Below are 112,665 nucleotides of genomic sequence, written 5' to 3'. Positions count from 1 at the left end.
AAGTCCACCAGCGCCGATGGTACTGCACTCGGGAGGGTGTGGGAGAGTAGGTCGCCGCCGGCATAATAATCTTGTTTTGTGGGTCGTGGTTGCCTTGCCCCTTGTGTGGGGTTGGGTGCTGCGACCCACTTTTTGTTACCCACGAGTAAACAACATTCAACGACGGTTGTTGTGGTAAGGCGTGGCGCTATACCAGATACTTCTGGCGCAATTGGTTGATGTCGGCGTCGGAAAGCCCGATGCCTTGTCGGACGAAGTTGTCGAAAGTACCGTAGTTCTCTTCGATAGCGTCCCACGACATCTTGAGCCACTTTTTGTCTACCGCGTCTTCACGATTGAGGTAAGCGTTGCTGGCAAGGAAATCCTGCTCGATTGCTTCGTAACTAACTCCCAAGATGGCCAAGAGGAACGCGGCACCGAGGCCGGTTCGGTCTTTGCCAGCACTGCAGTGGAAAACGACGGCGCCGTCTTCATATGCGAGTGCTTGGAGAAGACCCTTCCAAGCGGTTCGCGGTGCTTCTCCGGTAATCATCAATTCATAGCCGAGCAGTTGGCCGAAGTATTTCACTTCATCGTCGAAAATCTCTGCATCACGCGCTTTGATGCTGTCTCCCGCCGCTTCGTAGAACTCGGGCGCGTGGCCGTAGAGCTGCTCGCCAGTAGTTACGACAGGATTCTTCACAAAGCCCAAGCCATTGCGAACACCGATGATGTCCGCTACTTGGTAAGTCACGCCGTCGGGCAAGACGTCTGGGGATTCGTTGCGCTCTTTAATGTTTCGCAAATCCACGACGTGTGTCACACCTGCCTCAATCATGCGGGCAAGATCTTCGTCGCTTGGCTCTCGTAAAGCATTTGACCTGTATGCGAGGCCTTGGCGGATACGGCGACCGTCCTCGGTCATGATTGGGTTGGCGCTACTTCCCGCTACATCGCGGAAGTTGCTGAGTGAGGAGAGTGAGCCGGACTCGATAGGGGTTTGAGATCTGGTAGGCGCCGTGGTGGTAGCAGACTGTCCGGCGGCCTGTGTCTCGGTCGCACTAATCCCTGTTGTGACTGCATTAAACAGCGAGGTGTCAGGGCTGGCCGATGCGGGCGCTGGGGTCATAGTGCCGAGTGGTAGAAGTAGGACCGCGGTTAGGCCAGCGGCTTGAGCGCGATGGTTCGCGCGGCCCAGGTTAGTTGTATTCACGGGTAATGAGGTTAGTGTGCTTCAGGTTTTCGGCAACTTATAAGAAAAGCTCTTTCTCGCATAGCCCCGCCGGCGCAATAAGGTCCTTTGGAACGCGGTAAGAACGTAACGGGGGTACCTGGCTGCACTACTCGGAAAATGCCCGCTACCAGTGCAAATTAGCCAACGCTAAGCCAAGTTCGAAATATGCCCTAAATATTGCGTAATTTCATAACGTATTTACTTGTTAAATAGGGAACCCTAAGCTAATGTTTCACAGGTAATGATTACCTAAGTAAGTGATTGGGTAACGGCGTCTAAGTGGCGTTTGTTTAACAATCCTACTGTGACCGAAGGGATGCCTTTAAGTGGCGCGTTCTAACTCCGGCCGTATTCGCAATATCGTAGTTGCATCTGTTGCGAGCCTTGGACTTGTTCTTGGTGCTTGTTCTACTGATGCCGGTAACGAGGATAAGTCTGCAGCTGCAGGCAACGAGTCTACTATTACCGTTACTGATAATCATGGTGAGCAGACCGTACCTGCCGAGATTGACTCTGTTGTGGCCACGGATAACCGTTCCTTCGAGATGCTCGATCAGTGGGGTATTAAGCTGGCTGCAGCTCCTAAACCGATTATCCCGTTCACGGTTTCCGACTACAAGGACAATCCCGACGTTCAGGACATCGGCAATCACCGCGAGCCGAATCTCGAAATTGTTGCTGCTGCTGACCCGGACCTGATTGTGAACGGTCAGCGTTTCGGCAAGTACTACGATGACCTGAAGAAGCTCGCTCCGAACTCCGCGATTGTGGAGTTTGAGCCGCGCGAGGGCAAGCCGCTGGACGAGGAGCTCAAGCGGCACGCTAAGGGCCTGGGCGCCATCTTCGGTAAGGAGAAGGAAGCCGATCAGCTCATCGCAGACTTTGACAAGGCTCTGGAGCGCGCTCGCAAGGCTTACAACCCGGACGTGAAGGTCATGGCGCTGAACTCGTCGGGCGGCACCCTCGGTTACATTGCTCCGACTGTTGGTCGTACCTTCGGCCCGCTGTTCGACCTGATTGGCATGAAGCCGGCGCTGGAGGTCGACAAGGCCAGCGATGACCACCAGGGTGATGAGATTTCCGCCGAGTCCATCGCTGAGGCAAACCCGGACTTCATCATGGTGCTTGACCGCGATGCTGGCACCTCTGTCCGCGGTACCGATGAGTACCGTTCGGCACAGTCTGTGGTCGAGGAAGCCGCTCCGCTGAAGAACGTGAAGGCAGTCAAGGAGGGCAAGATCTACTACGCCCCAGAGGACACTTACACCAACGAGTCCATCATCACGTACACGGAGATTCTGAACGGGCTTGCCGACGCCTTCGAGCAGGCCTAATAGTTCTCTGACCAGTCACAGGAGTACCTCACCAACTCTATGCAGAAGTTACTGGATTCCCGACTAGCCATCGGGATTGCCTTTGTGGCAGTCCTGGTGGCTATGTCGCTGTTTGTAGGCCAATACGACATCCTGGGCGCCGACGACGGCTGGGAGATGTTCGCCACTACGCGTATACCGCGCACCATTGCACTAGTGCTCTCGGGTGCCGCGATGGCGATGTGTGGCTTGGTCATGCAGCTACTTACGCGCAACAAGTTTGTCGAACCCACCACCACGGGAACCACGGAGTGGGCTGGTCTCGGCCTGATTTTCGTGATGTATTTCTTTCCTTCGGCCTCGATGCTTGGCCGGATGGGCGGGGCAATCATCTTCGCTTTCATCGGCACGGCAGTGTTCTTCCTGTTCTTGCGCCGTGTCGCTTTGAAGTCAAGTCTGGTTGTGCCCATCGTGGGCATCATGTTGGGTGCGGTAGTCAGTTCGATTTCGACTTTCTTTGCGTTGCAGACGGACATGCTGCAGTCGCTAGGCGTGTGGTTCGCAGGCTCTTTTACTGCCATTTATAAAGGGCAGTACGAATTCCTGTGGCTGGTCGTCATCGTGGTTGCAATCGTCTTCGTATTCAGCGATCGGTTAACGGTTGCGGGGCTTGGTGAGGACATTGCCACCAACGTCGGTCTGAACTACAAGCGAATCGTGTTCCTGGGAACGGGGCTGATCGCAATCGCAACAGGTTTGGTCACCGTCGTGGTGGGCAACCTGCCGTTCCTGGGTCTCATCGTCCCGAATATCGTCTCCATGTTCCGTGGCGATGATCTGCGCTCTAATCTGCCATGGGTGTGCCTGGTGGGAATTGGCACCGTGACGATTGCGGACCTGATTGGCCGCGTCATTATCGCCCCGTTCGAGATTCCGGTATCGGTGATTCTCGGCATCCTGGGTGCTGCCATCTTCGTCTATCTGATTGTGGAGCGGCGTCGTGCTTAATCTCAGTTCAACTCACACGGTGGCCGACCAGGCCGGGCCGCAAACGACGTCGTTTAGCACGGCCGCCGCGGCGCGCAGGTACTGGATTATCATTGCTGCGCTGGCGGGCCTGGCGGTGTTGTTTACGGCGGGCCTGCTCGCGTGGGACAACCCGTTGCCGTTCGGTACGGATGGGTTTTGGCTGATTGCGCGTCGGCGTTTCGATGCCGTGATTGCCATGATTGTGGTTGCCTGCTGCCATGCCGTCGCGACGGTGGCGTTCCAGTCGATTGCGAATAACCGAATTATTACGCCGTCGATTATGGGTTTTGAGGCGCTGTACGTGGCTATCAGTACCGCTGCGGTGTACTTCTTCGGTGCGACGGGGCTGATGAAAGCTGGCTCGGTTGGCGCGTTTGTGCTGCAGCTCGTGCTGATGGTGGGGCTGTCGCTGGTGCTGTATGCGTGGCTGCTGACCGGGCAGGGCGCGGATATGCACAGCATGCTGCTGGTGGGCATTGTCATCGGTGGCGGACTGGCTTCGCTGTCGACGTTCATGCAGCGCATGCTGACGCCTTCGGATTTTGACCTGCTGACGGCGCGGCTGTTCGGCTCTGTCAACAACGCGGACCCGGAGTTTTTCCCGGTGGCGATCCCGCTGGTGATTGCGGCAATCGTGGTGATTGCGCTGCATTCGCGGGCCCTCAATGTCATGTCGTTGGGGCGTGAAGTCGCGACGAATCTGGGCGTGAATTACCAGGTTCGGTCCATCACCGTGCTGGTTGCGGTGTCGGTGCTGATGGCAGTATCGACGGCTATGGTCGGCCCGATGACATTCCTCGGCTTCCTGGTCGCGACCATTGCGTACCAGGCCGCGGATACCTATGACCACCGCTTTGTGCTGCCGATGGCGGCGCTGATTGGCTACGTCACGCTGGCCAGTGCGTATTTCATCCTTAATCACGTTTTCTATGCCCAGGGCGTGGTGTCCATCATCATCGAGCTGGTTGGCGGTTCGATCTTCCTCTATGTCGTTTTGAAGAAGGGACGGCTATGATTCTCCTCGACAGTGTAAGCAAGAGCTATACCAGCGAGGTGTCAATTGGCCCCGTTGACCTGGAAATTCCAACCAACGCGATCACGGCTCTAATCGGTCCGAACGGCGCGGGCAAGTCCACGCTCTTGACTATGATTGGCCGCCTCCTTGCCGTCGATTCCGGTGACATCAACGTCGGTCCATACAACGTGGGCAAGACCAAGTCGAAGGATCTGGCGAAGGTGCTGTCGATTCTGCGCCAGGACAACCACTTCGTCACGCGTCTCACCGTGCGCCAGCTGGTCAGTTTCGGCCGCTTCCCGTACAGCCAGGGGCGCCTGACCGCTGAGGACGAGCGCATCATCTCCCAGTACATCGAGTTCCTCAATCTTGAGGCGCTCCAGGGCCGCTACCTCGACGAGCTCTCCGGTGGGCAGCGTCAGCGCGCGTATGTCGCAATGGTGCTCTGCCAGGAGACGGATTACGTGCTTCTCGACGAGCCGTTGAACAACCTGGATATTTCTCATTCGGTCGACATCATGTCGTACCTGCGCACTGCAGTGCGCGAGTTGGGGCGCACCATGGTGGTGGTGTTGCATGACATCAATTTCGCGGCTCGCTACGCCGACTACATCTGTGCGGTCAAGGATGGCCAGATTGTAGAGCACGGCCTTACCGCAGAGCTGATGCGTTCGGAGGTTCTGAGCCCAATCTTCAACACTCAGATTGACATCGTCCAGGGCCCGCACGGCCCGGTCGCCTGCTACGGCTCTTAAGGCAATTCCTGGCCGGACCCACGCAGCCGATACAATCTAGCCTCATGACTATTACTGCTGCCGTTGACGGTTCCGCCCTGCACAACCCCGGACCTGCCGGGTGGTGCTGGTATATCGACGACAGCTGCTGGGCCGCCGGCGGATGGAAAGAGGGAACCAACAACCGCGGGGAGCTCACCGCTCTTGCCGAGCTGCTCCGCGCCACCGCTCACATCCCCGATGAGCCACTGTTCGTCCTGTGCGATTCGCAGTACGTGATTAACTCCGTTACCAAGTGGATGCCGGGATGGAAGCGCAAGGGCTGGAAGAAGCGCGACGGCAAACCCGTCCTCAACGTGGACATCTTGCAGGACATCGACAAGCTGCTCATTGGTCGCAACATTCATCTCGAATGGGTCAAGGGCCACTCTGGCCACGACATGAACGAAGCTGCAGATCAGCGCGCCCGAGCCGCCGCCACCGCGTATCAGAAGGGCACCGCAGTGCCCGAGGGGCCAGGTTTCGCTGGTGCGGGGAGTCGCGGGCAGACGAATGCAGCACAGACGAATGCAGCGCCGACAAAAACCACGCCCGCCACGCCTTCTTCCGACTCCAAGGCACCCAAGACCGCAACCTTCGAGCAAGAAAGCCTCTTTGACCTCGCTGCCGACACCACCGTGACACCCGAGGACGCAGCCAAGGAAGCGCTCACTGTTTTCCGCCGGGCCGCACATCGCGCTGAGCAGGGTAATGCCCGCGCCCTCAAGGCATTGCTTAACGACGCCCTGGGCGCCAACCTCGCCGTGCCAGACGGGCTTTCGGATGCCGAGCATGAGCTCCGCGTCGAGGGAACCACCGCTACTGCGCAGTTCACTACAGACGACTGGGTTGGCCTGGCTGTCTGGGATTTGTCCCAGGCAGTGGGGAAAGCCACAGGTTCTGCGCGTTTGTTGGGCTGGAATGTAGGCAGGTCTTAGCAGTAGTATGAAAGTTTGGTCTTTTAGGTAGACCACCAGGCAATCCGGGGTTACTGGTAGCCTAAAAACACATAAATTCTTTTACTCATTACATATAAGGAGCTCCGACTTCATGGCTGAGCACGAAGGTCCTCGTTCCGGCGAAGGCCGAGGAAATCGCGGAAACCGCGGGTCTAACCGTTCCCATGGTCGTGGCGAGGGCGGCTTTAACGGGCGCAACCGCAACGATCGTCGTGGACAGGGCGGTGGCCCAGGTGGTCGTGGCCGTGGTGGTCACGGTGGTCATGGCGGTAACCGCGATTCCCGTGGTTCGCGGGGCTTCCGTCGTGATGATCGCGACGATCGTGACTTTAACCGCGGTGACCGCAATGAGCGCGGTGGTCGTGGCGGTCGTGGTTACAACCGCAACAATCGCGATGATCGTAATGAGCGTTTTAACCGCGATGACCGTGGTGGTCGCGGTGGCCGCGGTTACGACCGCAATGATCGTAACGAGCGCAACGACCGGGGCGAGCGCAATGATCGTCGCGGCCCGGGCGGGCGCGGTGGCCAGGGAGGTCGCAACTTCGACCGTCGTGGTGGCAAGCCACGTCGCTCCAACCGTGGTGGCCGCTTCCAGGATGAGAAGCGTACGCACCGCACCGGTCCGCAGCGCCCAGGCTTCCGCGAGGAGCGCATTGAGGCCCGCAAGAACGAGCCGAAGCTGCCAGATGACATTCGCGCAGACGAGCTCGACCCGAGTGTGCGCCAGGATCTGAAGAGCCTGGCTAAGGACAACGCCGACAAGGTCGCTCGTCACATGATCATGTCCGCAATCCTGATGGCTGAAGACCCGCAGCGTGCCCTGGAGCACGCCCGCGCAGCGAAGGACCGCGCAGGTCGCGTCGGTGTCGTTCGTGAGACCGCTGGTGTTGCCGCCTACCACGCAGGTGAGTGGAAGGAAGCCCTGGCTGAGCTGCGTGCGGCTCGCCGCATCTCCGGTGGCCCGGGCATGCTCGCGGTCATGGCGGACTGTGAGCGCGGCCTCGGCCGCCCAGAGAAGGCCATCGAGCTGGCTCGCTCCGAGGAAGCCAAGCAGCTGGACAACGAGTCCAAGACTGAGCTGGCTATCGTCGCCGCAGGTGCTCGCCGTGATATGGGCCAGATCGATGAGGCTCTGGTCGAGCTGGAGACCCAGGATCTGAACCCGGACCGCGAGGACTTCGACGCAGCTCGTCTGTTCTACGCCTACGCCGATGCGCTGGCGGAGGCCGGTCGTAAAGACGATGCCAAGGTGTGGTTTACCCGCTGCGCCAAGATCGATGTGGACCAGATGCTCGATGCTCGCGAGCGCATCGAAGAGCTGAGCAAGTAATCAGCCCAGCTGCCCGGCTCGCAAAACCAGTCACCGCTGGCGCAATCGGGCTGCGCATCTACAATTCGTCGTAAAGCGTTCCCATTTCGTAACGTTCCCATTTCGTAAAAGGAGAAATGAACCCCCATGGCTTCTGTCGCTTCTTCCTATGATGCCGCTCTGCTGGATCTGGATGGCACGATTTACGAGGGCGGCGCGGCGATTCCGAACGCGCTGGAGGGGCTGACCGAGGCGGCGCTGCCGATGGTGTTTATTACGAACAACGCTTCGCGCGCGCCGCAGACGGTGGCGGATCAGCTCAACGGGCTGGGCTATGACGTTCACGCGGACGATGTGATGACGTCGGCGCAGGCGGCCATTGAGATGGCGGCGGAGGTCATTGAGCCGGGCTCGAACGTTTTTGTGTTGGGTGCGGAGTCGTTTAAGCAGCTGGCTCGTGAGGCGGGGTACACGCTGGTGGATTCCGCTGATGACAACCCTGCGGCGGTGTTCCAGGGGCTCAACCGTGAGATGACGTGGAAGCAGATGTCGGAGGCGGCGCTGGCGGTGTCGCGAGGTGCGCGCTTCCTGGTGTCGAATTTGGATACGACGCTGCCGTCGGAGCGCGGTTTTTTGGTCGGCAATGGTTCGGTCGCTGCGGCGATTTCGACGACCACGGGTGTTGCGCCGCTGTCGGCGGGTAAGCCGAAGCCGCCGATGTTCATTAAGGCTGCGGAGCGTATGGGCGCGAAGAGTCCGCTGGCGATTGGGGATCGTCTGGATACCGACATCGCGGGCGGAAATGCTGCGAAGATGGACACGTTTATGGTGGTCACGGGCGTTTCCACGCATATGGATGTCGTCGCAGCGCCGCCCGAGCACCGTCCGACGCTCATCGGTGCTGACATGACCGCGCTGAACCGTGAGCTGGATCAGGCACGCCCGGCTCCGCAGGCTGGTTTCACCGCGCGTTACGACGACGCGGAGGCCGGTGTCATCGTTCTTTCTGGCGGTGACACGGAGGATCCTCGGTTGGCGAAGCCAGCGGAGGCCGCGGTGGCGGCTCTGCTGACGGTCGCGGATATGGTGTGGAACTCTGAGGCTGGTCGTGCTGGCACAGTCGAGGTCACGCAGGTCCGCGCAGAGGGCCCGGCTGCTGCGGCGGCGCTGGCTGCCTGGCGGATGTGATAGCCGATGAGTGAGGTCGCACCGAAGCCAGGGCAGGGGCAGGAGTCTGGTCCCGTGCCGGGGCCGAAACCCGGCCCTGTACCTAGCCCGGCGGCAATGCCCGGTGCGCGCGAGGTAACTCCGGAGGCCGTCCGGGAGCAGGTTGCGGCCGCACTGTCCGCACCCGCACCGACTCCGCAGGAGAGAGTCGCACAGTTCGAGCGGGCGCATGAGATTTTGTATGAGGCCCTGGGCTCGTCACGCAGGGAAGGAAAGTGAACGCGGTGGCAAAGAAAGCTCCTAAGCGCAGGCTCGATGCGGAGCTGGTGCGAAGGAAGATTGCTCGCTCCCGTGAGGCGGCAGTGGACATGATTAAAGCCGGCCGAGTAGAGGTCGGTGGTTTTGTTGCCTCCAAGCCCGCGACTGCGGTGACAGGCGACGTGTCCATTCGCGTCAGTGGTCTGGAAGAAGACGAGAACTGGGCTTCGCGCGGGGCACACAAGCTGCTCGGCGCGCTGGAAGCTTTCGAGCCGCAGGGCCTGGACTTGAAGGGCCGGAAGGTGCTGGATGCCGGCGCCTCCACAGGCGGTTTCACCGATGTGTGCCTGCGCCGCGATGTCGATACCGTCTACGCCGTCGATGTCGGCTACGGTCAGCTGATTTGGCGCCTGCAGGATGACCCACGGGTGGTTGTGCTCGACCGAACCAACGTCCGCACGCTGACCCCGGAGATCCTCGGGGGCACGGCCGATGTCATGGTCGGCGACCTGTCGTTTATTTCTTTGAAGCTGGTCCTGCCCGCAATTGTCTCCTGCCTCGACGAGGGCGCTGACCTGCTACCAATGGTCAAGCCGCAGTTCGAGGTGGGCAAGGAGCGCCTTGGCTCCGGTGGTGTCGTGCGCAGCGATGCACTGCGACAGGAAGTTGTCCAAGAAGTCGCCGAATATGCCCGCACTCTGGGCTTGTCCTTCCGGGCGGCGGTGGCCAGCCCGCTGCCGGGTCCGAGTGGCAACGTGGAGTTCTTCCTGTGGCTGGTGAAAGACGGCGGTGCCAGCGATATTGGTGATGAGGCTATGGCCGCGGCCATCGCTAAGGCTGTTGAGGAGGGGCCGCACAATGACTAGCTCAACGACCAGCTCAACGACCAGCTCACCGACCAGCGCGAAGACTCACTCACGGGAAAGCAAGCCCAAGACCAGCGCCGGCAAGCGCGAGATTCTGCTGGTTCCGCACACCGGCCGTAGCGCCAACCTGGAAATGGCCGCCGAGGCGGCCGAGCTGCTTGAGGCCGCGGGTATCGACATCCGCGTGCTGGCCGGTAAGAACCCAGAGGCGCTGGCCGCGCACCCAACGCTCGGCAAGTACCCACGTTACTGGCATTCTCCGCAGGCGGCGTCGGGATGCGAACTCGTCCTCGTCCTCGGCGGCGACGGCACCTTTCTGCGTGCCGCAGACATTGCGCACTCGGCTGACCTGCCGGTGCTCGGCATCAACATGGGGCACGTGGGCTTCCTCGCTGAGTGGGAGCAGGAGTCCATGACCGAGGCGATTAGCCGCGTCATCAAGCGTTCCTGGCGCATCGAAGACCGCATGACCATCCGCGCCACCGTCCGTGACACCACCGGCCGCGTCATTGGCTCTGGCTGGGCGCTGAACGAAGTCAGTATCGAAAATGTCAACCGCCGTGGCGTCCTGGACGTCATCTTGGAGGTCGATGGTCGCCCGGTGAGTTCCTACGGCTGCGATGGTGTGCTAATTTCCACGCCGACCGGCTCTACCGCGTACGCCTTCTCCGCAGGTGGTCCCGTACTCTGGCCGGAGCTCGACGCTATGCTCGTCGTGCCCAACAACGCCCACGCGCTGTTCTCCCGCCCGCTGGTGATCTCACCGCATTCGACTATCGCGATTGAGACCAACCACGACACCGCCGAGGCGGTCGCGGTGCTCGACGGCTTCCGCAACATCACCATGCCGCCGGGCAGCCGTATCGAAATCGAGCGCGGCGCACAGCCGGTGCGCTGGGTGCGTCTGGACGATCAGCCGTTCGCCGACCGTCTGGTGCACAAGTTCCGCTTGCCGACGTCCGGGTGGCGCGGCCCCGCCGAGGCGCAATAGCCCCTAAACACGGCAGACAAGACCCCACACTTCAAGGGAAGGACTGATTGCAGGCGCCATGCTGACTGAGATTTCCATCCGCGACCTCGGCGTTATCCCCGACGCGACGCTTGAATTCAGCCCAGGCCTGACCGTACTCACAGGTGAAACCGGTGCGGGTAAGACCATGGTGATCACAAGCCTCAAGTTGCTTTGTGGCGCGCGTGCCGACGCCGGCCGCGTGCGTACCGGCGCAGACAAGGCCCTGGTGGAAGGCCGCGTGTCCACCGAACATCTCTCTGAGGACGAGTCCACCACCATCGATGCTGTGGTCGCTGAGCTCGGCGGCGAGCGCGATGAGAATGACGAGTACCTGCTTGCTCGTCAGGTCTCCGCGAAGGGGCGCTCCCGGGCGTGGGTTGGCGGTCGCGGTGCGTCGGCTGCGGCACTGGCGGATGTCTCCACGCGCCTCATCGCCATTCATGGCCAGAACGATCAGCTGCGCTTGCAAAGCGCCGATGAGCAGCGCGCGGCCATCGACCGCATGGATGCCGACACCATCGCGCCAACGCTGGAAACTTACCGTCAGCAGCGCGCACACTGGCGCTCCCTGGCCAAAGAACTGGAAGAGAAGACCTCCAAGCGCCGTGAGCTGGCCATGCGTGCCGACCAGCTCAGCTTCGCCATCGAAGAAATCGACGCGGTCTCACCCGAGCCGGACGAAGACCAGAACCTGGCCTCGCAGATCCGCCGCATGCAGGACCTAGATGGTCTCCGCGACGCTGCCGCCGTGGCATTGGCCGCCATTGATGGTGCCGCTGCCGTGAGCACGACTGGCATGGATGCCGCCACCGAGGACTCCGGCGCCGCTGAACTCCTCGGCGCCGCCGCGAACGAGCTCGCCGCTGCAGACGACGAGGAACTCACCGAGTTTTCCAACCAGCTCAATGAACTGACCAGCCAGCTCTCGGAAATCTCCGCTGGCCTCGGCGCGTTTCTCTCCGGTCTGCCGGAGGAAACCGAGTCCCTGGACAAACTCATGCAGCGCCAGGTGGAGATCAAGAACCTCACACGCAAGTACGCCCCGGACATTGCAGGTGTCTTGGCCTGGCGGGATAAGGCGGAGCGCAAGCTCGCCACGCTGGATGTCTCCGGCGAAGCCCTGGACAAGCTCACCGCGGAGATCAAGACCGCGGAGAAGAAACTCGGCACCACCGCGCGGAAGCTCTCCAAGGCTCGTGCAAAAGCCGCAAAGCACCTGGAAGAGGCCGTGACCAAGGAACTCAAGGGCTTGGCCATGCCACATACCTCGCTGGTGGTGGAGATCACCAAGGCCGACACCTTTGGCCCCGCTGGTGTGGACAACATCGAGTTCAAGCTCCGCGCCCACGAAGGTGCCGAGCCGCGTCCACTGGCCTCCTCCGCATCCGGCGGTGAGCTCTCCCGCATCATGCTGGCATTGGAAGTTGTCCTCGCCGAAGGACAGGCCGGACACACGATGGTTTTCGATGAGGTCGATGCCGGTGTTGGTGGGCGCGCGGCTGTGGAAATTGGCAAGCGCCTGAAGCAGTTGGCGGTGAATAACCAGGTAATCGTCGTCACGCACTTGCCTCAGGTGGCGGCGTTTGCGGATACCCACTTGGTGGTCAGCAAGGATGCGCGCTCGGGTGCGGTGTCGTCGAAGGTCACGAGCTTGGGTGATGAGGAGCGGATTGATGAGCTCGCGCGGATGATGGCGGGCTTGGACGATTCGGACTCCGGACGTGCGCACGCGCAAGATCTTCTGGATCAAGCTCGGCGCGCCTTCACGGCCAAGTAGCTGCACTTATGTTTCACTAAGTGCCATGAGTCTGTTCTCTCGGAACGAAAAAGATCTTCCTGGCATTTCGGGGACTGTGCGGGACGGTTCCCGCCTGGATCGTGCGCTGAAGCGCATGGGCGAAGGCGACATCGTGGTGATCGATGCGCCGGATATCTCGCGTCCACTGGCACAGCAGTTGATTGATGCCAAGGTCGCCGCAGTGGTGAACACTGGCGCGTTTACCACGGGTTTTGTGCCGAATTACGGCCCGCAGATGATGCGCGACGCCGACATCGAAATGGTGCAGAACGTCGGCGACGAGGTCTTTGAGAAGCTCAAGGACGGCAAAAACGGCAGGCTTGACGACGGCAAGCTCTACCACGGTGACCGCCTGATTGGTCAGGGCGACGAAGTCGACCAGGACGAGCTCGAGCGAGCCTTCGACGAGGGGCGCACCAGCATGGTCGACCGCCTGGAGGCGCTCTCTGGCAACTTGGTGGAGTTCGCCAAGACTGAGTCCCCGCTCTACATCGATGGCCTGGGCATTCCGGACGAGACGGAGCCGCTGCGTGGCCGCAAGGTCGTTGTGGTCAGCCCTGGTGAGGGACACCGCAAGACGCTGGAGGATCTGAAGAACTTCATCCGCGAGTACGAGCCGCTGCTCATCGGTGTCGACACCGGTGCGGACACGCTGTTCGACCTGAAGTACGAGCCGGACTACATCATCGGTGATCCGGAGAACATCAACTCCGAGGCGCTGCGGTCTGCCGGTTGCGTGATTCTGCCTGCCGATCCGGACGGTCACGCGGTGGGCCTTGAGCGCATTCAGGACCTCGGCATTGGCGCCATGACCTTCCCGGCGCTATCCGATTCCGCCACTGACCTGGCGCTGGTCTTCGCCGCGCATCACGACGCCGACATGGTCGTCTCCGTCGGCGCCCCGCAGAACATCGACAGCATTTACCACGCTGAGGATCAAAGCGGTGTGCCGTCGGCGTTGCTGTCGCGTTTGAAGGTCGGCGAGAAGCTTGTCGACGGTCGCATGGTCGCCGACCTCTACCAGGTCAATAGCCGTGGTTTCGGTGTGGCCTGGGCTATCCTGGCTATCTTTGTCGCCGTTGCGGTGATCTTCGCTATCGCTGGTACTTCCGGTGATGGTTCTGTCAGCGAGAATCTGATTGACACTTGGAACTCCATTGCACTGTGGTTCCAGGGGCTGTTTAAGTAGTTATAGCGGTATCTTGAGCATTGTGAGCGCCTGAGATTTCAGCTGTCAGTGCTGATTGAGGCGTCGGCGAAAGGAATGAGGGACGGGCGATGGCAAAGAAGCGCAGGAGCGGGAAGTTTACAGCCGGTGTGACAGGTGCTGCCCTCGGTGTGGCGGCAGGTGCTGCGCTGGGTGCTTATGTGCTGAACCCCGCTGGTGCTGGCATTGATTTCGGTACCGGTGCCGCCTCTGAGCGCGATGCCGCTGTTGCTCGCGCTGATGCGCAGCAAGCGCGTGCTGATGAAGCCAACCGCATCATCGAGCCCATCGTCGGGGAGATCGTCAAGGATTCTTTGAAGGATGTGCCCGTCCTTGTTATCGCGACTCCCGATGCCACCGATGAGCAGCTGGCAGGGGTTTCCGAGACCCTGCGCGCTGCTGGTGCCCCCGATGCCGGAGTGTTGAAGCTGACCGATAAGTTCCTCTCTGCCGCTGGCGCGGATGAGTTGAAGGACACGGTTTCTACCTCGCTGCCGGCCGATGTGCAGTTGGATCCGGAGCGCCGCGAGCCAGGCCGCCAGGCTGGTCAGGCGTTGGCTCCAGTGCTGGAGCTGGATAAGGATGGGGGAGAGCGGGCAACCGCTGCGGACCGAAAGCTGCTGCTGGAGGCCTTAAAGGGCGGCGGTTTTGTCGAGTATGAAGAGGGGACGCTGCGCCCGGCTGCTGGCATTGTGATTGTTGGTAATCACGGCACTGTCTCGCGCGCTGCGATTGATAAGGGGGAGGACCCGGAGTTCGGTGCTGGCCTGGTTGCCGATCTGGCGGTGGCGCTGGCTGAGGGCTTCGGTGCAGGTGAGGACGTGGCCGGTCACGTTGTGGTGGGCACTGATGGCTTTGGCCGTGAAGGTGTCAGTGCTCTGCCTGACGATCGCTGGGGTGCTGACCCTGCAGTGAAACGTGTGGACGCTGTGTCGGATGCGGCGGGCCAGGTTGGGGTTGTTGGGGAGTTGAAGAAGTAGAAACGCATGGAAATTAGTAGAGAAACAGTAGAGCAGCTTTTTAAGTTTTCTGCTGACAGAAAGTGGGAGACTTTTCATACTCCTGAGAATCTTGCTAAAGTGATTTCAATTGAGTCTGCTGAGTTGCTCGAGCTCTTTCAATGGGACGCCGAATATGAAAAAGCTGACCTTGAGGACGAGCTTGCAGATGTGCTGAGCTACTTTCTTTTACTAGCCCGTAGGGCTGAAATCGATCCTAATGAGGCGATTGCGAGAAAAATCGCCTTAAATGAAGTGCGTTATCCGCGAAGTAAAAAGGGCTCTTCGCGTTTTGGAGTGCGTATCTGACCGCAGAGCCTGGTTCGGGGGTGGCACAACATGTAGGGGTCCTGGCGGGTACAAGATGACAGTTTCGACGCTTCCATCTGACCGAACTAGGACCCTACTGTGCAGCCTGGTGGCAACCTGGTCGTAGACACCATCTGCCGCACGGCAGTAATCGGCTTGACGTTTACCGGAGCCGCCGATGCGGGAACTTTCACCATCATCGACGCCGCCCGGTCGCTGTCGAGGGGCACTTCCCCGACTGCACCCAGCCCGGGAACCTGTGTGATTACGCTGTCCGCTGATTGGTTGACCTGCCGGGCGTGGGGTTTCCCACCTTCCTGCACGTTCGTGTCCCTAGATTCACCTGCACCATTCAACAATGTCGGAGGAAAATCTTCTAAGCCTCCCTCAACTGCGCCAATGATGGGGTCAACCTCACCTACCGGGTTTCCGGCTGGATTCTCCAGCGGCTGGCCATCGACCGGATGAGCGTAGCCGCCACCGCCAAGGCCCTCGGGTTGGTTGGGAACTGGTCATTCAGGTCGCTGTGGGATGCCTGCCGACAGCTCGTCTACGATAACCCCTCCCATCTGGACGGGGTGCGCATCCTTAAAGTGGATGAGCCATGTGTGGAAGCACACCTGAAAGCCAGGCCAGCCGTCCATCCTGGTGATGATCCTGGTTGACCTCACCCGCTGGCCGATGGCCATGGGCCGGCCCGGCTACTGGATATCTGCTCAGGCCGCAGCGCGGACGTGCTGTGCACGTGGCTGTCAAAACGCGTCCCTGGTTTCCGCAGCCAGGTGCAGGTTGTGACCATGGGAGGCTTTATCGGCTACGCTACCGTCGTCGACCAGGTACTGCCCTAGGCGAGGAAGGTGATGGATCCGTTCCACGTCGTGCATCTGGCTGCGGACAAGCTCACTGGCTTCCGGCAGAGGCTCCAACGTGAGATCACCGGGCGTCGTGGACGCAAGGATGATCCGCTGTACAAGCACCGGTGAATCTTGCTGACCAGGAGGAACTACCTCACCAAGCGGCAGAACTGGCGGCTGGAGCTGTTGTGGGCCACCGATGACGCATGCGTGGCACTCGAGGTCACGTGGATGTTCTACCAGGACATAATCCAGGCCTACGGGCGCCCGAAGAAATCGGAGGGCAAGAAGTTGATGGAACGGATCATCAACACCCTGCGTGAGGGCGTGCCGAAAAGGGGTGGAGGAGCTGGCTCAGCTGAGTCCGAGGTTGTGGCGTCGGTGTGAGGATGTGCTGGTTTGCTTCGACATCGGGGCGTCCAACGGGCCGGTCGAGGCCATCGATGGCCGGTTAGAGAATCTACGGGGGATCGCCCTGGGGTTTCGGCAACCTCGACCACTTCATCTTGCGGTGCGTGATTCACTCCGGGCAGCTGCGCGCCCGGATCAACGCACTCGAAATTGAAGAGCCTGTTTGGGATAGCGATTCGTCAGCCTCGCCGCTGATTGAGGATGTTTGCGCGGATGCGGGCGAGCATATACTTAGGAAAAAGGAACGTTCTTAAAAAGACCGCGACCTTTTTTAATGCTATGTACATGTGGAAGTGTGAGGAGAATGTCAAATTGCCGCGAAAGAAGAATCACACGAACCGGCATACTTGGTTGAGAAGACCGCTGGCGCTGATAAGGGCAGGTTAAAAACACCTTAGCGAGGCTTTGCCCTATCCATCATCATATCAAAATGTGGACCGTGGCCGGAACTTCGAAAAATCTGTTCAAATACCTTAAGATAGCTCCCAACTTCGTTTTCGTTGACAGTTACAAATAGTGAATCAAGGGCATTGTGGGAGTTGGAATGTAACCAGCTGCGAAGGCTGTTAAAAATTACTTCTTCTTCCTCGGTTGCCTCGAAATCAATCTCTGTCAGATTAAGTCCGTTAGTCAATTGGAAATAGGACTCCAAAATCCTTCGCATCGTATTACCAAGCGAGCTCACATTCGAAAGCGTCCCTTCCCGTGCGGCGAATACATCGTGCCACAGGGCAGAGTAACCGCTCATCACTGAACCATTATCCGTTCGCTTCACACGATGGTGATGAAACTTGCCTTTGGCGATTCGGTAATGTGCGATTTTGCCACCGGGTTTAGATGAGCGCTCACGACCGTAGCATAGCTCATTGTAGAAAACTTCATTATGTGACAAACAGAATATCTGATCGACCTTGCTGCTTCCGTCGTCGATTCGTGCGATGACTTGTTTAATTAATGTGGCCGCCACGAATAGCCATTCTGAATCTAGACTCGACATGGGGTCATCAATAATAACTGTCGCGGCTTCAGTATCGGAAACGCCCTGGGGATCATCAATATTATTGATGTCTGCAATGAAGTATAAGAATGCGATGATCTGGGATTCACCCTCGCTTAAAGTTTCGTTGGCTGGAGAGCCATCGGCGCGAGCAACGCGATATCGGCCAGAGTTCCCAGACGGCTCTAGACTGAATGAGTCGCCATGAATGTTGCGTAGCATCCGATTTATAAACAAACGGGTGAGTTCGGATGACTTTCCTACGTTTCTCAGCGCTTCGAGTTGCTTCTCGATATTGGAGTTTTCATCCTCAATCATCTTTATGCGTTCGGACATTTTCTGGATCGTTGCACGAACTCTACTCTCCGACTCGTGTGAATCTTCCCTTGAGTCCTTGGTTTCATTAAAGACAAAGCTGAAGAAATCGTGTTGGGCCGATTCCTTCAGGGTGGACCTAGAATCGAAGATCGAATTATTCGTTTCAACTAGTTTATTAAAGTCAGAGATGCGGCTGGTCAAGATTGAAATGTCTATAACGGCGTCGCTGGCAATGGGCGTTCCCATTGACTGCAGCTTTCGGTCAAGCTCTGATGACATTGTCCGAAGATTGTTGGTCAAATTGGAAACTTCGGCACGAATCTCATTCAGGGTATCGCGCAATTGGCCCTTCAGATTGGGATAGTCGACACGGCTCCACCATTCCTCCAGGGCCACAGTTGCTGATTCGGCAGCGGTCTTTGCGTCGATTAGTGCATGTCGCTGGTTCTCGTAAGTTTGATCAAAGAGATTGTTGATCTCTTCAAGGATCTGAGCGTTCAGGCGTTGCCCACAGAAGGGGCAATCATCGTTCGCTTCATCATGGGAAATGAATTCTAGGCCCTCATGGATCCAGTCAGTGTTTTTAAGTTCCGCTACTACTCGGCCTATTTGCCCATTGGGTTTAGTGACATATATCTGATCCAGGAGATATGAGACGTTGGAAATGAATGATAAGTCAGCTTCGGGGAGGTTAATCTTTTGAAGATGCTGAATCTCTCCAGCTAATGAGCTTTCAAGGTTCTTTAATGATGTCTTGAGGTCACCTAGCGAGACAGGCGAAGCGCCACTTGTTCCGACCTGCTCAACTCGTTCAAAAAATTTTTGTTTCCGGCGGAGCCCAGGAAGGAGGACCTGTTGTAGTGTTTCGGACAAGTGGCTGCGAAAAGGCCAGGTGAGATCGTAACGGTTCTTGTAGATGTCTTCGAGGGAACCGTATTTGCCCGAATTTCCTTGAGGCTCTCCTAGCTGCTCTTTCAGGTTTTCAAGTTTTTTGTAATTTTTTTGTTTTTGTTCTTGTAGGCGCTTTATTTCCTTCTCGGCGTCTGCGGCTTCTTCGCCAAGTGCGAATTTTCCTTCAATTTCACTCGTTGCAATGATCCTGTCACGATACTCTTTGTTGTAAAGGAGGCAGCGAGTTTTCTTACTGTTGTACTGGGGGTTGGTTTCGATTTGAAGTTTGATTTGTCGCCCGGCACTTGTTTTGCCGGAGCCGTTGCCTCCGAATATGAAATTGACCTGGCAAAGGCCGTCTATCGAGGGGTTGGGACTTGACTGAAAGCAGGGTACATCTTGGAGGTGGACGGTATCGATGAACAACTTTATTTCTCTTTTCTGTCTGGAGTGTGATGGTTGAATCGAAGTTTCGCTCTGTCGGGCCTTGGATGATTTCTTTATGGCCGTTTCGGGGGAGTCATTTTTCCCTTCACCTTGCTGGGATGCGGTTTTGTGGGTTATTTCGATCAGGGTAGTTCTCTCTGCTGAGACGACTTTTTGGACGGCGGTTTAGTTTCATTCGCGGGTGGCGGGCCCATGCGTCCCATTTCGACAAGGTCTGCGGTAACTACTCGGTCGATAAGTCGGGCGGCGTCGTTTTCTGCTGATAGGAAGAACTCGACTTGCCACAAGAGTTCCAATAGTTCGCGGTCGAACTCCCAGCTTTCCGCTTGAATCTGATCCAACGGAGATGATGACTTGCCCGCCGGCGTCTTCATCCGGTAGCCCAACCATGACGCCACCACGTTCATCCCTGAGACGTTGTAGTCCATGACCTCCGGGGCGACACTGGTGATAATGCCGCTGCCGCCGATGTGAAGCGTGTGGGCTTCGTCGTCGTAGGCCCAATCGTCGGGGTACTCGACGGTCGAGGTTGGCGTGTCGATGCGTGCCTGTCCCTGGAACCGTTGTCCGACAGGTTGGCCGAACATATTCAACTCTCCGAAGCGTTCACCCCACGTCTGCTCGAAGACGAGACGTCGGCCAAAGTCCCGCACCTCCTGGAACAATGCATAGTCGCTGGTAAACGGGATTCGGGCAGGTGACTCGGCGAGTTCTTCTGCAAACTTGGCCGTGTACGCGCCCGTGCCGAGCAGCCCGAACACATACGACGCAACGTCTTCGGCCCCCACCGACTGCCGATAAGCCTCGGCGAGAGTGGAGAGGAGAACCGAGGAGACGTTCGGAGCATCTGAACCGTCGGTCCGGTACAGAGGATGAATGTTCTTGGCACCGTATGAACCACGGAAGAAGTCAAGGTCGGTGACGTAGGGGCTGACGGTCAATGCCGGTCCCGCGCTCATGCTGGTGGACGTGAGGGTCGCAAAATAGACCTGACGGTCGCTAAACGCATCCCACAGCTGTTGGCGGATGTACGTGCCCACACGATGATCCGGGAGCGCCCACTGTCGGTCAAAGCTGCGGTAGCCGTATCGCACTGGTTCCGCCATCGAGTGGACGGCCCGAGGCTCATTGAGCTGCGGTAGCTCGGCGCCGGAAAAAACTCCATACTTCTTCGAGCTGATTTTGACGTCCCGGTCTTCAACGAAAAGCCCTGGGTCCGCTACCCCGGGAGAAAAGAGTTCGGCCCATCGTTCCGACAGGACCTGAGCCGAGCAGGCGATCGGCCATTTCCGCTTGTACTGAGCGCCCGAGACATGCCACGGGAATACCCAGTCCAACGGCGCGAACGCCGTCATCGACGCGGCCGTATCCGGCACGAATTTCCCATGCCAGTCGTCAGACTCCAGCTGCACCCAATCCGAGTCCGCCCCCGGCTCGGTGACCGCAGACAAGGCGTCGAGCTTTTCCTCCCGGGTGCCCTCCACACGCCGATAGTGGACAGTCGCCTTCGACCTGATTCGATCGCTGTGCTTCTTCGTCGACCCGGTGCTCGTCTTCTCCCACTGGATCCCGAAGAAGATCGCCACCGGGGTCTGGATCGCGAAGACGTTCTCCTCCTTCCTCGCCCCGCGCCCCTCACCACCGAGGTCGACGATCCACAGTTCATCGAACATGCGGCGCATGTACTCCCGCATGCCGGCGAACCCCGGTCCGCGAAGGTACGACGACGAGGTGATGAACGAGACGACACCGGCTTCATCCCGGTGTTGTTCGCATGCCTTCCAGATCGCCCAGCGAATGAAGTAGACGTAGCTGTTGTAAAGGTTCTTTGCCTGCCCACCCGCGCCAATCGCTTTGAGTGGATTGATGAAGTCGTCGAGCAGCGGAGCGCGGCCGTTGACCTCTTCGAGAATGACGTTGGGAAACTGTTCCGAGCCAGCACCGAGGGTCTTTTGGCGCGAGCCGCGATCGTATGGCGGGTTGCCAAGGATTACCCGGATGTGGGTATCGGCCTTCTTCACCAGGCCTGCCCTGCGAGTTTCCTCGTTGAGGTTCTGCTCGATCTCCCAGATGGATATCTGCTGGTTGGCGCCTGCGATGTCACCTGCGTCGGTGAGGGTGTTGGTCAAGAACACCTGCACTCCGTCGGCACCCAGCTCCGCGCCGGTTTGTTCCAGCATCTGCGTCAACCGCAAATGAGCAACCGAATACGGCCCAACCAGGAGTTCGAAGGCGAACATCCGCCGTGCCAGGCTCCTGGCATCATCGACCGGGGCCGGGGAATCCCGCAGTACATGTTCGGCCACTGCCAATGGGTAGGCACCCGTGCCGGCCGCCGGATCGAGGAGCTGAATGTCATCGGCGCCGAGCCCGCGTTGACGGCCAAACCGGGAGCGCAAAATTCCGTCGAGCAACCTAACCTGAAAGCGGACGACTTCCACCGGCGTGTAGTAGACACCGGCGTCATTGCGCATCTTGGGGTCATAGGTGGCCAGGAAGTCTTCGTAGAAGTACAGCCAAGGGTCCGACTTCGCGGCGAGCTTGTCGGGGTCGACGGCGCCGATGGTCGTTTCCAGCAGCCCCACCGGCCCTTCGACTGGCTCACGGTACGACTTCTGCGACATCATTTCCAGCACGGAGCCGATGAGCTTGTGCCCGTTTTTTAGCAGAGCGTTCGTCACGGCGGACGCCGTGAACTCATCGGCGGGCCGGTTGGACTCGATCCGGGCGAGCAGGAGGGCGTAGGTGAAGGTTTGGGCGAAACTGTCCGCGAAGTCCTTCACGGTTGCCCCAGGAATGAGGATTTCCTGCCACCGGTCGTACAGGCTGGGCAGGCCGGTTTTGCTTTCGGGCGTGCTTTCCAGGGCGTCGAGCACGGTGTCCCGCAGGAACGCTGTCAGCGGGGACAACTGATTGGCCAAGACCTTCGGAGACGAAGGTGCCAATGGCTTCCACGACACGAAATGGGAAAATAGGTCCTCCATCTGGGCGACTTGGTCGGCCAACGCGGCCCCAGTCGCGTCCGGGTTCAAGACCACATGTGTCAGTGGCGCTCCGGCGCCGGTGCGCAACAGCGTCCACTCCCAGCCATTGGTGTAGATCAGATTTGGGTGATTGGACAGTTTTTCCCACTGTACCCGGTCGTGTTTGGACCAGCCAGCTTTGCGGTAAGGATTGGCGCTCTTGCCGGGTGCCTTCAACTCGACGTGGCCCAGAAGCTGGCCGCGGCCACCCTTGACGGCCATGTCCAACCTCACGCCTTCGACGACATCTCCGGAGGCCTGCCGGTGCTCCATCATCACGGTGATCTTGCGATTGAAAGCACGAGCAGCCTGGTTGAGGAACGTGCTGACCGGCACTTTCAGCTGGTCTTCCGGATTGAATCGCTTGTCCGCGACGAGTTGCTTGTCGACATCGGCAAGTCTCTTCATGAGCAATTCCAGCGACTCGCCGAACGACATTTTCACAGACTCAGACTCAGACATGAGGGCCACTTCCACTAGACGTACATGAGCTAGTTTCATCATGCCTGCTTAGCTAGCTTTAGGTGGCCCGGATTGTGGGACGCAGCAAATATGGGGGGGCACGGAGATCGGGGCAAACGCCAGCATCGGGGCACCTCGTCGACTTGGAGATCAAGTATTCGGTCGCAGAGCAGGAACTCGCGACGCGGGCTCATCGGTGAGGAGTAGCATGCGGGCATTCGAAACCTCGAGCCCGTGGAAGATCCGACGAGGGTCTCTTGGGGCGAGGTGAATAACCTCGGGCCAGTTTGAGCGCGAAGCGAACTCCACGCCGACCCGTCGTAAAAAGCTCTTTGCGTTTTGGAGTGCGTATCTGACCGCAGAGCCTGGCTCGGGGGTGGCACAACATGTAGGGGTCCTGGCGGGTACAAGATGACAGTTTCGACGCTTCCATCTGGCCAAACCAGGACCCTACTGTGCAGCCTAGTGGCAGCCTCGTCGCAGACACCATCTGCCGCACGGCAGTAATCGGCTTGACGTTTACCGGAGCCGCCGATGCGGGAACTTTCACCATCATCGACGCCGCCCGGTCGCTGTCGAGGGGCACTGTCTCAGAAATCGGAAGGGCAAGAAGTTGATGGAACGGATCATCACCACCCTGCGTGAGGGCGTGCCGAAAGGTCTGGAGAAGCTGGCCCAGTTGGGTCGGACGTTGTGGCGTCGGCGTGAGGATGTGCCGGTTTGCTTCGACATCGGGGCGTCCAACGGGCTGGTCGAGGCCATCAATGGCCGGCTAGAGCATCTACGGGGGCCGCCCTGGGGTTTCGGCAACCTCGGCCACTATATCTTGCGGTGCCTGATTGACTCCGGGCAGCTGCTCACCCGGATCAACGCACTCTAAATCGTGAAGAGCCACGAAACCAGTGAAGACGAAAGCTCAGGGACAGACTCTTTCCCTGAGCTCGTCACCATACTTACACTGTGGTATCGGGAATCTCCAGCAACTCAGAAAGGTCTTCTGCATCAAGGAATTGTGCCCTAGACGCGTGACCCGAGGCTGAAAATTCAATACCTTCAGATGCTAGAAGCTCCTGAGGATTGCGAGTGTCGCTCTCGTCGTACCACCGAAATCCTTCAGGAATCTCGCCAGTGGCTCTCATTACTCGATAGGCGTTAGGCAATACGTTGTTTGCAATATAGGTACCTACAGGCTGAGGTGCGGAACCAATAGCTGTCGCTATTTCTCCGTAGCTAGTCCACCGACCAGTAGGAATCGCAACGAGAATTTCTTTAAGTTTCTGCCACTTAGGGTTTTCCGAGCCACTTGAGGAATCGCCGGTAGTCGGGCCCGGCCATGCCGTAATGATTAAGTCCGTAAGCGAATCTGCACGTGCTGCAATTTCATCTGGTCCCCATTGCTCACTGTCAATAAGGCTTGTGCTCAGCCTAAGTCCGGAACGCGCAAGTTCTTCACGCTTCCACACGAACCCCTTGTTGCTGAGTTGAGAGTTATATCCCGTCAAAGTGAGGTTTCCAAGTGTGTGTTTCCAAGCGTTGTGCATTTCGTCGATATCAACCCCGGGGTACCAGGCCGACAAATCTGATCGCCATTCGGGACTTAGATTCTGTGGCATGACATGCTCAATCGATAATTCGGATGTATCGACTGGTTCTCGAGAACCAAATTCTTGCTCTAACCAGCGCAAGAAAAGTGGGCGATGAGCTCGTCGGCCATTCAGATAGTAAGGAAGCTCCTTAATAGAGGCTCGAAGAGCATCGTCTGGGTAGAAATGCTTTCGACCGGTGGAAAGCCATCGCCGCAGCTGTATTGCCGCAGGTTCATTCGTCTCAAAGATACCGGCAGCTTCACGGAAGACTCGGTTAAGGCCTTGTGTGGGGCGACCCGAGAGGAAACGGCGGACAATGTAGCTCTCTATTACCAACAAAGTCTGGGCGAGGTCTTGGCTGTCAATTACACCATTTTCACGCATGGTAAGCAGGGTGAGCATCAAAGGGTGCGTGGTTGTCGCATCCCATTCCCGCAACCGTTGAAGTCGATAGCGAACGCTCGAATTCTCTTCGTTCTCGGGAGCGAGAATCTTTTGGTAAAGCCTCGAAAGCTCAGCGAACCGTTTGAGTTCGTTGAGAATCTCCGATTCTGTGTGCATCGAATCCATACGCTTTTGCTGGAGGACAAATGTGTCACTAATTTTCGCGCGTGGGTTCTCTGAAGCGATGTCGACCCAAAAAAGTGATTCAATTTCATCGTTGGAAAGACGCTCCTGTAGCGGCTTCCAATAGCGGTCGTACGCATCATCCCCATTTTCTGGCAGCCGCATGAAGATGTAGTTACGTAGAAGATCGCCCTGTGTAAGTTTCAGTCCAGTGTTATTAAGAGACTGAAAAATACGATGCACGTTATCCTGCGGGTGAGTGCTAATTGATACCAGTGACAGGCCCTCAACAATTGCGTCCTGAATATTAGCAATATCGTTTGGATCCTCCGGATCATCAATTCTCTCCAACTGCGTACGGAAAAAACGATATGCTTCGCCAATGCGGTCGGTTCCACCCAAGTGAGGAAGGTTTTTTATAACTGCCGCATAAGAGGCGCGATCAGCTTGAGTTGGAACAAGCTTAATATGTTGTCTGCCCTTCTTGTACTGGTTGACCAAGAATCGGTTGTGAATCTCAATTCCGGCTTCAGCTTCGGGTTCCTTTTCATCTCGATAGTCCCGAATCGCTGCGAGAAGGAGAGTTAAAGTGGTGAGTCGCTGTTGGCCATCGACCACCAAGAACGTAGCAACACCACCCGCAACCGAGACCGGCGGAGGGGCTAAAACCAGGGAGCCAATAAAGTGGCTGGATCGGTCGCCTTCTTGCCGGTCTTCAGTGAGTTCGATGATGTCGTTCCACAAATCCTGAAGCTGCGCCTTGCCCCACTGATAGGGGCGTTGATAAAGCGGAACAATATATTGTTTTGTTCCCTCTAATATGTCTTGCAGTGTGGTTTCCTGTGCAGCGACCATGGGTACCCGTCCTAATCTTTAACCGGAGAGAAACTACTCTAATAGTATCTTTTGGAAGCGAACGAAACGTATTGGATCTTCACGAGAGTTACTTTTAGGGCGAAGCTTCCAAACTGCTGTCGCAAACTATGCCCGCATCGATGGCGGGCCGACATAAATGTGAAACGAACGTTTAATCTTACCGGCGATTTGGGCATCGGCAGCAATCCCGGGGATTGCAAAGAAAGTGTGGCTTGTGTTGACCTGTGGTCGATATCACTTTAAAAGCCTGCAGGCCTCTAAGGAAATAGTATTACAGTTATATTTAACTCGCATTTTATTGACCCTTTTGAGGCGTTCTCATTGATCGCCTTTCAGAGTACGATAACGATTCATAGCCTGTAATTCTTGGCTCTTGCCCATGCCGTAGTTCTTATTGGAACCGTTTTACTATTCACTGCTCTACGCAAGGAGTAACCATGGGCACTCATCGGGCATTTTCGAAGCTGACACGGTCGGTCACAGCACTGTTGGCTGCAGCTGGTGTCGCTCTGGCGGCGGCTCCCATCGCGGCTGCCTCACCGACCTCGACAACTGGTAATAATCAGGTTCTGTCTTGGACGGAAATGGGCGAGTGGGGGCCAAAGGCAAATGATTTCCCCACCGTCATGGTTAATCAGGGGATGACGGAAAATATCAGTCCCGAGGGCACAAATGTGCAGTGTGTTCCTGCTCCTGGTGAGAATCCGGTGGTCATGATCCACGGGATGAACTCGAACTCGTACCAGACCTATGCGCGCATGGCACCTGAGCTAAAGGCAATGGGGAAGTGCCTGTACGCATTTAACGTCGGCAAGCTGGGTCCTGACGAGTTTTCGGTGCTTGGCTCTATTCCAACCATGCGCAACATGACCCCGCTGGACACCGCTTTGGCTGAGCTGACTGCAAAGATTGACACCCTCAAGGCTGAAACTGGTGCTACCGCCGTCGATATTGTTGGTCACTCTGCTGGTGGCACCTTGGCTGCCGCCTACGCCAAGCAGGAGCAGGGCCGGGGTGTCGGCACGGTGGTGTCCCTGGCGGGCGTCCTGCACGGCACATCGCTGCTCGGTATCTCCTACGGTTTGGAGCAGCTCGACCAGTTCGACAATGCTGGCAATAAGGCTGCGGGGTACATTGTCAGCCCCAGCCTGGTGGATTTGCTGCAGCACAGCGACTTCATGGCCAAGATGAATGAGGGCGGCTTGGAGCAGCCGGGTGTCAACTACGTTGCAATCTCTACCCAAGTTGATGAAGCCGTCACTCCAATGGCTGCAAGCCAGTGGCAGGCACCAACGTCCAACAACATTCTGCTGCAGGATGGGTGCTCTGCGGACCTGTCGGGCCACATCGGACTGACTTTCTCGCCACGGGCAATTGCGCTGGTAGCTAACGCGCTGGGGCGCAATGTTGAGGTTCCATGTGTACCGGTAACCGCCGTTGTGGAAGGTGGCATCAATGACAATGCCAATGTTCGCCCAGAACATGTCAATGCGGTTTCTGATGGAATCACGGAAATCGACGGACGCATCGCTCAGGCTACAGAACCGCGGTAGCGATAGTCGCGAGTAGTAGCCCTTGATAGAAGGCGCGAGCCGACAGTGAAATCAGCTAGTCGGATTGCGCCTTTTTCGCCATCAAATCCAGGGCAATAGCGGCACCAATAATGGCCGCGCGTAGCTGTGGCGGCAAATCATCCTTCAGTTGCAGCACATAGCGGTCATTGCCGGATAGCAGATTTGCAAAACCCGACCACTTGCGTGACATCTCTGCAACTTTGATGTCGTTGATGTTGAAGGTTGCGTCGTAATGCCAGACGTCGCCGTCGACCTCGCAATTTGCAAAACCGGGGATGGAGATTTCCAACCGCCGCTTAAAGATCGCAAACTTCTGCTGAATAGTTGCCAATAGGCGCGATGACTCTGCTCCGCCTTGTTGCTTGCCTTCAGGGCTTGTCGCTTGCGGGTCGGGGTAGTAGACCTCGTAGCTGTCAAGGGCGAAATCGGTCGGATCGGTAATAACGAATACCGGAGTGCGGTCTGGCTCGGACACTGTCAGACGACGAGAGCCCATAAACATTCGGCTCAGCGTGCCGCCAGTAGTTTCAATCTTGCCGATGCAATTGCCCTCGGTATCCAGGATGTCGAAATCATCCGCCATGAAGTTTCGAATCTGCTGGATAACGATAGTGTTGTGCGAGAGCAATCCCTGGTAGTGCCCTTGCTGTGGCGGAAGCTGTTCAGGTGCGGGAGGTTGCTCAGGAGTGGAGGGCTGCTGAGCGGAAGTATCTTCCGCATCATTTTGTGGGATCTGATTCCACAGTGACTTTGGATTATCCCAATACGAAGTCATGGCAACAGCCTTCCTTTGATGAGTCTTGGGGCAGGCGGGTGGGTTAGAAGTTCTCTACGAGCGCCTTGTTGAAAGCCTCAAGGTCAGCCGGGGTGCGGGAGGAAATCAGATTGCCGTCAACGACAACTTCCTCATCGACCCAGTTGGCGCCAGCGTTCACCAGGTCGGTCTTGACGCTGATGTAGGAGGTAATCGTGCGGCCCTTCAGCGCATCCGCGTCGGTGAGAATCCAACCGCCGTGGCAAATAACGCCAATCGGCTTGTTAGCTGCGGCGAATCCCTTCACTAGCGCCACGGCATCCTTATCGATGCGAATCTGGTCCGCATTCACGGTGCCGCCAGGCAGAATCAGAGCATCGTAATCATCGGCAGAAACGCTGCTGGTGAGCTTATCGACGTCCACCTTCGTGCCGTTCTTGCCCTCAATGGAGCCATCTTCGGTGGAGATAACGTGCACGGTCGCACCGGCATCCTTTACGGCCTCTGCCGGGCTCGTCAGCTCGGAGTCCTCAAATCCGTCAGTGGCCAAAACTGCAATGGTCTTATTCGTTAAATCAGGCATAGCCCCGAGGGTAACGACGTGATCGCGTTTATGCATCCGCCCGAGTATTGTTTTGCGTGCAATATTGAAAACTACTTTAACGGAGGGCGGAAAATGCCTCATTATGAAGTTCTTCAGGTGGTTCTGAAGGAAAAGTTCATCGGTACCGGCTCAGCTAATCTGACAGAGCTTGAGAGGGTAATCAACGACAAGGCTTCGCAGGGGTTTCGGCTGCACACGATTACTACTGCCTCTTCGGGCAGTAAGGGGCTGATGGGCGGGGACCGCATCCAGGCGACCATGATCTTCGAGAGCATCGCTTAGTTCGCATTTGTCGCTGCGTTCCTGCTGACGGATGGGGCGCAACTCCGAAAAAGTTACCCAAATATGAAATAAGTATCCGCCATTGTGAAAAATAGCTTGCGCTCGTGCCCGCGCAAGCGATATTCTGAAGTCCCGTGGTTACGAAATACATTATCGTTACAGGAGGCGTTGCCTCCTCCCTCGGCAAAGGCTTAACTGCGGCTTCGCTCGGCCGCCTGCTTACCTCGCGTGGTCTGAAAGTGACTATGCAAAAGCTCGATCCCTACCTCAACGTGGATCCGGGCACCATGAACCCCTTCCAGCACGGCGAGGTCTTCGTCACCGAAGATGGCGCAGAAACTGACCTCGACCTGGGGCATTACGAGCGCTTCCTCGACCGCAACCTCTCCGCCGGCGGCAACGTCACCACCGGCAAGGTCTATTCCTCGGTCATCGCCAAAGAGCGCCGCGGCGAATTCCTCGGCCAGACCGTCCAGGTCATCCCGCACATCACCGACGAGATCAAATCCCGCATCGTCGCCATGGGCAATGCCGACGCAAACGGCGAAAAGCCCGACGTGGTCATCACCGAAATCGGCGGCACCGTCGGCGATATCGAATCGCAGCCCTTCCTGGAAGCCGCGCGGCAAGTGCGTCACGACGTCGGCCGCGAAAACGTCTTCTACCTACACGTGTCACTGGTTCCGTACCTCGGCCCCTCCAAAGAGCTGAAAACCAAGCCCACCCAGCACTCGGTGGCCGAACTTCGCTCGATTGGCCTGGTTCCCGATGCCGTCGTTTTGCGATGCGACCGCGACGTCCCCGACTCTCTCAAAAACAAGATCGCGCTGATGTGTGACATCGACCGCGAGGGCGTGGTGTCCTGTCCGGATGCGCCGAGTATCTACGACATCCCGAAGGTCCTCTACGACGAGCACCTGGACACCTTCATCATCCGCCGCCTGAACCTGCCGTTCCGCGACATGGATTGGGCCGTGTGGGGAGACCTGCTTGAGCGCGTCCACAACCCGAAGGGTGAGGTCACGGTGGCCTTGGTCGGTAAATACATCGACCTGCCGGACGCCTACCTGTCCGTCGCGGAAGCTGTGCGTGCCGCCGGTTTCGCCCACCGCGTGAAAGCGAACATTCGCTGGGTTGCCTCCGACGACTGCGAAACCCCCGAAGGGCTGAAAGAAAACATGGCCGGCGTTGACGCGATCGTCATCCCCGGCGGCTTCGGCGGGCGCGGAATCGAAGGCAAGATCGCGACCATCCGCTACGCCAAGGAAACCGGCACGCCACTTTTGGGAATCTGCCTGGGCATGCAGTGTGTCGTCATCGAGGCGGCGCGCACGGCAGGCGTTGAGGGCGCGTCGTCCACCGAGTTCGACGAGAATGTGGCCGAGCCGGTCATCGCCACGATGGAGGAGCAGCTGCAGGCGGTCTCCGGCGAGGCTGACCTGGGCGGATCCATGCGCCTGGGTTCCTACCCGGCGAAGCTCGCCGAAGACTCCGTCGTCGCCGACCTCTACGGCACCACCGATGTCGCCGAACGCCACCGCCACCGCTACGAGGTCAACAACGCCTACCGTAACCAGCTGTCAGAAGCCGGTCTGGTCATCTCAGGCACCTCGCCGGACGGCAAGCTCGTCGAATTCGTCGAATACCCCACGGACGTGCACCCATACCTCGTAGCCACCCAGGCGCACCCGGAACTGAAGTCACGCCCCACCAACGCCCATCCGCTTTTCGACGGCCTCATCGCCGCAGCCCTCAAGCGCAACTAGCCCTGACTCCGCGAGGGCCAATCCGGCCTACCTATTAGAGTGAAGCTCATGGCGCACCAATTTGACGTTGTTGATTCCGAGATTGTTCTCGAGGCACCTATCATCGCGGTCCGCCGCGACCAGGTGCGGATGCCGGGTGGGAATGTGTCCGCCCGTGAGATCGTGGAGCATTTCGGCGCTGTTGCGGTCGTTGCCGCAGATGAGGATAACCGCCTTTACCTGCTGAATCAGTGGCGGCAGGCGGCAGGGAAGCGCCTGGTGGAGTTACCGGCCGGGCTTCTCGACGTCGCGGACGAAGACCCACTGGAGGCCGCCAAGCGGGAGCTGGTTGAGGAAGCCGGGCTGGAGGCCGAGTCCTGGTCCCTGCTTACCGATATGTTCAGCTCGCCCGGCTTCGCAGAGGAAGCGGTTCGGATCTATCTGGCCAGGGGGCTCCGTGCCGTCGATAAGCCGGAAGCCCACGATGAGGAAGCGGACATGACTGCGTCGTGGATCGCAGTGGATGAGGCAGTGGCGATGGCGCTGCGCGGAGAGATCCTCAACGGCATCGCGCTGTCCGGCATTCTGCTGGCGGCGGAGGTGCTGCTGAGGGGTGCGACGCCGCGCTCGGTCGCGGAGCCGTTCGAGATTCGACCGACGGCCCTGGCGAAGCGTCGGGCGGAGCAGCTCGGCACCGGCGCGGACCTGAAACGCATCCGATGAGTTCGATCGATCCGCTTGTCGACGCCTTCGTCACCTACCTCGCGGTGGAAAAGGGGCTGTCGGCGAATACGCTCGCCAGTTATAAGCGCGACTTGGAAAAGTACCGCACCTATCTGCGGGAGATTGGGCGTACGGAATTGGCGCAGGTCACCGAGCAGGATGTGTCAGAATTCCTGGCGTATCTCGCGCGGGGAGATAAGTCGGCGGGCAGGCCGGCACTGGCCCCGACCTCGGTGACGCGGTCGCTGTCCGCGGTGCGGAGCCTCCACAAGTTCGCGGTGGGTGAGGGCGCGTTGGAGGTGGATGTCGCCAAGCGGGTGGCGCCGCCGAAGCAGCCCTCGCGGTATCCGAAGGCACTCAGCATTGATGAGGTCACCCGGCTTATCGAGTCCATCCCCAACGACGACACCGCCGACGTGACGGATTTGCGCAACCGTGCACTGGTGGAGTTTCTGTATTCGACGGGGGCTCGTGTTTCGGAGGTCACCGGCCTGGATATCGATGACGTGGACCGCGAAACCAACCTGGTGTTGCTGCGTGGTAAGGGCGGCAAGGAGCGCATCGTGCCCGTGGGATCGCCGGCCATGGCGGCGCTGGATGCGTGGCTGACACGCGGGCGGCCGAGCTGGGTGCGGGCAAACTCTGGGCCGGCACTGTTTATCAACTCGCTGGGGCGCAGACTGTCTCGGCAATCGGCAGGAAATACACTGGCGGAGCTGGGTGAGCGCGCCGGGCTGAAGGTGAAAATTTCCCCGCACACCCTGCGCCACAGTTTCGGTACACACCTCATCGAAGGCGGTGCTGATGTGCGCGTTGTCCAAGAGCTGCTGGGGCACGCCTCGGTGACGACGACCCAGATTTACACCATGATTACCGCGGAGAATATGCGACGAGTCTGGGCGGGGGCTCACCCACGGGCTGAATACTCGCGGTAATATGTGGCGGTAATATATCGCGCAGTAGAATTGATGAGAAATCTTCAAGGAAGAGGGATTGACTGTGGCTGAAGAAGGGTTGTTTGAGGCCGATCGAGTTGAACTCGGTCTCACCGGTCGTCCGGCACGTGAGCTGCCGGAACCCGCACCCCTGAACAGTCACGGCCCCGCAGTCATCCTGGCAATGTGTAACCAGAAGGGTGGCGTGGGTAAGACCACCTCGACCATTAACCTGGGCGCAGCGCTGGCAGAGTTCGGCCGTAAAGTCCTGCTCGTTGACTTGGACCCGCAAGGCGCACTATCCGCCGGTCTCGGTGTTCCCCATGAGGAACTTGACCTGACCGTCTACAACCTCATCGTCGACGACACCACCGATGTCCGCGACGCCATCCACCACACCAAGGTTTCCGGCCTGGATCTCGTCCCGGCCAACATCGACCTGTCGGCGGCGGAAATCCAGCTTGTCAACGAAGTCGGCCGCGAACAGGCCTTGGGGCGCGCACTGCGCCCAGTGATGAATGACTACGACTTCATCATCATTGACTGCCAGCCGTCGCTAGGCCTGCTGACCGTCAATGCGCTGACCATCTCCGAGGGCGTCATCATCCCAATGGTGGCGGAGTACTTCTCCCTGCGCGGTCTGGCACTGCTCACCGACACGGTGGCCAAGGTCCGCGACCGCCTGAACTTCAACCTGGAAGTCTCCGGCATTTTGGTCACCATGTTCGACCGCCGCACGCGCCACGCCAAGGAAGTCATGGAACGCCTCATCGAGGTCTTCGGTGACAAGGTCTTCGACACGGTCATCACCCGTACCGTCCGCTTCCCGGAAACCTCCGTCGCCGGCGAGCCCATCACCACCTGGGCACCGAACACCCCAGCTGCGGCGCAGTACCGCAACCTGGCCCGCGAGGTCATCGAGCGCAAAGGCCGCAAATAATAGGTGACTTCCCCGGATAGTTACACTCCCGAACCGTCGTCAAGCGAGGGCGTGCAGGAAGAGATCACCGGCTTCCGCGTTGCGCTCGCGAACTTCAACGGGCCATTTGACCTGCTGCTGCAGCTCATCAGCAGCAAAAAGATGGACGTCACCGAGGTCGCGCTGGCGGCGGTCACCGACGAGTTCATCTCGTACACGCGCAGCCTCGACGCAGTCAGCGACCTCGACGAAATCACCGAATTCCTCGTCGTGGCAGCGACGCTGCTCGACCTCAAGACCGCACGGCTTCTGCCGCGTGGCGACGTCGACAGCGAAGAAGACCTCGAACTGCTAGAAGCACGCGACCTGCTGTTCGCCCGACTGCTGCAATACCAGGCGTATGGCAAGGTAGCCGACCAGTTCGAGGAGTGGCAGAAGACCGCGCCGCGGCGCTATCCGCGGGCCGTGGGGCCGGACAAGCAGTTCGAGGAGCTGCTGCCGCCCGTGCGCCTGGGCATGACGCTCGGGGAGTTTGCCGAGTTTGCGGCCGTCGTGATGCGGCCGAAGCCGCCGGAGGAAGTCGGTGTCGGGCACATTCACGGTGTGCCCGTGTCCGTGCCGGAGCAGGCGGGCAAGATTCTGGACTCGCTGCGGCTGGCCGGCGAGGGGACCTGGTTGACGTTTACGCAGCTGACCTCGGAGTGCCGCGTGTCCATGGAGGTTGTCGGGCGGTTCCTGGCGCTGCTGGAGCTCTACCGTGCCAAAGCGATTGGTGTGGAGCAGGAGGAGGCGCTGGAGGAAATCCACGTGGCCTGGACCGGGCTGGACGTGGACCCGGCCGTCGTGGCGGCGGCGAACTGGGAGTAGGTGGCTGTTGGTCTGTGCTGGCTGTTGGGCTCGGGCGGGCTGTTGGGCTCGGGCGGGCTGTTGGGCCCCTGCTCGGTGCGGGCTTGGTCGGGCTGGGTTGTGCTTGGTTGGGCTGGGGCTGGGCTTCGGGCTGCGTTGGGGGCCCAGCTAATTAGCGGCCACTAATTAGCGCCCGGCGCGGGAGGTTGCGTAATCTGACCCGCATGAGCGAAACCAGTTCCGGACCATCCGAGCAGGCCGTGGAGCCCGCGTCTGCTTCTTCGGCGCAATTGCCGCCCATCGACCCGTTGCGAGCAGGCGTTGAGTCGATTCTGCTGGTAGTCGATACGCCGGTGGCGGCGGAGGATATGGCGCGGGCGCTGGATGTTTCCGCAAGTGATGTCCGTGACGTGCTTCGCGAAATCGAGTACGAATACCGTGCACGTCGCAGCGGCATTGAGCTGCGTGAAACGGATGAGGGCTGGCGGTTTTACACAGCTCCCGCGCACGCCAGCGCGGTCGAGCGATTCTTGCTGGATGGCTCGCAGTCGAAGCTCTCACGTGCAGCTATGGAGACGCTGGCAGTAGTGGCTTACCGACAGCCGGCCACGCGTGCGCAGGTCTCCGGTGTGCGTGGTGTCAATGTCGATGGGGTGATGCGCACGCTGGTCGCGCGCGGTCTGATTGCGGAGTCCGGAGAGGACCCGGCAACCGGTGCGCATTTGTACGTTACGACGACGCTGTTCCTGGAGCTTTTGGGGATTGATTCGCTGGACCAGCTGCCTGATTTGGCTCCGCTGCTGCCTGAGGTCGACTTGATCGACGAGCCGTTGGACTAGGTGGGGTTCACTCTATTGAACGACCCACTTCACGGTTTTCGATTCGCCTGACGGTCATCGATCCACTTCACGACACGGGTGTCACCTCATGCCACCTCCACAGCTGCCACGAGGTGACATAGGTGTCGTGAAGTCGCATTTTGGGGCTGCGGTTGCCGCTCACGACGGCTCACTGCGAGCCTTTGCACCCCACTGCACTCACCACACGCACACGCACCCCACCACACACCCACCCCACGCCCTGTGGATAACTCCCGAAAACTGCAAACTATCCACAGTCGATGCCAAATCGATGCCTCCTGAGTCTCCGTGTGAGCCCAAAAATGAGAACGTAGCACTCGCAAGCACTCGCAAACACTCACAAACCCACAAACACTCACATCACCACCCACCAACCAGCAGTTGCCTGGACCTCAGGAGCGCAATCCGATGCCGCAGTGGATCTACGACGCCGACGACATCATCCGTACCGGCCAGCAGCGCGAATGCGCCCGCCCCAGCACATTCGCAATTTCCCGAATCGGCCAGCACTCCGACCGAGATCTCCTCCGGCGGGCCAAAAGCGGCAGCCTCCTGTGGCTCGCACACGGCGCGTACGTGCCGGTCGACAGGTGGCTCACCCTAAACAGCACCGAACGTTACATCCTGGAAATCAAAGCGCTCGTCCATCGCGGCACCACCACCGTAGTCACCCGCGATGCCGCCGCTGCTCTCCACGGTTTACCTCTACTTACGCACAACACTCCCATCGCGATAGCCAACTCCGGCCGCACGCGCGGGCAATCGCGAAGCACGCCGAATGGCCCGTACCAGCCGCACAAACGCCTCATCCGCGTCTCCGGCCGGATTCTCCCCGAGGACATCGTAGAAATCGATGGCCGCCTCGTCACCGATGTCCCAAAGTCCGTCATCGACGTCTGCCGTTCCCGCACTCCGCACAATGCACTAGTGCTTGCCGACGCCGCCCTCCAGCGCCACACCGACACCGAGGAGCTGTTGGCCACGTTGGCTGCATATCCGCGTGCTCCGGGAAATGCACAGGCCAGGAGATTGTTGGGGCAAGCGACAGCGTCGTCGGAAAGCATTGGGGAATCGCTCACTAAAGAAGCAATCGTCCAGGCGGGGCTAGCTGCTGTCGACGATTCTCGGGCTCCGTTGCTTCAGCAGGTTTCCTTTCGGGATGATCGTGGCTTCATCGCACGCGTGGACTTTTACCTGCCCGAACTTGGGCTGGTCGTCGAGTTCGACGGCCGTATGAAATACACCGACGGTGGAGTCGCGGACACGCAGGTGGCAATCGCAAAGGAGCTGGAGCGCGAAAAGCGCCTGAAGAACCTCGGGTTGAATGTCATCCGGATCGTCTGGTCACAGCTTTTCGACGGCTCCGCCGTAGCCACCTTGCGGCAAGCAGCCGCGGAAATCCGGCGTCACCTAGCAAATGGTGGTAGTTGCTATCGCGGTAACTACGCCTTCGCGCGGCAGCCCATCACGATCACAGGTAAGGCGGCCGAGTTGGCCATGCGTCGCCGACGGGTGTGGAGCAAAGCGGGGCGGCTGTACTAGGCGGCGTCGGCACCGCTCTCGGCCCGCTTCCACAGGCCCTAAGTCCACTTCACGACACGAGTGTCACCTCATGCCACCTCCACAGCTGCCACGAGGTGACATGGGTGTCGTAAAGTCACTGAGACTGTCTGTAATCCTTGCGAGAAGCTCCACCACCAACCCCGAACGGCGTTCAAGTCTGGCGCTGTACAGGTATTATGCTGAGTATCATGACAGCCTCGGAAACCGCCCAGCCGCACACCCCGCAGCACTCCCAGTCGCACACCCCGCAGCACTCCCAACCACCCGCCCAACCACACACCCAGCCAGCCATCGCCGACCTCGCCCAATTCGACGCCGACCACATCTGGCACCCATACGGCCCCATCCCGTCGCCGGTCGCGCCCAAGCTGGTCGAGTCCGCCGAGGGCGTGAACCTCCACCTCGCCGACGGCCGCACCCTCATCGACGGCATGAGCAGCTGGTGGGCCGCCTGTCACGGCCACTCGCACCCGAAGCTGATCGCAGCCGCGAAGAAGCAGGCCACCACGATGTCGCATGTCATGTTCGGCGGACTCACACACCGTCCGGCCATCGAACTGGCGGAGAAGCTCCTAAAGCTCGCAGGCCCCGGCTTCGATGCCATTTTTTACTCCGACTCGGGTTCGGTCTCCGTCGAGGTGGCGATCAAAATGGCGTTGCAGTATCAGCAGGCCAAAGGCCATCCCGAGCGCACCCGACTGGCCACGTGGCGCGGCGGCTATCACGGCGACACTCGCGCACCCATGACTGTCTGCGACCCCCAGGGCGGCATGCATTCGCTGTGGACGGGGCAGTGGACTCCGCAGGTCTTCGCCGACAAACCGCCCGCCCGCGGCGCAACCGAAGAGGAACGCGCACGCTATCTCGCGCACTTCGATTCGCTTATCGACGACTCCGTCGCCGGCATCATCATTGAGCCGGTAGTCCAAGGCGCTGGTGGCATGCGGTTCCATGACCACGAGCTGCTTGTGGGGCTCCGGAAGCTGTGTGACAAGCACGGCATTCTCCTTATTGCGGATGAGATCGCCACCGGCTTCGGCCGAGCTGGCGACCTGTTCACGACGCAGGCGGCCGGGATTGTGCCGGATATTATGTGTGTCGGCAAGGCGCTGACCGGCGGCTTTATGAGCTTCGCAGCCACCCTCGCCACCGCCGACGTGGCTCGCAACATTTCCAGTGGCGCAGGCGGAGGCATCATGCACGGCCCGACCTTCATGGGCAACCCGTTGGCCTGTGCCGTGGCCTGCGCGCAGCTCGACCTGATTGCAGAGGGGCAGTGGCGTGAGGATGTCCCGCGCATCGAGTCCCGACTCCGCAACCAGCTCCAGCCCCTAGCCAGCAGCGATGCCGTGGCCGATGTGCGGGTTCTTGGCGCAATCGGGGTCGTGGAGATGCAGCGCCCCGTGGACATGGGTCTGGCCACTGCAGCGGCTGTCGATGCCGGGGTGTGGCTGCGGCCATTCGGCAAATTGGTGTACACCATGCCGCCGTACATCAGCACCAATGACGAGGTCGACCGTATCTGCGAGGCCATCGCCGCCATCGTCGCCGCCGAGGAAGAACGCAAGTAGCGCAACCAAAAAGGAGTACCAACCACCATGAGCATCGTCCTTGTCACCGGCACCGGTACCGATATTGGAAAGACCATCGGCACGGCAGCCCTGGCGGCGGCACTTCGCGAGGAGGGTAAGGAGGTGCACGTCGTCAAGCCAATTCAGACCGGTTTTCCGGGCCCAAATGGCGGTGATTTGGACACTGTCGCGGAGCTGACGGGGATTGACAACCTGCATGGTTTCGAGCGTTACCCCGAGCCGATGGCGCCGGTGGCGGCGGCGCAGCGCGCGGGAATGCGCCTGCCGGAGGCCACGGAAATCGCGGAGAAGATCAAGCTTATCGACGGGCCGAACCGCGTTGTCCTCGTGGAGGGTGCGGGCGGCTTGCTGGTGCGACTCGGCGAGGACTGGGCGCTGCCGGAGCTGGCGGGGTTGTTGCCGGGTAGTCAGATGGTGGTCGTGACGCGGTTGGACCTGGGTTGCCTGAACGAGGCGGAGCTCACCGTCGAGGTGGCGCGGGGCCGCGGAGTCAATGTCACGGCGCTGGTCGGCGGTTCGTTGCCAGCGGAGGTCGACCCGATCATTGAGACGAACCTGGACGAACTGCCGCGCATCACCGGGGTGCCGCTGCTGGGGTCGGTGCAGGCGGGAGCGGGCGCGCTGGACCGGCAGGAGTTTGTGGCGAAAGCTACGCAGTGGCTGCCGGGCGTGCGAGAGTGGGCCGCAGCGCTGTAAAAGACGTTGTAGGTGGAGGCCGCGCGGGACGTCGTTAAGCTGGCGTTTTGCGAAAAACGTGCTAAGGTGGCTACACGACAAGGCGCGAGGCTTTCTCTGTAATTCTCTTTATTAACCTGCTTCCACCGGCCATTTTGGGCCCACGGGGGAGAGAACAGCGTCGCCTGGCGCTGACGTTCCAACAAACAGAACATTCTCCAACGCTTGAAAAGGATGTAGGTCAAGTGGCTAAACCCGCTCGCCGAGAAGGCACACCGGCACACAAGAACCGTAAGAATCAATCCAACCGTGGCTCCACTAACGCCCAGCGCAACCGCAGCCGTCGCGACAGCGGCGCGAAGGTGGAGACCTCCAACGTCCACGCGAAGGACATCTACGTATCCAACGCTCGCCCGGCGCGCCACCAGCACGTGGACTCGGACCGCCGCGGCTCGGGCAAGCGCGTGCACAGCGAAGCAGGTGAAGGCGTACGTCTGCAGAAGGTCCTGGCACAGGCAGGCGTGGCGTCGCGCCGCATGGCGGAAAAGCTTATCGACGAAGGCCGCGTCGAGGTCGACGGCAAGATTGTGACGCGGCAGGGCGTGCGGGTGGACCCGAACACGTCTGTGATTCGCGTTGATGGTTCCCGCGTCATCGTCAATGAGGACGTGCAGTACTTCGTCCTGAACAAGCCGCGTGGCGTGCAGTCGACCATGCACGATGACATGGGCCGCCCGTGTGTGGGCGACATCATCGGTGAGAAGATTAGCGCTGGTCAGCGACTCTTCCACGTGGGTCGCCTGGATGCGCCCACCGAGGGCCTGCTGCTGCTCACCAACGATGGTGAGCTGGCCAACCGTCTGATGCACCCGAGCTACGAGGTCACCAAGACCTACATGGCCACCGTCGTCGGCGAGGTCGACGCCAAGGTCATGCGTGAGCTGGAAAAGGGCATTGAGCTTGATGACGGCATCGCTAAGGCGGACATGGCACAGATCATCGATGTCTGGCAGGGTCGCTCTATCGTCCGCATCGAGCTGCACGAGGGCCGCAAGCACATCGTCCGCCGGATGCTCAAGACTGCGGGCTTCCCGGTCGAGCGTCTGGTGCGCACTAAGATTCACACTGTCCAGCTGGGCGAGCAGACCCCGGGCGCTCTCCGCGCACTCAACCGCGCTGAGCTGACCTCCCTCTACAACGCGGTGGGGCTGTAAATGGCACTAGTGAAGAAGAACGAAGAGAACCAAGGAGCTGAAGGAGCCCACATGAGCGAGCAGAACACTGACGACATGCTGTTGGTTGCCATTGATGGCCCTTCCGGCACTGGCAAGTCGACTGTCTCTCGGATGGTCGCAACCGAGCTGGGTGCAAAGTACTTGGACACCGGCGCTATGTACCGCGTGGCCACCCTGTGGGTGCTGCGCCAGGGTATCGACCCGACTGATGAGGAAGCCGTGGCCAAGGCGACGGCCGCCCTACCGCTGGAAGTCTCCGATGACCCGAACTCCACTGCGGTCCTCCTCGACGGCGAGGATGTTTCCGGCGAGATTCGCGGCCCGGAGGTCACCCGCAACGTGTCGGCGGTCTCCGCGATTCCGGCCGTGCGCACCAACCTGGTCGCACTCCAGCGTTCGCTGGCCGCATCGGCTGTGCGCTGTGTGGTGGAAGGTCGCGACATCGGCACGGTCGTTCTCCCGGACGTCCCGGCGAAGATTTTCATGACCGCCTCCGCAGAGGTCCGTGCTCGCCGCCGCTACGACCAGGACATCGCCGCTGGTCGTGAGGCCGACTTCGACACCGTGCTTGCCGACGTCATCCGCCGCGATGAACTCGACAGCAACCGTGCGACCTCTCCGCTGAAGCCAGCCGAGGACGCATTCATTCTGGACACCTCTGAGATGGACATTGAAGAGGTCGTGGAAAACGTCCTCGATGTCGTTGAGGCCGGTTACCCGGGGTCCACCATGGACTGGGACGATGTCGACAACGAGGAGTTCGAGGGCTCTTACGACGACTCCGAGGACGACACCGCCGGACACCTGGTCGCAAACGTGGAGAGCGAAAACGCGCCGGGCACCGCAGGCAGCCACACCAGCGCAGACGAGTTCATCGACCGCACGATTGCCGACCACGAGACGATCATCTCCGAAGCCATCGAGCGCGCCGAAACCGGCCAGATCGATGACGATGCCGACTGGGAAGAATTGGAAAACGCCTTCGCAGCGCTTGGCGTGAGCGACGAGGAGGAAGAAGCTCTTCCGACCGTGGCCATTGTGGGACGACCGAATGTTGGTAAGTCCACCATGGTTAACAGGTTCATTGGCCGTCGTGAAGCAGTTGTCGAAGACTTCCCGGGCGTGACCCGCGACCGCATCTCCTACCTGGGGGAATGGGGCGGACGTCGCTTCTGGGTGCAGGACACCGGCGGCTGGGACCCGGATGCGAAGGGCATGCATGCGGCGATTGCTCGTCAGGCGGAGACCGCCATGGAGACCGCCGATGTGATTGTCATGGTCGTCGACACCACCGTCGGCATCACCGCCACGGAAGAGGTCATGGCCCGCCGCCTGCAGCGCGCGGAGCAGCCGGTTATTCTCGCCGCCAACAAGTTTGAGTCGGATTCGCAGCTTGGCGACGTCGCAGAGTTCTGGGCCCTCGGGCTCGGCGAGCCGCACCCAACCTCGGCCCTTCACGGTCGTGGCAATGCCGACGTGATGGACGAAGTGGTGTCCTCCTTCCCGGAGGTGCCGCGTGCGAAGTCGCTGCCGACCGGGCCGCGTCGTGTGGCGCTGGTGGGCAAGCCGAATGTGGGCAAGTCTTCGCTGCTGAACAAGCTCTCCGGTGAAGATCGCGCAGTGGTCAGCGACGTGGCCGGTACCACGGTTGACCCGGTGGACTCGCTGGTGCAGATGGACGAGGTGCTGTGGCGTTTCGTGGATACCGCTGGTATTCGCAAGAAGACCAAGACCGCCAAGGGCCACGAGTTCTACGCCTCGCTGCGTACTCGTTCGACGATTGACAACGCCGAGGTCGTGATTTTCCTGGTCGATGCCTCCGAGCAGATTACCGAGCAGGACCAGCGCGTGCTGCGCATGATTCTCGACTCTGGTCGCGCACTTGTGGTCGCCTACAACAAGTGGGACCTCATGGATGAGGACCGCCGCGATCTGCTCGAGCGCGAAATTGAAGAGCAGCTAGCACACGTGCCGTGGGCTCGTCGGGTGAACATCTCCGCCAAGACTGGTCGCGCTGTGCAGAAGCTGGAACCGGCAATGTTGGAGGCCGTGGAGTCGTGGGATAAGCGTATCTCCACTGGTCGCCTGAACACTTGGTTGCGTGCGATCATGCAGCAGAACCCGCCACCGCTGCGTGGTGGCCGCCAGCCGCGCGTGCTGTTTGCCACCCAGGCATCCTCGCGCCCGCCGGTAATTGTGCTGTTCACCACCGGGTTCCTGGAGCACGGCTACCGTCGCTTCTTGGAGCGCAAGCTGCGTGAAGAATTCGGTTTTGAGGGCTCGCCGGTGCGCATCGCGGTGCGTGTCCGCGAGAAGAAGAAGCGCCGCTAGGAAGCTCCGCCAGTTGCGCGTGGCGAGCTGAGAAAAGCCCAAAATGTGATTTAGGCGATTGCATTTTGGGCTTTTCGTTGGCATTTTAGAGTTTCAGTAAATTAGCGATAAGGAGAACTGACAATGGTCAGGCGCGGCAACAACCGTGACGGCTCTCAGCACGATGGCCGAGACAACAGCTACGGACGCGATTCCTCAAGCGCATACGGCGATGACTCCGCGACTCGCTACATTCCGCGGGACGAGGGATACCGCGGATACAACCCAGATGCCGACTTCGCGGGCGAGCAGCCGACCGAATACTTCGGTGGCGACTCCTCTGAGACACAATTCCTGCAGCGTGGCGATGAAACACGTTTTGAGAACTCGCGAGGTGCCGGGGTCGGTGCTGGTGCAGGTGCCGGGGCGCAAGGCAGTGGCGCGCAGGGCAGCGGCCAGTACTGGGCTCCGCTTTCTGAAGAAGAACGCGGCTATGGTCAGGCGGGCCAGCAGGCAGGTGCAACCCAGCAGTACGCCGCAGGTGGCGCAGGCGGTTACGGCGACATGAACAACGGCAATAACCGTGGCAACAGTGGCAATGATGACTCTAAGAAGGGCTGGGGCAAGCCTGTCGCCATTGTGGCCATCGCCGCCATGGTGGCCGTAGTCGCGCTGGTAGCCCTGGTCTTGTCCTTTACTTCCGGAACCGAGGACAAAAACGACAATACGGCGGAGCCGACGCAGGAGACGTCGTCAAGCCCGACGCCGACGACAACCTCGCCGGAAGAAACCACGACAAGCCCAACCGATCGTTTGGACCCGTCGGGCACGATTAACGACACCCGTGAGCGCCTCGAGCAGGAGCTGGACCAACTTCGCGAGTCGCCGCCAGCTATCCCTGGCCCCGGTGAGCGCAGCAGCGGTTGGGGCACCATCCCGCAGGGCGTGGTGGGCAAGAGTCCGGCATCGGTCGAGGTGGAATTGCGTACCAACGGCTACCAGAATGTGACCGTCGTCGACGCCGAGGGCAATCCGACCAACTCTGTGGCTGCGATTATGGGCAAGGTCGCCTCGATCGATCCGCCGGAGGGACAGATGGCGGAGACATCCACTCCAGTGACCATCTACCTGCAGTAATGCGGTAGGCAGGGCAGGGGTCTGGGGCGATTTTCGCCTTCAAACTCCAATGATGTAACCTATAGCTCGTTGCACTTTCGTGCACGCGGGCTGTAGCGCAGTTTGGTAGCGCACCTCACTGGGGGTGAGGGGGTCGTCGGTTCAAATCCGGTCAGCCCGACAAAAATAGCCGCCGTCTTCTGGAAGATTCCGGGAGGCGGCGGCTTTGTTTACGGCTATTGCTTACGGCTTTTGTTTGCCGTCTAGCGCGCGATGCTACTAGCGCACGACAATACCGTCGGAGTCAGCGTAGAGCGTCTCGCCCGGAACGAAGTCGATGCCGCCGAAGGAGACAACGACGTCGCGCTCGCCCTCGCCGGTCTTGGTGGACTTGCGCGGGTTGGTGCCAAGCGCCTTGCAGCCGAAGTCCATCTCGCCAATCAGCTTGGAGTCGCGAATCGCGCCGTTGACGACCACACCAGCCCAGCCATTGTCCTTGCCGAGCCCCGCAATAACGTCACCGACCAGCGCCGTGTGAACAGAAGCGTCACCGTCGATGACAAGCACGCCGCCCTCAGACGGCTCGGACAGGACCTTCTTCAGCAGCGCGTTGTCCTGGAAGCACTTGACCGTGGAGATCTTGCCGCAGAACTCCACGCGACCGCCGAGGTTACGCATCTGAGTATCGCAGGAACGCACGTCCGGGCCGATCTCGTCAACCAGGTCAGCGGTGGGGATGAATTCGATTGCCATAGGGGATTCAAGTCCTTCCGAAAATTGCTCGCATCAAGTGTTAAACCCATTGTTTCAAACTCAAGATGTGACTAAAGACATATGGTGCAAATTCGCTGGCAGCGATTGACACTCCGAAGGTCGGCCCAGATTGATTACTCTGGTGAGTCAGAACGCGCCGACAACCACACGTGCGCAGGAAGGGTAGGAGATGGCTGGGTTTAATTGGTTTTGGAAGGCTCTTGGCGGCAAGCAAGGGCGCAACCAAAAACGCAGCGTAGGGCTGGTGGCGCGCGCCGCTGAGCTCGAGCCACAGGTACAGGCGCTTTCCGACGCCGACCTCGCCGACTTCGCCCGCCAACACGCCACCGACGCACCGGAGCTTTTAGCCGCACTCCGCGAAGTCTCCCAGCGCACCCTGTCCATGCGCCCCTTCGATGTGCAGCTGCAAGGCGCACTGGCGCTCATGGAGGGAGACGTTATCCAGATGGCCACCGGTGAGGGTAAGACTCTTTCCGGCGCCTTGGCTGCAGCCGGGTTCGCGCTGCGTGGCCACCGCGTGCATTCGGTGACCGTCAACGACTACCTCGCAGGCCGCGATGCGCAATGGATGCAACCGCTGTTCGGGTTCCTTGGGCTCTCGGTGGCGGCTATTTCGCCGCAGGATGGTCCGGGGGAGCGTCGTAAAGCATATGCGGCAGACATCGTCTACGCCGCCGTCAACGAACTCGGCTTCGACGTCCTGCGCGACCGCTGCGCGCCGACCGTCGAGGACCGCGTGCAGTCGCCCGCTGATGTCGCGATCATCGACGAGGCCGACTCCGTGTTGGTCGATGAAGCGCTGGTCCCGCTTGTGCTTGCCGGCAATGAGCCGGGCACCGCACCGACCGGACAGATTACCGACGTGGTGCGTCGCCTGCAGCTCGGCGACGACTACACCGTCGACGAAGGCCGCCGCAACGTCTTCCTCACCGATACCGGCGCCGCACGCGTCGAACGCCTGCTTGGCATCGGCTCGCTGTACGACGCCGAACATGTCGGTACCACTCTGGTTCAGGTCAACGTTGCACTGCACGCCCACGAGCTGCTGCAGCGCGATGTCGACTACATCGTGCGCGACGGCAAGGTACAGCTCATCGACGCCTCGAAGGGACGCGTGGCGGAACTGCAGCGCTGGCCGGACGGTCTGCAAGCAGCGGTAGAGGCCAAGGAGGGGCTGCAGGTCTCGGAGGGCGGCCGAATCCTCGACTCCATGACCATCCAGCAGCTCGTCGGCCGCTACGACATCACCTGCGGCATGACCGGCACCGCCACCTCCGCGGGCGACCAGTTCCGCGAGTTCTACGGACTCCACGTCTCCGTCATCGAACCCAACGTCCCATGCATTCGTGACGACGAGCCCGACCGCATCTACGCCACCACCGACGACGCGTTCGCCGCGCTTGTCGACGAGGTCGTGGAACTCAACGGCACTGGTCGACCAATACTCGTAGGCACCCGTGACGTGGCGGAATCGGAACGACTAGCCGATGCGCTGGTCCTGCGCGGCATCGAATCCTCGGTGCTGAACGCGAAAAATGACGAGCTGGAGGCCCAAGTCATCGCCAATGCTGGCGATATTGGCCGCGTCACAGTATCCACCCAGATGGCCGGACGAGGAACCGACATCCGTCTCGGCGGGGCAGATGAATCCAACCGCGATGCGGTCGTTGAGCGCGGTGGACTATGCGTTATTGGCCTGGGCAAGCACCGCACTGACCGACTGGACAATCAGCTGCGTGGCCGCGCCGGGCGCCAGGGCGATCCGGGCTCGTCGGTGTTCTTTGTCTCCCTGGATGATCCGGTGATTTCCGAGGGCGCTGCTGGCGAGACGCTGAGCGTGCTGCCCGAGGATGATGGCCGTGTCCGGGATAAGAGGGCATACCAGTTCATCGACCGCGCACAGCGAGTGACAGAGGCGACCATGCTGTCGATTCATGCGACGACGTGGAAGTACAACAAGCTCATCGGTGACCAGCGCGAGATTCTGGATGAGCGCCGGGAGAAACTGCTGACTACTAATGCAGCCTGGGAAGAACTGTCCAAGTTGGCATCGGCGCGGGCCAAGGAAGTCGAATCCGTAGTCGGGCGCGATGTCGCCGAGGATGCTGCCCGGGAAATCATGCTGAGCCACCTGGATCGCGGATGGTCAGACCACCTGGCGGATCTGGATGACCTGCGGGAGTCGATTCACCTGCGCGCGCTGGCTAAGGAAAGCCCCATTGATGAGTTCCACCGCGCCGCCATCGGCGCCTTTAAGAGCCTGGTGAACAATGCCGTTACCGAGTCGGTGCAGACCTTCCAAGAGGTCGAAATCGACAGCGAAGGCGCACATCTAGAGGACACGGGTCTTGCTCGCCCGAGCTCGACGTGGACGTACATGGTCAACGACAACCCATTGAGCAATGGTGGCGGCTCGGTCGTCGGCTCAATTGCAGCGATGTTTAGGTAAGCCGTAACCACAGGTTTGGTAACAATTTGAAAATATTTCTCAGGTGACCGGCCTAGGTACACCCACAGAGAAAGCTCTCAGATGTCGGTATTTACGCATATCAATCATGTTGTACATACCCTGCTGGTGAGCTGCGTCACAACATGGTTGGGATTAGATAACAACACGAAAGCGGTTGGGGCGCTATTATCTAAAAAGTAACGAGTAAATCGCCCAAGGTTATCCCGGAGGGAAAGATATGACTAGCAATAGCGGCCAGCCAGAGGCATCGGTCGAGACCACCTCGGTCTTCCGTGCAGATTTGCTGAAGGAAATGGAGTCCGGCTCTAACACGGACTCCACGGTCTCCGGTGTTGAAGGACTTCCGGCGGGCTCGGCACTCTTGGTTGTCAAGCGGGGGCCAAACGCAGGTTCGCGTTTCCTGCTCGATCAGGCAGTCACCACCGCTGGTCGTCACCCGGACAGCGACATCTTCCTCGATGATGTGACTGTTTCCCGTCGTCACGCAGAGTTCCGCAAGAACGGTGACTCCTACGAGGTCGTCGACGTGGGATCGCTGAACGGTACCTACGTTAACCGCGAGCCGAAGAACTCCGCGGTTCTGGCTAATGGTGACGAGGTTCAGGTCGGTAAGTTCCGCCTCGTCTTCCTGATCGGTAACTAATTCGACATCGGTTAATGTCGACGCCTGTCGGCATTAACCCCTTATTTTTGTAAAGGCTCGGAAAAGACCAGTGGCAGCAGTACGCAAATCAGCAGTTTCGCAGCCGACTTCGTCGGAAAGCACTGCGAAGCAAGCACGCTCGGTGGGCAAGAAGAAGACCATCGGTGCTGTGCTGAAGGAAGTCAAGGTTGAGTTCCCTGATGTAACGCTGTCCAAGATTCGTTTTCTCGAGTCGGAGGGGCTGCTGTGCCCGTCGCGTAGCTCCTCGGGATATCGTCGCTACAGCCAGGCGGACATTGACCGCCTGCGCTACATTCTCACAGTTCAGCGCGATAACTACTTGCCGCTGAAGGTTATTAAAGAGCAGCTCGACGAAATTGATGCGGGCAACGCTGGCGGCGACGGGCTGGCATCGGTCACTCCGCTGGTGACGGCGGATCAGTTCCGCGAAGCCGCAGTGGTCTCGCTGACGCAGGCGGAGCTGGCAGAGCGCACCGGCGCTAGCGAGAAGTTCATCACTGAACTGGTTCGAGTCGGCCTGATTACTCCGGACACGCTGAACATGTTCGATGGCGATGACCTGCTCATCACTGAGACGGCGGTCAAGCTGGCTGAGTTTGGCCTGGATGCCCGCCACCTCAAAACTGTGCGTACCGCTGCGGCCCGTGAGGCAGATTTGGTGTCGCTCGCTGCTAGTCCGCTGAGTAAGTCGCGTGCGGCTAGCGGCAAGCAGAAGGCTGTGGAGATGGGCCGTGAGATGACTGCGCTGATGGTCACGCTGCACGGCACTTTGGTCAAGCGCCAGGTCAACAAGGACCTGGGGAAGTAGTCGGTAGTCCCGCGTAAATAGCGGCTCGCTACAATTATCGCTGTTATGGACGAAAAACTCGTAGAAGTCAAGTTTCTAGACTGGATGGCGCATCCTCCTGAGGACGATCCAGTGCTGCTCCTGCATGCCGAAGAGACCAATCGGATTATCCCGATTTGGATTGATTTGGCGACGGCGACGGAGTACTCCGCCCGTGAGACCGGCGCTACGCAGCGTCGCCCGGGCATGCATGAGGTCTTCGTCGATACGCTGGACATGGTGGGGCAGAGCGCCCTGCGCGGCCAGATTACGGGCGTGCATGAGGGCGTTTTCATCGCCAGCCTGGTGCTCGAAGGTGGCGCAGAGATTGATATGCGGCCCTCCGACCTCATCCTTATCGCTAGCGAGCTTGAGGTTCCGCTGTATGTCGCGCGTGATGTGCTCGACGCCACGTCGGTAGCGGCGCGTCTCGTCGCAACCAATGGCGGTTCGCTTGCCGACGAGTCGGAGACCGACTCCGTCGAGGCATCGGTGTCGGAGTTTGCGGAATTCCTCGACAGCATTGATGCTGACTACTTCGCCGAGCCGCATGGTGATGCGGAGGACAAGAAGTCTGATGGTGAAGCCGACGGTGGCGCCGATTCAGCTTCCGATGGCGACCGTTAAACGTGTGACTGGAGTGAATAACTGGCTACTTTTGGGGTAGTTGTGACGCTTATTTCCTCCGGCGTGTCGCTGAATGACCCCATAAAAGGGGTAACTTTTCGTAAGTTATAGTTTCATCCCGTCCTGCGGTTTTACTCCTGGGTTGTGCTTGAGCTGGGGAAACTGTGACTCCAAACTCTAAACCTTAACTTTAGGTTTAGAGATTCGGCGTGTCGTCCTGTGATGTATTGACAGCCGATTAACCTTGGCGAAAGATAAATAACGGCAGTGAAACTACCTCGGGAGAATTTATATGGTCGACGACAACAGCGGTTCGCTCTTTGGCGACAATGAGCTCCGTGCGTCGGACTCGCAAGAGCCACGCGCGGTTCAGGAATCCCTGTTCGACATGGGGCCGGACGAGCAGGTTGGCTACCGCGTTCCCATCGCATGTCAGGTAGCGGGCATTTCTTACCGCCAGCTGGACTACTGGGCACGCACCAAGCTGGTGGAGCCTTCTATCCGTACCGCCAAGGGCTCGGGTACCCAGCGTCTGTACTCCTTCCGCGACATCCTCGTTTTGAAGATTGTTCGCGGTCTGCTGGACACCGGTATTTCCCTGCAGAATATCCGTCTGGCTGTCGATCGCCTGCGCGACCTCGGCGTCGATGACCTGGCTACCATCACGCTGGTTTCCGACGGTCGCACCGTCTACCAGTGCCGCTCCAATGAAGAGGTCATCGACCTGCTCAACGGTGGCCAGGGAGTGTTCGGCATTGCTGTCCCGGGCATTATGAAGGAACTGACTGGCACCATCGCCTCCTTCCCGTCCGAGCGTATCGACGGTACTCAGGAGAACCCAGGCACTGGCATCGACGAGCTGGCTGAGCGTCGTCGCCGTCGCATCTCCTAACAGCCAACTATTTGGCTGGACAGCGGCGTTGCTGCTACGGCCGCCGCTCAAATAGCCGAAACAAACTAAACGAAAACCGCCTTCCACAACTGGTTCCGTTTTTCCTCTCCCGAGGTTGGACCAGATGGAGGCGGTTTTTGCTACTTACTCCGTACCGATAGCCGCAGCCAACTGAGAGGCCAGGCCGTCGCCGTAGTCAGCCGCAATGCGCAGAGAGCCAGTGGTCATATTTGCCACTTCCTGCAGCTCGGGGCTGGAGCTGTCCCCGTCGGGAAGCACGATGACCTCAATCGTTACCGGGCGGTCCGGGCTAATGAGTTCCTTGATCCTCTCGACAGACTCGGCGGCATCGGCGCCCGAGGCATCGCGCCCCGAGGTGAGCACGACGAGTCGGTTGGGCTTGTCAGGGGAGTAGGTGTCGCGGGCGGCCTGGTAGGCATCGATAAGCGCTGGCCAGAACTGTGCCTCACCACCGGCCGGAAGTTCGGCCAGCGAACCCTTTACGGCGTCCGCGCCGTTGTTGGCCTCGTCATCGGGCGCGGGAAGTTCCGCGAGGCGGTTCACCTCGGGTGCAAATGTCCACAGGCCGTATCGGCCGCCAGGTGCCGCATCGATAGCGCCGGTCAGTGCCGCAGACAGCGCCCCGACATCGACGCCCTCGGAGGTGTCAGCGAGCAGGAGCGCCGAACCCACCGCAGTTGCGGGCTGTTGCGCGTCCGGCTGCTCCAGTGCTGGCGGCAGCGCAAAAGAATCCGTCTGAATCTGCGAGAGCACCCCAAAGTTCTCCGCTACTTCAGGGCTGAAAGTGCTCTCAGCAGCTTCGCCGTCGGCCCCGTGATCTGCTGCGAAGTTGCGGAAGTCCTCAGCTGCGCGAGCCGTGTTCTCGTCGATCTTGCCGCCGGAGCCAAAGGTGACAACTGGCGCGTGCAACTGGGGTGCATCCGCAGGGGAGACCAGCTTCAGCCCCTCGCCGGCCATCTGCAGCATGGGCTGGGTCGCGGCTACGCCGTCGAAGTCAGCGACACTCTGGCTGAGCATGGTCAGCAGAGTATTGGAGGTGTAGACCTCACCCAAGCCCGCGCGTTCGCGAGCGACGCCCGGGCCACCGCCAAGTCGAGCACTAATCACGGCCGACAGTGCCGCATCGGAGCCACCTGGGGCGGCCACGCGCAATCCTGCAAGCTCTTCCCAGGTGGCGTTGTTCAGCTGGTCAGCACGATTGGTTGTGAAGGCCACGCCGCTAGCAATCGGCGGCAACCACGTCTTGGGGTTGTTGACCTTGACCTTGTCCGAGTTCTTCGCCTGATCCACGAAAGAGATATCGGCGGGAATCCAGACGCCCGGAGTCAAAATTCCTGTACCAGCTTCATCCGCAGCGGGGTCCTCCGGAGCTCCCTCACCAGCTTCAGCACCGCCAGCCTCAGTCAGGGCGTTCACAACCTCCTGCGAGCCCGCCACCGTAATCTGTGGCCGCACACAGAAGTCCCTCACCACGGGATTCGACTCGCCATAGTCCTGCACAAGTTTCTGTGCCGAGCCCACCGCGGCAGGATCAGCGGTCACCACCAGTGTCAGGTCACCCTTCGTGCACCGTGCACGGTCAGCATCAATCGACGAATCGTTGCTCTTGCGCAGATTAACCCAGGCAAAAACCGCAGCGACCAGAACAATTACGACCAAGACGGCAATAAAAGGCCCCTTAGCCACTCGATAGTTGTTCTCACCCGAGGCGTGTCGTCCCATGTCGTTCTAGCCCTTTCTATGCTGAGTGTGCTCGGCACTGTCGACTCGCAGCAGACCTCGTCGTAAAGCACAAACGCGCACGTAACTCCTGCCAACTTTACTGCGTGGACAATGCGACATCTACCACTTCGAGAAGACGGCCGCGCAGAACATCGGCACGCGCGCTGAGCTCACGCTGGCGGCGGACGTACTCGGCCTTGCCTTCGGGCGTTTCGATGCGAATAGGCGCAAAACCCCAATCCCGCAGATCGTAGGGAGCGGCGCGCATATCCAACTCACGGGCACTGCACGCGAGCTCGAAAGTATCCAGCCACAGGTCGCCGGGGACCGCCTCGCCGAGCTTGGTCGCCCATTTATACAAGTCCATGTTGGCGTGCAGACAACCCATCTGCTCACAGTGCGGCTGCGTCTCGCGCGTCGGGGCAAACTCGTTGAGCGGCACGGCGTCGGGCGTGAAGAAACGGAAGGCATCGAAGTGCGTACACCGAACCGTGTGAGCCTCGACGACCTCGTCCGTGCCTGCCTGACCCAGCCGCAGTGGCTCCGGATGACGATGCTCGGGCTGGCGGTACACCATCGCCCATTCATGCAGACCAAAGCAGTCAAAGTGCGCCGGATTCGCGCGCGTCGAACGCAACAGATTGCCGATGTACGCTACCGTCGTACCTCGCTTATCGACGTACGCCGAAACATCCATGCGCGCCGTCCCAGAGGCGGTATCGGTGGGGTCCTCGCGGGCAGGACTATCGGTAGCGCTGTCCGTGTCGAGGGTAAAGAACTTCAGGTGACTGATGTCCTTGGCTGTCGCACCGGGAAGATCTACGCCGATGCCCGGTGACCAGCGGCGGAGTTGACCGGGCTTGACGGGGTAGTACTCGAAGATGAAGTCCCAGACCGGGTGGCGCTGGCCGCGACTGCGACGGGACAGGTGGTCGCGGGTCAGGATATCGACGCGGGCGATATGCCTTGCTTTGGCTTCACGCCAATCGAAAGACGAATCGGGTGTAGGTGTCACTGCTGTCGTCCCTGCGTGGTGCCCGGTCGGGTCCGGGGCTGGTTCACGGTCGAGTGCTGCTTTGGTGCACCGCTGCGACGTGGGGAGACCTCGTGGGTCCAGTCGCGCACGACACCGACCTGCTCCTCGATGAGGTCCTCCAGAGCCACGATGCCGATCTGCTCCGCGCCGGAGAAAGCACCGGTCTTCGGCGCGATACTTGCCGGGGCGTTTGCGCGCAGGTGCGGCTTTGGCATGCGAGCGCGTACAGCCACTGCCATGTGGGCGCTGTAGCGGCGCATGATGCGCAATCCCTCATCCAGCGTGGCATCGATCGGAATCTCGATCATCGGGCGAATCTCGTCATCGGGGATGGCTGTCTCTGGGCCGGAGGCAGGATCCATGACGCGGTCGAGGACATCTTTCACGTGAACATAGCCGCGGTACTCGTTGGGTTCATTGTTGGCCGCAGCGACGGGGAACCGGGAGAAACCAGTTTCGGTGACCGCCGTCTCTAGATCGCCCACAGTCGGTGCGGTGGGGAGGCGCCGAATTTGCTCGTGCGGAATCAGCACCTCCTCAATGGTGCGCGTGGCCGAAGCCAGTGTGCGACGAAGGCGGACGTGCTCCTCGCTGTCAAGGAGCCCCTCTTGACGAGACTCCGCAATCATCGATGCCAACTCAGTGGAATCGACAGTGGTGTCGAGCTCATCGCGCTGCTCAATGCCGAACAGCTTAAGCGTATGGCGAGCCATCCAGTTAAACAGCAGCAACAGCGGCTTGGTCAGACGGTAGAAGACCATATGAACCGGAATAAGCAGCATGGCCATCGTTTCCGGTCCTGCCAGCGCGATATTCTTCGGCACCATCTCACCGAGCATGATGTGCAGCACTGACACCAGCATCAATGCGATGGCAAAGCTCAGCGGGTGCAGCAGCGACTCCGGAATACCCATCGCCTGGAAGGGAGCTTCCAGCAGATGTGCCAGCGCCGGCTCAGAGACCTTACCCAGCAGTAGCGAGGCAATGGTGATGCCCAGCTGTGCGGCGGCGAGCATCATCGACAGGTGCTCAGAAGCATTGATAACTGTGCGTGCGCGCTTCTTTCCCTGAGCCAGCAGCGCTTCCAAACGGTCACGGCGAGCAGCAATAAGTGAGAACTCCGCGCCCACGAAAAACGCGTTGACCAACAGCAAGAAGAAAGTCAGGAGGATTCCAAACCAGTCACTCATAGGTTGAACATCTCCTTAGCGCGCTCGTTGGTCACAGGAATCAAAATGGCACGGTCCACGCGGCGGTCATCCATCGCCAGAATGCGGGCGTACCAGCGTCCGGCGATACCCGATTCGAACTCGTCCATGAAATCGCGTTCGGTCTCTGGCAGCAGGACGACGTCACCGACCTCCGGGATGCGACCGAGCGCAAACATAATCAATCCACCGAGCGTTTCGAAGCTACCTTCTGGGGCGAAGTATCCGACCTTGGTCGGCAGCTCGTCGGTACGCACAAGGCCAGAGCAGTTCCAGCCTTCGATCGCGCGTTTGACTTCCTGCTCGGACTCCTTGTCGTCGTACTCATCCCAGACCTCGCCAAGAATTTCCTCGACGACATCCTCGATGGTGACAATGCCGGCGATACCGCCGTACTCGTCCGCGACCAGCGCAATCTGCGAACCGGCCGAACGCACGGCCTCCAGTACGGCATCGCCGTCCAGCGACTGCGGCAGCGTCGGCACAGGCCGTGCAATCTCCCGCATGGTGGTGGTTGAGCGCTTCGCCGCAGGCACCGCAAATGCGTCCTTGACGTGGACAACACCGACAGTGGCATCGAGGTCCCCGTCAGTAATGGGGAAGCGGGAATGCCCCGATTCGATAGCGACAGCCAGCAGATCCAGCGCCGTGTCATCGACATCGAGGGAGGTAATCGTCGACCGCGGCGTCATTAGGTCCTCCGCCGTCGTTTCGCCAAAGCGTAACGACGACTCGAGTACAGCGGCCTTCGACTCATCCAATGCCCCCTGCTCCGCAGAATTACGTACCAGTGCTTCCAGCTCCTGCGGGGAACGCGCTGAAGCCAACTCATCCGCCGGTTCAATACCGAGCTTGCGCACCAGCCAGTTCGCCGTGGCATTCAGCGAATGGATGAAGTAGTGGAACACCCAGTTAAACGCCATCACCGGACGAGCCGTAACTCGCGCTACTGCCAACGGCTCTGTAATGGCGACATTCTTTGGCACCAACTCGCCATAGACCATCGACAACATCGTGGCCACAATGAGCGCAAGAATCAGTGCGGTCGGTCCCGCTGCAGACTCGCTGAGCCCCATCCAATGCAACATCGGCGTGAAGTACTGCGCCAGCACCGGTTCCGCGAGGAAACCAGTTGCCAGCGTGGTCAACGTAATGCCCAGCTGTGCACCGGAGAGGTGGAAGGACAGTCGATTATGCGCCTTGTGAACGGCCTCAGCAGGTGCATCCGCTGAACGGGCGCGGTCGGCGTCAATCGTAGATCGCTCCAGTCCCGTCAGCGCGAATTCAAACGCCACAAAGAGGCCGGTGCCAGCGGTTAGCGCGATAAAGCCGACAACCGCGACAATATTGAGAACAATATCCACTGATTATCTCTTCTTCTTTTTCCCTCGCTTGGGGCGGTGTACGCGACCGCCAGCACGATTCTTTCCGCTTGCCGACGGACCGCCGCGCCCGCGGTAACCGGCACCACTAACACTGCCTGCCGATTGGCTCTGATCTTGACGAGCCCGGCGCGGACGCCGTGCGCCCAGTTCCTTGACAAATCGCGGCAGCCCCGGAGCTGCACGCAGCTCTTCAGCTTTAACGCCGGCCCCTGCCAGCAGCTCACGGGCCTGATCAACCTGGCGGTCACGCACAATCATCGCTACCGTGCCGGAAGCACCTGCACGAGCCGTTCGACCCGAGCGGTGAATGTACGTCGCGGAATCCCTTGGCGGATCCGCGTGCACAACCAAGTCAAGAGCATCGATATCAATGCCACGAGCGGCCACATCCGTGGTGACGAGGACATTGATTTCACCCTCGGAAAAGGCCTTGAGGACCGCGCGACGAGTTGCCTGGCCACGATCGCCGTGGAGGAAACCTAACTTGATGTCATAGAACTGTAGAAACTTAGCCAGCTGCACGACACGCGCCTTAGAGTTGGCGAAGATGACGCACTGATCCTTGCGGGAGGCAATCCAGGCGACCACTTCGTCGGCTTCGTTGTTGTCCTCCACCCGAAGTAACAGATGCCGCATATTGCGCATGGTCAACCGGGAGGCAGTGACCTTGTGCTTCGCAACTTCAGTGCTACTTGCGCGACGATCGCGGATAAGCCCCGCGGCGTCGTCGTTAATCGTGGCGGAAAAGACCATGCGCTGTGCCGACTTCGGGCACGCACGGACCAGGCCCAGAACATCGGGCAGAAAGCCCATGTCAGCGAGCATGTCCGCTTCGTCTACAACAACGGCGAGAACCTGCTCAAGGCTGAGGAGGCTGCGGCGGCGCAAATCGTGTGCGCGACCCGGTGTGACCACAGCGATATCGACTGGTGCCGCGAGCAGAGTCTGCTGCTTGGCCACGGAGTCACCGCCGACCAAGCTCAAGACACGCAGACCTGCAGCGGCACCGATGTCAGCCAGGACATCAGCAATCTGATCTGCGAGTTCGCGCGTTGGCGAAATAATTAGCGCGCGCGGGTAACCTGGAAGCGCTGGAGAGGCGTTATTGAGTAACGCGACCAGCGGAATGCCGAATGCGAGCGTTTTGCCCGAGCCTGTAGGGGCCTGCGCAAGAACGTCCTTGCCAGCGAAAGCATCTGGCAAAGTCGCCACCTGCACGGCAGTAGGCGAAGTTATGTGCTGGGCACGCAGAATACTCACAATCGCTTCCGGCGTGCCCAACTGTCTGAAATCACTGGACTCAGCAGGAGGGGGCATGCTTGTTAGAATACCGCTATCCCCGGACAGCCATGCAATAGGCACGTCCGGTGAACTGGAAAACTACCGTCCCATGACATTTACCAACCGCGACCCGGTTGCGCATAGGCCTCGCGCTCAAGAATGGCGGCTCGACGGAAGATGTTGCGGATGGATTTGAGCTCCGCATCGCTGGCCGTAGACATATTCTCTTCAAGGACCTCGAGAGCCTGCTGAACACTGTCAACATACTCGGGGTCGGAATACACCTCCACCCAGTTCGCGATCGCGGAATCCTCATCAACCAGCGATTTTCCTTGCAGAGTCAGCTCGGTTGCAATCCACATTTCGGCGACGATACTGGTTACGGCGACCCGATATGGGTTGAAAGCGCTACAGGAAGAATGCACGTCCAGCAAAAGCTGTGTGATGGTTGTCGGCTCGATGTCCTCGAGCGCCGAAGAAGTCTCTTCCAGCCCGTTATTGCTCAATTCCAACGCACGCACCAGGGCTTCCTGTGCGAGTGACGACCACAGAACCTGTTCCTTCGGGCAGGGTGCTTTGGTTGCCAGATGCGACAGGACTGGGAAAACTTGGTGCAAGTACCAGGCCTCTTGCGCTACGAAGAAGTTGGTTTCGTCCGAGGAAAGGTCGCCGCGGAGCATCGTGGGGACGCTGAACATTCCGCCAATCTCGGCAACGATGTCCTCGATGTCCCGCCACAGCTGGGAAGTAAAAGGACCAGCCGGAGCAATCTGGAGTGAGTGGCCGAAGAAAGATTCCAGCTCCTTCGGCGGCTGCTCAGTATCAGTGCCTTCGACGGCCTCCGGGTAAAAACTGGAGTTCAGATGCACTGGTTGCATTCGGCGAAGCGCGACCTTTTCCAGGCGACGAGCCCTGTGGCCGTGGTCAATGGGGCCGTGCCCCTGGCCGACGTTGAGGTTATCCGCGAAACGAATGGACTCGCTGAGCCAGCGCGTAGTCCAGCGCAGGGCGTCGTTGATCGCTGAGCCCCCACCAATCCGTGTGGCTAGAGCAGCGGACAGCGAACAACCCGTGCCATGGGTGTTCTCAGTGTGAATGCGGGGAGAAGAGCTGAAGAAAACCTGGCCATCGGGGAAGGCCACGGCATTGCCGGCTTCCTCATCACTTAAGTGACCAGTCTTTGCAATCACGATGACATCGTTTTTGCTCGCGAACTCCAGTGCCTGTTCAATCAGCTCAGTGAACTCGCTGGCCTCCGGGGCGTCGGCAAGCAATGCCAGTTCGGGAACATTCGGCGTGATGACGGTGGCTTCCGCGACCAAGTCGCGCATTGCGTCCATGGCATCTTCGTCAAGCAGACGGTCGCCAGAGGTGGCGACCATAACCGGATCGAGAACAACCACGGCTGGCTTGGTCTCCCGAACCCAGTTGGTGACGGCCTGCGTGAGTTCGCGTGAACCCAACATGCCAATCTTCACCGCGTCGATGGTGACATCCTCAGTTACAGCAGCCAGCTGCTCGACGAGGAAGTCAACAGGTGGGGTGTGGACGGCACGAACGCCCACGGTGTTCTGAGATACCAAAGCGGTGACCACGCCCATGCCATAACCACCGGCGGCGGCGATTGATTTTAAATCGGCATGGAGCCCAGCGCCACCTGTTGGGTCTGTGCCGGCGATGGAAAGAACTCGTGGCACAAAATCAGGCTTTGCCTTCTTGGGAAATGGCATCTCAGACCCCTTTTAACTTCAAGAGCGTGAAGCGACAGACTTCAAGACTACGCTTCAACCTCGGAGCGGTCGCCAGACCAGAGGGTGTGGAAAGCACCCTCGCGGTCAACACGCTGGTAAGTGTGCGCACCGAAGTAGTCACGCTGCCCCTGAACCAGTGCTGCCGGCAGACGCTCCGCACGCAGGCCGTCGTAGTAAGCCAGCGAAGAGGAGAACACCGGAGCCGGGATACCCATCTGTGCTGCAGTGACGACAACGTCGCGCCACGCGTCGAGGCACTCGGTGACCTGGTCACGGAAGTACTCGTCGAGTACCAGCGCCGGCAGCTCCGGATTGCGGTCGTACGCTTCCTTGATGCGGTTCAGGAACTGTGCGCGGATGATGCAGCCACCACGCCAGATGGTCGCCAGCGCACCGCGGTCAATCTCCCAGCCGTACTCCTTGGCACCAGCGTTAATCTCATCGAAGCCCTGCGAGTAGGCAACGATCTTGGAAGCGTAGAGCGCCTTACGGACGCGCTCCACAAAAGCATCGCGATCTTCCGGTGCCTTAGCCAGGCTTCCCGACGGCAGGTTGCGGGCAGCCTCACGCTGAGCAAGGGAAGACGACAGGGCGCGAGCGAACACGGCCTCGCCAATACCAGTTACTGGAATGCCCAAGTCCAAAGCGGCCTTGACCGTCCAACGGCCGGTGCCCTTCTGGCCAGCAGCATCAACGATGACATCCACCAGCGGCTTGCCTGTCTTCTCATCGGCCTGAGAGAGAACCTCAGCGGTAATCTCGACCAGGTAGGAGTCCAGGTCGCCCTTATTCCACTCGCGGAAGATATCTGCAATCTCGGCAGGGGTGAGGCCAGCGGCCTCACGCAGCAGGTGGTAGGCCTCGCCAATGACCTGCATATCCGCATACTCGATGCCGTTGTGGACCATCTTTACAAAGTGGCCAGCGCCATCGGAAGAAATGTGAGTACAGCACGGAACGCCATCAACGTGAGCGGAGATGGACTCCAGCAGCGGGCCGAGGGACTCGTAGGACTCCTTCGTTCCACCCGGCATAATGGATGGGCCAGTCAGAGCACCTTCTTCACCACCGGAAATACCAGTGCCAACGTAGTGCAGGCCACGGGCGCGAATAGCCTTCTCGCGACGGATGGTGTCCGTGTAAAGAGAGTTACCGCCATCAATGATGATGTCGCCGGGCTCCATCACGTCGGCAAGCTGATCGATGACCGCATCAGTAGCGGCACCTGCCTGAACCATGATCAGAGCGCGACGCGGGCGCTCCAGCGAAGCGACGAACTCTTCAATGGTCTCGGACGGGATGAATGAGCCTTCATCACCGTGTTCAGCGATGAGGGTGCGAGTTTTCTCCGGGCTGCGGTTGTACACGGCAACGGTGTGTCCCTTGTGGGCGAAGTTGCGTGCGATATTCGAGCCCATGACGGCGAGCCCGACGACACCAATTTGTGCGAGTTCATTGTTATCGGTCATGCCCACCATCTTAAAGCCTGGCCGGGGTTCGTTGTATCTGGGACTCAGAAATTGTTACTGCTTTTAACGTTGAAACTGCCACGAGTGATGGCGTGCGCTGGCACAATGTTTGGCATGACTGACGAGACTATTGCGAATAATGGCAGTTCACAGGACTCGAACTCTGCAGCTTCTTCCGCCGAGCAGGCGAAGAGGAAGGCGCTGCGCGATTATATGACACTGGCGACGAAGGCGAGCCAGGAAGCGCTGAGCGATGAGGAGCTGGCTGTTTTTAACAGCACCTTGGGCGATAACGGAATCGGCGGTCTAGATACCTTGCTGGGCACGAAGTTTGTCCATGTCGGGCCGGAGCGAATTCAGATGGAGCTCGAGGTCGGGCCCGACCACCTGCAACCGTGGGGCCTAGCCAATGGCGGTGTTTATTGCTCGCTAGGTGAGACTGCTGGCTCTATTGCTGGTTTCGTTGCCTGCGGTGCGAAGAAGCCGGTCGTCGGTGTGAACAATAACACCGATTTCTACCGCTCCGCCCGGGCTGGCGAGGTAATCGTTACCACGGCGGAGCCAGAGTACCTGGGGCGCACCATGCAACTGTGGCGTATTGAGCACACCCGCAAGGCAGATGAAAAACTGCTGGCCCGCACCAACCTACGAATTGCGGTACTCGACAAGCCGCTGTAGCAAATCGTTATAGGTGGTAACGGGCCTGGTAGGAAGCTCGCAGGTGGCTTGTCGTGATTAGCTGTTTTCTAATCTGGCCACCTGCAAGTTAACTACTTGTTCCTTTTTGCGCGGTGCTCGCGGCGAGTGTCGCGAACCTCCAGCGGCAGATCCTGCTCAGCCTTGTCCTTGTTGAACTCGGCCAGGCGGTCGATGGCGTTGCGTGCGTACATCTGCTGGCGGGTGGAAACCATCTGCCAACGGTTGCGGTCCAGGACGTTCAGGCCCCAGCTGACGCAGGAGACGAGGCGGTTGCGGAAGCCCACCAGGAACATCAGGTGGACGGCCAGCCACAGAATCCAGCCGATGAAGCCGGTGACCTCAACCTTGCCCATCTTCACCACTGCGGAGAAGCGGGAGACGGTTGCCATGGAGCCCTTATCGAAGTACTCGAACGGCTGACGCTCAGCGACATCGCGGCCGTCGGCCTCAGCTGCAATGTTGGCGGCGACGTACTCGCCACCCTGAATAGCAACCTGAGCAACACCCGGCAGGTTCTCGCGGTTGGACATGTCGCCCACGACGTAGACGTTCTTGTAGTCACCAGCTGTCATGTCCTCGTTGACAACGACACGGCCAGCGCGGTCGGTCTCGGCGCCAGTCTGCTCGGCAATCATCTTGCCCAGCGGGGAAGCGGACACGCCGGCGGACCAAATCTTGCAGAACGACGGGATGAACTCCTCGGTTCCATCCTTCATGTTCTTGTAGGTGACTCCCTCTTCATTGACGTCAGTCACCATCGCGCCCAGCTTGACGATGACGCCCATCTTCTCCAGGGACTTCTGAGCCTTGCGGCCCAGACGCTTGCCAAACGGCGGCAGAACCTGCGGTGCGCCGTCGAGCAGGACGACGCGTGCAGCGTGCGGGTTGTAGCTGCGGTAGGACGATGCGAGGGTGCGGTTAGCCAGCTCGGCCAGCTGGCCAGCAAGCTCAACACCGGTCGGACCAGCGCCGACAACAACGAAGGTCAGCAGGCGCTCGCGCTCAGCCGGATCGTTGGTCAGCTCGGCGCGCTCAAACGCGCCGATGATGCGGGCACGGATTTCGAGTGCGTCGTCGATGTTCTTCATGCCCGGAGCAAACTCGGCAAAGTGATCATTGCCGAAGTAGGACTGGCCAGCGCCAGCGGCAACCAGGAGGTGGTCGTATTCCCACTTGGAAGTCTGGTGACCCAGTTCCGAAGTCACAACCTGCTTTTCGACGTCGATGTCGGTGACATCGCCCTTGACAACACGAACGTTCTGAACACCGTCGAAGATCGTACGAGTGGACGGAGCGATTTCGCCCGAGGACAGGATGCCCGTTGCTACCTGGTAGAGCAGTGGCTGGAACAGGTGGTGGTTAGTGCGGTCGATGAGAGTGACGTCGACCTCGGCGCCCTGCAACTTCTTCGCCGCGAACAAGCCACCGAAACCCGAACCGATGACGACCACGTGCGGGCGTCCGGAGTGCGGGCGGTACGGAGTCTCGGTCATGTATTTTCTCCTCACAGACTTTAAAGTTCTCGAAGTTTTAGATTCGGCTTTTAGCCGGCAAGCCACAATAGTAATCCTCTCGGTGCGCCACCGCCTATTCTGGGGCCCTGCGCGGTAGGCTTCGAGAGCAAACTCAATTCGTTATTCGTACCTTTATGCGGCGCGATTGTTAGGAGGTTCGGGCAGGGTGAATTCGGCAAGCCGGCAGGCAATTGACGCAGAGCGATGGCCTCGGGTTGCGCGTATTCCAGAGGGGCGTTTCCTAGCGAAACGTGCCGAAATGATGGAACGCTCTTTTGAGCGGCTCTGCCAGGACAACGGCATTGAACTGGTCGAATCCGGTGAGTTTGTCGGAGAGTCCTTCATTACTCGGTCGACGGGTGACGCCGATTTGGCTATCGACGGAGTCGGTGGTGCCAGCTCTAGCGGCGGCAGTGAATCTCCCACTAGTTCTGAATCGTTTCGTCCAGTCATTTTCAGCGTCATTGATCCTGTTTTCTATTCTCGACTAGCTGATTCAGAATGGCTCGGATTGGGGGAGGCCTATCTCGCGGGCGAATGGTCCAGTGATGATTTGCCAGAGCTTCTCAGCCGACTGCTCAGCGCCGAGCTCGATATTGCTTCGTTGGGGCCGCTGGCACGTGGTCTGATGAAAGTCGCGCGTTCACGTCCGCGTCTCGATGGGCCAGATATGGCGGGAGAGTTGCCGACCTCATTGCTCGAGCTCTATTCCGGCGAATTGCTGATGGGCGGTTCCGGCCTATTCGCCTCCGGAGTGCGTACCTCGTCGCGGGAACAGATTCAAAACTATGCCCGTGGTGCTGGCAAGGGTGGGGTTGCCTCGCACTGGTCAGTTGACGTGACTTATGTCGATGCCCCGAAATCCGTCGCGCGTGCCGATTTTCTGCATGCCCAGGTGCGCAATATTGAGCACATCCTCGATCTTGCTCGAGTCCGGGCCGGAGACCGTGTCGCCGAATGGCCGTCGGCAGGCGGAGAAATTGCCCTTCGGGCTGCAGAAAGGGGAGCGGGCGCGGAGGTTATTACCGTCTCTGATGACCACACCGAAACGGTGCTGGAACGGGTGGAAAAAGCCGGATTGCGCGGCGCGGTCGATGTGATCCAGATGGATCGCAACATTCCGTCGCCACGCGAATTCGAGTCCGACTTCGAGGCGGTTATCAACGTCGGGCGTCTGGAGACCTTCGGTCGTGCAGGTGCGCTGCGCTGGCTGAAGAGCGCCGAGCGTCTGCTTGTCGACCGCGGCACCATCGTAGTCCAAATGGTGGTAGCGACGGACAAATTCGATGCGCTCGCCGAGCGCAGCTTGGACCTCGTACGCGCTTACGTGTGGCCGCAGCTGCAGCTTTTCACCATGGAAGAGCTGCGCAAGATGGTGGACCGGGAAACCGGCCTGCGCATCGCGGCGGAAGAGTACATTCCGGCGCACTTCGCGACGACCTTGCAGCTCCAGCGAGATTTCTTTGCGGCGCATGCGCGTGAAGCCGCTGGTATCGGCTACGACAGAGTGTTCCGGAGGATGTGGAATTACTATCTGTCGCTGTTTGAAGCGCTCGTGCGCGCAGAGAAAGTCACGCTCGTACAGGTCGAGCTCGTGCATGCGCCACGCAGGCCTCACTAGCAGTGGGCGGCTCCGGGCGCGTTGGAAATTCGCCAGATAAATAATGCCTGTAAAAATAAATCACGTTTTTAGGCAAAACCACCTCAAAGGTGATGTTTAGGGTCTAAAAACGAAACTATGAACGCACAGAGCACCACACGTACTGCAGACATTGTTGTCGTCGGCGCCGGACTTGCCGGATTGGTCGCGACGTATGAGGCCACGCAGGCCGGCAAGAAGGTCATCCTTGTCGATCAGGAGAATGCCAACAACCTCGGCGGACAGGCTTTCTGGTCGCTGGGAGGAATCTTTCTCGTCGACTCGCCAGAGCAGCGCCGCCTGGGAGTCAAGGACAACCGCGAGCTCGCTGAAGCTGACTGGTTCAACTCCGCGCAGTTCGACCGCGAGGAAGACAACTGGGGACGCAAGTGGGCCAAGGCCTACCTGAACTTCGCGGCAGGGGAGAAGCGTGACTACCTCCGCAATCTCGGCGTGAAGTTCCTGCCTGTCGTCGGGTGGGCTGAGCGCGGTGAAGGGCGTGCCGACGGTCACGGCAACTCGGTACCCCGATTCCACCTCACCTGGGGCACAGGCCCCGAAATCGTCCGCGTATTCGCAGAGCCGGTCGCTGAAGCTGCGAAGAAGGGGCTGGTGGAATACTGCCATCGCCACCGCGTTGACGAGTTGATTGTCGAAGATGGCCGCGCCGTCGGCGTGCGTGGCAAGATTCTGGTTCCCTGTGAATCTTTAGAGCGAGGAGTGGCGTCGTCACGCGAGGAAACAGGGGAGGACTTTGAGATCCGCGGGTCGGCCGTGTGCATTGCGACGGGCGGTGTTGGCGGCAACCTGGAAGCCGTGCGTAAGTGCTGGCCGACCGAGCGCCTGGGCGAGATGCCGAAGGACATGGTCTGCGGTGTGCCAGAGCATGTTGACGGCCGTGGTATCGAGATTGCAGAGCAGGCCGGCGCAAACCTCGTCAACCGTGACCGCATGTGGCATTACACCGAGGGCATGAAGAACTGGAATCCCGTGTGGCCGAATCACGGTATCCGAATCATCCCGGGGCCGTCGGCCATGTGGTTTGACGCAGAAGGAAGCCGCCTGCCAGCGCCATATATTCCGGGCGCCGATACTGTCGGCACGATGAAGCACATTCTGGCCACCGGACACTCGTATTCCTGGTTTGTGCTGAATAAGAACATCGTGGGCAAGGAGTTTATTTTCTCTGGCTCAGAACAGAATCCGGATCTGACCGACAAGGAGATCAAGAAGCTGATTGGCAAGGTGACCTCTGGTGTTGCCGCACCTATTCAGGCGTTCATGGACAACGGCGAAGACTGGGTGGTTGCCGACAATCTGCCAAAGCTGGTCGAGGGGATGAACGAGATTGTGGAGGCGAGCTCGGGCGGGGAGTCCGGAGCCGCAGCGCCGAAGATTGACCTGGAGAAGCTCGAGGAGCAGATTCGTCAGCGCGATATGCAGACCGGTAATCCCTTCTCCAAGGACTACCAGGTCAATTACGTCAACGTGGCCCGGAACTTCCTCGGGGACAAGATCATCCGCTCCGTGCCGCCATCACCGATTTTGGATCCGAAGAACGGCCCACTGATTGCTATTCGTCTGCGCATGCTGACCCGCAAGACGCTCGGTGGCATCGAGACCACCCTCGACGGCCAGTGCTTGCACCCGGACGGAACACCTTTTGAGGGGCTCTACGCTGCAGGCGAGGCCTCTGGCTTCGGTGGCGGTGGCGTTCACGGCAACAACGCGCTGGAAGGTACATTCCTGGGCGGCTGTATTTTCAGTGGCCGCCAGGCAGGCCGCGCGATGGCGGAAGTGGTTAAGTAGCTACCGCATACCGCACAGTTCGGTAGAAGAATCCGCGACTACTCCAGCCCGATGGAGAATGCACTTTCCAGGTCGTGCTGAGAGTAGGTGCGGAAAGCCAGCTGAGTCTGAGTGCGAATAACACCGTCGACCTTGCTGATGAGATTTGGAATGATTTCCGCCAAATCATCGTGATTAGTTGCGCGCACCACGACGACCAAGTCCCAGTCACCAGTAACGGAGTAGACCTCAGTCACGCCGTCGATCTCGACGATGGTCTCGGCGGCCTCCGGAATCTTGTCAGCTTCGACATCGATGGACACAATTGCGGTAATCAAACTCATGGCTGCCTTTCCTCGGAGTTTAAACGTGGGGCCCGCTGAATAGCGTGGCCCGGACCGCAAGGTACGCAAGATTGCTCAAGATACTGCGGCCCGGAATTTCATTTCTGTCACGATTCTACTGATTTCCAGGAAACAGCCTGGAGGATCCGGACGAAAGGCGGTAAAAAGGGCGCTATGACACAAACCGCATTTCAGTCCAACCCAGTCCAGCTTTCCGGAGACCTGCCCGAGGTGGGCAACAAGGCTCCGGAGTTTACCCTCACCGGTGGTGACCTTGGTGAGGTCACCAATGAGACCTTCGCTGGTAAGAAGGTCGTCTACAACATCTTCCCGTCCGTAGATACTGGTGTTTGTGCAGCTTCGGTGCGTCACTTCAACGAGGACGCTGCTGGGCTGGACAACACCGTCGTGGTTAATGTTTCGCGTGACCTGCCGTTCGCTCTCGGCCGCTTCTGCGCTGCAGAAGGCCTGGACAACGTTGAGGTTGCCTCGGACTTCCGCCACGGCTTCGGCGAAGCCTTCGGTGTTGTCCAGCAGGATGGCCCGCTCGCTGGCCTGCTTGCTCGTGCCGTAGTCGTCACTGACGAAGAGGGCAAGGTCATTTACAACCAGCTGGTCGATGAAATCACCACGGAGCCGGACTACGACTCCGCACTGGCTGCACTGAAGTAATTAGTTAACTAGCTTTCAGCAGCAAGTAACCAGCTGGAATCGACGGGGCTCGTCGGCGCACTCGCTAGGCTGTTGCCTGGCGGACTTCGCCGACGAGCTCTTCTAGTACGTCCTCCAGTGCAACGATTCCGCTGACAGAGTTCTCCGAAGTACTGTTTTTCGCCGTCACCAAGGCGAAGTGAGCCTGCTCGCGCTGCATAAGCCGCATGACCGTCTGGAGCTTGGCATCCGGGCTGACGCTTGCGAAGGTGCGAATCAGGTTCCGCGGGAAGGGTCGGTCGCGGTGACCGTCGTCAAGCGAGAGCAAATCCTTGACATGAAGGTAGCCGATGAAGCTGCTGTCGGCATCGGTGATGGGGAAGCGGGAAAAGCGCGTGCGTGCGCTGAGCTCTTCGATGTCGGCGACAGTGGCGTCGGGGCCAATGGTGACGAGGGTGTCGAGTTGCATAGTGACATCCGCGGCGGTGAGATGCTCGAAGCCGAGAGCTTTGTGGAGGAGCGCGAGCTCGTCATTGTCGAGAAGGCCCTGACGCCCGGACTCGGCGACGAAATCCTGCACCTGACTAGCGGTGAAGGAGGAATCGACCTCGTCCTTCGGAGTGGCGCGAAGAACCTTGCGAACCACGATGTTCGCGGTCGTATTCATCGCCCAGATAACCGGATTGAGCACCCGCACAATCACATACAGCGGAATAGCCACGAACTTCGCCGTCGGGCTGGGGGCCGCAATAGCGATGTTCTTCGGCACCATTTCGCCGACAACCATGTGTAAGAAAGTGACAATCAGCAGTGCCAACGCCAGCGCAACCACGTGGGCGGTGCCCGCGGGGAGTCCCAGCGCTGTCATGTAGGGCTCGAAGAAGTGCGCAATCGCAGGCTCGCCGACGGCACCGATGAGCAGGGAACAGGCGGTAATGCCAAGCTGTGTTGCCGCCAGGGAGACTGACACGTTTTCGATACCACGCAGCGCGTACTTTGCGCTGGTAGAGCCGCTGACGGCATCCGGTTCAATTTGATCGCGGCGAGCCGAGACCATCGCAAATTCAGCGGCGACAAACCAGGCATTGAGGGCCAACAGCAAAATAAGAGTAAGTAGTGGCATGTTCTAGCCCTCCTTTTCGCTGTTGTGCTCGACGTGGTTGTGACTGGTGCCGTCCTGGTCAGCGCCTTCATCCGTGCGCGTGACCTTGTTGCCGGCGCGGTCCACCTGGACACGAATACGGCCAACGCGGTGACGCGCCATGCGCTCGACTCGAAAAGCAACTTCAGCGGTGGTAGGCAAGTTCTCGTCATCGAGGTTTTCATGGTCGGTGGCTTCGACCGTGACGGTGTCGCCGAAGCGCGGCATGCGATCTAAGCGCTCGGTGATGAAGCCGCCAATCGTGTCGGATTCTTCGCCCTCCGGTAGAACCAGATTCAGAATCTCTCCCAACTCATCAGGGCGCATGAGACCGGAAACAATCACCGTATTGGGGCTAATCCGGCTGTAGAGCAACGAACGATCGTCCTGTTCATCGTCAATTTCACCGACGATTTCCTCGACGAGATCCTCCAACGTCACAATGCCGTCCGTGCCGCCGTACTCATCGACAACCACCGCGAACTGGTATGCATCCTCACGCAGTTGACGCATCAGCGGATCAAGTGTGGTCGAGTCGTTCACCACGAGTACATCTTTGGCCAGGCTCGCAGCCGACGTCGTCAAGCGTTGTGCGTGTGGCACGCTGAGCAGGTCGGTGTAATGCACCACGCCGCGAATGTCGTCGACGCTGTTGCCGACGACGGGGAAGCGTGCATGTCCAGAATCTGCGACGACCGTCAGCATCTCTGCGACGCTCTGATTTTCGATAAAGATAATCTGCGTGCGTGGCGTCATCACATCAGCCGCCGTGCGCTCGCCGAACTCAATCGATCGTGCCACCAACTCGGCGGTCTGCGGGTTAATCTTTCCTTCATCGCTAGAGCGCGTGACGACGGCACGGAGTTCCTCCGCGGTCCTGGCACTGGCGACCTCTTCCTCAGGGGAGAAGCCGAGCCGTTTTAGTACCCAATTAGCCGCGCTGTTGAGCAGCCAGACCAGCCAGCCGAATGCGAACATGAAGGCATTTTGCGGCCTGACCACGAGGTTTGCGACTTTCGTGGGCTCGGCGATGGCCCAGTTTTTGGGGACGAGTTCGCCAAAGACCATTTGAGTGAAAGTCGCGATAATGAAAGCGCCCGTAGTGCTGATTGCAGTGACGGTGGCGGGAGAGATGCTAGTGCCACCAAATGCGGCTTCGAGGAGCACGCCGAGGGAAGGCCCGGTAAGGAAACCAGCGACGAGGCTGGTGACCGTAATTCCCAGCTGTGCGCCGGAGAGGTTTGTAGAGGTGCGTGATAGAGCACGGTCTACTAAGTATGCGGACTTTGAGCCGGCGTTTGCGGCCTTCTTGACATCGTTCCTGTTAACCGTGAGGTAGGAAAACTCGACAGCAACGAAAATTGCGTTGGCGAAAACGAGGAATAGAAAGACCGCTAAGACGATGAGTGCGGATACAATCACGCGGCATCACCTGAAGTGTTCGCTGCGTTCGCTGAGGATGCTGCGGCGGTTGCTGCGGTGATTGCGCTTACTGCGGCTACAGAGAGCCCGTCAACGTTGGCGCGAGGCTCTGGGTCGTCGGACGAGCCAGATCTATCTGATGTGTCGGATGTATTGGGTCTGTCTGAGCTGCTGGATGTGTCTGAGAGTTCAGGCATGCGGGAAATCTTACTAAAAATTCCTTAGACCTGACGGCAATGGCGCATCGGCGGTAATGGGGAGGACGGGATCCTAAGGGCAAAATGTCATAATGTATATTATCGGACAAATACTGAAAGTGGTTGGCCCTGCGGTTTTCTGAATTTCCAGGCCTGTCGCCTTTTTCGCCGCCGCCTTTTCTGCTGCCGTGTTCTATCTTGGCGCTTGATCCATGCCGTCGGGCTTATTGCTTATTGGCCTTGGCGTCCGATGCAAGCTCATCCGCGTTGCGAACGGCAATCTCTTCCCGCAGTCGCTTGTTCTGCCACAGAGTCATGCCAATCAGGAATACGCCGACAGCCGCGAGCCACCACACGCCCTTGTAGGTCACGAACGCGATGAAGATAATCAGTAGTACCATTCGCACCTTTCGTGCGAGCAACATTGCTTCGTAGGTGTTCATATCGTTGTGACTCCCAACTGGTCTACCAAAATTGTTTTTGGCAGGATTTCTGTGGTGTGTGACTAAATGGCTTTATTGCGTCACAGTGACGAATCGAGGTGTATTTTCGCTGGCTATAAGCCTCTTTGGATTAGCGCTACTGCGATTTTCTTTAGATGGCGGTGCCTGCCAGCCGCGAAACCTACCCGTCCTACGCGTCCTGCTTCTCTGCGACAATGCGTAGATTGAGTTCGCCGTTTTCCTCGATGGATGCAGCTACAAACTGTGGCAGGCGCACGTTGTAATCCAGTCGGTTGATTGGCAGAGTGCCCGACAGCAAAACCAGGTTTTCGGTACGAGCGGCCTTCATCGGCACGGTGACATCATTGGTGACACCGCGGATGGTCAGGCGTCCCGGAATCTCGATATTCGCCCACTGGCCGTTATCTGGAATGTTTGAAATATCGAGCGGCTCTGCAAGCTCAAACTTAGCTTCTGGGTACTGCTCAACACTGAAAATATTGTTGCGGACATTGATGTCACGACGTTCAATATCGCTAGTCAGAGTTGCCATATCAACAACAACGGATGCGTCCTCAAGATTGTTGTTAGCAACCTTCAGCTCGCCGGTGACATCGTGGGTGGAACCAGACGTCGTCCGCCTGCTGCCCGGCAGTACCTCATTAAAAGTAAAGCCAACGGAGGTGTTCTGTGAGTTATCGCCACCGACAATCTTCCAGGTGCCATTCGCATCAGTCGTTGCTGCAGGCAGCTCCGTGGCCTCGAAATCCCCAGTACGCACCCCTTCATGCGTGAAAACGCGATACAAAACTGGCCCCACAATAACAATTGCGAGCGCAACAACTGCAACGGCTATCAAAGTAATAATTGACTTACGGACACCAGAATTCATAGTGCTCATCCTATCCTTTTAATCCGCTATGGGATAAACCGTTCCACTTCACGCGTTTTCATAATCAATTCCTGCGTAATCTCCTGCAGGACGGCAGTCTCCATGCCGTCGTCAAGCGCGGTGCGCAAGTCTTCGGCGAGACAACGTACTTCGAAGAGCCCGTCCCCTATTCGCTTTACGACGTCATCGCCCGCCGGCCTGCTCGTGGCATCGGTGGCGGTCTTCAGCGTGAGATCCGAATTGATTCGCTCGGCAATCGGCCTGGAAGCGCCTTTTGCTACGCCAGTGCGTTTTTCATACGCGCGCTGCCGGCAGGCTTGGCTGCAGAACTTGCGACGGCGACCGCGGATAGCGACCTCCATTTCGCGGCCACACCACTGGCAATTGGCGGTAGTTGTGCTCGGCTTTTGATCTGACACAGAAGTCAATTATGGCATGAATACAGATTAAGGCGTTATAATGTGTGGTCTAGTATTTCTACCAAAGGGGGCACGTTCCACATGGCAGATCGAGTTCTTCGTGGCAGTCGCATGGGCGCCGTTTCGTATGAGACCGATCGCGATCATGACCTCGCGCCGCGAATGATGGTCCGCTACCGCACTGAATCCGGTGAGATCTTCGAGGTCCCATTCGCGGATGACGCGGAAATTCCAGGTGAATGGCTGTGCAAGAATGGCCAGATTGGTGAGCTGGTTGAAGGCGAAGGCACTGAAGCCAAGCCGGTGAAGCCGCCGAGGACTCACTGGGACATGCTCCGTGAGCGTCGCTCCATCGAGGAGCTCGACGTGCTGCTGGATGAGCGCGTTGACTTGCTGCGCAAGCGTCGTCGTAACGCCGCTCGCCTGCTGAAGGCTCAGAAGGAAGCCGAAGAAGCAGAGAAGAACGCTTAAGGTTTGAGCTGGCTTGCGCTAGTGAGCTTTAGAGCTTTGTAGCCGTCAATCAAACACTGAAATTCGGGTCCGGATAAGGTTTTGCTCCTTATTCGGACCCATTTTTCGTTGGTGCCTGGCTGCGGCGGGCCGAACCGAGTTACTGACTGCGTTTATGACAAAAATGGCCTGAAAAATGGCCTGAAACTGTCATAAACTAAGTCAGTTTCACATTTGCAGCCCCCATTCATACAGGCAGCCCCCATTCATACAGGCAGCCCGCAGTCATACAGGCAGCCCGTCTCCACACGGGCAGGCCGCAATCTTTGGGGCTGCCCTAGCCCTACTTGCGGAATCGCTGCTTAAACTCGTGACCAGCCAGGCGACCAATCTCCGACCCCAGGTTTTTTACCTGCTGCGAGCGGTGCTTGAATCCCCACTTGGTGACCTGCAGCAGAGACTGCTTCACAAAGCTGCCATCCATCTTGGACTCGCCGTACTCGCGCTCAGTAAAGGTGATCGGAACCTCCTCCACCAAGAAGCCCGCCTGTACAGCCTCAAAAGCGAGCTCGGTCTGGAACAGGTACGCAGCCTTGCCAATGTTCTCGAGGTCAAGGGTTTCGAGAACTTCCCGTCGATAAGCACGGTAGCCAGCGGTGATATCCGAGATGCCCGCGCCGAGCGCCAGCGAGATGTAGAGGTTGCCGCCGCGGGAGAGAACCTGACGGCTCATTGGCCAGTTGACGGTCTTGCCGCCCGGAATGTAGCGGGAACCGATGACGACATCGGCACCGTCCTCGAGCTTCTCCAGCAGCAGATGGAACTGCTCTGGTGCGTGGGAGCCGTCGGCATCCATCTCGCAGAGAACCTCGTAGTCTCGCTCGAGACCCCAAGCGAAGCCCGCGCGGTACGCACCCCAGAGACCGCCCTTGCCCTCGCGGTGCAGGACGTAGATGTGTTCTTCGCCGTTGTCCGACTTGTCAGCGGCAGCGATTTCATCGGCGAGCTCACCGGTGCCGTCTGGTGAAGAGTCATCGACAACCAAAATGTCGACGCGAGGCTCCGCTGCGCGCAGGCGTGCAATCACGCCCGGCAGGTTTTCCCGCTCGTTGAAAGTGGGAATGACAACCAGCGTCGACTCATTTAGGGCAGTCACTCGTGATTCTCCTTAGTGCATGTTCTGCTCAGTATCCCGGCCATCAACTTCATCTGCGCCTGCCCTGGCATCTCCGCCACGGCGACGCAGGACGGCACCAACCACACAAAGAATACCGAATGCGGTCAGTAGACCTTCAATCCACGTCTCGAAGCGGGCTGCAAAAGTCAGGTGGGCGTACTGAGGCAGAGTTTCAGTGAGTACCTTCTGCTCGAAGATTTTGCTCTGCTTTACGACGTCTCCGTGCGCATCCACAATCGCGCTCACACCGCTGGTTGCGGCGACGGCCGTGGAGCGTTGGAACTCCATGGCTCGCATGCGGCTCATGGCCAGCTGTTGGTAGGTCATGTCGGTGAAACCGAAGGTGGCGTTATTTGTGGGCGTGGCCAGCATGGTTGCGCCGTGGTTGACCGCGTTGCGGAAGGCGCCATCGAAGACCACTTCGTAACAGGTGGCCACGCCTAGATTGACCTTCTTTAAACCATCTGTGCCTGGCGTTGTGACCACGGCATCGCCGTTGCCCGGAGTCATGTCTCCGGCGTGAGCGACCATGTCGGAAAAGTGGCGCAGTAGCTCGCGGAATGGCATGGTTTCGCCGAAGGGCTGGAGATAGATTTTCTCGTGCTGGTCGCCGGGGCCGGTCTGCGGATCCCAGACCACCATGGTGTTTTGCACCCCATCGGTGTAGGTAAAGGTGCCGACCACGATGGGAGCGCCAATATTCATCGCGGCGTTTTCGATAATGCGTGCCGCTTCCCCATCCGTAAACGGGCTGACATCGGAGGAGTTTTCGGGCCAGATGACGATATCCGGTTGCTGTTCCTTACCTTGGTGGACACGTCGTGCCAGCTCATTGGTGGCATCGGCGTGGTTTTGCAGGACTGCGCGGCGCTGGGCATTGAACTCTAAACCGAGGCGAGGAACATTGCCCTGGATAACCGCGACACGGGTGTTGTCAGCGGCCGTAGGCTCAGGCAGTGGTTGGGTCCACGCAGGAAGAACCCAGCCGACGAATAACGCTCCCACCAAAAGCGCAGCGGAGGTTGCATAGGAACGTAGCGTGAGCGCGACCAGTCCCGCACCAACGCAAGCAGCGAGGAAAGTGACCAATGCAGTGCTGCCGATTGCCACTGCTGGGGCCAGCGGGCCGTCGACCTGCCCCCAGGCAACGCGGAGCCAGGGGAAGCCTCCGAAAGGCCAGCGGGCTAGCAGCGCCTCCCCTGCCACGAGCGCAGCGGCCATGCCAGGGAGCTTCAGCGCGAGGGGGAAACTGGATTGGGCAATCAGCCACATCGCAAGCGCCGCCGGAATTGTCAGGAGACCCAGCACAATTGAGAGCGCCACGTAGGGGCCAATGCCGACGAAGGAGCCGATCCACGGCAGTGAGAAAAGTGCCGTCGCTGTTGCCCAGCTGAAGCCCACCACTACGCTGGATTTCCAATCGGCTGCGCAGAAGAAGGCAAAAATGAGCAGGGCGAGGCCGATCCAGGCCGTCCACCACCAGCTCATGGGCGCATAGCTTAAGAACTGCAATCCACCAGCGAGGATTGCAATGAAGGCGAGAACGAGGCGCTGCTTTAGTGGGGTAAGCGCGCGAAAGCGCGCCTGCCAGCGATTCGGATTCTCCGGAATGCCTTTCGAAGCGTCTTTCTGAGCGACGTTCCCGTGCTCGCTGGAGCGCGCTTGGCGGTTAGTGTGCACTTGTATAAGAGAACTCTCTACGTTTGCGAGTTTTTGAGTTAGCGCTTGTCGCTGTCGTCCTGGTCATCATCCCAGGCGTTGTCCGGTGCCGGTGGGACGATTTTATCCTGTGGGAAGGCCTTGCCATCCGCACCCGGGAAACCACCAGAGAATCCAGGGAAACCCGAAAAACCGCCAGCACCAGCGCCAGTTCCTGGAGCACCGGGGTTCATGCCGTACTGAGAGACCACCATCATGCTGCGGTCACTGAAGTTGCGGAGTCCGTTGAGCAGCGCCACCGATCCGCTCTTACGAATCAGCCAGCGAGTCGGCGGTAGCACCATGAGGAAACCAACAACGGTGGTGACGACGCCCGGCAGGGCAATCAGCCAAGAGCCAACCAACAGAATTGCCGAGTCAGCCACAAAGTGTCCCGCGCCCTTTGCCGAGCGCTTGATTGCCTCCTCCGGATGCTTCTGTCCGTACTCAGTAAGAGTACGAGAAGTATCCAGCAGCAACTTCTGGTAGATGCGCTTGAACTCGATGGCGGCGAAAACCAATCCCAGAATGAATAGACCCAGAACCAGCAGGACGGTCCAGCCATAGCCAATCCATTCACCAAGTGCGATAAAGGCCGCAATCTCGGCGATGAGGTAAATAATTGTGAACCACTTGCTCATAGTTCCCCAGTGTAACCGCCACTAGATGAGCAAGTGGTTACGGCTATCGGCCGGTTAGACCACGACTAGCGGTCGCCTACCGGTCGCCTAGCGGTTACCTACCGGTCAGCGCGCTCCTCCAAGTCGCCCTCTGTATCCAGGTAGGTCTGGCGCAGCAGATCCATGCGTTCCTGGTCGGGGTTTTCCCACATACCGCGCTCGGCGGCCTCCATCAGGCGCTCGGAAATATCGTGCAAAGCCCACGGATTCGACTGTTCAAAGAACTCGCGGTTTTCCGGGTTCGCAACGTACTCGTCGGTAAGCGTTTCGTACATCCAGTCATCCATGACCTGCGCCGTCGCGTCGTAACCGAAGAGGTAGTCGACGGTTGCGGCCATTTCGAAGGCGCCCTTGTAGCCGTGGTTACGCATTGCCTGCATCCAGCGTGGGTTGACCACGCGGGCACGGAAGACGCGTCGCGTCTCCTCGTGCAGGGTGCGGGTGCGCACGGCGTCCGGGCGGGTGGAATCGCCCACATAGGCCTCCGGAGCGGAACCCGTCAGTGCGCGGACCGTGGCGATCATGCCGCCGTGGAACTGGAAGTAGTCATCGGAGTCGGCGATATCGTGCTCGCGGGTATCGGCATTCTTCGCGGCAACCTGAATACGGCGGTAGGCCGTCTTCATGTCGTCAGCTGCCTCTTCCCCATCGACACCGCGGCCATAGGCGTAGCCACCCCAGGTCGTGTAGACCTTTGCCAGGTCCGCGTCATCGCGCCAGGAACCGGAATCGATCAGCTGCAGCAGGCCAGCTCCATAGGTGCCCGGCTTGGAACCGAAGATGCGACGCGGGCGCTCCTGCTGGTCGGCCTTCGCATGGGCGCGCACGTAGTTGTCCTCATCGGATTCATCAAGCTTGACGACGAGCTGAAACGCATCATCCAAAAGGTCGATAACATGCGGAAACGCATCACGGAAGAAGCCGGAAATACGGACGGTCACGTCAATGCGCGGGCGGCCCAGCTCCTCCAGCGGAATCGGCTCAAGGCCGACAATACGGCGAGATGCGTCATCCCACACCGGATGCACACCAATCAACGCGAGCACCTCGGCGATGTCATCGCCCGAGGTACGCATGGCGGAAGTGCCCCATACCGACAGACCAACCGACTTGGGGTACTCACCGTGGTCGGCGCGGTAGCGCTCAATCAGGCCATCGGCGAGGTTAACACCGGTTTCCCAAGCCAGGCGCGACGGCACCGCCTTGGGGTCAACCGAGTAGAAGTTGCGGGCAGTCGGCAGTACATTGACCAGGCCGCGCAGTGGTGAACCAGAGGGGCCAGCTGGAACGAATTCGCCATCGAGAGCGGAAAGAATGCGCGGGATCTCCTCGGCGGTAGCAGCCAGGCGCGGGAGAATTTCGTCGCGGGTGAACTGCAGCAGCTCGACAACCTGATCAAGGCCGTTTGGTGCCGCGATATCGGCAAATTCCTCGGAGCCGAGCACATCAGCCGCGATCTGTGTCACCGGTTGGTCGGGATTCTTCACCACGGCGGTTACCAGCGCCGTAGCCAGTGCATCGATAGAGTCCACAGCGTGGCGTTCATCGGTGCCATCCTCGGCCAGGCCGAGAGCTTCGCGCAGGCCCGGCAGGGTCTGCTTGCCGCCCCACAGCTGGCGGGCGCGCAACATGGTGGTCACAGTGCCGATCAGGGATTCGTCTTCCGGTGCCTGGCTGAGCACGTGGAGGCCACCGCGGATGGCGACGTCCTTAATCTCGCAGAGCCAGCCGTCGACATGCATGAGCATGTCATCGAAGACCTCCTCGTCCGGGCGCTCGTCCCAGCCGAGGTCGCGGTCCATCTTCGCGGCGGTCAGCAGCGTCCAAATCTCCTGGCGGATGGCCGGCAGCTTGGCCGGATCCATGGCGGAGATGTTCTGGTGCTCGTCGAGAAGCTGTTCCAGACGGGTGATGTCACCGTAGGATTCGGCGCGGGCCATTGGCGGAATGAGGTGGTCGACAAGCGTGGCGTGAGCACGGCGCTTGGCCTGTGTGCCTTCGCCCGGGTCGTTGACCAGGAAGGGGTAGATCATTGGCAGCTCGCCGATGGCAGCATCCGGGCCGCAGGAAGCGGAAAGGCCGACGGTCTTGCCCGGCAGCCACTCCAGGTTGCCGTGCTTGCCCATGTGAACCACGGCATCGGCGCCGAAACCGCCCTCCGCCTGCGGCAGCGACAGGAAGCGGTAGCAGGCCAGGTAATGGTGCGTCGGCGGCAGATCCGGGTCGTGGTAGATACCCACCGGGTTGTCACCGAAACCGCGCGGTGGCTGCACCATGACCACGACATTGCCGAAGGTCAGGCCCGCAATGTAGATGTCCTGGGTATCCGGGTGGACGTACAGGGTGCCCGGCGCGGCACCCCACTTGTCCTGCATGTCGGAGCGAAGTTCTTCCGGCAAGGTAGCGAAGAACTTCTCGTAGGTGGCAGCGGGCAGGCGAAGCTCGGCTGCCTCCATAACCTCTTCGGTCAGCCAGTCCGGGTCCTGGCCGCCGGCCTCGATGATGGCGTGCATGAACGCATCTGGTTCATCGGCACCATCCTCGGCGGTGGCATATCCGGGGATTTTGGTGGTGTCGCCGAGGTTGTATCCGGCGTCGGCAAGCGCGTGCAGCACCTTCAACGTGGATGCTGGTGTGTCCAGACCGACAGCGTTGCCGATGCGGGCGTGCTTGGTCGGGTACGCAGAGAGCATGACGGCGACGCGCTTGTCAGCGTTGTTGATGTGGCGGAGCGCGGCGTAACGGGTGGCGATGCCGGCCAGGCGGTCGCAACGCTCGAGATCCGGGACGTAGGAAATGAGCTCGTCGGAGTCGATTTCCTTAAACGAGAACGCGACCGAGATGATGCGGCCGTCGAATTCGGGGACGGCGACCTGTGTTGCGACGTCCAGCGGCGACAGACCTTCGTCGTTGTCCTCCCATGCCGCCTTGGACGAAGTCAGGGCCAAACCCTGGATGATGGGAATGTTCAGGTCTGCGAGTGCGGCGACATCCCAGCCGTCATCGTCCTGGCCGGCCTGCGCGAGTGCCGGGCGGTTGCCGCCAGCGGCGAGCACCGTGGTGATGAGCGCGTCGCAGGAAGCTAGCTCTGCCAGCAGTTCATCGCTGGCGGTGCGCAGGGACGCGGCGAAGATAGGCTTGGCGACGTAGCCGCGAGCCTCGACCGCGTCAGCAAGCGCCTCAATGTAGTGCGTATTTCCCGCCAGGTGCTGGGCGCGGTAGTAAATAATGCCGACGGTGCCGCGGGAATCTTCCGTGGCCACCTTGGAGTCGCGCTCCAGGAAACCCCAGGCCGGCATGCGAGTGGGCTCTTCAAAGCCAAGACCGGTCAGAAGCAGTGTGTCCGACAGGAAATTGTGCAGCTGTGCGAGGTTCTTTGCGCCGCCTTCCGCCAGGTAAATGTGCGTTTGCGTGGCGACGTTTGCGGGAACTGTCGAATACTCGGTGAGTTCGGCATCGGGTGCCTGCTCACCGGAGACGAGGACGGTGGGAATACCGGAGTTCACAAAGTAGTCGATGCCGGATTCCCAGGCGCGGCGGCCACCGAGAAGTCGGATGATGACGACATCGGCGCCGTCGGCAAGCGTGGGCAAATCATCGTCGAGCAGACGCGCCGGGTTTGCCCAACGGTAGGACACCTCCGGGTTGGCCTGAGCGGCCGCGCGGGCGGACAGAAGGTCGGTATCCGAGGTCGACAGCAGCAGAATCACGGTGTAGTCATTCACTTCCTGGGGAGCAACGCGTCCCCGGTCGGCGGGAGTCTGCCTTCTAACCGATGACGAGGTCTGACTGTGACAGTGGCGCGACCGTGCGGATTTTCACCGAGCTTCTCGTCAGCGGCATGGCAGTGGATTTCTCCATCACTCTACTGCAGGGGCTATTGCTAGAGTTCCAGCGATTGCTCCGCCGGCTGATCTGGGAAGTGGGACCAGAGGAAGTCGGTGGCATTAGTCAGTTCCGCGAGCATCGGAACGATATGGTTAATGCCCGTCTTCGGTAGCACCGGTGAAGTCGTGTTTTCGACGTACTCCAGGTCGGTGAAGCCGAGATTCAGCCAGGAATCGCGCAGCTTGCGAACCTGGTTGATGGGGATGATGTCATCATGCTCACCCGAGTAGAGGTACACCGGCGCATTTGGGACGAAGTTGCCGACGCGCTGGCGTGCGAGTTCCTTCTGTACCGGCTCGTAGCGCTTAATCATCTCGCTGAGTGACTCACCGCTAGTCGTGTACTGGTCAGTGGTTTCAAACGAGTGATGGAAACCCAAGCCACCCGCGCAGTAGTTGCCCACGTTGTCCAGCAGTTCTTTGCCTTCGGGGCTGATTTCTTCCTTGAGGACTCGGCGCAGCTCCGGATCCTTATCCAGGACAGAATTGATTGCCAGTGCAATCGCGGCGGTCAGCGTAGTGCCATCAATCTGGTCGAGGACGTTTGCGAGATCGGACGGCGGGCCGCCGGCGGCAGATGCGGCGACGTTGAGCTCTGGAGCGTAGACACCTGCACGCTCAGCGGCTGCAGCGGCTGCGGAGCCACCCTGGGAGTAGCCATAAATTCCCACGGGCGCATTTTTGTCCACGCCGAGCTCGTGTGAGGCAGACACGGCATCAAACAGCGACTGTGCCGAGGCGATGTTGTCGACGTAGTCCTGGTTACCCTGGGAATTGCGGTGGTGGTCGATCATCACCACAGTCGCGCCTCGCTTCAAGTTCGCGACCATCGGGATCGTCTCGTATGGAGCAATAATGTCCAACGGACCGAACTCAATCTTTAGGCCGGTCTGCGAGGATACCGAGGGGTCGCACTTTTCCGCGCCACCCTGCGTGCCCGGCGCGATTGCGACGACCGGACGCGGACCGCTGCCCTTCCACTCCGTCTTCGGCGTCACCACAAGGGCTGTGTCCACACTGGGATTTCCGAGGGAATCCGTGGAGTTGTAGTGAATACGCTTGGCATCCACATTCCACAGCTTGTCGTTCACCATCATCTCGGCATCCTCACTGCTGACCAGCATGCCGGCATTTGCCGTGCGCGACGGGGTCAGCGGCAGAGAATTCAGCGGAGAGGCTGCGGCCACGCGAGCCTGTTCCGGGGTCAGCTGCCTGCCTGCGCCCTCGCTACCAGACTCCTCATCGTCTTTCTCGATGCCGAGTAGCCTCTCCATATTCGGGTTCGGTACATGGCCGAAACCAGGCAGTTCGCGGTTTGCGCTTGACGACGACACCTTATCCGCCAGCCCACTATCCGATAGGCCCGGGATGTTTAGTGGCTGTGCGTTTGCAGGTGTAGCCAGGCCGATGGTCATAAGACCTGCTAGCGCTACCCCGATTCCCGTTCGGATTGTGCGACGGTTTCGTCGTGAAGCAGAGCGTGTCTGTGTCGAGGCACGGCCGGTGCCGACGGTGTCGTGTGCCTCGTGCGTGAGTGCTTCAGCGTCGTGATGTGGCATGAAATCTCCTGAATAACCCCAGATTGAAAACCCAATGAAAACTTCCCTTAATTCAGAGGAAGTTAGGTTATGAAAACAATAAGGTTTTAAAAAGGTAGATCGGTGGATTTTCAGTGAAGAATTTGTATGTTTTTGCGGAGGGGTATGAAAACTCCACTTCAGGATGGTTTCGTTGGGCTGGAAAGGGGCTGGATAATGTGCCCCTGTTTTCGGGGGCTCAGCTCTGTGTGTGTTTGCGTATTCTTGAGAGTATGACTGCATCTGATCAAGGAACCCGCACTCGTCAGGACGGCTGCCCCGGCACCCGAAAGGTTCATATCGCAGCTGATGGCGCAATTGGTCGCCTTCGCTTCCCCGGAGGTTTTCTCCCCGCGCCGGGCTTTGCCGTACTCGCCGATCTGGCCGAAAACTTCGGTGATGGCGATATTCACTTCACTTCCCGCGGCAATGTTCAGATTCGTGGCATCACCAACACCGGCGCATTCGCCGATGCCGCAGAAGAAGAGAAGCTGGTTCCCTCCACGAGCCACGACCGCGTGCGCAACGTTCTTCAGTCGCCACTGTCCGGTCGCGTCGGCGGTAATGCTGATGTCCGCGACTTGGTTCAGGATTTCGACGCGGCGCTCATTGCGGAGCCGTCTCTGGCAACACTTCCTGGCCGCACGCTCATGGCTTTCGACGACGGCCGTGGTGATGTCCTTGGTGAGCGCCCCGACTTCGGCGTTGTCGCCCACGATGAGAACACGTTCGAACTCATCATTGGTGGCGCGACCTCGGGGCTTATTGTCTCGCGTGACGACGTCGTGGAGGCCCTCATCACCACAGCCAAGGTGTGGAATGACAGCCGTGGCTCGGCCTGGCGTATCGCCGAAGCAGATGCGGCCGAGCGCGTTGCTGATGGCCTAGTCGAGGAACTGGGCGAGCGTGTCCGTCGGCAGGAGCCGACCCCGGCTGAGAACTTCGATGCCACCGCCGGGCTGTCCCGCCAGATCGGTTGGATTGACCAGCCGGATGGGCTGGTTAGCCTGGCCGCTGGCCTGCGCTTTGGCGTCCTCCCGGCGCGTTTGGCCCGAGCTATCTCGCACACGCAGGTTCCAGTCCATATCACTCCGTGGTATTCGCTGATTCTGCACGATTTGGAAGAGGAAGTTGCCGAACAGGTCGTCAAGGTATTGGCGCCCAATGGCCTGATCTTCGACCGGAAGTCCACCTGGCTGCGCGTCAGCGCCTGCACCGGTCGCCCCGGTTGCGAAAAGTCGCTGGCTGACACCCGAGGTGATGCCGCTCATGCAATTGCCGATGACCGCCTGCCCGAGGGCCGCGTGCACTTCTCCGGTTGTGAGCGCCGCTGTGGCAAGCCCAAGGGCGGTTACTTCGACTATCTCGCCACTGGGGACGGAGAATACGAAGTCACTGCTGTGGACTAGGCTTTAAGCCTATGAAGCGCTTTGAGTACAACACCGACGGTGCGGATATTTATCGCAACTCATTTGCCATCATCCGCGAGGAAAGCGACCTTTCCCGCTTCGACGCCGATGAGGAAACCGTCGCTGTCCGAATGATTCACGCAGCAGGTCAGACCGACCTGGCCAAGGACATCGTCTTTTCCACGGGAGCTGTGCGCGCAGCTCGCCAGGCTCTCGAGGAAGGCGCTCCTATCTTCACCGATGTCAACATGATCGCCTCGGGCATTACCCGCAAGCGCCTACCTGTTGACAACGAAGTCATCTGCTTGCTGCGTGATGAGCGCGTCCCCGAACTGGCCCAGGAACTCGGCACCACTCGCACTGCTGCTGCCGTGGAGCTGTGGAAGCCACGCCTTGAGGGCGCGGTCGTCGCCATCGGCAACGCTCCCACTGCCCTCTTCCACCTGCTCAACCGCATCAATGAGGGTTCCTTCCCCATGCCCGCTGCCATTTTGGCCATGCCAGTCGGCTTCGTCGGTGCCGCGGAATCCAAGCAGGCCACTATCGACTCCGGTGCCGACAACCCGGAGCTGAAGTACATCACCGTCACCGGTCGCCGCGGCGGCTCGGCTATCACCTGTGCTGCCCTCAATGCCATCGCCACCGCAAAGGAGATTCTCTAAACCATGTCCGGCTCCTACAGCGCTCAGCCTGGTCATCTCTACGGCATCGGACTCGGCCCCGGCGACGCAGGTCTCATTACACTTCGCGGTGCCGACATCATCCGCACAGCCGATGTCATCGCCTACCATGCCGGAACTCACGGACGTTCCACGGCGCGTTTAATCGCGGCCGAACTGATTGACGCGCGTGACGACGCTGCCGTGGAAGAGCAATTGCAATACCCGGTGACCACCGGGCGCCCGGCCGACTACCGCGAGCAGCTCGCCGGTTTCTATGCAGAGGCCACTGCTCGCCTGCACAAGCACTTGGCCGAGGGACGAAGTGTTGCAGTGCTGTCGCTCGGTGACCCGATGCTCTATAGCTCGTACCAGCATCTGCATCACGCCCTCAGTGAGGACTTCCCCACTGAGATTGTCCCTGGCGTGGCCAGCATTACTGCGGCGGCAGCAGAGATTGGCCAGCCGCTCGGCGAGGCTACCGAAATCGTCAGCGTTGTCCCAGCCACTGCAGATTCCGAGCGCATCGCTGCGGTTCTTGATGCCTCAGACTGTGTAGTCATTATGAAGCTGGGGAAAAACGTTGAGAAGGTTCGTACAGCGTTGCAGGCCGCGGGCATGCTCGAGCGCGCCTATGTTGTCGAGCGAGCAACCATGAGTGAGCGCACCAGCTACCCGCTGGCCGACGCTGACCCGGAGAAAGTTCCGTACTTTGCAGTAGCCATCGTGCCTTCCGCTGTCTACGGCACTGAACGGAGTGTTTCTGGGGTTCCTAATGCGCCAGCTGATGATGCAGCGACCGGTGCAGGCACCGATACAGCAACTGAGTCGGCCACCTCAGCGGTCGGTGAAGTCGTAGTTGTCGGCCTGGGCCCGGGTGCTGAACGCTGGACTACCCCAGAAGTTACCGAGGAACTGGCTCAGGCGACAGATTTGGTGGGCTACTCCACCTACATCAACCGAGTTCCTGAGCGCGCCGGGCAGCGCCGCCACCTCTCTGACAACCGCGTTGAGGCAGAGCGAGCCACTATGGCGCTGGATATTGCCAAGCGCGGCGGACGCGTCGCGGTGGTCAGCTCCGGTGACCCTGGAGTCTTCGCCATGGCGGCCGCAGTGTTGGAAGTCGCTGACGATGATATGTGGCGAGACATTCCCGTACGAGTCGTGCCCGGCATGACTGCGGCTCAGGCTGTCGCAAGTCGGGTGGGCGCTCCCCTTGGCCATGACTTTGCGATGCTCAGTCTCTCCGACAGGTTGAAGCCCTGGGAAGTCGTCGTTAAGCGAGTGCGTGCCGTAGCCGGAGCAGACATGGCGTTTGCTGTCTACAACCCGGCGTCCAAATCGCGGAGATGGCAGATCCGAGAGCTACGTGCATTGGCCATGGAGTACCGCGAACCAACAACGCCGGTAATTGTGGCGCGGGCAGTCGGCTCGGAGCAGGAAAACGTCACCGTGACCACGTTGGCGGAGTTCGATCCGGACGTCGTCGATATGCGAACAATGGTGATTATCGGTTCGTCGTCGACGAAGGCGTATCGTGCCGGCAAGACCACTCGGGTCTACACCGCACGTCACTACGGTGAGGGCGGCACGAGTGGAACTGGCGGGTTGCTGCGTTAGTTTTGGGGTTTTCCAGCGCACATTGTCGCTATTAAATACCGGAGCGTGAATTGAAAGGAAGATTATTTACGCTGGCCGCGGCAATTTGAAAAGTGATATTGCTGAATCGAGATTTAGTGTTCAGTTGCAAATATGGTTCGTTTGGCCCAAATGCCTACCACTTTTGTCTACCCCTTTCTTGGCGGAGATTGCTTATCTAATCGGATGATATTTCTGAGCATAGCTCATTTACAGTGTTATGCTCGGGGCGATCACCGACATAAAAGGAGGTTTAGGTGATAGGGAAAAAAAGTTCTTTTATTGGAATCTGCCCTTATTTTAGCGGGTATCATCTTTTCACCCGTTGCTAGCGCTGAGGAATCTGCACGTCCCGTGGCAGCTCAGGCTGAATCACTTTATAGGGCGATTGATGAAGGTCGCCTTTCGATGGCGGAGTTGGATAACCACCAAAAAAGCCTTCTGCGAGCCTATACAACTCCGGGTGAGTTGATTGTAAAACGATTGCCACAGCCGTCGAATCTTTCAACGAAGCTTTTTGCGCAGGGCGGGGCTGACTACTGCCGAAAGGATGGTGCCCGGTTTGAGCAAAAGGCTGTTATGGGTAACACCCTATACACTTACTGGCAGACTGTTGAAATCTGCGGAACCCCAGGTAAAAAGATTAAGAATGTCAAAGTTCTTGATCACGGTGGGGAAACCAGTACTCCTACATGGTCGTATAGGGGTTCGGCCTCGAATCCAGCTTCGTATGCTGTAGGGGCAGGTTGGTTCGTGCGAACTTCGGAGAACTTTGAGCAGTCCATTGTGGTTGACGGCATTGGGGCAGGTCAAAGGACGGTCTGTATCTCAGCGACTATTCGACCATCTGGAGAATATAATGCAAGCGAAAGGTGCTAATAATAAAAGAGTGCCGGGATTGATTGACTGGGGATTTCAGATTCTTGCAGTCATTCTTTTTGTGGCGGGGGTCTATATCGCGTTTCCAATTCCATTTCTAACTGGAATTTATGGTCTGTTCGAGGCCAAAAAAGCCGAGGATGAATATCGTCGACGATGGATTACTTTCACATTAATTTCTGTTATCCTGACAATCGCTATGTTTATCGCATGGCTGATATTGAGTCCTTCTGGTGGAATCGAGCAGGTCCCCACTGAGCAAACAGAGTGGCAGCCTGTGCGGTAAGTTAGTTCACACCAGAATTAGCCGCTATGCCCGGCGGATGACGGCGTTGTACGCCTCATCCACCGTTGTGGCGACGGTGGCGATATCCGCGCCGGGCAGCTGTGGACGCTGCACGATAACGACTGGCTTTTTCAGGTCTCGAGCTGCCTCAATCTTGGCGTAGGTAGCGGCGCCACCGGAGTTTTTGGTCACCACGCAGTCCACGGCGTAATCCCGCATGAGCTTGCGCTCCGCTGCGACATCGTAAGGCCCACGGCTGAGAATAATCTTCCGATTCTTGGGCAACGGCGGCGCGGGCTGTTCCACGCAGCGAATGAGGTAACGGCCGTTGGAGTCATCGGCAAATGGGGCAAGCTGCTGACGGCCAATAGTGAGAAACGGGCTGTAGAAACGGTCGGCAACAACGTCCGCGGCCTCCTGCATGGAGGACACCTCAATCCAGTTGTCGCCGGGCTGCCTCTCCCACGCAGGGCGATGCAGCGCCACGAGCGGAAGACCGGTGGCGCGGGCAGCTTCAGCGGCAGATTCGCTGATTCGCTCCGCATAAGGATGCGTGGCGTCGATGATGACTTCGGTGGCATCGGAGATCAGCCATCGAGTCAGTCCTGCGGGACCGCCAAAACCACCGATGCGGACATTGCCGACGGGCAGCTTGGGGTTGGATACGCGACCGGCCAGTGAGGAGGTGACAAACCAGCCCTCGCCCACTAGGCGCTTGGCCAGGGCGCGAGCCTCAGCAGTTCCACCCAGAATTAGTGCACGCATGGAATGGTCCGTCCGTGTTCATCGCGCGGGCGATCATCGCTGTAGAGGTAGCTATCCGGGAACGCCTCGGCGGTTAGTACCTTGCCGACAATGATGACCGCTGTACGAGTCACACCTGCATCCTTGACCTGCTGCGCAATATCAGAGAGCGTGCCACGGAGAATAACCTGTTCCGGACGGGATGCGAAAGCTACCACTGCCACCGGGCCGTGCTCACCATAATGCGGGGTGAGCTCCTCAACCACACGGTCAATATCGTGGGCGGCCAAGTGAATGCACAGGGTCGCGCCCGTGCGACCGAAGTTCTCCAAGGTTTCGCCCTCCGGCATCTTGGAAGCGCGCCCGGAGATACGAGTCAGCACCACTGACTGACCAACGGTTGGCACCGTGAGCTCGTGGCCCAGAGCGGCCGCCGCCGCGGAAAATGCCGGCACACCCGGAACGATTTCGTAGTCAATGCCGAGCTCGCTGAGACGACGAACCTGCTCTGCCAGCGCCGACCACACCGACGGGTCGCCGGACTGCAGGCGTGCGACATCCTTGCCCGCCGCATGCGCTGCCTGAATGGTCTCGATGATGGTATCCAGCGGCATACGCGCGGTATTGATAATCTCTGCGCCTTCGGGACAGTTCTCCAGCACCTCAGGCGGGACAATCGATCCCGCGTAAAGACACACGGGACAGGAGCGAATAAGCCGGTCCGCACGCAGCGTCAGCAAATCCGCTGCCCCCGGGCCTGCACCGATGAAATACACAGTCATTGTGAGTTACAGAGTCCTCAATATTTTCTAGACAAAGAAATTACGTCTATGGTAGCGCAGGCTCTACTGGCTTCACCGCCACCCACTGCACCACCGGCAACGCAGGGCGCCACGCAGTGAAACTGCCGACTGCACCTGCGCGCTCCACGGAAATCCGGGTGACATCCCCGCCATAGTCGCGACGCGCCTGCCACAGCAGAGCCTCCGACTCCAGCGTCACGGTGTTTGCGACGATGGTGCCTCCCGGGGCAAGGCGTTGCCAACAGGTTTCAATCATTCCGTCAGCAGTGAGACCTCCGCCGATGAAAATGGCATCTGGGCGAAGATTCGAGTCTGCCAACACCGCTGGTGCCGCTCCGTGGTGGACGGTCACATTGCCAGACAGAGCCGCCACATTCTTAGCAATTCGCTCTGCACGAACAGCATCGCGCTCGAAAATTTCCGCACGTCCGCCGTGCCGAGCCCACTCAATGCCAATCGAGCCCGTGCCACCGCCGACATCCCACAGCAGAGCTCCCGGCCGCGGATCCAGCGCAGCGACCGTCATTTGGCGAATCGGCGCCTTCGTCAGCTGGCCATCCGAATCAAAGTCATCGTCGCGCAGCCAGCCGCGCGCGCTTCCCGACGGCTCCACCGCCAGCACCGTGAGGTTTCCAGCTGCAACCGGTGGGTTCGCCACCGTGCCTTTGGCAACGGACTCGGGCATCCCTGTAGCTTCCGTGCCGCCGAGATTGGTCAGCGCGGTGAGCTTGGTGTCTGGGCGGTCGGCTAAAACCGTAGCGACCTCTTTTACTGAGTCCGCGTTTCGGCACAGCACCAGGAAGGGCCGCATCGAATCCGCTACCGGTACCACACGCGCGGCTCCAGGTAGCCCCGGCTCCCCTGTCACCAGCGAAATCACCGGAGTGCCATGCAAGGGCCAGCCGAGGTAGGCGCAGGCCAATGAGGCTGACGATGGCGCTGGAATAACCTCCACGGCGCCACGGCCGAGCTCCCGAACTAGGGACGCCCCTACACCGTGGAACATGGGATCCCCACTGGCGAGGATGACATCGACTGCGGGGTCAATATCTGCCAGGGTGGCCTGCCAGTCCTTCCAGAAGCCACCTGGCCAAGGTGAGAGGTCGGCGTCCAGGTTGACGTCGGCAAGCAAATGGAGCTGACGGGGAGAGCCAATGATGCGGCGAGCCGACGACAACGCATCGACAGCGCGCGCGGATAGACCAGCGTACCCGTCGCAGCCGATGCCGACGACGCGAAGCTTTGGGCTCATCGGGGCATCTTCCGCCAAATCCAGCGCGGAGTCAGATGTGTGGCGCGGGCGAGCAATGCCAATTTGCGCGGAACCCAGACGTGGGGCTTCCGACCGTCGAAAGCGGTGACGGCGGCCTCAGCGACTTCGGCGGGGCGCGAGGACATCGGTGCCGGCTTCATGCCTTCGGTCATGCGGCCGATGACGAAGCCAGGCCGGACAATCGTCAGCTGAATATGGCTCCCGTGCAGGCGGTCCTGCATGCCCTGGAGGAAACCATCGAGACCGGCCTTCGCCGAACCGTAGACGTAGTTGGCGCGGCGCACGCGGGCACCTGCGATAGAGGAAAAGGCCATGATGCGGCCCGCAACCTTATCGCGCACAGGCAGCGTGCCGGCGGCGATGTCGGACTCCATGCGCGCGACAATCTCAGTGAGAATCGACGCCTGTGCCGTGAAGTCGGTATGAATGACTGCCGCAGCAGCCTCGCCGGACTCCTCACACTTCCGTTGATCACCGAGGATACCGAACGCGACAATCACCGTGTCGATGGGACCGTGCTGCCAGGCGTGCTCGACGAACTGGCGGTGTGCCGCGATGTCATCGGCATCAAAGTGGATGCGGTGCACCGCGACGGCACCGGAGTCGATGAGCCGACCGGCAATGCCGTCGAGCGCCTCAGTGCGGCGCGCAGCGAGCGTGAAGGTGTTGTGGTTGGCCAGTCGCGCGGCAACTTCCCCGCCGATCTCGCTGGTGGCACCAAGAACGAGTACGTGTCCCATGCGCTAGAAAATACCTTTCCTCTAAACCTCGATTAGACGGTAATTAAATCGTGCGGACCATTATTGACCGATTCTCCGCCGTCTTCGGTGACAACGATGATGTCTTCCAGCCGCATACCGAACTCACCCGGCAGGTACACACCCGGCTCCACCGAAAACGCCATGCCAGGCTCGAGCTTGAGCTCATTGCCAGCCATAATGAACGGCTCTTCATGCGTGGACAGGCCAATGCCATGACCAGTGCGGTGAATGAAGTACTCGCCGTAGCCCGCAGCGGTGAGGCTATTACGCGCAATCGCATCGATCTCTGCAGCCGTCACACCGGGGCGCACCGCCGCCACGGCAGCTTCCTGCGCCTTGCGCAGAGCCGCCCACGCTGCAGCTTCCTTCTCCCCCGGCTTGCCGACGACATAGGTGCGCGTGCAATCGGAGTGGTAGCCAAGCGGCAAGGTGCCTCCGATATCGACGACCACCACGTCACCTTCCTCGATGACGCGGTCGGAGAAATCGTGGTGCGGATTCGCGCCATTTTCAGCGGAGCCGACAATGACGAAGTCAATGGCGACGTGCCCCTCCTCCAGGATGGCAGCCGAGATCTCGTCGGCGACCTCGCTCTCAGTGCGACCTGCGCGCAGCATGCCCGGCACTCGAGCGTGAACGCGGTCAATAGCGGCGCCGGCCTCGCGCAACTGATCAATCTCAGCGGCGTCCTTGCGCATGAACAGTTCCTTCAGAAGGTCTCCGGCCAACACAGTCTTGGCTCCGGTGAGATCCTGGATAGGAATCAAGTGGTCAGCGGTCAAAGAGGCTCCCACTGCGAGGGTGCCCACGTGGCCCACCAAGTCGGCGACAATGCGGTGCGGATTCTCTCCGTCTTCCCACAACACCACATCGGCGTTGAGATCACCGATTGCACACAGCGGCAGATCCCCGCGCTCCACGGCGGGCAGTACCAGTGTGGTGGTGCCGGATGCAGTGACCACCAGCGCCGTCAGGCGTTCATGCGAAGTGACCGCAGAACCAATGAGATACTGCAGGTCAGCGCCGGTTCCAAAGACTGCAGCGTCTGCATTGCGGCTGCGGAGAAGCTCCGCAGTGCGATCCAGACGCTGCTGATAGATGTCAAAGCTAAAGATACCGTTGCTCATAGTTGCCAACTGTACCCGTCGGCCTGTGCCCGTCGCCGGTTGAGTGGCCTCGGGGCGGCGAGGCTTCGGCTGACCAACGTAACCGGCAACTAATTGTTCAGCGCCACTACGCCCCTGCGAATCGCCTGAATAGCTTCGGCGGAATTGTCGCGAATCTCCGTGGAGTAGCCGGTCTTCTTAATCTGCTGCAACAGATCAATGACCTGACGGCACCAGCGGACAAAGTCGCCCGGGGTCAGCTCCGCGCCGCTTTCGGCCGCTGCCTGCAGGCAGTACCCCAACGGTGCGCCCGCAGTCCACTGATGAATCGCCGTAGCAAAAGCCATATCCGGCAAGTCCGTCAGCGGCAGCCGGTAGCGGCGCTCATCCTCCGACAGTTCCTCCCAAATGCGATAAGTATTCCCCAGCGCCTTGGCCAGCGGCTCGGTCGGCACCTCGTCACTGCCTTGGCTGGCCTTGCGGTTTTCAAAGACCAAACTCGACACCGCACCGGCCAGTTCCGCGGGGTCCAGATCATCCCAAATACCGCGGCGCAGACACGTGGCCACCAGCAGATCCGAGCCGTTGTGAATCTGCGCCAGCCGCAGGCCTTCCTCGGTAATTGTCGGCTCCGCGCCCTCCGGCCATTCGACGTAGTCCATCTGTGTTAGCAACTGCAGCATGCGGTCGAATGTGCGCGCTAACGTATCCGAGGCGGAATCGACGCGCTTTTGCAGCTTGGCCACATGCGCCTCGGCCTGCCGTAGCGTATCGGCGTGACGAGCCATCGTCTCCACCGCAGGATCGCCATGTAGCGGATGCTCGCGCAGCTCCTGTCGCAGCTTCCTCACCGCCGGCGAGTTGCCACCAGTGCGACGCTTCAGCCGCTTTGGTCCCTTTAGCCCCTTGCGGCCAATCTCTGCGCGCACAATTCCGAGCGCACGTCGCGGATGCCGGTCCGCATCCCGAGGCAGCTTAATCGCGCCGACCGTCTGCGGCGCCGCTGGGAAGATATGCGGCTCTACACGCCCCACGAACCCGCCGACACTGATGACACCGGGACGTGGATTTGACTTCGAATGGTCCTCTCGGTACACCACCGCCAGCTGCACCTTCTTACCCTTCGGCAGCGGAATAACCTCGCCTCGACGGAGTCTGCGCAGCGCGGTCACCGTTTCTGTGTGGCGGTCTTCAATATTGCGGCGCTTGGCGTTCTTCTCCTCCTGGGTCAGCTTCGCGCGCAGATCCAGGTACTCAAGCATCTGGGTCAGGCGCTCGTCGTCACGCGAACTGCCTTCCTCGCTTGACGACGACGCTTCAGCCTCCGACCCTTCAGCGTGTGCGTCGGCTCCCCTGCCGAGCAATTCCGCACGCAGGGCCGCGGCTTCCTGCTTGGCCTTGGATAGTTCGGCGGCAACTCCGACGATGTCGCCATCCGCCTGGAACTGGGCGAATGAGCGCTCCATGACGCGCTTCGAGCCTTCGTAACCGAGCGTCTGCAGGAGGTTGACGCTCATGTTGTAGCTCGGCGCGAAGGTGGAAATCAGCGGATATGTGCGCGTAGATGCCAGCCCTGCGACAGCCTTCGGATCCATTGCCGGGGCCCACTGCACCACTGCGTTGCCGACAGTGTCGATACCGCGGCGGCCAGCGCGACCGGTCATCTGCGTGTACTGACCCGGCGTGAGATCCACATGTGCTTCGCCGTTGAACTTGACCAGCTTCTCCAGCACGACCGTGCGGGCAGGCATGTTGATGCCCAGTGCGAGCGTCTCGGTGGCGAAGACGACCTTGACCAGGCCTTCGTTAAAGAGCTCTTCGACAATGTGCCGGAACGCCGGCAGCATGCCCGCGTGGTGTGCCGCAAAACCACGGATGAGAATGCGGCGCCAGCGCAGGAAGCCGAGAACCTGCAGATCTTCCTTCGGAATGTGTGCAACACCGTCATCGATAATCTTGGCGATGCGCTCCTGCTCATCCCGGTCAGTGAGCTCTGCGCGCGTAGCACCGACCTGCGCCAGCGCGCCTTCGCAGCCCGCGCGGGAGAAGATGAAAACGATCGCGGGCAGCATGTTCATGGAGCCGAGCATGCGGATAACATCGCCGCGCTTCGGCGGGCGGAACTTGCGCTGCCCCTTATCGCCCCAGCTATACGAGCGTCCACCGCCCTTGTGCTTTTTGTACTGGTAGCGCTCCCTGGCCCCAGCGTCGCCGTAGCCGAACTCGGCACGACGGCACGCCTCCAACAGGTCCTGATTGACCTTGTCCGACTTCGCCTCGAAAAGCGGATAGAGCCGGTTTCCCACCAGCATGTGCTGATGCAGCGGAACCGGGCGCAGATCCGTGACAATGACGTCCGTGTGCCCGCGCACCGTGGACAGCCAGCGGCCGAACTCCTCGGAGTTGGACACCGTCGCGGACAAACCGATGACGGCCACGGACTGGTCGAGGTTCAAAATAACCTCTTCCCAGACAGCGCCGCGCTCGCGGTCTGCGAGGTAGTGAATCTCGTCCATCACCACATGCGTGAGCCTCTTCAGCGTCGGCGAGTCCGCATAAATCATGTTGCGCAGCACCTCGGTGGTCATCACCACGATGTCCGCGTCGCCATTAATAGAAGTGTCGCCAGTGAGCAGGCCTACGCGGTCCTCGCCGTAGTCCTCGATTAGGTCGTGGTACTTCTGGTTGCTCAACGCCTTGATAGGTGTGGTGTAAAAGCACTTGCCACCGCGCTCAAGAGCTGCATAAATAGCGAATTCGCCAACAATGGTCTTGCCCGCACCGGTGGGTGCACAGACGACAACGCCCCGCCCTGCCTCAATTGATTGGCAGGCGCGGAGCTGAAAGTCGTCAAGATCGAAATCCTGTTGGCTGACGAAATCGCCGAGAAGAGTCATGCCTCTAGAGTGTCATAAACCGCGCTAGAGAACATCATCAAAGTCGCTCGTCGGACGATTTCGCAAGTCCTGCGTCGGCATCGGAGTCTCCGGAATCATGCCCTGTGGCCGTGGTGGACGCGAATTGCGAGTAGGACGCATCTGGGATGCCCGCGTCGGCGTCGGCGCGTTCACTGGCGTGGGGCCAGAGACCGGAGAGGTCGTCGGGGCCGCTGATGCCGTCGGCATGCCGCCCGGCTGAATCGACGTCGGCGCACTTACTGAAGTCGGGGCGTCAATGCCGCCCACATCACCGATACCGCCGGCGGAGCCAATCGGGCCGGACGCTGTAATGGGTCCGGAGCCTTGCTCGTCATCGACGTCCAACCAATCAGGTCGCTCATTTGCTTTACGACGGTCATGGAGACGACAAATCTGGATTGCGATTTCCACCAGCAACGTCAGTGCCGTTGCCATTGCGACCATGGATATTGGTTCCTGCCCCGGAGTCATGAAGGCCGCAAAGATGAACAGCGACATAATGATGATGCTGCGCTTGTCCTTGATGCTTTCGTAGGTAACGACACCGGCCATGTTCAACATGACCAGGAAAAGCGGAACCTCAAAGCTCACGCCAAAGCAGACGATGAGCGCCAAGAGGAAACCGAAGTATTGCGAACCGGTGAGTGCAGAAATTTGCGTCTCTTCACCAATCTGGAGCAAGAACTCCAGACCGATGGCGACAACGTAGTAGGCCAGGACGGAACCCATGACAAACAGCAGCGCGGCGGCAGTCACAACTCTGCGCGTGGTGCGGCGTTCCTTCCGAACCAAGCCGGGAGTGATGTAGGCCCAAATCTGGTAGAGCCACCATGGCGACGACATCACCAGACCGGCCAGCGCACCGACCTTCAGTCGCAGCATGAACATTTCAAACGGACTGGTCGCCAGCAGACGACACTCCGCGCCCTCACCGCCGCCGAGACGCATCTCGGGTGGAAGCTGACAGTACGGATCCTTGAGCAACTCACCCAGGGACTTAAAGTGCACAGGGCCAACATTGACCGAGGTAAACGGTATGCGGAACTGACCAATGGTAAAGGCGGTCTGATACCAGATAAAGCCCACAACAGTGCCGACGGCAATACCAGCGAGGGCGAGAACGAGGCGACGCCGGAGCTCTTGAATGTGCTCGACAATAGTCATCACGCCCTCGGGATTGCGCCTACGCTGGCGCTTCCGAGGACGTGATGTGGATGTAGCTGAAGTCACGCTTCAACCGGCCTTCTACTACTGCTGCGGCTGGCCAGGGTTGTTCTGGCCAGGCTGCGGCTGGTACGGCTGCTGCGGCTGAGCCTGCGGTGCCTGCTGCTGGTACTGCTGCTGCGGCTGGTACGGCTGCTGTGGCTGGGCCTGCGGAGCCTGCTGAATTGCAGCCTGCTCCTGGTGCTCGTCATCGTTGCGCATTTCCTTGACTTCGGACTTGAAGATACGCATGGAGCGGCCGAGCGAACGTGCGGCATCCGGCAACTTCTTTGCACCAAAGAGCAAGACAAGAACGACCAGGATAATGATGATTTCCCAGGGACCTAGGTTCGGCATCCGCTTAGAGACCTTTCAAATGAATACAAATACAAGTGGCAAGTTGCCACATCGTGCGCGATTTAAGCTTTGATTTAAGCCTTGTCGTTTCGACCATACTCTGCCAAAGCTTCGCGGGCTCGCGCAACAACGGCGTTTTTCAATTTTAAGGGCTCAGCGACCGTTACGCTCGGTGAACGGCGGAGCACAAAGGAGACTGTTGCGGCCAAGTCGGACATCGGCACGTCAGCGACAAATTCCGACTGCCCTAAGCCTTGGTCAGAGACCAGTTCGGTATCCTCTTCTTCTCCCTCATCTTCAGTAAAGAAGACCGGTTCATAGTCTGCGATCCAGGTGGCGTCGGCGTCGATAAGCACACTTGCCCATTCGGACGTTCCCGTTTCCGCACCAAAGGCGTGGGGATCACGGATATCGACAGGCTCGGGGCGGTGGAAACCGGAGGGAGTGTCGAGGACCTCGGCGGCCTCCAGGCGGTCGACGCGGAAGCTCTTCTGACGACGGTCTTCCTGCGCACGGTCGACAGCGCGGAGATACGTCGTGGATTCAACTGTATAAACGTTGACACAGTCAAGCTCACGGACTGTAATCTGCCCTGAGGCATTCCGGTAGCGCACCTTCAACACCTTGCGCTGATGCAGCGCGGAATAAATCTGCTCAGAAAAGGAAAAGGCCTTGCCATTTTCCGCAGCGGTCGAGTCAATGATGGGGACGTTTATTCCCAGAGCACTGCGTAGTTTTGTCGCGGCCGTCTGCGCGGCCTCGGAGGAAGTGGTGGCTGCGGAGTCCTCGATGGTTTCCAGGATGAGCAGCAAGGTCGCGGTTTCTTCGGCTGTGAGCGCACGTGGCTGGCTGAGCACCGTTGCCTGAGGGCGAATACGGACATCAAAGCTGTTGCGGTAATCAACTTCAAAAGCCCGCACTCCGAGGAGTCCCGGCTGGTCAATATCTGCAATCTGTTCCACGATTGCCCGAATTCGGGCAAAAGGTATGGCCAGTTCGGTAGCGGCCTCTGTCATTGAACGGTGCTGCGAAAAGTACGGTACGACCGCCAACAACTCGTCGACACTGACACCTGCGTCCAGTTCCCGGGCTGCATGCACTGTCATTAGTTGCCCTCCAAAGCGTTCTTCGCACCATTCGAACCGCCATGGCGAGCGAGTACCTGCTCCAACCGAGCAATAATCTCCGACCGTGCCTCTTCAGGTGATTCCACAATCAAATCCGGTGCGTAACTCAAACCTGTGGACACAATCTCACTCACAGGTGCCGCTGGCAGCTCGTAGCGCCCATCCCCCAACGCGGTCGCTTTCATCACCACATCAGCGCAGGTATTCGGAGCGATACGAACAACCGCCTGATAGGTCTTGCCACCGCGGTGCAACATGTTTTCCGCAATCTGTTGCAAGTCACCATCGGGCATTGGCTGGGTCGCCGACGTCCCTGTATCCGACACATCGCGGATACGGCTGAGCCGGAACATACGCGCGGCCTCACGCTGCGGATCAAAGCCCAACACATAAAAGCGCCCGCGCAGGTTAATCAGACCCCACGGCTCCAGCATGCGCAGTTCATCATCCACGCCGTACTGGCGGGAGTACCACATCTCCACTGTCCGGCGCGGCGAGGTCATCGCGGTCAGCAGTGTGCTGAAATCCACTCGACTCATATCCACCGCATCGGCCACCACCACCGACTCATCCGGCTTCGCAATGGCGCTGCGCTGCGCAAACGATGCGAGCTTCCGCCACGCCGCCACAGCCGTCGAGCTCAGCTCCTCCGAACCAAACGCCGCATTCGCCGCCTGGAAAACCACCGAAGCCTCCGCTTCAGTGAACTCGGGGTCGTGCTGGGGCCACCGTAGTCTGTTCAGGCGCAGACGTTTGACCTTATCGCCCGCGCTTGACGACGAAACCTCCACCGGGACCCCGGCTGCCAGGAGTGCCGCGGTGTCCGCACGTAAATAACGAGCCCGGGAATCCTCGGAAACACGGGAGTAACCCTCGACATGTTTGGAGATCCACGACTCGCTGACCCACCCGGTGTCGTCGGCAAGCGCCAACAGCAGCTGAACCTGACGTTGGTTCTCACTGATCGCAGCGGATCCGGGGTTTTCCGATACCGGTGAGACAGACACGACTGTGGGGCTCCTTTTCCTGGGGCAGTTTCCGGGGACGGAACTAGTTATTCGGATCCGTATCCGAGGTCTTCTTCGCGGCCGTCAGAATCTCGATCATCTCATTGACCTCATCGTTTTCCGTGGCAAAGGGGTCGCCGAGCATAGTGGAGATGGGATCGTCGCCGGAGATTTTCAGGTGTGTCCAGTCCACTACGGTCTTCAAACTGGAGTCTTCGGCTGCAACGAGGAAATCACCGCGCAGCTTCGCACGAGTAGTTGGCGGTGCGATGCGGACCGCCTCAGCGACCTGCTCATCGGTAATCCACCGCGAGGCAATACCACGGGCTTCCAGCGCGCGGAAGATGCCTCGGCCGGGACGGATGTCGTGGTAGGCCAAGTCGATTTGATGAAGCTTGGGGTCCTCCAGCGTTAGACCGCGGTCCAGGTAGCGCTTCATGAGCGAGTACTTAATGGCCCAGTCAATGTCGTGCTCAATGAGAGACCAGTCACCGGTTTCCACGGCATCGAGCGCGCGACCCCACAGCTCGACAATGCGGCTCATTTCTTCGTTGGACGTGCCGGCACCGGCAATGCCCTTGTCCTCGTTGACCATGTTTTCTTCGCGGACCTTCAGCCACTCCGTCGCAGCGTCCAGGAACTCGCGTTGAATCTGCAGTGCGGTGGCAGTTTCGCCACTTCGCAGTGGAATCTCGGCCTTGCCGGTCATATCGCGGCTCACCGCACGGATGGACTTGATTTCGTTGGCGACTTCGAAGTCCGGCAACTTCACGCCGGCTTCAATCATCTCCAGTACCAGCTGAGTGGAGCCAATTTTGAGCGCAGTCGTCGTCTCACTCATGTTGGAGTCGCCCACGATGACGTGCAAGCGGCGGAATCGGTTGGAGTCCGCGTGTGGCTCATCGCGAGTGTTAATAATCGGCCGGGAGCGCGTCGTTGCACTGGAGACGCCCTCCCACACATGATCCGCGCGCTGCGAGAAGCAGTACTGAATCGGATCGTTGTGATACGGCGAGGTTGGGTACGGCAGGAAAATCTTCCCCGCGCCACAGATGAGCTGTCGCGTAACCAAGAAAGGTAGCAGCAGCTTGGACAGGGACTTCAGTCCCAGTTCACGTCCAACCAGGTAGTTTTCGTGACAACCGTAGGAGTTACCGACGGTATCAACGTTGTTCTTCAGCAGGTAGACCTTGCCACCGATGCCCTCGTCGGCAAGCTCTGCTTCAGCCTTTTCAGCGAGTTCATTCAAGATGACCTCGCCCGAGCGGTCGTACGCTACCAGCTGCGAGACCGAATCGCACTCAGCGGTAGCGTACTCCGGGTGGCTTCCGACATCGAGGTACATACGACCAGCATTGGGGGTGAAAATGTTGGTTGCCCCGTACTTAGCGATCACCGGGCGGAACATGTAGCGGGCAATCTCATCCGGTCCCAGACGGCGCGAGCCATCCAGCGTCAGAGTGATGCCGAACTCGGTCTCAATACCGGTGATGCGTCGGGTCAACGCCTGTGCCGGTACCGGTGTCGGCGTTGCTTCCGGCTCCTGCTGCCCTACCTGCTGGTCAGTCACTTTTTACTGGCCACCCTTCTGGACATACGAACGCACGAACTCCTCGGCGTTGTTCTCCAGCAGACCATCAATTTCATCCAGCAGGTCGTCAGCAGCTGCAACGTGCTCCTGAGCCTGACCGCCGCCAGCGACCTCGCCGAACTCTTCCTCGTCGCCTCCGCCGGAACCGCCGCCGAAAACCTGAGTGTTACCAGCCATGATATTGCTCCTTAAAAATGAACTTTTGAGTATTACTGCTCTATTACTGCACTATGTGTGCCTATTGTTCGCGGATAGCCCCGAGAGTACGCAGATGCTCAACCACCTTGGCCACTGTCTCCGCAGACTCCAACACGTCACCGCATTCTGCGGCAGTGAAACGGTCAACTTCATCCAGCGTAATGTAGGCCAGCGTAATTCCAGGCGACTCCACGTCACGAGTGCTCCGATACACCCCCGCGGTGTCCACCACCAAGCTGGTCCAACTGCCCGCGACGACATCCTTGCCAAAGCGGCGCAGAATGCCACCGCGTACATACGCACGCGTAGACTCCGGTGCGTATTCAACCGCTCGGTCGACTTCTTCCTCGGTCACGAGTGTGCGCATCGAACCGCGGCGCACCAGCGCATGGTACAGCCCACGAGCAGGGTCAATATCCGAGTACTGAATATCAATCAACGCCAACTTCGGGTGGTCCCAGCCCGCGCCCAGGCGGGTACGCAGGCCCTCCATGAGGTTGTATTTCGCCACCCAATCCAGCAGATGGGCTGCCTTGCGGGGGTCGTCGGAAAGCACGTCGAGCACTTCACGCCAGAGCTTGACGACGTCGCCCTGCTGGTCGTAGCTCTCCACGCGACGCAGGTACTCGTACTGCATTTCCACTGCGGACATCCACGTGACATGGTCTGCCAGCTGCAGCTTCTCGGTGCAAGTCAAGTCTCGGGAGACCTTATGGACGGCCTCGACGGGGTTGCGGAGCTGCAGGTCGTCGAAACGCACGCCGTCCTCGATGGCGTCGATGACCAAACCTGTGGTGCCCAGCTTGAGGAAGGTGGCGACCTCGCTCATGTTGGCATCACCGATGATGACGTGCAGGCGGCGGAAGCGATCGGAGTCTGCGTGTGGTTCATCGCGGGTGTTGATGATGCCGCGGTTCAAAGTGGTCTCCAGCGAGACCTCAGTCTCGATGTAGTCCGCGCGCTGCGAAATCTGGAAACCCGACTCCTGCCCCGTCTGCCCCAGACCCACGCGACCAGCGCCCGTGAACACCTGGCGGGTGACGAAAAACGGCGTCAGACCGGCGACGATGTCATCGAACTCGGTTTCTCGGGAGAAAAGGTAGTTCTCGTGGGCACCATACGAGGCGCCCTTGCCATCGACATTGTTGCGGTAGAGCTTCAGCATCGGACCTGGATTGCCCTCAGCATCGGTGGCTTCGGCGGCAAGCTGAGCTGCGCGCAGCATAATCTTGTCACCTGCGCGGTCAGCGATAACCGCCTCGCGGGCGGTTGCCGTCTCCGGTGAGGAGTACTCCGGGTGCGCGTGATCGACGTAGAAACGGGCACCATTTTGCACCAGCAGGTTTGCAGCGCCGACGGCATTCGGGTCAACAATCGGTGGCTGGTGGTAACGGCGCAGGTCGAAACCACGGCTGTCGCGCAGTGGCGACTCTGGTGCGTAATCCCAGCGGATGCGCCCCGACAGGCCCTCCTCCTGCTCATGCGCGAAAGCGAGCACGGCCTGCGTGGAGGTGAGAATTGGGCTGACATCCGGGTTGTCCGGGCTGGAAATGCCGTACTCAATCTCCGTGCCGAAGAAGCGGTTCGACTGTGCAGAACTGGCGGCGGATTTAGCCATGGCGAATCACCTCGACCGAGGCAACGCGCGCCGCTGGACGACCGGAGATGCGAGCCCACTCATCCGGGTTCGAGGTGTTTGGCAGGTCCTCGTTCTGCGCGAACTCCTCCGCCACTGCAGACAGCAGGTGATCCAAGCTAATACCAGCCTCGCCGCCAGCGATAACCGACTTGATGGCGGACTTCTTCGCACGGTCGACGATGTTGGAAATCATCGCGCCGGAGTTGAAATCGCGGTAGTACATAACTTCGCTGGTGCCATCGGCATAGCGAATCCGCACGTACTCGTTTTCTTCCGTCTTGGCGTACATCCGCTCAACAACCTGGTCAATGAGGTGTGCGACATTCTGCTCCACCCCACCGCGCGCTTCCACCTCGGCTGCTTTATACGGCAGCTCTGGAGTCAAGTACTTGCGGAAGATATCCTTCGCCGCAGCCTCATTCGGGCGCTCAATGCGGATTTTCACATCCAAGCGTCCTGGGCGCAGAATTGCCGGGTCAATCATCTCCTCGCGGTTGGTGGCACCAATCACGATGACGTTTTCCAGCCCCTCCACACCGTCAAGTTCACTGAGCAGCTGCGGGACCACTGTGTTTTCCATATCCGAGGAGATGCCCGAACCACGAGTGCGGAAAATCGAGTCCATCTCATCGAAGAAGACAATTACCGGCTTGCCATCCTCGGCAATGTCGCGAGCGCGGTCAAAAATCAGGCGAATCTGACGCTCGGTCTCACCCACGAACTTGTTCAGCAGCTCCGGGCCCTTGACATTCAAGAAGTACGATTGCGCCCGCTGCGCCTCCGCCTCGCTCTTGCCTCGGGATAGCGCAATCTTGCGTGCCAACGAATTAGCCACAGCCTTGGCAATCAGCGTCTTACCATTGCCGGGAGGGCCGTAGAGCAGCACACCCTTCGGCGGACGCAGGTTGTACTGTTCAAACAGTTCTGGCTGCAGGAACGGCATCTCCACGGCATCGTGAATCTGCTCAATCTGACTGTCCAAACCACCGATATCCGTGTAGGTGACATCCGGTACCTCTTCCAGCACCAGGTTTTCCACCTCGGACTTCGGAATGACCTCAAACGCATAGCCCGACTTGCGGTCAATCATCACCGAGTCCCCCGGCTTCGGCGACAAATCCCCCGCCAGAGACACCACGAATTCCTCACCGTGAGTATCCGAGGCCAAAATGCGCTCCCGATCCGGCAGCACCTCACGAACATTGGCGATGTCGCCGCTTTCCGGATAACCGCAGTCCTCCACGATTATCGAGCCCTCATTCAGACGCACCTGCGCACCCGGCCGAAGCGCCCGCTCATTAATCTCCGGCTGCACCCGCAGGCGCATCCGTCGATTTCCGGTAAAAACCTCTGCGGTGCCTTTCTCCGGCCCCGGCTTAAGGAAAATACCGTACGTGCTAGGCGGCTCCAGCATGTCCTCCATGTCTTGGCGCAGTAGCTCTAGCTTGTTACGGGAGTCCCGCAACAGCTCAACCAGGCGATTATTACGAATGCCGAGGTTGTAGTTCTTCTGCTCAAGATCACGGATTTTGTCAGACGGCGTTGTCATGTATCCCAGATTACCCATAGGGCCAGATGCCGTTGTTGCTTGGTCGATTTAGACCGTGTGTCGCATCACGCTTTACGACGGCTACACCTCCCAGCGCGAAGCGGCGGGTCTAGAGCTTCTTTTGATTTCGTCGCTGTGGGCGCGGAGGCACCGTGCCGTCGGCAAGCCTGCGTGCCCACACCAGGAATGCGGTATGCGCCTGCATACGGTGCGCCGGGCGGACGGAGAGATCCTGAACATTCCAGTCGCGGACCAGGGATTCCCAGGCGCGTGGTTCGGTGAAGCACTTCTGCGCGCGGATGCCCTCCATGACTTTCATTAGCTGCGGAACAGTGGCGACATAGACCATGAGCACGCCGCCAGGCTGAAGCACCTTCGAGACGGTATCCAGGCATTCCCACGGAGCGAGCATGTCCAGAATGACTCGGTCGACCGGGCCGCCGAGCGACTCGATGGAGGCCTCGTTGAGATCGCCCAGGCGCAAGTCCCAGTTGTCGGGCTTGTGACCCATGAAGTCGACAACGTTGCGTTCCGCGTGCTCGATGTGGTCCTCGCGGACCTCGTAGGAAATAAGCTGCCCGTCAGCGCCGATGGCGCGGAGCAGGTTGAGGCTGAGCGCGCCGGAGCCAGCGCCGGCCTCCAACACGCGCGCACCTGGGAAGATGTCGCCCTCGACGATGATCTGTGCAGCATCCTTCGGGTAAATCACCGCAGCACCGCGCGGCATGGACAGGACGTAATCGACCAGCAAGTGACGCATGGCCAGGTAGACGGTGCCTTCGCTGGAGGTGACGGTGGTGCCTTCCTTGGCGCCGATGAGGTCGTCGTGGAGGATGGTGCCGCGGTGAGTGAAGAACTTGCCACCCTCCTCGAGGATGACGGTGAAGTGGCGATTCTTCGAGTCAGTCAGCTGGACTCGGTCGCCGACTTGGAATGGTCCGCTCAATGCCATAGGTGTGTGGGCTCCTTTTGGGGTTTGGTTGGGTCGGGTCATGTCGGGTTGGGTCTGGTTCGGTTTGGTTGGGTCGGGTCATGTCGGGTGCAGCCAAATCCGGGCGGTACTCTAACCTGGCTAGTATGCCCGACAATGCCCAAAGTTCTAAGTCAGCAGTTCAACCTTCCCGCCGCTCTAAGTTGGCGCTGTCGCCGTCGAGAGCTAATGACTACCGCCAGTGCCCGCTGAAGTACCGGTTCCGTGCGATTGACAAGATTCCGGAGCCGTCGACTGTCGCGCAGGTCAAGGGCACGTTGGTGCATGCTGTGCTCGAACAGATGCATGCCTGGCCCCGTGAAGAACGCACTTACCCCGCAGCGGTGAAACGGCTGAAGCCGACCTGGGAGGACATGCGTGCAAAGGACGAGGAACTGATTGAGCTAGTTCCGGAGGATGATTACTACGACTTCCTGGTCGAATGCCGCGGCCTGCTCAAGGGGTATTTCATGATGGAAAACCCCATGGGCTTCGATGCGGCCGAGATGGAAAAGTTCGTTCAGCTGGTTATCGATCCGGATGCGGATCAGACTGTGCCATTGTCAGTGCCACTTCGTGGTTTTATCGACCGCGTCGATATTGCCCCGACCGGTGAGGTCCGGATTGTCGACTACAAGACGGGCAAGAAGCCCTCTCCTCGCTTCCAGGATGAGGCGCTCTTCCAGATGCGGTTTTACGCGCTGGTGTGGTGGCGGCTCACCGGTCGTATCCCGGAACAGCTGCGGTTGATGTACCTGAAGGTTGCCGATGACCTGGTGCTGAGTCCCAACGCGACAGAATTAGAGGCCTTCCAAGCGGAGATTGCCGACTTGTGGTCGGCGATCGTGCGCGACGGTGAAAACGGTGACTTTGTACCGAAGAAGTCCAAGCTCTGCGGGTGGTGTTCTTTCCAGGAGATGTGCCCTGCCTATGGCGGGGTCACACCGGAGTACCCCGGTTGGCCGGGTGCTGTCGGCGATGGCGGCACTGAGTAAAAGCTGCGGATGGGGTGGCTCTCGCGGCGAACTTAGCTTTCGCGGGGTGCCACCGTCGGCGGTAACGGTGTCAGTACAAGTTACTGACTAGGTTTATGACAGGTGAATGGACTTAACCGCTTCGATTTTGTCATAAACCTAGTCAGTTTCTCTATGCGGTGTTCTAGGTAGCCCCCCACTACAGCAGTGCGCTGCCGAAGGCGAAACCGAACGCGACGGACAGGGCAATACATAAGGTGCCTGGGATGATGAACGAGTGGTTAAACACGTATTTGCCAATTCGGGTTGTGCCAGTGTCGTCCATCTCCACCGCGGCAAGGAGCGTCGGGTAAGTAGGCAGTACGAATAGCGCGGAAGTCGCTGCGAAGGAAGCAATCGCAGTGATGGGAGAAACTCCCACCGCGAGTGCAGCGGGCATGATGGCCTTTGCCGTGGCCGCCTGCGAGTACAGCAATGCGGCCGCAAAGAATAGCACGATTGCCAGCATCCACGGCATTGTGGTCAGTAGGCTGCCGGACGCGGCCTTAATGTCGTCGATGTAGTGGTTGATAATTGTGGTTCCCAGCCACGCCACACCGAGAACGCAGACGCTGGCGGACATGCCCGATTTGAACACCGGTGTGTTCAAAATGGTTGCCGCGTCCAACTTGCAGGCCAGCACGATAACAGTGGCGGCGGTCAACATGATTGACATGATCGCCTCGTTTCGTGGGAGCGTGGGGTCAGCGATGAGGCCGACCTGTTCAGTGCTGATGGTCGCGTAGACCATCACCGCGAGAATCGAGAGTAGGAAAATCGCCACGGACCACTTGGCCGACTTGGTTGGCACGTATTCGCTCATCTGGCCACGTGGCTTGGAGACTAACCCCTTTTCCAAGCGGCTTTGATACTCCGGATCGTCGTCAAGCTCTTTGCCTAGGTGATTCGTGACAAAGGCGGTCGGAAGGATGGCGAGGAACGTCGAAGGAATGACAATCGCCAGGAGTGTGAGATAACCAACGCCGCGGGGTTCCATGAGCGAAGCCATGAGCACCACAGCCGCTGAGATGGGTGATGCCGTAATCGCCAACTGAGATGCGATGACCGCCACGGACAGCGGACGGGACGGGCGAACGCCTCCCTCCTTGGATACTTCGGCGATAACTGGGAGGGTGGAAAATGCGGTGTGGCCGGTGCCGGCGAGCAGTGTCATCAGGTAGGTGACAACCGGGGCCCAGTAGGTGATGTGTCGCGGATTCTTGCGCAGCAACCGTTCGGCAATGTGGACGAGATAGTCCATGCCTCCGGCCTTCTGCATAGCGGCAATTGCCGCGATTACCGACATAATGATGCCGATGACATCGAACGGAATGTCGTCTTTGGTGACCGGAACCCCGGTGATGCCCAGCGCCAAAACGCCCAGCCCACCGGCGAACCCGATAGCAATTGAACCAAGACGCGCGCCAAGGAGGATCGCTGCTAGAACGATAGAGATTTGGACGGCAACTAACATGTGTATCTTCGAAAAGTCACTCGTTAGACTTGTTGCCGCTTAGGACAAATCGTCGAGGCGAGACTCCCCTGCCACATAGCGCTTACCCCGATATTCCGGGTGCATGAGGTTCTCGGTGCTCAGGACCTGGTTGAGCTCCTTCTCGTCCATCAGCCTGCGTTCGAGGACAATGTCCCGGACGGAGCGGCCGGTGCGAGCGGCTTCCTTGCCGACCATATCGCCCTCGTGGTGGCCAATGACCGGATTCAGGTAGGTCACGATACCGATGGAGTTTTCCACATAGCCGCGGCAGACTTCCGGGTTAGCGGTGATGCCGGTAATGCACTTGTCGCGCAGAGTATCGGTAGCGTTGCGCAGCAGTTCAATCGATTCGAAGAGGCATGCGCCGATGACAGGCTCCATCACGTTTAGCTGCAACTGACCGGCCTCGGCTGCCCAGGTCAGGGTCACGTCGTTGCCGAAGACCTTGAAGCAGGCCTGGTTCGCGACCTCCGGGATTACCGGGTTAACTTTTGCCGGCATAATCGAAGACCCAGCGGCGCGCTCCGGCAGGTTGATTTCATTCAGTCCTGCTCGTGGACCCGATGCCAGCAGGCGCAGGTCGTTGCACATCTTGGAAATCTTCATGGCCGCACGCTTCAGGGATGCATGCACGCTGACGTAGGCGCCGGTATCGCTGGTGGCTTCGATCAGGTCCTTCGCAGAGGTCACCTTAAAGCCACTGACCTCACGTAGTGCCTGGGTCACGGCCTCGCGGTAGCCTGCCGGCGCATTCACGCCGGTACCGATAGCGGTTGCTCCCAGGTTGATTTGCAGCAGGCGTGCCGACGCAGTTGCGATGGACTCCTGCTCTTCCTCAAGGTTGTGGGCAAATGCGTGGAAAGCCTGTCCCAGGGTCATTGGAACGGCATCCTGCAGCTGCGTGCGGCCCATTGTGATGATGTCGTTGAATTCATCACCCTTGGCGTGTAGAGCCTCAACCAGGGAGTCGAAGTGCTTCTGCAGGCTCAGCAGCGACATGTGGATGGCAAGACGGAAACCTGTTGGGTAGGCATCGTTGGTTGACTGGCACTGGTTGACATCATCGTTGGGGTGAATGACGTCGTATCGGCCCTTTTCCAGGCCGAGCAGTTCTAGAGCGAGGTTAGCGATGACCTCGTTGGTGTTCATGTTGAGACTGGTGCCAGCTCCACCCTGGAAGACATCGATTGGAAACTGATCCATGCAGCGTCCCTTTTCCAGGATTTCATCACATGCGGCGACGATGATGTCTGCAACATCGCTGGGCAGCGTGTGGACGCGCTGGTTGGCAATGGCCGTGGCCTTCTTCACCATCACCATGCCACGAATGAATTCGGGCACGTCGTTGATGGTCTTGGCTGAGATTTGGTAGTTGTCGATTGCGCGCAGGGTGTGGATGCCGTAGTAAGCCTCTGCCGGGACCTCCATAGAGCCAAGCAGGTCGACCTCGGTACGTGTTGCGGACATGTGGAAGCAATCCCTTCTAGCCTTTTAGCAGACCTAGTAGACGCAGCCTTGTGGGCCACATTTAGTGGCGATGATTGGTTGCACCGCCAAAACTACAGTGCTGGCGTATGTGCCGCATGTACAGGCATAAAGTTACTGCTTCGGTCCGGCTAACGCCGTGCGCACTCTTAGTGTCAATATTACTACCTACGCTAGCGTAGGTAAAGGGTGGATTCAGCTAGGAAGCTCCCACTGGATAGCGTGTAAGGTTCGCGTGACTTAAATACGCGCGATACGGATATTCGAAGCCAAGATCGCCTCGGCACCAATCTTTGCCAGTGCGTCCATGAGCGGGTTGGCCTCTGCCTTCGGAACTAGCGCGCGAACTGCTACCCAATCCTCGTTAGCCAGCGGCGACACGGTCGGGCCGGACAGCCCCGGGGTGAGCTTGGATGCCTCTTCCAGCGCGGACGCACGGATGTTGTAGTCAATCATCAAGTACGTCTTGGCATGCAGAATGCCGGTCATGCGACGCAGGAACACCTGCTGCTCCTCGGTGACCTCTACACCCTTGCGTCCGACAACAACTGCCTCAGAGCTGACCAAAACATCGCCGAATGGCTTCAATCCCTGCTTGCGCAGGGTGCGACCGGTGGAGACAACATCGGCGATAACGTCGGCAACTCCCAAGCGGATGGAAATCTCCACTGCACCATCAAGGCGAATGACGGTGGCGTTAATGCCACGAGCCTTCAGATCCTCGCGCACCAGATTCGGGTACGAGGTGGCAATGCGCTTGCCCTCCAGAGCTTCTACGGTCCACTCCTCATCGGCCGGAGCGGCGTAGCGGAAGGTCGAGGCGCCGAAGCCCAGATTCAGAACCTCATCGACCGGAGCCAGCGAGTCAGCGGCCAGGTCGCGGCCGGTGATGCCCAAATCCAGATGGCCGTTGCCAACGTAGATAGGAATATCCTTCGGGCGGAGGAAGAAAAACTCAATGTCGTTGGCTTCGTCGTGGATGGTCAGGCTCTTGGAGTCGCCTCGACCCGGGTAGCCAGCTTCCTTCAGGATTTCGACTGCCGCCTCGGACAGCGATCCCTTGTTGGGCACGGCAATACGCAGCATGGTGTTGATTTCTCCTACAGGTACTTGTAAACATCCTCGGGGCTCAGCCCGCGACCGACCATGACCACCTGCAGCCAGTACAACAGCTGCGAAATCTCCTCTGCGAGGGCTTCGTCAGATTCGTGCTCAGCTGCAAGCCAGACCTCACCGGCCTCTTCGACAATTTTCTTGCCCTGGAAATGCACACCAGCGTCCAGCGCCTTGACTGTGCCCGATCCCTCGGGGCGCGACTGTGCTTTTTCCTTCAGCTCTGCAAACAGGTCATCAAAGTTCTTCACCCGGTCTATTGTTCCATGTCGTCTACTCGCCCGCGAAAGCAGCCCGCAAAAAGCCCAAATTCGAGGTATCCAAATTGCCCGAAATGAAGCGCGCCGGGGGTACTAACGTCCCCACATCAGCCTGCGAAACGCTCACATCCGGCATTGGATTCCACACCACCGTGCATCCCGCAGCGAGTGCAGAGCGCACCCCCGTTGAGGAATCTTCGATAGCCAGGCAGTCCTCTGGCGCAAATCCGGCTAGCTCTGCGCCACGCAAGTACGGATCCGGTGCCGGTTTGCCGTTGGCCACCTCATCGCTACACACTGTTGCGGCGAAGTGCTGCTCCCCCATGACATCAATGCAGGGTTGCGCCACGTGCCGACGGGTATTGGTCACCAACACCACCGGAATGTCAGCAGCCCGGGCCTGGTCCAAAATCGCCGGCACACCCGGGCGCCACTCCACCCCATGTTCTAGAACCAATTCAGTGAAGCGACCTTCGACGAATTGGGAGCCCGAGGCAAACAGCTCGTCGTCAAGCGTGCGTCCCGCATGATCAGCACAAATCGACAGCGTGTCCCAGAGCGTGTTGCCGACGCACTGCATGCGCAACTCCGGAGTCAGGCGGCGGCCTACGAATTCCGAGAGGTCGTACGTGGCAATCTCCCACAGAGGTTCCGTGTTGATGAGGCTGCCGTCCATGTCCCACAAAATTGCTTTCACACCATGCGACTATGCCAGGCAATCAAGCATTTAGCGATTATGTCAGCAAAACCGTCGGATGAAGGTTTAGAGTTTCAGGAAGGAAAGTATGTTGCGGTGCTGCATGAAACCACCGCATGAACGTGTCCCGCGTGAATGAAAGGCATCGACTCGCTATGACAACCACTGAAGATTCGCTCGCCCAGGCTATCGACCAACCCGAGGCATATTTCATTCCGCTAGGGACGGTCACCGAAGGCGAGCTCAGCTACGAGCGCTTCATGCCCACCAGCTTCACTTATGGGGCGTGGGGGCCGTTTCAGCACGGTGCGCCGCCGTCGGCGCTGCTGACGCGCATGTTGGAGCGCCGCCGTCTGGAAAGCGAGGGGATGCGTATTACTCGCATCGCCGTGGATCTGTTGTCGGCTGTACCGTACACGGAGCTCCGCGCGCGCTCATGGGTCTCGCGCCCGGGGCGGCAGATCGCCAAGGTCGAAGCCGAATTGCTTGCCGACGTCAAGGGTGCCTGGCGGCCAGTTGCCACGGCGTCCGCATGGATGATGGCCACTGCGGATACGCGGGATATTGAGCGTGCATTCGACAAGCAGGTGCCCGGGCCCGAGGAATGCAGCGCCGAGTACATTCCGCTTACCGACGATTGGAGTGGCGGCTACATCGAATCAATTGAAGCCCGCGCCGGCGCGACGGAAGAGCTGGCCGAGACGCAAATTCACTGGGTTCGCGCGCAGTACCCAATCGTGCTCGGGGAGGAGCCGACTGCGGTGGAGCGAGTCATGCAGGTAGCTGATACCGCCAACGGTATCGGGGCCACGCTGAGCCCGCACCAGTGGGCGTTTATGAATACCGACTTAGTGGTTCACCTGCACCGACTCCCCCAGCTCGGCGCCTCGGAGAAGTCGGCGGAATCGGAGTTGCAGTCGGAAGACGGCGGCTGGGTGGGCATCGCCGCCCGCGGTTCCATTGGGCCGGACGGAATCGGCATGACCGCGGGCGAGCTCTACGATGTGCACGGCCCCATCGGCCGCAGCATGCAGACCTTGCTGGTGCGACCGCAGGGATAGCGCGAAGCTACACGTTAAAGTACTTCGCTTCCGGGTGGTAGAGCACGAACGCATCGGTGGACTGCTCTGGGTGCAGCTGGAGCTCCTCAGAGAGCTCCACGCCGATGCGCTCCGGCTGCAGCAGGTCAATCATGCCCTGACGGAAGGTCAGATCCGGGCAGGAACCATAGCCGAAGGAGTAACGAGCGCCACGGTACTTCAGGTCAAAGAAGTCCTGGGTATCGTCGGAGTCTTCCGCGCCAACACTTGTGCCGTCGGAGAACGCGAGCTCGGAGCGAATGCGCTGGTGCCAGTACTCGGCCAGCGCCTCGGTGAGCTGCACGCCGATACCGTGAACCTCCAGGTAGTCGCGGTATTCGTTCTTGGCGTAAATATCGTTGGCGAAGTCAGCGATGGGCTGTCCCATGGTCACCAGCTGGAACGGCATGACGTCGGTCTGTCCTGCGGCGATGGCATCTTCGCGCGAGCGAATGAAGTCAGCAATGCATAGGAAGCGACCACGCTGCTGGCGCGGGAAGGTCCAGGACACCACTGGCTCTGCCGCGGGGTCGGGCTGCTCCCCTTCCGCAGGTAGCGGCAGTACGTGTACGGTATCGCCCTCAGAAACTGCTGGGAAGTAGCCATAGACGACAGCCGCATGCTGGAGGATGTTCTCGGCGCGCAGGCGCTGCAGCCATGCGCGCAGGCGTGGACGACCATCGGATTCGACCAGTTCCTCGTAACTCGGCCCCTCGTCGCCGCGGGTGCCGCGCAGTCCCCACTGCCCCATGAACAGAGCGCGTTCGTCGAGGGTGGTCAGGTAGTCGTCGAGGGGCAGGCCCTTGACAATGCGGGTTCCCCAGAACGGCGGTGTCGCAACGGGGACATCAGCGGCGACATCGGAACGCTCCGGCACCTCGGGGGCTTCAGCAGCAGCCTTGGCGGCGCGCTGCGCGGCGATGCGCTTGGAGCGCTCACGGCGGGCGCGGCGAGCTTCCTTCTTCTCGCGGGCAGCAATGGCCTCTGGCGAATTCTCGTCTGGGCCGAGGCCCTTCTTAGCTGCCATCAGCTCGTCCATGATGCGCAGTCCTTCGAAGGCATCCCTGCCGTAGTAGACATCGCCGTGGTAGAGCTCGGACAGGTCGTCTTCCACGTAGCTACGCGTCAGCGCGGCGCCGCCGAGCAGTACTGGGAAGCGGGTGGCATCGCCGGCGGAGTTGATCTCCAGCAGGTTGTCCTTCATCACCACAGTGGACTTCACCAGCAGGCCGGACATGCCGATGGCGTCGACATCCAGTTCCTTGGCGGCGGACAGAATCGTAGCGATTGGCTGCTTAATGCCCAGGTTATGCACGGTGTAGCCGTTGTTGGAGAGAATAATCTCCACCAGGTTCTTGCCGATGTCGTGGACATCGCCCTTCACCGTGGCCAGCACAATCGAGCCCTTGGAGCCCGTGGCATCCTCGGCATCCATAAAGCCCTCGAGGTAGCCCACCGCGGCCTTCATCGTCTCGGCCGACTGCAGCACGAATGGCAGCTGCATCTGGCCAGAACCGAACAGGTCACCAACGGTCTGCATGCCACGCAGCAGGTCCTCGTTGACAATCGCCAGCGGTTCCTTTTCCTTCATGCCCTCATCGAGGTCAGCCTCGATACCCGTGCGCTCACCGTCGATGATGCGCTGCGCCAGGCGGTCGAACAGCGGCATGGCGGCGAGCTTTTCGGCCCGGGCGTCCTTCGCGTCAGCGGCGGAGACTCCTTCGAAGAGCTCCATGAATACCTGCAGTGGGTCGTACTCCCCGTCGGGGTGCCCCGCTTCACGACGGCGGTCGTACACCATATCGAGAGCGACTTCGCGCTGCTTGTCGTCGATCTTGTTCATCGGCAAGATCTTGGAGCTGTGGGCAATGGCGGAGTCCAGACCGGCCTCGATGCACTCGTTGAGGAACACCGAGTTGAGTACCTGGCGAGCCGCCGGGTTCAGACCGAAGGAAATGTTGGACAGACCGAGCGTGGTGTGCACGTTCGGGTGGCGACGCTTAAGTTCGCGGATGGCTTCGATGGTTTCGATGCCGTCGCGGCGAGTTTCCTCCTGGCCAGTGGAAATCGGGAAAGTCAGACAGTCGACAATAATGTCCTGCTCGCGCAGTCCCCACGTGCCGGTGATGTCGGCGATGAGACGCTCGGCGATCTCAATCTTCTTGTCCTTTGTACGCGCCTGACCTTCTTCGTCGATAGTCAAAGCGACCACGGCAGCACCGTGCTCAACAACCTGGCGCATAATGCGCTGGTAGCGCGAGTCCGGGCCATCGCCGTCTTCAAAGTTCACAGAGTTGACCGCGCAGCGACCACCGAGGTGCTCCAGGCCAGTCTTCAAAACTTCCGGTTCCGTGGAGTCCAGCATGACCGGCAACGTCACCGAGGTGGCGATCTGCGATGCCAGGGTTGCCATGTCATCGCGACCGTCGCGCCCCACGTAGTCCACACACAGGTCGATCATGTGTGCGCCATCGGTGACCTGACCGCGGGCGGTGTTTAGGCACTTCTCCCAGTCGCCGGCCAGCATGGCCTCGCGGAAAGCCTTGGAACCGTTGGCGTTGGTGCGCTCACCAATCATGGTGATGCCGGTTGTCTGCGTCAGCGGGGTTGCCGAGTACAGAGAAGCGACCTCATCGATTGGCTTTGCATTCGGATCCGTCGATGGGCGTGCTGCCTGAACAGCAGGGCCCTGCTCGGCGTAGGCGCCTGCACCGGTAATAGCATCGCGCACAGCGGAAACATGCTCCGGTGTGGTACCACAGCAGCCACCGACCATCGCCAGGCCAAACTCTTCAACAAAGCCGCGCAGCGCTGTGGCTAGCTCTGGTGCGGTCAGCGGGTAGGTCGCACCGTTCTTACCCAGCACTGGCAGGCCCGCATTCGGCATCACCGATACAGGAATGGAGGCGAAGTTGGACAGGTAGCGCAGGTGCTCGCTCATCTCGTCCGGACCCGTTGCACAGTTCAGACCAATCATGTCGATCCCCAGCGGCTGCAGCGCTGCCAGGGCTGCACCAATCTCCGAGCCCATCAGCATGGTGCCTGTGGTCTCGACGGTCACGTGGACGACGATCGGAATCTTCTTGTCAGCCTGTCGCATGGCGGCCTTGACGCCGTTGACGGCCGCCTTTACCTGCAGCAAGTCCTGACAGGTCTCAATCAAAAACGCATCCGCGCCACCGGAAATCATGCCGAGTCCGGCCTCCGTGTATGCGTCGCGAAGCTGAGCGTACGGAGCGTGCCCCAACGATGGCAGCTTCGTGCCCGG

General features: G+C 59.5%; 93 protein-coding genes, 1 tRNA gene and 2 pseudogenes (1 of these 96 cut by a window edge). 49 read left to right on the top strand and 47 right to left on the bottom strand.

Features of this window, described 5'->3' with window-relative positions; genetic code table 11:
• Positions 1–187: 187 nt before the first annotated feature.
• Positions 188–1,192, bottom strand: coding sequence for a tyrosine-protein phosphatase (locus tag QP995_RS03955; protein ID WP_284852934.1), 1,005 nt, complete (start codon positions 1,190–1,192; stop codon positions 188–190).
• A 347-nt stretch (positions 1,193–1,539) separates the two neighbouring features.
• On the opposite strand from QP995_RS03955, the gene QP995_RS03950 reads away from it, so the two are divergent.
• From QP995_RS03950 to QP995_RS03880, 15 genes and pseudogenes are all read left to right on the top strand, one after another.
• Entirely contained in the window at positions 1,540–2,547 is a 1,008-nt protein-coding gene (locus tag QP995_RS03950) for a siderophore ABC transporter substrate-binding protein (protein ID WP_070549823.1), read from the top strand.
• A gap of 39 nt (positions 2,548–2,586) precedes the next feature.
• Positions 2,587–3,534 carry an ABC transporter permease gene (locus QP995_RS03945; protein ID WP_070437363.1) on the top strand — a complete coding sequence of 316 codons (948 nt, stop codon included), beginning with the start codon at positions 2,587–2,589 and terminating at the stop codon, positions 3,532–3,534.
• Positions 3,527–4,570 (top strand): iron chelate uptake ABC transporter family permease subunit, encoded by a 1,044-nt coding sequence (locus tag QP995_RS03940; protein WP_284852933.1) that lies wholly within the window; start codon positions 3,527–3,529, stop codon positions 4,568–4,570. Before QP995_RS03945 ends, QP995_RS03940 begins: the two co-directional genes overlap by 8 nt.
• Positions 4,567–5,325 carry an iron ABC transporter ATP-binding protein gene (locus QP995_RS03935; protein ID WP_070595394.1) on the top strand — a complete coding sequence of 253 codons (759 nt, stop codon included), beginning with the start codon at positions 4,567–4,569 and terminating at the stop codon, positions 5,323–5,325. Before QP995_RS03940 ends, QP995_RS03935 begins: the two co-directional genes overlap by 4 nt.
• A gap of 44 nt (positions 5,326–5,369) precedes the next feature.
• Entirely contained in the window at positions 5,370–6,281 is a 912-nt protein-coding gene (locus QP995_RS03930; RefSeq protein ID WP_284852932.1) for an RNase H family protein, read from the top strand.
• A 112-nt stretch (positions 6,282–6,393) separates the two neighbouring features.
• Positions 6,394–7,635 carry a tetratricopeptide repeat protein gene (locus QP995_RS03925; protein WP_284852931.1) on the top strand — a complete coding sequence of 414 codons (1,242 nt, stop codon included), beginning with the start codon at positions 6,394–6,396 and terminating at the stop codon, positions 7,633–7,635.
• A 126-nt stretch (positions 7,636–7,761) separates the two neighbouring features.
• Positions 7,762–8,802, top strand: a complete 1,041-nt coding sequence (locus QP995_RS03920; protein WP_284852930.1) for an HAD-IIA family hydrolase — start codon at positions 7,762–7,764, stop codon at positions 8,800–8,802.
• 6 nt (positions 8,803–8,808) lie between these two features.
• Positions 8,809–9,060 carry a hypothetical protein gene (locus tag QP995_RS03915; RefSeq protein WP_042388740.1) on the top strand — a complete coding sequence of 84 codons (252 nt, stop codon included), beginning with the start codon at positions 8,809–8,811 and terminating at the stop codon, positions 9,058–9,060.
• A 5-nt stretch (positions 9,061–9,065) separates the two neighbouring features.
• The gene (locus QP995_RS03910) at positions 9,066–9,905 is read left to right on the top strand and encodes a TlyA family RNA methyltransferase (protein ID WP_070601574.1); all 840 of its coding nucleotides are present in this window, start codon (positions 9,066–9,068) and stop codon (positions 9,903–9,905) included.
• Positions 9,898–10,896, top strand: a complete 999-nt coding sequence (locus QP995_RS03905; protein WP_284852929.1) for an NAD kinase — start codon at positions 9,898–9,900, stop codon at positions 10,894–10,896. The genes QP995_RS03910 and QP995_RS03905 overlap by 8 nt, the downstream gene beginning before the upstream one ends.
• 58 nt (positions 10,897–10,954) lie before the next feature.
• Positions 10,955–12,694 carry a DNA repair protein RecN gene (recN, locus tag QP995_RS03900; RefSeq protein WP_284852928.1) on the top strand — a complete coding sequence of 580 codons (1,740 nt, stop codon included), beginning with the start codon at positions 10,955–10,957 and terminating at the stop codon, positions 12,692–12,694.
• 25 nt (positions 12,695–12,719) lie between these two features.
• Positions 12,720–13,904 carry a putative cytokinetic ring protein SteA gene (steA, locus tag QP995_RS03895; protein WP_150961418.1) on the top strand — a complete coding sequence of 395 codons (1,185 nt, stop codon included), beginning with the start codon at positions 12,720–12,722 and terminating at the stop codon, positions 13,902–13,904.
• Between the two features lie 89 nt (positions 13,905–13,993).
• Entirely contained in the window at positions 13,994–14,902 is a 909-nt protein-coding gene (locus tag QP995_RS03890; RefSeq protein WP_150961420.1) for a copper transporter, read from the top strand.
• A gap of 6 nt (positions 14,903–14,908) precedes the next feature.
• The gene (locus QP995_RS03885; protein ID WP_150961422.1) at positions 14,909–15,229 is read left to right on the top strand and encodes a nucleotide pyrophosphohydrolase; all 321 of its coding nucleotides are present in this window, start codon (positions 14,909–14,911) and stop codon (positions 15,227–15,229) included.
• A 99-nt stretch (positions 15,230–15,328) separates the two neighbouring features.
• Positions 15,329–16,640, top strand: a pseudogene (locus QP995_RS03880) (ISL3 family transposase); the annotation flags it as partial.
• A 248-nt stretch (positions 16,641–16,888) separates the two neighbouring features.
• On the opposite strand, the gene QP995_RS03875 reads toward QP995_RS03880, so the two are convergent.
• On the bottom strand, positions 16,889–19,126 hold the full coding sequence (locus tag QP995_RS03875; protein WP_187400458.1) for an AAA family ATPase: 2,238 nt from the start codon (positions 19,124–19,126) through the stop codon (positions 16,889–16,891).
• 143 nt (positions 19,127–19,269) lie between these two features.
• Positions 19,270–22,632, bottom strand: coding sequence for a type ISP restriction/modification enzyme (locus QP995_RS03870; protein WP_191620928.1), 3,363 nt, complete (start codon positions 22,630–22,632; stop codon positions 19,270–19,272).
• Between the two features lie 598 nt (positions 22,633–23,230).
• Between QP995_RS03870 and QP995_RS03865 the strand changes: the two are divergent.
• A pseudogene (locus tag QP995_RS03865) lies at positions 23,231–23,512 on the top strand (transposase); the annotation flags it as partial.
• Between the two features lie 73 nt (positions 23,513–23,585).
• Here the strand turns inward: QP995_RS03865 and QP995_RS03860 are convergent.
• Positions 23,586–25,640, bottom strand: coding sequence for a GmrSD restriction endonuclease domain-containing protein (locus QP995_RS03860; protein ID WP_150961430.1), 2,055 nt, complete (start codon positions 25,638–25,640; stop codon positions 23,586–23,588).
• Positions 25,641–26,098: 458 nt separating this feature from the next.
• On the opposite strand from QP995_RS03860, the gene QP995_RS03855 reads away from it, so the two are divergent.
• Positions 26,099–27,214: an esterase/lipase family protein gene (locus QP995_RS03855; protein WP_150961432.1), complete on the top strand. Its 1,116-nt coding sequence runs from the start codon at positions 26,099–26,101 to the stop codon at positions 27,212–27,214.
• Between the two features lie 55 nt (positions 27,215–27,269).
• Here QP995_RS03855 and QP995_RS03850 read toward each other — a convergent pair whose 3' ends face one another.
• Together QP995_RS03850 and QP995_RS03845 are read right to left on the bottom strand one after the other, a co-directional pair.
• Positions 27,270–28,010 carry an LURP-one-related/scramblase family protein gene (locus tag QP995_RS03850; protein WP_150961434.1) on the bottom strand — a complete coding sequence of 247 codons (741 nt, stop codon included), beginning with the start codon at positions 28,008–28,010 and terminating at the stop codon, positions 27,270–27,272.
• A 43-nt stretch (positions 28,011–28,053) separates the two neighbouring features.
• Complete coding sequence (locus QP995_RS03845) at positions 28,054–28,572, bottom strand: type 1 glutamine amidotransferase domain-containing protein (protein WP_187400456.1); 519 nt, start codon at positions 28,570–28,572, stop codon at positions 28,054–28,056.
• 93 nt (positions 28,573–28,665) lie between these two features.
• On the opposite strand from QP995_RS03845, the gene QP995_RS03840 reads away from it, so the two are divergent.
• The 14 genes from QP995_RS03840 to QP995_RS03775 all read left to right on the top strand — a co-directional run bounded on the left by QP995_RS03840 (position 28,666) and on the right by QP995_RS03775 (position 43,575).
• Entirely contained in the window at positions 28,666–28,875 is a 210-nt protein-coding gene (locus tag QP995_RS03840) for a DUF4177 domain-containing protein (RefSeq protein WP_070602687.1), read from the top strand.
• A 134-nt stretch (positions 28,876–29,009) separates the two neighbouring features.
• Complete coding sequence (gene pyrG, locus QP995_RS03835) at positions 29,010–30,641, top strand: CTP synthase (RefSeq protein WP_284852927.1); 1,632 nt, start codon at positions 29,010–29,012, stop codon at positions 30,639–30,641.
• A gap of 48 nt (positions 30,642–30,689) precedes the next feature.
• A complete protein-coding gene (locus QP995_RS03830) occupies positions 30,690–31,343 on the top strand; it encodes an NUDIX domain-containing protein (protein ID WP_284852926.1) in 654 nt (217 codons plus the stop codon).
• Positions 31,340–32,278, top strand: coding sequence for a site-specific tyrosine recombinase XerD (locus QP995_RS03825; RefSeq protein ID WP_284852925.1), 939 nt, complete (start codon positions 31,340–31,342; stop codon positions 32,276–32,278). Before QP995_RS03830 ends, QP995_RS03825 begins: the two co-directional genes overlap by 4 nt.
• Before the next feature lie 64 nt (positions 32,279–32,342).
• A complete protein-coding gene (locus QP995_RS03820; protein WP_049189940.1) occupies positions 32,343–33,218 on the top strand; it encodes a ParA family protein in 876 nt (291 codons plus the stop codon).
• A 3-nt stretch (positions 33,219–33,221) separates the two neighbouring features.
• Positions 33,222–34,064 (top strand): segregation and condensation protein A, encoded by an 843-nt coding sequence (locus QP995_RS03815; protein ID WP_172954612.1) that lies wholly within the window; start codon positions 33,222–33,224, stop codon positions 34,062–34,064.
• A 203-nt stretch (positions 34,065–34,267) separates the two neighbouring features.
• Complete coding sequence (gene scpB, locus QP995_RS03810) at positions 34,268–34,882, top strand: SMC-Scp complex subunit ScpB (protein ID WP_049170455.1); 615 nt, start codon at positions 34,268–34,270, stop codon at positions 34,880–34,882.
• Positions 34,883–35,311: 429 nt separating this feature from the next.
• Positions 35,312–36,445 carry a hypothetical protein gene (locus QP995_RS03805; RefSeq protein ID WP_284852924.1) on the top strand — a complete coding sequence of 378 codons (1,134 nt, stop codon included), beginning with the start codon at positions 35,312–35,314 and terminating at the stop codon, positions 36,443–36,445.
• 209 nt (positions 36,446–36,654) lie between these two features.
• A complete protein-coding gene (locus tag QP995_RS03800) occupies positions 36,655–38,037 on the top strand; it encodes an adenosylmethionine--8-amino-7-oxononanoate transaminase (RefSeq protein WP_284852923.1) in 1,383 nt (460 codons plus the stop codon).
• 27 nt (positions 38,038–38,064) lie between these two features.
• Positions 38,065–38,754: a dethiobiotin synthase gene (gene bioD / locus QP995_RS03795; RefSeq protein WP_070567038.1), complete on the top strand. Its 690-nt coding sequence runs from the start codon at positions 38,065–38,067 to the stop codon at positions 38,752–38,754.
• A 341-nt stretch (positions 38,755–39,095) separates the two neighbouring features.
• Positions 39,096–39,947 (top strand): pseudouridine synthase, encoded by an 852-nt coding sequence (locus QP995_RS03790; RefSeq protein ID WP_284852937.1) that lies wholly within the window; start codon positions 39,096–39,098, stop codon positions 39,945–39,947.
• 51 nt (positions 39,948–39,998) lie between these two features.
• Positions 39,999–42,299: a bifunctional cytidylate kinase/GTPase Der gene (gene der / locus QP995_RS03785; RefSeq protein ID WP_284852922.1), complete on the top strand. Its 2,301-nt coding sequence runs from the start codon at positions 39,999–40,001 to the stop codon at positions 42,297–42,299.
• A gap of 123 nt (positions 42,300–42,422) precedes the next feature.
• Positions 42,423–43,415, top strand: a complete 993-nt coding sequence (locus QP995_RS03780; RefSeq protein WP_284852921.1) for a hypothetical protein — start codon at positions 42,423–42,425, stop codon at positions 43,413–43,415.
• A gap of 86 nt (positions 43,416–43,501) precedes the next feature.
• Positions 43,502–43,575: transfer RNA gene (locus QP995_RS03775), tRNA-Pro, on the top strand.
• A gap of 98 nt (positions 43,576–43,673) precedes the next feature.
• Here QP995_RS03775 and rraA read toward each other — a convergent pair.
• Positions 43,674–44,147 carry a ribonuclease E activity regulator RraA gene (gene rraA, locus QP995_RS03770; protein WP_016422839.1) on the bottom strand — a complete coding sequence of 158 codons (474 nt, stop codon included), beginning with the start codon at positions 44,145–44,147 and terminating at the stop codon, positions 43,674–43,676.
• A 190-nt stretch (positions 44,148–44,337) separates the two neighbouring features.
• Between rraA and secA2 the strand changes: the two genes are divergently transcribed.
• From secA2 to QP995_RS03745, 5 genes are all read left to right on the top strand, one after another.
• A complete protein-coding gene (secA2, locus tag QP995_RS03765; RefSeq protein WP_284852920.1) occupies positions 44,338–46,617 on the top strand; it encodes an accessory Sec system translocase SecA2 in 2,280 nt (759 codons plus the stop codon).
• A 238-nt stretch (positions 46,618–46,855) separates the two neighbouring features.
• Positions 46,856–47,281 (top strand): oxoglutarate dehydrogenase inhibitor Odhl, encoded by a 426-nt coding sequence (gene odhI / locus QP995_RS03760; protein WP_016422837.1) that lies wholly within the window; start codon positions 46,856–46,858, stop codon positions 47,279–47,281.
• Between the two features lie 70 nt (positions 47,282–47,351).
• Positions 47,352–48,110 carry a transcriptional regulator FtsR gene (gene ftsR, locus QP995_RS03755; protein ID WP_016422836.1) on the top strand — a complete coding sequence of 253 codons (759 nt, stop codon included), beginning with the start codon at positions 47,352–47,354 and terminating at the stop codon, positions 48,108–48,110.
• Positions 48,111–48,155: 45 nt separating this feature from the next.
• On the top strand, positions 48,156–48,755 hold the full coding sequence (locus QP995_RS03750; RefSeq protein WP_048734014.1) for a bifunctional nuclease family protein: 600 nt from the start codon (positions 48,156–48,158) through the stop codon (positions 48,753–48,755).
• Between the two features lie 388 nt (positions 48,756–49,143).
• Complete coding sequence (locus QP995_RS03745) at positions 49,144–49,647, top strand: MerR family transcriptional regulator (RefSeq protein ID WP_172620271.1); 504 nt, start codon at positions 49,144–49,146, stop codon at positions 49,645–49,647.
• A gap of 144 nt (positions 49,648–49,791) precedes the next feature.
• On the opposite strand, the gene QP995_RS03740 is transcribed toward QP995_RS03745, so the two are convergent.
• From QP995_RS03740 to gnd, 7 genes are all read right to left on the bottom strand, one after another.
• Positions 49,792–51,390, bottom strand: coding sequence for a vWA domain-containing protein (locus QP995_RS03740; RefSeq protein WP_284852919.1), 1,599 nt, complete (start codon positions 51,388–51,390; stop codon positions 49,792–49,794).
• Positions 51,391–51,487: 97 nt separating this feature from the next.
• Positions 51,488–52,405: a 3-methyladenine DNA glycosylase gene (locus tag QP995_RS03735; protein WP_149420701.1), complete on the bottom strand. Its 918-nt coding sequence runs from the start codon at positions 52,403–52,405 to the stop codon at positions 51,488–51,490.
• Positions 52,402–53,616 (bottom strand): hemolysin family protein, encoded by a 1,215-nt coding sequence (locus QP995_RS03730; RefSeq protein WP_070858559.1) that lies wholly within the window; start codon positions 53,614–53,616, stop codon positions 52,402–52,404. Before QP995_RS03730 ends, QP995_RS03735 begins: the two co-directional genes overlap by 4 nt.
• Entirely contained in the window at positions 53,613–54,998 is a 1,386-nt protein-coding gene (locus tag QP995_RS03725) for a hemolysin family protein (RefSeq protein WP_016422831.1), read from the bottom strand. The genes QP995_RS03730 and QP995_RS03725 overlap by 4 nt, the downstream gene beginning before the upstream one ends.
• A 3-nt stretch (positions 54,999–55,001) precedes the next feature.
• Entirely contained in the window at positions 55,002–56,231 is a 1,230-nt protein-coding gene (locus QP995_RS03720) for a DEAD/DEAH box helicase (protein WP_284852918.1), read from the bottom strand.
• A 185-nt stretch (positions 56,232–56,416) separates the two neighbouring features.
• On the bottom strand, positions 56,417–58,030 hold the full coding sequence (locus QP995_RS03715) for a bifunctional hydroxymethylpyrimidine kinase/phosphomethylpyrimidine kinase (protein ID WP_284852917.1): 1,614 nt from the start codon (positions 58,028–58,030) through the stop codon (positions 56,417–56,419).
• Positions 58,031–58,077: 47 nt separating this feature from the next.
• A complete protein-coding gene (gene gnd / locus QP995_RS03710) occupies positions 58,078–59,529 on the bottom strand; it encodes an NADP-dependent phosphogluconate dehydrogenase (RefSeq protein WP_070429693.1) in 1,452 nt (483 codons plus the stop codon).
• Positions 59,530–59,634: 105 nt separating this feature from the next.
• Between gnd and QP995_RS03705 the strand changes: the two genes are divergently transcribed.
• Entirely contained in the window at positions 59,635–60,198 is a 564-nt protein-coding gene (locus tag QP995_RS03705) for a PaaI family thioesterase (RefSeq protein WP_231367197.1), read from the top strand.
• A 92-nt stretch (positions 60,199–60,290) separates the two neighbouring features.
• On the opposite strand, the gene QP995_RS03700 is transcribed toward QP995_RS03705, so the two are convergent.
• Complete coding sequence (locus QP995_RS03700) at positions 60,291–61,712, bottom strand: NAD(P)/FAD-dependent oxidoreductase (protein ID WP_016422826.1); 1,422 nt, start codon at positions 61,710–61,712, stop codon at positions 60,291–60,293.
• A gap of 187 nt (positions 61,713–61,899) precedes the next feature.
• Here QP995_RS03700 and QP995_RS03695 point away from each other — a divergent pair, with 187 nt between their 5' ends.
• Both QP995_RS03695 and QP995_RS03690 read left to right on the top strand, forming a co-directional pair.
• Positions 61,900–63,354: a class I SAM-dependent methyltransferase gene (locus QP995_RS03695; protein ID WP_284852916.1), complete on the top strand. Its 1,455-nt coding sequence runs from the start codon at positions 61,900–61,902 to the stop codon at positions 63,352–63,354.
• A gap of 117 nt (positions 63,355–63,471) precedes the next feature.
• Positions 63,472–65,181, top strand: coding sequence for an FAD-binding dehydrogenase (locus QP995_RS03690; protein WP_070546159.1), 1,710 nt, complete (start codon positions 63,472–63,474; stop codon positions 65,179–65,181).
• Between the two features lie 38 nt (positions 65,182–65,219).
• On the opposite strand, the gene QP995_RS03685 is transcribed toward QP995_RS03690, so the two are convergent.
• A complete protein-coding gene (locus QP995_RS03685; RefSeq protein WP_005511316.1) occupies positions 65,220–65,504 on the bottom strand; it encodes an Lrp/AsnC family transcriptional regulator in 285 nt (94 codons plus the stop codon).
• 174 nt (positions 65,505–65,678) lie between these two features.
• Here QP995_RS03685 and tpx point away from each other — a divergent pair, with 174 nt between their 5' ends.
• The gene (gene tpx, locus QP995_RS03680; protein WP_049170506.1) at positions 65,679–66,176 is read left to right on the top strand and encodes a thiol peroxidase; all 498 of its coding nucleotides are present in this window, start codon (positions 65,679–65,681) and stop codon (positions 66,174–66,176) included.
• 64 nt (positions 66,177–66,240) lie between these two features.
• On the opposite strand, the gene QP995_RS03675 is transcribed toward tpx, so the two are convergent.
• A complete protein-coding gene (locus QP995_RS03675) occupies positions 66,241–67,278 on the bottom strand; it encodes a hemolysin family protein (protein ID WP_197914486.1) in 1,038 nt (345 codons plus the stop codon).
• 3 nt (positions 67,279–67,281) lie between these two features.
• A complete protein-coding gene (locus QP995_RS03670; RefSeq protein WP_284852915.1) occupies positions 67,282–68,718 on the bottom strand; it encodes a hemolysin family protein in 1,437 nt (478 codons plus the stop codon).
• A 15-nt stretch (positions 68,719–68,733) separates the two neighbouring features.
• Here QP995_RS03670 and QP995_RS03665 point away from each other — a divergent pair, with 15 nt between their 5' ends.
• Positions 68,734–68,943, top strand: coding sequence for a hypothetical protein (locus QP995_RS03665; protein WP_141737797.1), 210 nt, complete (start codon positions 68,734–68,736; stop codon positions 68,941–68,943).
• Positions 68,944–69,139: 196 nt separating this feature from the next.
• Here QP995_RS03665 and QP995_RS03660 read toward each other — a convergent pair whose 3' ends face one another.
• The 3 genes from QP995_RS03660 to QP995_RS03650 all read right to left on the bottom strand — a co-directional run bounded on the left by QP995_RS03660 (position 69,140) and on the right by QP995_RS03650 (position 70,669).
• Complete coding sequence (locus tag QP995_RS03660) at positions 69,140–69,358, bottom strand: hypothetical protein (protein WP_070602658.1); 219 nt, start codon at positions 69,356–69,358, stop codon at positions 69,140–69,142.
• A 190-nt stretch (positions 69,359–69,548) separates the two neighbouring features.
• Positions 69,549–70,259 (bottom strand): YceI family protein, encoded by a 711-nt coding sequence (locus QP995_RS03655; RefSeq protein WP_070653051.1) that lies wholly within the window; start codon positions 70,257–70,259, stop codon positions 69,549–69,551.
• Between the two features lie 17 nt (positions 70,260–70,276).
• The gene (locus QP995_RS03650; protein ID WP_224783748.1) at positions 70,277–70,669 is read right to left on the bottom strand and encodes a hypothetical protein; all 393 of its coding nucleotides are present in this window, start codon (positions 70,667–70,669) and stop codon (positions 70,277–70,279) included.
• An 81-nt stretch (positions 70,670–70,750) separates the two neighbouring features.
• On the opposite strand from QP995_RS03650, the gene QP995_RS03645 reads away from it, so the two are divergent.
• Positions 70,751–71,140, top strand: a complete 390-nt coding sequence (locus QP995_RS03645) for an RNA polymerase-binding protein RbpA (RefSeq protein WP_005511311.1) — start codon at positions 70,751–70,753, stop codon at positions 71,138–71,140.
• Between the two features lie 322 nt (positions 71,141–71,462).
• On the opposite strand, the gene QP995_RS03640 is transcribed toward QP995_RS03645, so the two are convergent.
• From QP995_RS03640 to QP995_RS03620, 5 genes are all read right to left on the bottom strand, one after another.
• Positions 71,463–72,275: a polyprenol monophosphomannose synthase gene (locus QP995_RS03640; protein WP_016422816.1), complete on the bottom strand. Its 813-nt coding sequence runs from the start codon at positions 72,273–72,275 to the stop codon at positions 71,463–71,465.
• A 12-nt stretch (positions 72,276–72,287) separates the two neighbouring features.
• Positions 72,288–73,976 (bottom strand): apolipoprotein N-acyltransferase, encoded by a 1,689-nt coding sequence (lnt, locus tag QP995_RS03635; protein WP_016422815.1) that lies wholly within the window; start codon positions 73,974–73,976, stop codon positions 72,288–72,290.
• A 38-nt stretch (positions 73,977–74,014) separates the two neighbouring features.
• Positions 74,015–74,635 carry an FxsA family protein gene (locus tag QP995_RS03630; protein WP_016422814.1) on the bottom strand — a complete coding sequence of 207 codons (621 nt, stop codon included), beginning with the start codon at positions 74,633–74,635 and terminating at the stop codon, positions 74,015–74,017.
• A 98-nt stretch (positions 74,636–74,733) separates the two neighbouring features.
• Positions 74,734–78,384, bottom strand: coding sequence for a cobaltochelatase subunit CobN (cobN, locus tag QP995_RS03625; RefSeq protein WP_284852936.1), 3,651 nt, complete (start codon positions 78,382–78,384; stop codon positions 74,734–74,736).
• A 173-nt stretch (positions 78,385–78,557) separates the two neighbouring features.
• Positions 78,558–80,120 carry a lipase family protein gene (locus QP995_RS03620; RefSeq protein WP_049170527.1) on the bottom strand — a complete coding sequence of 521 codons (1,563 nt, stop codon included), beginning with the start codon at positions 80,118–80,120 and terminating at the stop codon, positions 78,558–78,560.
• A gap of 251 nt (positions 80,121–80,371) precedes the next feature.
• Between QP995_RS03620 and cobG the strand changes: the two genes are divergently transcribed.
• The 5 genes from cobG to QP995_RS03595 all read left to right on the top strand — a co-directional run bounded on the left by cobG (position 80,372) and on the right by QP995_RS03595 (position 85,009).
• Positions 80,372–81,547 carry a precorrin-3B synthase gene (gene cobG, locus QP995_RS03615; protein WP_224784079.1) on the top strand — a complete coding sequence of 392 codons (1,176 nt, stop codon included), beginning with the start codon at positions 80,372–80,374 and terminating at the stop codon, positions 81,545–81,547.
• Positions 81,548–81,558: 11 nt separating this feature from the next.
• A complete protein-coding gene (locus QP995_RS03610; protein ID WP_147721694.1) occupies positions 81,559–82,209 on the top strand; it encodes a precorrin-8X methylmutase in 651 nt (216 codons plus the stop codon).
• Positions 82,210–82,212: 3 nt separating this feature from the next.
• A complete protein-coding gene (gene cobJ / locus QP995_RS03605; RefSeq protein WP_070653057.1) occupies positions 82,213–83,826 on the top strand; it encodes a precorrin-3B C(17)-methyltransferase in 1,614 nt (537 codons plus the stop codon).
• A 372-nt stretch (positions 83,827–84,198) separates the two neighbouring features.
• Positions 84,199–84,723 (top strand): hypothetical protein, encoded by a 525-nt coding sequence (locus QP995_RS03600; protein ID WP_141753118.1) that lies wholly within the window; start codon positions 84,199–84,201, stop codon positions 84,721–84,723.
• Entirely contained in the window at positions 84,704–85,009 is a 306-nt protein-coding gene (locus QP995_RS03595; RefSeq protein ID WP_070653059.1) for a hypothetical protein, read from the top strand. The genes QP995_RS03600 and QP995_RS03595 overlap by 20 nt, the downstream gene beginning before the upstream one ends.
• Before the next feature lie 24 nt (positions 85,010–85,033).
• Here the strand turns inward: QP995_RS03595 and QP995_RS03590 are convergent, their stop codons facing one another.
• The 15 genes from QP995_RS03590 to QP995_RS03520 all read right to left on the bottom strand — a co-directional run bounded on the left by QP995_RS03590 (position 85,034) and on the right by QP995_RS03520 (position 102,237).
• Positions 85,034–85,774, bottom strand: coding sequence for a cobalt-precorrin-6A reductase (locus tag QP995_RS03590; RefSeq protein WP_070653061.1), 741 nt, complete (start codon positions 85,772–85,774; stop codon positions 85,034–85,036).
• Complete coding sequence (cobM, locus tag QP995_RS03585) at positions 85,762–86,535, bottom strand: precorrin-4 C(11)-methyltransferase (RefSeq protein ID WP_005510735.1); 774 nt, start codon at positions 86,533–86,535, stop codon at positions 85,762–85,764. The genes QP995_RS03590 and cobM overlap by 13 nt, the downstream gene beginning before the upstream one ends.
• 46 nt (positions 86,536–86,581) lie before the next feature.
• The gene (cbiT, locus tag QP995_RS03580) at positions 86,582–87,808 is read right to left on the bottom strand and encodes a precorrin-6Y C5,15-methyltransferase (decarboxylating) subunit CbiT (RefSeq protein ID WP_070546140.1); all 1,227 of its coding nucleotides are present in this window, start codon (positions 87,806–87,808) and stop codon (positions 86,582–86,584) included.
• On the bottom strand, positions 87,805–88,569 hold the full coding sequence (locus QP995_RS03575) for an SDR family NAD(P)-dependent oxidoreductase (protein WP_070602640.1): 765 nt from the start codon (positions 88,567–88,569) through the stop codon (positions 87,805–87,807). Before QP995_RS03575 ends, cbiT begins: the two co-directional genes overlap by 4 nt.
• Positions 88,570–88,601: 32 nt before the next feature.
• Positions 88,602–89,717, bottom strand: coding sequence for a M24 family metallopeptidase (locus QP995_RS03570; protein WP_053093005.1), 1,116 nt, complete (start codon positions 89,715–89,717; stop codon positions 88,602–88,604).
• Between the two features lie 89 nt (positions 89,718–89,806).
• Positions 89,807–92,593, bottom strand: a complete 2,787-nt coding sequence (locus tag QP995_RS03565) for a DEAD/DEAH box helicase (protein ID WP_284852914.1) — start codon at positions 92,591–92,593, stop codon at positions 89,807–89,809.
• A gap of 24 nt (positions 92,594–92,617) precedes the next feature.
• Entirely contained in the window at positions 92,618–93,844 is a 1,227-nt protein-coding gene (tatC, locus tag QP995_RS03560) for a twin-arginine translocase subunit TatC (protein WP_065421641.1), read from the bottom strand.
• A gap of 18 nt (positions 93,845–93,862) precedes the next feature.
• Positions 93,863–94,174, bottom strand: coding sequence for a Sec-independent protein translocase subunit TatA (tatA, locus tag QP995_RS03555; RefSeq protein ID WP_049170543.1), 312 nt, complete (start codon positions 94,172–94,174; stop codon positions 93,863–93,865).
• A 74-nt stretch (positions 94,175–94,248) separates the two neighbouring features.
• Positions 94,249–95,280 (bottom strand): helix-turn-helix transcriptional regulator, encoded by a 1,032-nt coding sequence (locus QP995_RS03550; protein WP_049170545.1) that lies wholly within the window; start codon positions 95,278–95,280, stop codon positions 94,249–94,251.
• Entirely contained in the window at positions 95,280–96,308 is a 1,029-nt protein-coding gene (locus QP995_RS03545; RefSeq protein ID WP_049189894.1) for a helix-turn-helix transcriptional regulator, read from the bottom strand. The genes QP995_RS03550 and QP995_RS03545 overlap by 1 nt, the downstream gene beginning before the upstream one ends.
• Positions 96,309–96,351: 43 nt before the next feature.
• The gene (gene pafA / locus QP995_RS03540; RefSeq protein WP_191620922.1) at positions 96,352–97,812 is read right to left on the bottom strand and encodes a Pup--protein ligase; all 1,461 of its coding nucleotides are present in this window, start codon (positions 97,810–97,812) and stop codon (positions 96,352–96,354) included.
• Between the two features lie 69 nt (positions 97,813–97,881).
• Complete coding sequence (locus QP995_RS03535) at positions 97,882–98,076, bottom strand: ubiquitin-like protein Pup (RefSeq protein WP_005510795.1); 195 nt, start codon at positions 98,074–98,076, stop codon at positions 97,882–97,884.
• Positions 98,077–98,137: 61 nt separating this feature from the next.
• Positions 98,138–99,715 carry a depupylase/deamidase Dop gene (dop, locus tag QP995_RS03530; protein WP_049170549.1) on the bottom strand — a complete coding sequence of 526 codons (1,578 nt, stop codon included), beginning with the start codon at positions 99,713–99,715 and terminating at the stop codon, positions 98,138–98,140.
• Positions 99,708–101,285, bottom strand: coding sequence for a proteasome ATPase (arc, locus tag QP995_RS03525; RefSeq protein WP_126108030.1), 1,578 nt, complete (start codon positions 101,283–101,285; stop codon positions 99,708–99,710). The genes dop and arc overlap by 8 nt, the downstream gene beginning before the upstream one ends.
• A 109-nt stretch (positions 101,286–101,394) precedes the next feature.
• Positions 101,395–102,237 carry a tRNA (adenine-N1)-methyltransferase gene (locus QP995_RS03520; RefSeq protein WP_126108029.1) on the bottom strand — a complete coding sequence of 281 codons (843 nt, stop codon included), beginning with the start codon at positions 102,235–102,237 and terminating at the stop codon, positions 101,395–101,397.
• Between the two features lie 125 nt (positions 102,238–102,362).
• Between QP995_RS03520 and QP995_RS03515 the strand changes: the two genes are divergently transcribed.
• Positions 102,363–103,250 carry a RecB family exonuclease gene (locus QP995_RS03515; RefSeq protein WP_049170646.1) on the top strand — a complete coding sequence of 296 codons (888 nt, stop codon included), beginning with the start codon at positions 102,363–102,365 and terminating at the stop codon, positions 103,248–103,250.
• A 178-nt stretch (positions 103,251–103,428) separates the two neighbouring features.
• On the opposite strand, the gene QP995_RS03510 is transcribed toward QP995_RS03515, so the two are convergent.
• The 5 genes from QP995_RS03510 to QP995_RS03490 form a co-directional block, all read right to left on the bottom strand.
• Entirely contained in the window at positions 103,429–104,742 is a 1,314-nt protein-coding gene (locus QP995_RS03510) for an anaerobic C4-dicarboxylate transporter (protein ID WP_016422794.1), read from the bottom strand.
• A 39-nt stretch (positions 104,743–104,781) separates the two neighbouring features.
• Positions 104,782–106,230 (bottom strand): aspartate ammonia-lyase, encoded by a 1,449-nt coding sequence (gene aspA / locus QP995_RS03505; protein ID WP_070429707.1) that lies wholly within the window; start codon positions 106,228–106,230, stop codon positions 104,782–104,784.
• Between the two features lie 258 nt (positions 106,231–106,488).
• Positions 106,489–107,334 (bottom strand): ATP phosphoribosyltransferase, encoded by an 846-nt coding sequence (hisG, locus tag QP995_RS03500; RefSeq protein WP_016422792.1) that lies wholly within the window; start codon positions 107,332–107,334, stop codon positions 106,489–106,491.
• Positions 107,335–107,348: 14 nt separating this feature from the next.
• Positions 107,349–107,612: a phosphoribosyl-ATP diphosphatase gene (locus QP995_RS03495; protein WP_005510825.1), complete on the bottom strand. Its 264-nt coding sequence runs from the start codon at positions 107,610–107,612 to the stop codon at positions 107,349–107,351.
• Between the two features lie 22 nt (positions 107,613–107,634).
• The gene (locus QP995_RS03490) at positions 107,635–108,318 is read right to left on the bottom strand and encodes an HAD family hydrolase (protein ID WP_083276364.1); all 684 of its coding nucleotides are present in this window, start codon (positions 108,316–108,318) and stop codon (positions 107,635–107,637) included.
• 155 nt (positions 108,319–108,473) lie between these two features.
• On the opposite strand from QP995_RS03490, the gene QP995_RS03485 reads away from it, so the two are divergent.
• Complete coding sequence (locus QP995_RS03485) at positions 108,474–109,379, top strand: thioesterase family protein (protein ID WP_016422790.1); 906 nt, start codon at positions 108,474–108,476, stop codon at positions 109,377–109,379.
• Between the two features lie 7 nt (positions 109,380–109,386).
• Here QP995_RS03485 and metH read toward each other — a convergent pair whose 3' ends face one another.
• On the bottom strand, positions 109,387–112,665 hold the 3' portion of the coding sequence (gene metH / locus QP995_RS03480; protein WP_070607768.1) for a methionine synthase. It continues 381 nt past the right edge of the window; the window shows 3,279 of its 3,660 coding nt (coding positions 382–3,660); its start codon lies beyond the right edge, outside the window — the gene reads right to left on this strand; the stop codon is at positions 109,387–109,389.

The sequence above is a fragment of the Corynebacterium sp. MSK032 genome, assembly GCF_030232065.1.
Classification (GTDB): Bacteria; Actinomycetota; Actinomycetes; order Mycobacteriales; family Mycobacteriaceae; genus Corynebacterium; species Corynebacterium jeikeium_D.
The sequence above is the reverse complement of the archived record's forward strand: the minus strand, read 5'-3'. Positions and strand labels throughout refer to the sequence as shown.

Coding starts and splice junctions, on each gene's coding strand:
- arc (WP_126108030.1), bottom strand. CDS start 101,285: ATGACAACGCCGTCTGACAAAATCCGTGATCTTGAGCAGAAGAACTAC.
- QP995_RS03590 (WP_070653061.1), bottom strand. CDS start 85,774: ATGCGTGCACTAATTCTGGGTGGAACTGCTGAGGCTCGCGCCCTGGCC.
- tpx (WP_049170506.1), top strand. CDS start 65,679: ATGACACAAACCGCATTTCAGTCCAACCCAGTCCAGCTTTCCGGAGAC.
- odhI (WP_016422837.1), top strand. CDS start 46,856: ATGACTAGCAATAGCGGCCAGCCAGAGGCATCGGTCGAGACCACCTCG.
- QP995_RS03715 (WP_284852917.1), bottom strand. CDS start 58,030: ATGCCATTTCCCAAGAAGGCAAAGCCTGATTTTGTGCCACGAGTTCTT.
- QP995_RS03845 (WP_187400456.1), bottom strand. CDS start 28,572: ATGCCTGATTTAACGAATAAGACCATTGCAGTTTTGGCCACTGACGGA.
- scpB (WP_049170455.1), top strand. CDS start 34,268: ATGAGCGAAACCAGTTCCGGACCATCCGAGCAGGCCGTGGAGCCCGCG.
- QP995_RS03645 (WP_005511311.1), top strand. CDS start 70,751: ATGGCAGATCGAGTTCTTCGTGGCAGTCGCATGGGCGCCGTTTCGTAT.
- QP995_RS03840 (WP_070602687.1), top strand. CDS start 28,666: ATGCCTCATTATGAAGTTCTTCAGGTGGTTCTGAAGGAAAAGTTCATC.
- QP995_RS03945 (WP_070437363.1), top strand. CDS start 2,587: ATGCAGAAGTTACTGGATTCCCGACTAGCCATCGGGATTGCCTTTGTG.
- QP995_RS03630 (WP_016422814.1), bottom strand. CDS start 74,635: ATGAGCAAGTGGTTCACAATTATTTACCTCATCGCCGAGATTGCGGCC.
- QP995_RS03610 (WP_147721694.1), top strand. CDS start 81,559: ATGAAGCGCTTTGAGTACAACACCGACGGTGCGGATATTTATCGCAAC.
- QP995_RS03830 (WP_284852926.1), top strand. CDS start 30,690: ATGGCGCACCAATTTGACGTTGTTGATTCCGAGATTGTTCTCGAGGCA.
- cobG (WP_224784079.1), top strand. CDS start 80,372: ATGACTGCATCTGATCAAGGAACCCGCACTCGTCAGGACGGCTGCCCC.
- QP995_RS03655 (WP_070653051.1), bottom strand. CDS start 70,259: ATGAGCACTATGAATTCTGGTGTCCGTAAGTCAATTATTACTTTGATA.
- QP995_RS03535 (WP_005510795.1), bottom strand. CDS start 98,076: ATGGCTGGTAACACTCAGGTTTTCGGCGGCGGTTCCGGCGGAGGCGAC.
- QP995_RS03850 (WP_150961434.1), bottom strand. CDS start 28,010: ATGACTTCGTATTGGGATAATCCAAAGTCACTGTGGAATCAGATCCCA.
- QP995_RS03660 (WP_070602658.1), bottom strand. CDS start 69,358: ATGAACACCTACGAAGCAATGTTGCTCGCACGAAAGGTGCGAATGGTA.
- QP995_RS03690 (WP_070546159.1), top strand. CDS start 63,472: ATGAACGCACAGAGCACCACACGTACTGCAGACATTGTTGTCGTCGGC.
- dop (WP_049170549.1), bottom strand. CDS start 99,715: ATGGCTAAATCCGCCGCCAGTTCTGCACAGTCGAACCGCTTCTTCGGC.
- QP995_RS03905 (WP_284852929.1), top strand. CDS start 9,898: ATGACTAGCTCAACGACCAGCTCAACGACCAGCTCACCGACCAGCGCG.
- QP995_RS03745 (WP_172620271.1), top strand. CDS start 49,144: ATGGGGCCGGACGAGCAGGTTGGCTACCGCGTTCCCATCGCATGTCAG.
- QP995_RS03885 (WP_150961422.1), top strand. CDS start 14,909: ATGGAAATTAGTAGAGAAACAGTAGAGCAGCTTTTTAAGTTTTCTGCT.
- QP995_RS03515 (WP_049170646.1), top strand. CDS start 102,363: ATGCCCGACAATGCCCAAAGTTCTAAGTCAGCAGTTCAACCTTCCCGC.
- QP995_RS03800 (WP_284852923.1), top strand. CDS start 36,655: ATGACAGCCTCGGAAACCGCCCAGCCGCACACCCCGCAGCACTCCCAG.
- QP995_RS03780 (WP_284852921.1), top strand. CDS start 42,423: ATGGTCAGGCGCGGCAACAACCGTGACGGCTCTCAGCACGATGGCCGA.
- QP995_RS03935 (WP_070595394.1), top strand. CDS start 4,567: ATGATTCTCCTCGACAGTGTAAGCAAGAGCTATACCAGCGAGGTGTCA.
- QP995_RS03855 (WP_150961432.1), top strand. CDS start 26,099: ATGGGCACTCATCGGGCATTTTCGAAGCTGACACGGTCGGTCACAGCA.
- hisG (WP_016422792.1), bottom strand. CDS start 107,334: ATGCTGCGTATTGCCGTGCCCAACAAGGGATCGCTGTCCGAGGCGGCA.
- cobJ (WP_070653057.1), top strand. CDS start 82,213: ATGTCCGGCTCCTACAGCGCTCAGCCTGGTCATCTCTACGGCATCGGA.
- QP995_RS03700 (WP_016422826.1), bottom strand. CDS start 61,712: ATGACCGAGACTCCGTACCGCCCGCACTCCGGACGCCCGCACGTGGTC.
- QP995_RS03705 (WP_231367197.1), top strand. CDS start 59,635: ATGACTGACGAGACTATTGCGAATAATGGCAGTTCACAGGACTCGAAC.
- QP995_RS03675 (WP_197914486.1), bottom strand. CDS start 67,278: ATGCCACTACTTACTCTTATTTTGCTGTTGGCCCTCAATGCCTGGTTT.
- aspA (WP_070429707.1), bottom strand. CDS start 106,230: ATGTCCGCAACACGTACCGAGGTCGACCTGCTTGGCTCTATGGAGGTC.
- QP995_RS03805 (WP_284852924.1), top strand. CDS start 35,312: ATGCCGCAGTGGATCTACGACGCCGACGACATCATCCGTACCGGCCAG.
- QP995_RS03620 (WP_049170527.1), bottom strand. CDS start 80,120: ATGCCACATCACGACGCTGAAGCACTCACGCACGAGGCACACGACACC.
- QP995_RS03890 (WP_150961420.1), top strand. CDS start 13,994: ATGGCAAAGAAGCGCAGGAGCGGGAAGTTTACAGCCGGTGTGACAGGT.
- QP995_RS03685 (WP_005511316.1), bottom strand. CDS start 65,504: ATGAGTTTGATTACCGCAATTGTGTCCATCGATGTCGAAGCTGACAAG.
- QP995_RS03565 (WP_284852914.1), bottom strand. CDS start 92,593: ATGACTCTTCTCGGCGATTTCGTCAGCCAACAGGATTTCGATCTTGAC.
- QP995_RS03740 (WP_284852919.1), bottom strand. CDS start 51,390: ATGGGACGACACGCCTCGGGTGAGAACAACTATCGAGTGGCTAAGGGG.
- gnd (WP_070429693.1), bottom strand. CDS start 59,529: ATGGTGGGCATGACCGATAACAATGAACTCGCACAAATTGGTGTCGTC.
- QP995_RS03870 (WP_191620928.1), bottom strand. CDS start 22,632: ATGTCTGAGTCTGAGTCTGTGAAAATGTCGTTCGGCGAGTCGCTGGAA.
- QP995_RS03925 (WP_284852931.1), top strand. CDS start 6,394: ATGGCTGAGCACGAAGGTCCTCGTTCCGGCGAAGGCCGAGGAAATCGC.
- QP995_RS03575 (WP_070602640.1), bottom strand. CDS start 88,569: ATGGGACACGTACTCGTTCTTGGTGCCACCAGCGAGATCGGCGGGGAA.
- QP995_RS03825 (WP_284852925.1), top strand. CDS start 31,340: ATGAGTTCGATCGATCCGCTTGTCGACGCCTTCGTCACCTACCTCGCG.
- cobM (WP_005510735.1), bottom strand. CDS start 86,535: ATGACTGTGTATTTCATCGGTGCAGGCCCGGGGGCAGCGGATTTGCTG.
- QP995_RS03730 (WP_070858559.1), bottom strand. CDS start 53,616: ATGAGTGACTGGTTTGGAATCCTCCTGACTTTCTTCTTGCTGTTGGTC.
- tatA (WP_049170543.1), bottom strand. CDS start 94,174: ATGCCGAACCTAGGTCCCTGGGAAATCATCATTATCCTGGTCGTTCTT.
- QP995_RS03930 (WP_284852932.1), top strand. CDS start 5,370: ATGACTATTACTGCTGCCGTTGACGGTTCCGCCCTGCACAACCCCGGA.
- secA2 (WP_284852920.1), top strand. CDS start 44,338: ATGGCTGGGTTTAATTGGTTTTGGAAGGCTCTTGGCGGCAAGCAAGGG.
- recN (WP_284852928.1), top strand. CDS start 10,955: ATGCTGACTGAGATTTCCATCCGCGACCTCGGCGTTATCCCCGACGCG.
- rraA (WP_016422839.1), bottom strand. CDS start 44,147: ATGGCAATCGAATTCATCCCCACCGCTGACCTGGTTGACGAGATCGGC.
- QP995_RS03570 (WP_053093005.1), bottom strand. CDS start 89,717: ATGAGCAACGGTATCTTTAGCTTTGACATCTATCAGCAGCGTCTGGAT.
- QP995_RS03550 (WP_049170545.1), bottom strand. CDS start 95,280: ATGACAGTGCATGCAGCCCGGGAACTGGACGCAGGTGTCAGTGTCGAC.
- QP995_RS03920 (WP_284852930.1), top strand. CDS start 7,762: ATGGCTTCTGTCGCTTCTTCCTATGATGCCGCTCTGCTGGATCTGGAT.
- QP995_RS03915 (WP_042388740.1), top strand. CDS start 8,809: ATGAGTGAGGTCGCACCGAAGCCAGGGCAGGGGCAGGAGTCTGGTCCC.
- QP995_RS03595 (WP_070653059.1), top strand. CDS start 84,704: ATGCAAGCGAAAGGTGCTAATAATAAAAGAGTGCCGGGATTGATTGAC.
- bioD (WP_070567038.1), top strand. CDS start 38,065: ATGAGCATCGTCCTTGTCACCGGCACCGGTACCGATATTGGAAAGACC.
- QP995_RS03510 (WP_016422794.1), bottom strand. CDS start 104,742: ATGTTAGTTGCCGTCCAAATCTCTATCGTTCTAGCAGCGATCCTCCTT.
- QP995_RS03520 (WP_126108029.1), bottom strand. CDS start 102,237: ATGGCATTGAGCGGACCATTCCAAGTCGGCGACCGAGTCCAGCTGACT.
- steA (WP_150961418.1), top strand. CDS start 12,720: ATGAGTCTGTTCTCTCGGAACGAAAAAGATCTTCCTGGCATTTCGGGG.
- QP995_RS03485 (WP_016422790.1), top strand. CDS start 108,474: ATGACAACCACTGAAGATTCGCTCGCCCAGGCTATCGACCAACCCGAG.
- der (WP_284852922.1), top strand. CDS start 39,999: ATGAGCGAGCAGAACACTGACGACATGCTGTTGGTTGCCATTGATGGC.
- QP995_RS03750 (WP_048734014.1), top strand. CDS start 48,156: ATGGACGAAAAACTCGTAGAAGTCAAGTTTCTAGACTGGATGGCGCAT.
- QP995_RS03860 (WP_150961430.1), bottom strand. CDS start 25,640: ATGGTCGCTGCACAGGAAACCACACTGCAAGACATATTAGAGGGAACA.
- cbiT (WP_070546140.1), bottom strand. CDS start 87,808: ATGAGCCCAAAGCTTCGCGTCGTCGGCATCGGCTGCGACGGGTACGCT.